Below are 82468 nucleotides of genomic sequence, written 5' to 3' on the forward strand. Positions count from 1 at the left end.
TGAAACCAGCCAAATAACACCAGACCACACCACGGGGTGGCGGGCCCGGCAAATTCAACCAATTCAATACAATAAATTGGTATCAACAAACTTGGCACACTATTGAGTTCTCAAACAACAGACACACCCGGCACCACCACAACCAACAAACAGTCAAGGATCGCTCCGGAGCAACTTTTCAAACTTACCCGGCCGCTTCACCCTAGTCAAATCGGCGATCCAGACTCATTCTTGCCATAGGCTTCTGGGTCTTGGTGGCCGTTCAACTCCGGGGAGCAGCGCGGAAATAAACTCTACCACCACTTGGACCGGCTGACAAAGCGGCACCGAAGACGGTGCAGAAAAGCCCGGAATCACGGGGATTCCGGGCCTCTCGCAAACACTTCCCTACGCGCGCCAGGTCTGCTGTCCGGGCGCTGCGCCTAGCCCAGCGGCTTGAAGTACGCGGCCCCTAGCGGAGGCAGGGTGACGGTGAGCATGGCCGGCTGTCCATCCAGGCCGTCTTTCGTCGCGGTCAGGGTTCCGGTGTTCTCCACCCCGGAACCGCCATAGCTGGCGGCGTCGGTGTTGAGCACTTCCTGCCACTCGCCGGCGGCCGGGACGCCGAGGAGGTAGTCCGTGTGCGGCCCGCCGGAGAAGTTCACGGCGCAGACCAGCGGGTTGCCGTCGGCGTCACGGCGGATGAACGTCAGCACATTGCGGTCCGAATCTCCCCCATTGATCCACTGGAACCCTTCGGGCTGGTTGTCCCGCTCGTACAGTGCCGGCGTGGAACGGTAGAGCTCGTTGAGGTCCTTGGTCAGGAGCTGCATGCCATTGTGTGCCGGGATGTCCGCGAGCCACCAGTCCAGGCCGTACTGCTCCGACCACTCCGCTTCCTGGCCGAATTCGGTGCCCATGAAGATCAGCTGCTTGCCCGGGTGGGCCCACTGATATCCCAGGAATGCGCGCAGGTTTGCCAACTGCTGCCACCGGTCACCGGGCATTTTGCGCAGCATGGAGCCCTTGCCGTGCACAACTTCATCGTGGCTGATGGGCAGCAGGAAGTTTTCCGTGAAGGCGTAGACCATCGAGAACGTGATGGTGCCGTGGTGCCACCGGCGGTTGTACGGGTCCTCGGCCATGTATTTGAGCGAGTCGTGCATCCAGCCCATGTTCCATTTGAGGCCGAAGCCCAGGCCGCCGCCGCTCGTGGGCGCCGTGACGCCCGGGAATGCGGTGGATTCTTCGGCAATCATGACCGCGCCGGGGTGGGTTTTGTAGACCGTGGCGTTGACCTCCTGGAGGAATGAGATCGCTTCCAGGTTTTCGCGGCCGCCAAAACGGTTTGGCTGCCACTGACCCTCTTCGCGGGAGTAGTCGAGGTAGAGCATGGAGGCGACGGCGTCCACGCGGAGCCCGTCGATGTGGAACTCATCGAGCCAGTACAGGGCGTTGGCCACCAGGAAGTTACGCACCTCCCTGCGGCCGAAGTCGAAGATCAGCGTTCCCCAGTCCGGGTGTTCGCCCAGGTTCGGATCGGCGTGCTCGTACAGTGCTTCGCCATCGAACCGGGCCAGGGCCCACTCGTCCTTGGGAAAGTGCGCCGGGACCCAGTCGAGGAGGACGCCGATGCCGGCTTGGTGGAGTTCGTCAACGAGGTGGCGGAATTCGTCCGGGTGCCCGAAGCGCGAGGTCGGCGCGAAGTACGAGGTGACCTGGTAGCCCCACGAGCCGCCGAAGGGGTGCTCGGCCACAGGCATGAACTCCACGTGGGTGAAGCCGAGCCATTTGACGTATTCCACGAGTTCCTTGGCCAGTTCGCGGTAGCCCAGCCCCACCTTCCAGGAACCGAGGTGGACCTCGTAGACGCTCATGGCCGAGTTGTGCGGATCGCGGGCGGCGCGGGCCTGCATCCACTCGGCATCCTTGAAGACGTAAGAGGGCTCCACCACCCGGGATGCCGTCAGCGGCGGGACTTCGGTGCCGAAGGCCAGCGGGTCCGCTTTTTCCACCCAGTATCCGTGCCGGGTCCTGAGTTCAAATTTGTAGCACGCCCCTGCTACAACCCCGGGAATGAAGACTTCCCACACACCGGTGGAACCGAGGGAGCGCATGGAGTGTTCGCGGCCGTCCCAGCCGTTGAAGTCGCCCTTGACGCGCACTGCCTGGGCGTTCGGGGCCCAGACGGCGAAGGACACGCCGTCGACGTCGCCAAGCGAGGACTTGTAGTGCTGCACGTGCGCGCCGAGGACATCCCACAGACGCTCGTGCCGGCCCTCACCGATCAGGTGCAGGTCTACTTCGCCGACGGTTGGCAGGTAGCGGTAGGGGTCGTCCATGACCTGGGGCTCGTGGTCCTTGTAGGTCACCTCGAGCCGGTAATCCGGCACATGGCCGCGCTCGAGCGGCTCCATCACGGCCACCCATACGCCGCTCGATTCGTGCGTCATGGGCGTCGAACCTGCCGACGTCACGACCGAGACCGCTTCCGCCAGGTGCTTGACCGTCCGGATGGTGACATGGCCGTGGTCATCGAGATGGGCGCCGAGGACCGAGTGGGGCGCGTGGTGTTCGCCGCTGGAGACCCTTGCAAGGGTCTCGCCATCCACGGGCAGTGGTGTGCCGGGCCGATCGATACGTGCTGATCCTGTCATTTTTATACCTTCCGCTGCGGCTTCGGCGGCGACGCCGGAACCTGTACTGCCGAGGAGACGACGCGATGCGTTCACCGGGATGGAGAGCCAGTCCGGCCTGTTCCTTAGTTCGTAGATGACTTCGTAGAGGGCTYTGTCGAGCCACAGCGCCACAAAGAGCGGCGAGTCGCGGTCGATGCTGCCGGGAATGACGTCGGCGTAGCCGGCCAGGAAGGCCTCAGCGCAGTCATCCACCCAGGTCCCGGGCACCACGGCTCCGGGGTTTTCGCGGACCGCGGCTCCGGCGGCGTAGTCGAAGGACCGCAGCATGCCGACAACGTCGCGAAGGGCGACGTCCGGGAAGTTGCGCTCGGAGATGGGGCGCAGGGGCTCGCCCTCGAAGTCGAGGATGGCCCAGCGCGGGGGGCCCCCCGGCTCGCCCGGGACCATGCTGCCGGGCACCTGCAGGATCTGCCCGAGGTGGAGGTCGCCATGGATACGCTGGAGCGGGCCTGCGCTGGTGCCCTCGAGCCGGCCGAGGAGACCGTTCAGCGCTTCTTCGTAAGGCCCGACGGCCTGGCCGGCCTGGGCCCAGGACTGACGGACGCGCTCGGCTACTCCCGGCGCGATGTCCTGCCCCGGCGCGGATTCGGCGGCTGTGCCCAGGGCCTCGGCGAGCCGGCGGTGCACGGTGGCCGTGGCCGCGCCCAGCGCGTGGGCTTCTGCAGCGAACCCGATCCCCCGGCTGGCCGCGTCCACGGCGAGCCGCCACGCATCGAGTCCGCCGGCGAGGAATTCGTGCGCCACAGCCAGCTCACCGGAGGCGGGACGGACAGTGGCCGGACGGCGGGCATCTGACGGCTCCGCCCCTGCTGCGGCCGCCGGCACCTCCCACTCGCCAGCCACCCAGCCAAGGGTTGCCGGGACCTCCGCGGTGTGTCCCGCAGTCAGCGCCGCACCGATTTCAACCTCGGGATTCTGCCCTTCGGACAGCACCCGGAAGAACTTCACGATGGCGACTGTGCCGCCGTCCTCGTCGTCGACGATCACCGAGCTGTTCGATTGCTCGCCCGAGAGGACCTTGACCTTGCCTGTTGCGAACGGCAGGCGGTAGCCGGACTCCACCAGGTGGCCGGTGGCGTTGCCCGACGGCGTCGTTGCGCCGTGCCGCATGAGCTCCAGCCAGGCGGCGACGAAGGAGGCGTCGTGGACGCCGTCGTACACCCACTGGTGGGCGGCATCAGCGCGGGTGCCGGGAAGTTCGCCGATCAGCGCGCGTTCTGCCCCCGGCAGGGGTTCTGGCCGGAAACTGAGCGGCACCTGGACGACGTCGGTGCGGCTGCCGCCGGGCGTGGGGTAGGACACCGCGACCAGCAACACCTCGAACGTGGCCCCGCCGGCGGCGGTCTCAAGGCGCAGGCCGCCCGCCGGTTCGAAGGTGAACTCGGCGGTCTTGACAGGGAACCATCGCTGGCGCGGGAGCCAGGCGCCAAGCAGTCCGCTCAAGGCCGGGGCAAGGGCTGGTCGCGTCATCTCAACCCTCGATGGACAGGACGGGCATCGCCTGTGTGAACGGGGATGCCGGGTTGGAGGCGGCGGAACGGATCCGCAACCAGAAGAAATCGTGGCTGCCCAAGGTCAGCGTCAGCGTTCCGTCATCGCCGATGGCCGGGAAGGCCTGGCCGCCGAAGACGTCCCGGAGGCCGCGGCCGGCGAAGTTCGGCACCCGCAACGTGGCAGCCACGGGGTGCTGTGAGAGGTTGAAGGCGCACAGGATGGTCTCGGCGTCCTCACCGGCGGCGTTGCCTTCCGGGAGCTCACGCAGGTAAGCGAGGACGACGTCGTGGTCAGCCTCCACATGCTTGAATCCGCCGAGCCCGAAGGCGGGGTGGTTCTTGCGGACGCTCAGGATCTGGCGGGTCCAGCGCAGCAGGGACCCCGAATGTGCGGCCTCGGCCTCCACGTTCGCCATGCTGTAGTTGTAGACCAGCGACTGGATCACCGGCAGGTACAGCTTGCCCGGGTCGGCACTGGAGAACCCGGCGTTCCGGTCCGGGTTCCACTGCATCGGGGTGCGGACCGCGTCACGGTCCTCGAGCCAGATGTTGTCCCCCATGCCGATCTCGTCCCCGTAGTACAGGAACGGGCTGCCCGGCAGGGACAGCAGCAGGGCGTTGATCAGCTCGATCTCGGAGCGGGAGTTATCCAGCAGCGGGGCCAGCCGGCGCCGGATGCCGATGTTGGCGCGCATGCGCGGATCCGGCGCGTACCAGCCGAGCATCGCGGCGCGTTCGTCGGAGGTGACCATTTCCAGCGTCAGTTCGTCGTGGTTGCGCAGGAACGTGCCCCACTGGGCACCTTCGGGAATGTCCGGCGTGTCCTTCATCGTCTCGATGATGGGGGACGCCTTCTGGTCCCGCAGCGCGTAGTACAGCCGCGGCATGATCGGGAAGTGGAACGCCATGTGGCATTCCGGTTCCTCTTCGGTGCCGAAATACTCCACCACTTCGGCGGGCGGCTGGTTGGCCTCGGCAATGATCACGCGGCCCGGGTAGCTTTCATCGACCATCCGGCGCAGCTGGCGGAGGAATTCGTGGGTCTGCGGCAGGTTCTCGCAGTTGGTGCCCTCCTCCTCGAACAGGTACGGGATGGCGTCCGCCCGGAAGCCGTCGATGCCCTGGTCCAGCCAGAACCGCACGACGTCGAAGAGCGCGTCAATGACCTTGGGGTTCTCGAAGTTCAGGTCGGGCTGGTGGCTGAAGAACCGGTGCCAGAAGAACTGCCTGCGGATGGGGTCGAAGGTCCAGTTGGATTCCTCCGTGTCCACGAAGATGATGCGGGCGTCTTCGTACTTCTCGTCCGTGTCGCTCCACACGTAGAAGTCGCCGAAGGGACCATCCGGGTCCTTGCGTGACTCCTGGAACCACGGATGCTGGTCGGAGGTGTGGTTCAGCGGAAGGTCGATGATCACCCGGACGCCCCGGGCATGGGCCTCGGCCACGAGCCGTTTGAAGTCGCTGATGGTGCCGAACTCGTCCAGCACGGAGTTGTAGTCCGAGATGTCGTAGCCGCCGTCGCGCAGCGGTGACTGGAAGAAGGGCGGGAGCCACAGGCAGTCCACCCCCAGCCACTGCAGGTAGTCCAGTTTCTCGATCAGGCCGTGGAAGTCGCCCGAGCCGTCTCCGTTGCCGTCGGCGAAGCCCCGGACGAGCACCTCGTAGAAGACCGCCTTGCGGTACCAGAGGGGATCGTGCTGGAGGCCCGGGGCATTCAATTCAAAGCTCCCCCTCGGGCTGAAGTGCTGGCTCGGGTTCTGCGGGCTAAAACTCACTGGCACTACCTCCGGATGCTAAGAATGTGAACGGGCTCGACGTGCGGGTCCAGGCGGACGTAGTTGTACTCCCCCCATTCCCAACTCTCGCCGGTCAGCAGGTCATCAACCATGAAACGGCCGTTGTGCGTGAAGTTCTCCGGGTCCAGTTCCAGCGCCGGCAGGTCCAGGGAGACCGTGCTCTCCCGGGTGCCGTGCGGGTCCACGTTGACGACGATGATCAGGGTGTCTTTGGTCCCGTCCGCGAGGGTCTTGTGCTTGGAGAACACCACGGTGGAGCTGTCCGAGCTCTGGTGCACCGTCAGGTTCTGCAGATCCCCCAGGGCCGGGTGCGCGCGCCGGATCCCGTTGAGCCGGGTCAGGTACGGGGCCAGGGTGCGCCCCGATTCTGCCGCCGCGTCCCAGTCGCGGGCCTTGTACTCAAACTTCTCGTTGTCGATGTACTCCTCGGCGCCCGGGCGCGCCACGTGTTCGTAGAGCTCAAAGCCGGCGTACACGCCCCAGATGGGGCTTGCCGTCGCGGCCAGGGCGGCACGGATCTTGAAGGCCGCCGGGCCGCCGAACTGCAGGTATTCGGTGAGGATGTCCGGGGTGTTGACGAAGAAGTTCGGCCGGAAGTAGGCCGCCGACTCGTGGCTGACCTCCTGGAAGTACGTCTCCAATTCTTCCTTGGTGTTCCGCCAGGTGAAGTAGGTGTAGGACTGCTGGAAGCCTGCCCGGCCAAGAGCGTGCATCATGGCCGGGCGGGTGAACGCCTCGGCGAGGAAGACGACGTCGGGGTGCTTCTTATTGACCTTGCCGATCAGCCATTCCCAGAACCAGACGGGTTTGGTGTGCGGATTGTCCACCCGGAACACTTTGACGCCGTGGCTGACCCAGAGCATCACAATCCTTAGAATTTCGTTGGACAGCCCCGCGGGGTCGTTGTCGAAATTCAGCGGGAAAATGTCCTGGTATTTCTTTGGCGGATTCTCCGCGTAGGCAATAGTGCCGTCGACGCGCGTGGTGAACCATTCCGGGTGGCTTTGCACCCACGGGTGGTCGGGCGCGGCCTGCAGGGCCAGGTCCAGGGCCACCTCGAGTCCCAGCTCACCGGCCCGTGCCACGAAGGCGTCGAAGTCCTCGAAGGTGCCCAGATCCGGGTGGATGGCGTCGTGGCCGCCCTCGTGGGATCCGATGGCCCACGGCGAACCGGGATCGTGCGGTCCGGCGATCAAGGTGTTGTTCGGCCCCTTGCGGTGCTGGCCGCCGATCGGGTGGATCGGCGGCATGTAGATGATGTCAAAGCCCATGGCGGCGACGGCGTCGAGGCGCTGCGCGGCGGTGCGGAAGTTGCCGGAGGTCCATTCCCCCGTGTCGTGGTTGCGCACGGCACCTTCGGAGCGGGGGAAGAATTCGTACCAGGCGCCGGCTCCGGCAAGCGTTCGCTCCACCAGCAGCGGGTAGGGCTCGGAAACCGTCACAAGTTCGCGGATGGGCTGGCGTTCGACGACGGCGGCGACGTCGGCGCCGAAGCCGGCGGCGAGGCGTTCCTCGGGTGTCCGGGACGTATCTGAGAGGACGACGACGGCCATCCGCAGCGTTCTGCGGTCACCGGAGGGGCGGGAGGCGTCTTCGGAGGCTTCGGCCAGCAGGGCGGCACCTTCGGACAGCATGAGCTCGACGTCGATGCCGGCCTCCACCTTGACCTCGGCGTTGTGGTGCCAGGTGCCGTAGCGGTCGTGCCAGGCCTCGATGACGAAGGACCAGTTGCCAGTGGCGGGCGGGGTCAGGAGGCCTTCCCAGCGGTCCGTGCCCATTCCCCGGGGTCCGCTCGGCGGGGCGAGGCGGACCCGCTGCCGCTCTTTGCCGCGTGGGTCGAGCAGGACGGCGCTGACCCCGAGCTGGTCGTGTCCCTCCCGGAACGCGGTGGCTCCCACGACAATGGTTTGGCCCTCGACCGCTTTGGCGGGAAACTTTCCGCCCTCCACCGAAGGCTGCACGGCGGTGATCGGAAAGCGGCCAAATCGAAGGCCATCCGTGATCAGGGCCTTGGGCTTTTGCTTGGACACGGCGCTGGTTCGCGAGTTATTCGTCACAGCCTCGACGTTATCTACAAAACGGCCAGAATGCTAAGGCCTCGAACGTTTTCCGGAGGTTTCTGGTTCTGGTCGGAGTGATATCCGTCATTTACGGGAAAGAATCTTAAAGCAGTTCCGGGGCAACGACTTGTCCGTTAGTGTTTCGCTGGTGAAGGYAATCCGCAGATTTACCGTCCGAACCGTACTCCCGGAGTCGATCCGGCCGCTGGCCCGGCTCGCCACCAATCTCCGGTGGTCCTGGCATCCGCCCACCCGGGAGCTTTTCGAGGGGCTCAACCCCGGGGTCTGGGCGGAGAGCGCCCACGACCCCGTGACTTTCCTGGGCCTGGTCAGCCGGGAAGAGCTGCAGCGCCTCGCCGCGGACCAGGACGTGGTGCGGCGCGTCCACGCCGCGGCCGATGACCTCGACCAGTACCTGGAACAGCCGCGCTGGTACCAGAGCCTGGGCGACGGCGCGCCGGCATGCATCGCCTATTTCTCGCCGGAGTTCGGCATCACCGAGGTCCTGCCCCAGTACTCGGGCGGCCTTGGCATCCTGGCCGGGGACCACCTGAAGGCGGCCTCGGACCTTGGCGTGCCGCTGATCGGCGTCGGACTCCTGTACCAGGCCGGCTACTTTAAGCAGTCGCTCTCCCGGGACGCCTGGCAGCAGGAAACGTACCCGGTCCTCGACCCCGACGGGCTGCCCCTGACGCTCCTGCGCGAGGCCTCCCCGGACGGCAACGGCAAACCGGTCCAGATCTCCCTGCCGCTTCCCCAGGGCCGGCGCCTGCTGGCGCACGTGTGGCGGGCCGACGTCGGACGTGTGCCGCTGCTGCTGCTGGATTCCAACGTTCCGGGCAACGACGAGGCTGCCCGCGGCATCACCGACCGCCTGTACGGCGGCGGCGGAGACCACCGGCTGCAGCAGGAGCTCCTGCTGGGCATGGGCGGGGTCAAGGCGCTGCGGGAGTTCCAGCGGCTCACGGGTGTCCCCGCGCCGGAAGTCTTCCACACCAACGAGGGCCACGCCGGGTTCCTCGGCGTCGAGCGGATCCAGGAATTGATGTCCGGCACGGCGCCGCTGAGCTGGGAGGAGGCCCTGGCCGCCGGGCGGGCGTCCACGGTGTTCACCACCCACACGCCGGTGCCGGCGGGGATCGACCGCTTCGAAATCTCCCAGATTCAGCACTTCTTCGAAGCCGGCCTCGCCCCGGACGTCCCGGTGGCCAAGATCCTGGACCTGGGCCGCGAGGACTTCGCCGACGGCAACCCGTTCGTGTTCAACATGGCCGTGATGGGGCTGCGGCTGGCCCAGCGGGCCAACGGTGTGGCCAAACTGCACGGCGTGGTCTCGCGCGGGATGTTCTCCGCCCTCTGGCCGGGCTTCGACCACTCCGAAATCCCCATCACCTCCGTCACCAACGGCGTGCACGTCCCCACCTGGGTGGACCCCCGCATCGCCGCGCTGGCGCGGGACCACTTCGGTGCCGAGGCGGAGGCGCAGGGCCGGTGGGACCTGGCCTACAACGTCACCGACGAGGACCTCTGGGCGTTGCGGCGCGAGATGCGGGTGTCTCTGGTCGAGGATGTCCGGCGCCGGCTCCGGGCCGCGTGGAAGAAGCGCGGCGCGGCCGACGCCGAGCTGGCGTGGACGGACTCCGTCCTGGACCCGGACGTCCTGACCATCGGCTTTGCCCGCCGCGTGCCGACCTACAAGCGGCTGACCCTGATGCTGCGCGACCCGGAACGGCTCAAGGCGCTGCTGCTGCACAAGACGCACCCCATTCAGCTGGTCATCGCAGGGAAGTCCCACCCGGCGGACGATGCCGGCAAGAAGATGATCCAGGACCTCGTCCGGTTCACCGACGACCCCGCCGTGCGGCACCGGATCGCGTTCCTGCCCAACTACGACATCGCCATGGCCCGGACCCTGTTCCCCGGCTGTGATGTGTGGCTGAACAACCCGCTGCGCCCCTTGGAGGCCTGCGGTACCTCCGGCATGAAGGCTGCCCTGAACGGTTCGCTGAACCTCTCGGTCATGGACGGCTGGTGGGATGAGATGTACGACGGCGAGAACGGCTGGGCGATCCCGACCGCCAACAACGACGCCTCCCCGGAGGAACGCGACGACATCGAGGCGGCGGCTCTGTACGAGCTGCTCGAAACGCAGGTGGCGCCGCGGTTCTACGGGCTGACCGTATCCGACGCCGCGGGCGCTGCCGGACCGTCCCAGCCCGGCCCGCAGGCCGTGCCTACGCACTGGGTTTCGATGATCAAGCACACCATGTCCCACCTGGGCCCGGCGGTTTCCGCGGAACGGATGCTCCGGGACTACGTCAACGTCCTGTACCGGCCCGCCGCGATCGCAGGGCGCCACGCTGTGGCGGACAACTACGCCCAGGCCAAGGCCCTGGCGGCATGGAGCTCACGGGTCCGGGCCGCATGGCCGCACATCCAGGTCGAACACGTCGACTCGGTGGGGGTCTCCGAGGACCCGCAGATCGGCGATCTGCTGCAGGTAAATGCATACGTGGCGCTGCGTGAGCTCTCACCGGACGACGTCTATGTTGAGGTGGCCTACGGCCGGGCCGAGGACACCGACGAGCTGACGGACATCACGGTCGCGGAGCTCAAGGCCGCCGAAGACCTCGGCAAGGGCCGGCACCTCTTCAGCGGCACGCTGGTGATCGACCGTTCGGGGTCCTTCGGCTACACCGTGCGTGTGCTCCCCAAGAACGATGCCCTGGCCTCCAAAGCGGAGCTGGGCCTGATCGTCAACGCCTGACCGTCACCGCGGCCTGACCGTCACCGCGTGGCGTGCTAGCTCTCTTTAGAGGCAGACGGCGATGACGTCCAGGCTCTTGCCGGCGTAGCCTTCGGCGTCCTGCAGCGTTTCGCAGATGACGCCGAAGGAGCGGTCCGCGCGGAGCGCGGCGGGCACCTGCCAGATGAACGTCACGGGGGCCTCGCCGTCGTCCGTCACGRCATCCGCGACGTCGTGCAGCGAATCGTGCAGGGCATCCAGGTCTGTGCCGTAGTCCTCGGGGACGTCCAGGAGCTCGCCGAACGTGTCCAGGACCGCCTGCTTGGTGTCGGCGGCGGGGACCACCAGGGCGCGCCGGCCGGCGTCGCCGATTTGCGCCGTGAGTTCTTCGATGGTCCAGGTCTCTGCCGAGTAAATCTTCATGGGGTCCTTAATCTCGAATTATTTAGGTGCGGTAGATATTGATCGTGTTGGCCTGGACGAGGTCGCGCTCACCGGAGGCGACGCGGGCGCCCTGACGCCGGTCATGGAGTTCGGACGTCGTCACGCGGAGTTCGAAGAGCCGGTGCCCGGTGCCGTCCTCGTTGCTCAGCCGTGGCAAGGTGACCTTGACGTCGTCGGCGCCGCCGTTGACCACCACGAGGCCGTCGACGTGCCCGTCGTCGGACCCGAGCAGGAGCTGGATCACCCGGTGGCCGGGGTCATGCCACGTGTCGGCGGACATGGGCCGGCCGTCCACATCGAACCAGTGGAAGTAGGACTGGTTGTCACGCGCCGGGTAATCATGCGGCTGGCTGGCCAGAAACTCCTTGCGCAGCCGGATGACGCGCTTGGTGGTGCGCAGCATCGCATGGGATTCCGTGGTGCTGGTCCAGTCGATCCAGGTCAGTGCATTGTCCTGGCAGTAGGCGTTGTTGTTCCCCTGCTGGGTCCGGCAGATCTCGTCCCCGGCGGTGATCATGGGTACGCCCTGGGAAATCATCAGGCAGGCCATCAGGTTCCGCCTGCTTTGGGCGCGCCGGGCGAGGATCTCGCCGTCTTCAGTGGGGCCCTCGAAGCCGTGGTTGTAGCTGCGGTTATCGCCRTGGCCGTCCCGGTTCTGCTCGCCGTTGGCCTCGTTGTGCTTGCGGTCGTAGGCCGTCAGGTCGGCCAGGGTGAAGCCGTCGTGGGCCGTGATCAGGTTCAGCGAGGCAAGCCGGGACCGGCCCGAGGACTCGAACAGCCGGGCGGAACCAGAGAGGGCGTCCGCGAGGCGGGCCACCGGGCCGCCGCTACCACCGCCGTCGATCGCGGCGCGGTCGGCGAGCCAGAAGCTGCGGACGGCGTCGCGGAAATGATCGTTCCAGTCCACCCACCCGGCGGGAAACCGGCCGGTCTGCCAGCCGCCGTAGCCCACGTCCCAGGGTTCGGAAATCAGCTTGACGCCGGACAGGACCGGATCGGCTCCGACGGCGACGAGGAAGGGGTGCCGCGGATCGAATTCGTTGGCGCTGTTACGGCACAGCGTGACGGCGAGGTCGAAGCGGAACCCGTCGATGTGGAACTCGCTCACCCAGTAGCGCAGGGAATCCAGCACCAGCTGTACGACGCGGGGTTCGCCGAAGTTCAGGCTGTTGCCGCAGCCGGTCGTGTCCACGTACCTGCCGTGGCCGTCGTTGCGGTAGTACTGCATCTCGCCCAGGCCGCGGAAGCTCAGGGTGGGACCGTCCGTGCCGCCCTCGGCGGTGTGGTTGTACACGACGTCGAGGATGACCTCGAGCCCGGCGGCATGCAGCAACTTGACCATGCCCTTGAACTCGTCCTGGACCGCGTGGGCGCCGGCGGCCTGGGCGGCCTCGGTGGCGTAGCCGGGATGAGGGGCGAAGAACGCCGCCGTGTTGTAGCCCCAGTAATTCGTTAACCCGAGCTGCTGCAGGTGCGGCTCGTCCACGTGGAAATGCACGGGCAGGAGCTGGACCGCCGTGACACCCAGCGAGATCAGGTGCTCGATCATGGCCGGGTGGGCCATCCCGGCATACGTCCCCTGCAGGTCCTCCGGAATGTCCGGGTGCAGCTTCGTCTGGCCCCGGACGTGGGCCTCGTAGACGATCGTGTTGCGCCACGGGACCCGCGGGCTGCGGTCCAGACCCCAGTCGAAATCGTTGCCGACCCGGACGCTGGTGATCAGCCCCTCGCGTTCGTCGACGGCCCGGCCGTAGGGGTCCATCAGCAACGGCTGCTCGCCGACGGCATCGAAATTCGTGGCGGGCATGGACAGCGGGAGGGCCTCGTGTTCCGGGGAGGACCGGAAGCCATAGCGCGAGCCGGCGGGAATGCCCTCAACAATTCCGTGGTGGACGCCGTCGGTGACGTTGGGCAGTGTCTTCACCTGCCAGGTTCCCCCGGGCGCCTGATATTCGATCTCCAGCGTGGTTACGCCGGGCGCGTAGACGGCCACGTTGGCGAACGCGCCCCGGGGATCGTCCACTGCCGGCGACCCGGTATGTGGAACGCTGATCCCCAGCGGAAACGCCCGCGAAGCGTCTACGGTGGAAGCGGTATCTATGTAAGACATAACCATTGCTTAAAGCTTAGCCGGGCCAGACAAATGGCCCCCGTTTTCGTTTTCATGACGTTTTGCAGTGTACGGACCGCCGCACTGCATACTGTAATGGAGCGCCGAGTTGGAGGTAATTGTGCGCGTTGCACTAGCCCAAATCATTACCGGCCGTGACGTGGCCGCGAACCTGGACCTCGTGGACGCCTACGCGCGCCAGGCCAAGGCCGGCGGCGCGGACCTGGTGGTGTTCCCGGAAGCCACCATGCGGGCCTTCGGCAATTCGCTCCTGGATATCGCCGAGCCGCTGGACGGCCCGTGGGCATCCCGCGTCCGCGCCCTCGCCGCGGAGCTCGGCGTCGTGATCGTCGCCGGCATGTTCACTCCCGGCACCGCCGCAGACGGCGCCAAGGTGCGCAACACCCTGCTGGTCACCGGCCGCGGCCTCGAGGCCAGCTACGACAAGATCCACCTGTTCGATGCTTTCGGTTTCGCCGAGTCGGACACGGTCGACGCCGGCACCTCCCCCGTCACCTTCGAGCTCGACGGCGTGACGTTTGGCCTCGCCACGTGCTACGACGTCCGCTTCCCGGACCTGTTCACGGAAAACGCGGACCGCGGCGCCGACGTCAACATTGTGTGCGCCTCCTGGGGCTCGGGCCCCGGCAAGGCCGAGCAGTGGAAGCTCCTGGCCCGAGCCCGCGCCCTGGACTCCACCACCCTGGTCCTCGCCTGCGGCCAGGGCGACCCCGCCAGCGTGGGTCACCCGGTCAAGGGTTCCGCCCCCACCGGCGTCGGGCACTCCGTGGTGGTCTCCCCCATGGGCGACGTCCTCGAAGAACTCGACGGCGTCCCCGGCCTGCTGTTCGCCGACCTCGACACCGCCGCCGTCCAGGAAGCCCGCACCAAACTCCCCGTCCTGGCCAACCGCCACAAGTTCTAGGCCGTCTGTTCCCCAAAAGCTTCACGCTGTGGTCACCCCTGCTCTGGTCACCCGCCGCGTGCAACGGCGTCTTGCCGTCGCTTAGACACCTCCCGACGCTTCCTCCGGCCGCGGGCGGCCTCCGAAAGCTCTGGTCGGCGATGCGCTCCTTAGCAAGACACCGCCGCCCGCTCGATATTGGGTCACCAACCGCCGGGCTGCTTGAAAGAGACGCTCCCTCACGTTTCGCACGTTAAACGGAAGCGCTCCCCCACATAAAGTGAGGGAGCGCTTAGCCGCTTACCGCGAAAGGTGAGGGACCGTTTGCCATCAACCCGCACAAGGTGAGGGAGCGTCAGAGACGGGACCGGAGTTTTGCTAAGGAGCGCATCGCCGACCGGAACCGAGTAAGGCCGCTAGCGGCCGCACGAGGTGCAGGGAGGTGTCTAAGCGACGGCAAAACTCCGGTTCCGTCCTACCCAGCCACGACTGCGGCGACGGCAAGACTACGGTTCCGGCGGAACCCAGCCACAACTCAGGTGACCGCGGAACCCAACCCCCGACTCCGGCGACGGCGAAACCGGCCCCGAACGCAGGACTACTTAGCGGCGCGCTGGCGGGAGATTTCGTAGAGGGAGATGCCGACGGCCATGGAGGCGTTGAGCGATTCCATGGCGGAGTYGATCGGGATGGAGACGATCTGGTCGCAGTTTTCGCGGACCAGGCGGCTCAGGCCCTTGCCCTCGGAACCGACGACGATGCACACCGGTTCGGTGGCCAGGGTGAGCTCGGGCAGCGAGACGTCGCCGTCACCGTCGAGCCCCAGGACGTAGATCCCCATGTTCTTGAACGCCTTGAGCGTGTTGTTCAGGTTGGCCGCGCGGGCGACCGGGACGCGGACGGCTGCACCGGCGCTGGTCTTCCAGGCCGAGGCGGTGACGCCCACGGAGCGGCGCTCCGGGACGACGACGCCGTGGCCGCTGAAAGCCGAGACGGAGCGGRTGATCGCGCCGAGGTTTCGGGGATCGGTGATGCCGTCGAGCGCGACGAAGAGCGGGGCGTTGGCTACGTGGCCCTTCTTCCAGGCCGCGAGGGTTTCTTCGGCGAGCTCGTACGCGTCCTGGTATTCGTACGGCGGGATCTGCAGCACGAGGCCTTGGTGGATGGCGTCGTCGGTCATCCGGTCGAGCTCGGGCTTGCCGGTTTCCATCAGCGGGATGCCGCGTTCGGCGGCCAGCTTCAGGGATTCCTTGACGCGGTCGTCCATTTCGATGCGGACGGCGACGTGCAGGGCCTTGGCCGGGATGCCGGCGCGCAGGGCTTCGACCACGGAGTTGCGGCCGGTGACGACCTCTTCGGTGGCGCGGCCCTTGGGACCGGAGCGTCCGGTGCGGGCGGCGGCGCTGGTAGTGCGGCTTCCGCTGGCGCGCTTGGCCTCGGAGCGTTCGGCGAGCTGCTTGTTCTTGAACGCCTTGTGGTAGGGGCGGTCCTCCGCCTTCGGCGTGGGGCCCTTGCCCTCAAGTGCCTTGCGGCCGTGACCGCCGGTTCCGACGGAGGGGCCCTTCTTCAATTTGACCGAGCGGCGACCGTTGTTGGCCATGAGTTTCACCCTTTAAATACGCGATTCGTTGATAAGTCTGACCTCCAGTCTACTGACTCGAGTAAAATCCACGATTTCGGGGTGGCCCGGAGGGAACGACGACGGCCCACTTCACCGGCCGCCGTCAACGGGGTTCAGCCGCGCTTCAGGCTCCAGCTCGCCCCGTCCGGGCCGTCCTCGACGACGACGCCGGCTGCGGCCAGGGTGTCCCGGATGGCGTCGGACGCTGCCCAGTCTTTGGCGGCCCGGGCGTGGGCGCGCGCCTCCAGCTGAGCCTCGACCAGGACGCCAAGGGCGGAGTTGRCTTGTTCGTCGGCCGCAGGCGTTGCGGTGGCGTTGAGGCCGAGGACGTCCAGCATGGCGGTGACGCTGGCCAGCGCCTGACCCGCGGCGTCGAGGTCGCCTTCGGTGAGAGCCGTGTTGCCGGCGCGGACGGTGTCGTGCAGGACAGCGAGGGCCTGCGGGACGTTGAGGTCATCGTCCATAGCCACCCCAAAAGCTTCCGGGACAGAACCAGCGGATGCCTCCGGTCCCGGGTCGGGCAGGACCCGGCTTGCGCGGCTGAGGAAGCCGTCGATCCGCTCGACGGCGGCGGCCGCTTCCTGCAGGGACGTCGGCTGGTAGTCCAGGACCGAGCGGTACTGCGCCTGCCCGAGGTAGTACCGGACAACGCGCGGCGGGGCGATCTCGAGCATTTCCGTCGGGCTCACGGTGTTGCCGATGGACTTGGACATCTTCTCGCCGGCGTAGGTGACCATCCCGTTGTGCATCCAGAAGTTGGCGAAGCCGTGGCCTGCCGCCTGTGACTGCGCCATTTCGTTTTCGTGGTGCGGGAAGCGCAGGTCCAGGCCGCCGCCGTGGATGTCGAACTCGGTGCCGAGGTATTTGGTGACCATCGCGGAGCATTCGAGGTGCCAGCCCGGGCGGCCGGCGCCCCACGGCGAAGACCAGCTCGCCGTCGTCGGCTCCCCGTCCTTGTAGCCCTTCCACAGCGCGAAGTCGCGGGGGTCCTTCTTGCCGCGGGGGTCCGCGTCAGGGGCGCCCTGCATGTCGTCGAGCTTCTGCCGCGTCAGCGAGCCGTACTTGGACCAGGAACGTACATCGAAGTAGACGTCGCCGGAGTCGTCCAGGGCCGGGTAGGCGTGGCCGCGGTCGATCAGCTGCTGGATGAGGGTGTGCATTTCCGGGATGTGGCCGGTGGCGCGGGGCTCATAGGTGGGGCGGGAGACACCCAGGGTGTCATAGGCCTTGAGGAATTCCTGCTCGTAGCGGTAGGCCAGGGCCCACCATTCCTCGTTGCGGAGGGCTCCGGGCTCGTCTTCAAAGTCTGCGCCGAACGAGGCGGCTGACTTGGCAAGGATCTTGTCGTCGATGTCGGTGACGTTGCGGACTGCCGTCACCCGGAAGCCGCGGTACTGCAACCAGYGGGTCAGCTGGTCGAACGCGATGGCCGAGCGGATGTGGCCGACGTGTGGCATGCCCTGGACGGTGGCTCCGCAGTAGTACAGGCTCACCTTGCCAGGTACCAGGGGGACGAAGTCGCGGACTTCGGCGGATGCAGTGTCGTAAAAGCGCAGGGTCACCGCTCCAGATTAGCCGATGGCGCTCCGGGGCCCGACCCGCGGCTTTGCCGGCACGGCGCAGGCCGGCAGGCAGGGACGGCCGGTGCGGCGACCTACTTGCAGTATTGCCCGATCTTGTTGATCTGCTCCGTGAGCTGGGCCGTCTGTTGGTCGGTCTTGGTTCCCGTAGGGCTCGCCGCAACCTGCTTCATGATCTCGGCCATCTGCTGGATCGGGGCGCCCACCTCCGGCGCTACCTTGTCCGCAACCTCCTGGTAGTGCTGGCCAATCTGCCCTGCCTGCTCCTTAGCGCTCCCGGAGGGCACGAAGGTGTCGGTGTTGAGGAACTTACAGCTTTCCTCGACACTGAGCTTCGGAGTGGCGCTAGGCGTTTGGGGCGCTGTCGTGGAGGCGGCACAGCCGCTCAGCATGGCCCCTGCCACGAGTACGACGGCGGTCAGCAGCTTCTTCACGGCAGGTCTCCTGGCAGTTCGGAACGGGTGTCTCGCTTGGGTCTTCCCTCAAGCGTAGGGGACCGGGGCCGGCGGTGCTTAACCAGCGGCGCCCAACCGGCGGTGCTTAGCCTGCCGGATACACGAGCGCTGTTGCCACGGCCGAGATCCCCTCGCCGCGGCCGGTGAACCCGAGCCCGTCGCTCGTGGTGGCTGTGACGCTCACCGGCGCCGCGGCAGCGGCGCTGAGGACCTGCTGGGATTCCTCCCGCCGCGGGCCGAACTTTGGCCGGTTGGCCACGAACTGGACGGCGATGTTGCCGATTTCGAATCCGTGGGCGCGAACAATCCGGGCGGCCTCGGCCAGCAGGGTCACGCCGGGTGCTCCGGCATATTCGGGCCGGTCCGTACCGAAGTGCGTGCCCAGATCCCCGATCCCGCRGGCCGAGAAGAGCGCGTCGGCGGCGGCGTGGGCCACGGGGTCGCCGTCTGAATGGCCGGACAGACCCCGTTCCCCCTCCCAGAAGAGGCCGCCGAGCCACAGCGGCTGCGGCTCGTCCTCGGCGGCGAAGGCATGGACATCGATGCCGATCCCGGTTCGGGGAATGACCGGGGGAACGACTGGCGGGTTGGTGGACATGCTCATCCCTCCACCCAGCGCAAGCCCAGTGGTCCTTCGAGAAGGCCTTCTGCCAGGATCAGGTCCAGGGGCGTGGTGATCTTCAGGGACTGGCTGGCGCCGCGTACCGCGTGGACCGGGACCCCGATGAGCTCCACGAGCATCGCGTCGTCCGTGACGAGGGCGGCCTGGCCGGCGTCGAACCCGGAGGCAGCTTCGTGGGCGCGCTTGAGGGTACTCAGGGCGAATCCCTGCGGTGTCTGCACGGCGCGGAGCGATTCCCGGGGCGCTGTCCCGGTGACCAGTTCGGGGGCCACCGCGGCGCCGTCGCCGGTGGTCGGTTCGACGGTCTTGACGGTGTCGACGACCGGTATCACCGGAATGACGGCCGAGGCACCGGCGCCGAGCGCCGCTGCCACGCGGTGAAAGACGGCTTCCGGCGTCAGCGCCCGGGCGGCGTCGTGGACCAGCACCGATTCGATATTGGGCAGGAGGGCCGCCATCGCTGCGCGGACTGAATCGGCGCGGTCCGCACCGCCGTCGACGACCGTCACCACGGGAGCCCGGACGCCGGAGCCCGACGCCGCGCCGGAGTGTCCGGCCGCAAGCTCCTGTGTGAAGGCCTGGCACAGCGCCCGCAACTCGGTGTCGCCCGGGGGGAGCGCAATGCAGATCTGCTGTGCGATCCCGGCAGCCGCCACACCGCGGAGGGCGTGGGTGAGGATGGTGTCCCCGCCGAGAGGGACTTTTGCTTTCGGCATGCCGTAGCCCAGGCGTTGGCCGGAGCCGGCGGCTACAACTATGACCGCTGTGGCGGGACCGGGCTGTGACGTATTCGCCTGTGACGTATTCGTCGGTGCAGTATCCATGGGCACAAGACTACGTCCCCGCGCCTCGGACCGGGGCGCTCAAAGGGACCACAACCGATAGCGCAACGGAGGGGGCGGCCGCTGAAAAAGGGCAAAAAGAAGCCCCGGCGGCTGACGCCACCGGGGTTCGATTCTTATCTGCGCCGGCCCTGCTGGGCCGGCCCTGTGCTAGGAAGCCAGGACCTCGTCGAGAACGCTTGCAGCCTTCTCTTCATCAGTCTTCTCAGCCAGTGCCAGTTCCGAAATCAGGATCTGACGGGCCTTGGCCAGCATGCGCTTCTCTCCCGCGGAGAGACCCCGGTCGTGATCACGGCGCCAGAGGTCGCGGACGACCTCGGCTACCTTGATGACGTCACCGGAAGCAAGCTTTTCCAGGTTTGCCTTGTAGCGACGCGACCAGTTGGTGGGTTCTTCAGTGAACTCGGCCCGCAGCACGTCGAACACGTGCTCCAAGCCTTCCTTGCCCACTACGTCCCGAACCCCTACCAGGTCAACGTTTTCTGCTGGAACTTCAATGGTCAGATCACCCTGAGCCACCTTGAGCTTGAGATACATCTTCTCTTCGCCCTTGACAGTGCGCATCTTGATTTCTTCAATTTTGGCTGCACCGTGGTGAGGGTAAACTACTGTCTCGCCGACCTCAAAAACCATGTGGACATTCCCCTTTCCCGCAGACCAGTTTATCACGATTAAGGCATACAACTGGCATCAAAAGGTGCCGGGAACCGCATGAATCCGGGGAAAATGGCCGTAATCCGCCCCCTCAAACCCCTTGACGAATGCGGATAATAGTGCCTGCGGCCCTAACTGCCAAGAGGTTTCCGTCCCCCGYCGAGCCGGGTCCCGCCGCCGGTGACGCACGCTTGGCCGCGCTTGTGTGTAGTCGCCGAATCCTTGTTTGCGGCCGTTTGCGGCTAGGCTATGGCTGAATAATGTTTCAAGACTCTCAAGGAGTGCGTGACGTGCGTTTCACTGCGATGAACCGGGGCCAGCGCGGCAAGCTGGCAATGGCAACGGCTGCACTTGGCATCGGCCTGTTGTCCCTGACCGGCTGCGGCTACATCAACGCCCAGCAGACCACGGAGCAGTACGCGGCCTCGGACGGAACCCGGACTGATCTCGGTGCGCTGCAGCTGCGCAACTTCATCATCGTCTCCGATGGCGAGGACAAGCCGGGCCGCGTGATCGGCGCCGTGTACAACACCTCCTCCAATGACGTGGTGCTGACCATCAAGGGTGCGGAGGGATCGCAGACCCAGGTTCCGGTCAAGAAGAACTCCTACACCATGCTCAACGACTCCACCGACGCCGCGATCCTGAACCCGGCCGGCGCCAAGCCGGGCGCCGTCCTCGATGTCACCATCTCCGAGAACGGCACCAACAAGGAAGCCAAGTTCACGGTTCCGGTTATGGACGGCACAATCGTCGACTACAAGTCGTACCTGCCGACGCCGGCGCCCACCGAGTCCGGCACGGCCACCTCGACGGAGACGGCTACGCCGACCGAGACGGCCACGCCGACGCCGAGCAGCACGGCCGGCCACTAGCTTCAACGGCTGGACCTATTGCAAAAGGAGGGGCACCTGCAGGTGCCCCTCCTTTTGTGTGTCCCCTGATGTTCAACTGCGCCGGACGTCCAGCAGTCCGGCGGCCCGGCAGCAGCGGCCGCCGGGCTGCCTCTTCCGATCTTTAGGGCTCGAACTTGTAGCCCAGCCCCCGGACGGTGATCAGGTACCGCGGCGCGGACGCATCCGGCTCGATCTTGCTGCGCAGCCGCTYGACGTGGACGTCGAGGGTCTTGGTGTCCCCCACGTAGTCGGAGCCCCAGACCCTGTCGATCAGCTGCCCGCGGGTCAGGACCCGGCCGGAGTTCCGCAGCAGCATTTCCAGCAGCTCGAACTCCTTGAGCGGCAAGGCGATCTGCTCGCCCCCGACGCTGACCACGTGGCGTTCAATGTCCATCCGGACAGGACCGGCCTGCACTGTGGTGGAGACAAGTTCCTCCGGCTCGCTCTGGCGCCGCAGGACGGCCCGGACCCGGGCCACGAGTTCCCGCGAGGAGTAGGGCTTGGTGACATAGTCGTCGGCGCCCAGTTCGAGCCCCACCACCTTGTCGATTTCAGAGTCCTTGGCCGTCAGCATGATCACGGGCACCCCGGAGCGTTGCCGGAGTTGGCGGCAGACCTCCGTGCCGGACTGGCCAGGCAGTTGCAGGTCCAGGAGCACGAGGTCGGCGCCGTTGCGGTCGAATTCGGTGATGGCGTCCAGTCCGTTGTCCACCACCTCCACTTCGAAGCCTTCTTTACCCAACAGGTAGGACAGGGGGTCGCTGAAGGACTCCTCGTCCTCGACAATCAGAATCCTGCTCAAGCGGTAGCTCCTTGCTCATGGACGCCTGCGGCGTCACGTCGTTGCGGTCTGGGGTCCCGACTGGAAGTTTGGGCTGCCGGCTTGCCCGCCTCGGGGGCGTCGCCGTCGTCCTGCCCTTCTATCTCGGGAAGTCGAATGGTGAATGTGGAACCCTGGCCGAGCCGGGACCACAGGGTCACCTCGCCGCCGTGGTTGGAAATGACGTGCTTGACGATGCTCAAGCCAAGCCCGGTGCCGCCGGTCTGCCGCGAGCGGGCAGCATCCACGCGGTAGAAGCGCTCAAAGACGCGCTCCTGGTCCTCGGCGCTGAGCCCATCGCCCTGGTCCGTCACCGAGACCGCCACGAGACCATCCTTGGCCCGGATGCCCACGCCCACCTTGGTGTTCTCCGGCGAGTAGCGGATGGCGTTATCGATCAGGTTGCGCAGGGCGGTCACGAGAAGGTCCTGGTCGCCGTAGACCAGGGCATCGGCGTGCCCGCCGACCACCAGCTGGATGTTCTTGCTCTCGGCCGGCAGCACGGAGCGGTCCACGGCCTCGCTGACCACAAGGTTGATGTCCACCGGGCGGCCCTGCTGCGCGACGTTGGCGCCCTGGAGCCGGGAGAGTTCAATGATGTCCTGGACAAGCGCCGCAAGCCGTGTCGATTCCTTGTGCATGCGCTTGGCGAACCGCTTCACCGCCTCGGGGTCGTCAGCGGACGACTCGAGTGCCTCGGCCAGGAGGGAGATCGCCCCGACCGGTGTCTTCAGTTCGTGGGAGACGTTCGCGACGAAGTCGTTGCGGACTTCCTCGGTGCGGGTGAACTCTGTCCGGTCATCGGCCAGCAGGAGGACATATTCCTCCGTGATGACGGCGGCCCGGACCTGGACAACGATCGTGCCCWGGCCGAGCGGGCCGCGCGGCAGTTCCAGCTGCTGTTCGAGGATGACCCCGTCCCGCCGCACCTTGGCCGTCAGTTCCAGCAGCTGCTGGTGCACCACCGTGTGCCCGCGGACCAGGCCGTAGGCGTAGGCGGCGGGGCTGGCGCGGACCACGCCGTCGATCGCATCCACCACCACGAACGCGCGGCCGAGGACGGCGAGCACTTCCGCGGCCCCCTCGGGCAACGAGGGGTCATCGACGTCGACGTCGGCAATATGCCGCTGCTGCTCACTGACCCGGAACGCGAGTACGCCGAACATGCCAAACGAGAGGCCGATCAGGCCGGCGATCACGCCGATGAGCATTGGATCCACGGCTCCAGCTTATGCTCTGCCACGTGACCGAAGCCGAAATCTCCTGCGATTCGGGCAGCGGTTCAGCTAACGTTCACCTATTGGGGCGTAACAGTTCACCGGACACTGAAAGAGTTGACAGTTGGAGCGCCGGTAGGTGAACCGAAATAGGCCCGCCACTTCGATTGCAGGCAATATTTCCGAGGAAAGGACGCACACGTGCGTAAGGTTTTTCAGGAGGRGCTCGCCCAGGTAAGGGAACAGCTCGTCGAGATCTCAGCGCTGGTCACAGAGGCCATCGACAAGGCCACGACAGCTTTCCAGGGCGCCGATATCGACCTCGCCGAGGACGTGATTGCCGCCGATGCCCGCATCGACTTCCTGCAGAACAGCCTCGACGAGCGGGCCATCGACATCCTCGCCCTCCAGGGCCCGGTGGCGAGCGATCTGCGCATGCTGGTTGGTTCGCTCCGGATGAGCGCCTCGCTCGAACGCATGGGCGACCTCGCCCGGCACCTGGCCCAGCTGGCGCGTCTGCGCTATCCGGCGTCAGTGGTCCCGGACCAGCTGCGGGAGACCTTCAAGGCTTTCGCGGAACAGGACCTGCTGATCGCCCAGAAGCTCACGGAGCTGCTGGCAACCCGCGACCTCGGCGTGGCCCGGGAGATCATGAAGGCCAACGGCGCCGTCAATGACCTTCACCTGAGCGTTTTCCAGGCGATCGCCCGCAGCGACTGGCAGGAGTCGCCGGCCACCACGGTGGACGTTGCCCTGGCCAGCCGCTACTTCGAGCGCTTCGCGGATCACGGCGTCTCCGTGGCCCAGAAGGTCACGTACCTGGTGACGGGCGCGTGGCAGCCGAGCACGATCGAGCACAACTGACTCCGGCCAACTGCGGCTGACTCAACCGCAGTTACAACGGCGCCGGTACAACGGCGCTGATAGCACCGCGCTGATACGAACGACGGCGTCCGGTCACCTTGGGGGTGGCCGGACGCCGTCGTTTGTGCGCTGTGCCTTACTTAGTGCCTGCCCGGGCGGGGGCCGGTTACTTCTTGCCCTGGTTGGCGACTGCCTTGATGGCCTCGGCGGCGGCCTCGGGATCGAGGTAGGTGCCGCCCGGGTTCAGCGGCTTGAAGTTCTCATCCAGTTCGTAGACCAGCGGGATGCCGGTGGGGATGTTCAGGCTGGCGATGTCCTCGTCGCTGATCCCGTCAAGGTGCTTGACGAGGGCGCGGAGCGAGTTGCCGTGGGCGGTGACCAGGACGGTCTTACCGGCCCTGAGGTCTTCCTTGATGTCTGATTCCCAGTACGGCATGAGCCGGATCAGGACATCCTTGAGGCATTCGGTGCGCGGGACGGCGTCGCCGAGGTCCGCGTAGCGCGGGTCCCCCACCTGGGAGAACTCGGAATCGTCAGCCAGGGGCGGCGGCGGGGTGTCGTAGGACCGGCGCCACAGCATGAACTGCTCCTCGCCGAATTCGGCGAGGGTCTGGGCCTTGTCCTTGCCCTGCAGCGCGCCGTAGTGGCGCTCGTTGAGCCGCCAGTCGCGCTTGACGTCGATCCAGCCGCGGTCGGCCTTTTCCAGTGCCATGTTCGCCGTGTTGATGGCCCGCTTCAACCGCGAGGTGTAGAGGATGTCGGGGAGGATGTTGTTCTCCACGAGCAGCTCGCCGCCGCGGACCGCCTCGGCACGGCCCTGGTCATTGAGGTCAACGTCCACCCAGCCGGTGAACAGGTTCTTGGCATTCCAGTCGCTGTGGCCGTGGCGCAGCAGAATCAGCTTGTAAGTCATGGTTTTCATCCTAGCCGAGCGGTTGGCGGCGGTGCCGAGCGTTACACCGCGCGCGTTTCAGAGCGTGCCTCACCTTCTGCTTCACCGCGTGCTTCAGGGCAACGCGGGGTCGCTCCCGGCCCATCCAGCGCCCATCACGGAAATGGGGTGACCCCGCGTTGGAGGATAGGCTTGGGCGGTGGTACAGAAGGCTGAACGGGTGCTGGCCCCCCGAAACAAAGGCGGAACGAGAGGCGGCGCGCGCGGCGGCAGGCCCGTGGGTAACGTGACCCGCGGAACCACGAACCCCAACCGGATGCGCCGCGTGGACCGCTGGCTGACCGGGCCGCAGGCATGGCGGCTGCGGGCCGCGGCCCATCCTCTCGCCGTCGACCTCGGGTACGGCGCCTCACCGGCCACCGCCGTCGAACTTTTCGAACGCCTCGCCGCGGTCCGCGGGGACGTACAAATGGTGGGGATCGAAATCGAACCGGAGCGCGTCCGGCAGGCCCAAGCCCTTGAACGGCCCGGCCTAAGGTTCCAGCTGGGCGGCTTCGAACTGCCCATGACCGGAAAGCCTGTGCTGGTCCGCGCCTTCAACGTGCTGCGGCAGTACGAGGAAACCGACGTGGCGGGCATCTGGCGGCTGGTGCAGGACCGGCTGGCCCCGGGCGGGCTGTTCATCGACGGCACGTGCGATGAGATCGGGCGGCGCGCCGCCTGGGTTGCGCTCGMCGTCGAGCGGCCGCTGAGCCTGAGCCTGTCCATGCGGTTCGGTGCCTTCGTGCTGCCCTCCGACGTTGCCGAAAGGCTGCCGAAGGCCCTGATCCACCGCAACGTGCCCGGCGAGAAGATCCACGCCTACCTGCAGGCGATGGACCAAGCTTGGCTGGAAGCGGCGCCGCTGGCGGCCTTCGGAAACCGGCAGCGCTTCGGGGCTATGTGCCGCGCACTGCTCGAGGCCGGTTGGCCGATCCAGGACGGCCCGTCCCGCTGGCGGCTGGGCGAAGTGACGGTCGGCTGGGAAGCCGTGGCCCCGGGAGCTTAGGCGCCGGGGGGTGGGCCCACGCCGGCAGGGTTCCCTGGGCGAGCTTGCGAGCTTAGGGTGCCGGTGTTGGGCCCACGCCGGCAGGGTTCCCTGGGCGAGCTTGCGAGCTTAGGGTGCCGGTGGGGATCACCAGGGGCCGTAGGGGCCCATGTTGCTGCCGCGGCCGCGGCCGGCGTCCTTGACGGCGGGGCGGACGTCGGCGAGGTACACGGACGCGGCCGTCACCGCCGCAAGGCCGAAAATGCCAAGCGAACTGGCGCCGCCACCGCTGCCCAACTGCGAGAGCAGGGAGAACAGTCCCACGGCGAACGCGCCGCCGGTCAGGGCCAGCCAGAAGGTCTTGGTCCGCTTCGATACGGCCTCGAACGCGTTGGCCTTGTGCCGGAGACAATCGAAAAACGCCCATGCCTCAAGGACAAAGGCCACGACAGCCAGGACCAGGTAAACCCCGGATTCGACAAAGTAAATGAGTATGCGTCCGTCCACTCCCCCAGCCTAGCCGTCCAGAGTGCCCAATGCCTGCTCCAAATCGGCCCAAAGGTCTTCCACGTTCTCAATGCCCACGCTCATCCGGACCAGGTTGTCCGGCACGCTCTCCGGCTCGGCGGCGTGCCGGCGCCGGCGTTCGATCAGGGATTCCACCCCACCCAGGGAGGTCGCGGGGAGCCAAAGCTGCAGGGCGCGGATCATGCGGTCCGCGGCGTCCGCGCCGCTGAGGCCGCTGCCCTGCCCACCCACCGGTGCCACCTCGATGCACAGGACGGATCCGAAACCCTTCATCTGCTCCTTGGCCCGCGCGTGGCCGGGATCCGAGGCCAGCCCGGGGAAGCGGACGCCGGCCACCTTCGGATGACCGTCGAGCCGCTCGGCCAGGATTTGGGCCGACGCCTGCGAACGCTCGATCCGCAGCGCCAGGGTGCGGAGCCCGCGCAGCGCCAGCCACGCCTCGAATGGTCCGGCGATTCCGCCGTGGATGGTGCGGTGGTGCAGCAGGGCGGCGCGGAGACCGGCGTCGGACGTCACCAGGGCACCGAGTACGACGTCGGAGTGGCCGGAGAGGTACTTGGTCACCGAATGCAGCACGACGTCGGAGCCCAGGCTCAGGGGCTGCTGCACCAGGGGCGTGGAAAAGGTGTTGTCCGTGACGACGATGGCGCCGGCCTCATGCGCCGCGGCGGTCAGGGCCCGCATGTCCGCGACGCCGAGCATGGGGTTCGTGGGGCTCTCCAGCCAGAGCATGCTGGCGGCGCGCCCGCCGGCCGGGGCAAGCGCCGCAAGTACAGCGTCGGTGTCCGCGATATCTACCGTCCGCAGCTCGAGGAACCCTTTGGCCGCCAGTTCGGTGGCCATGGTGACCGATCCCGCGTAGCTGTGCGACGGCATGACGAGGACGCCCTGGGCGGGCATCAGAGACAGGGCCGAACTCACGGCGGCGAGTCCCGAGGCGTATAGCAGGCCCGGCAGTTCCGCGCCCTCCAACTGGCCCAGCGCCTCTTCAAAGGGGTCCCACGTGGGGTTGGAATACCGGCCGTAGCCGCGGTCGCCGTCGCCTAGCGGTCCCGTACCGAAGTAGGTCGAGGACAGCACCAGCGGCGGGTTGACCGGTTCGTCTCGGGTGCGCGGCGGGCGCCCTGCCGCGACGACCAGGGAATCCGGCGAAAGCGAGGCGGCCTGTTCTTCAGTAAGACTCATGAGGACAGGGTACGTGGGCGCCCGGCAGGGTACCCAAGCCGTTACGCCGCAGACTTTGCGCAGACTAGAGTGTCGGTGATTGTCGGTACTCTTGAACGGTGACTACCCAGAGCCCCGGAGCGTCCCGCCGAAAGTTGACCGGCCTGTTGCCCGGACTGTTTATTGCCTTCGAAGGCGGAGACGGCGCCGGCAAGTCCACGCAGGCGGCTGAACTCGCCAAGGCCCTGGAATCGGGTGGTTTTACCGTGCTGCGGACCCGGGAACCGGGCGGCACGGCGATCGGTGAGAAGCTGCGGTCCCTCGTGCTGGATCACGGCCACGGCCACATCGATGCCCATACCGAGGCCCTGATTTTCGCGGCATCCCGGGCGGCGCACGCTAGCCAGGTCATCCGCCCCGCCCTGGAACGCGGCGACATCGTCCTCACCGACCGGTACATCGATTCCTCGGTCGCGTACCAGGGCGCCGGCCGAGGCCTCGGAACGCAGGCGGTCCGGGACATCAATGCCTGGGCAACATCGGACCTGCAGCCGGACCTGACGGTACTTCTCGACGTCGAGCCCGCCGTTGGCCGGCAGCGGCGCACCGCCGGCGAGGCCGCCGAAGACCGCCTCGAGTCCGAGGCCGACGAATTCCATGCCAAGATCCGGGCGGCCTTCCTTGACCTCGCCTCGGCCCGGCCGGAGGCGTATCTGGTGCTGCCCGCCCGGCTGCCCGTCGCCGAACTCGCCGCCCGCATCCTCGAGCGCGTCGAGTCCCTGCTGGCCGTCGCCCAAAGCAGCACAGCATGACGGTCTGGGACGACCTCCAGGGCCAGGACGCCGTCGTGGCCCAGCTGCGCCAGGCGGCCCAGAACGAAGGGCTCACCCACGCGTGGCTTTTCACCGGCCCGCCCGGCTCCGGCCGTTCCAACGCCGCGAAGGCGTTCGCCGCGGCCCTGAACTGCGACCAGGAGGACGTCAGCCTGCGCGGCTGCGGCGAATGCCCGGCCTGCCTGACCATCCTCGGCGAAACCCATTCCGACGTCGCGTTCGTGCGCACGGAGAAGGTCACCATCACCATCGACGAGGCGCGCGAGCTCGTGTCCACCGCCGGGAACCGGCCCTCGTCGGGCCGGTGGCGGATCATCGTGGTGGAGGACGCGGACCGGATGGCCGAGCGGACCACCAACGTGCTGCTCAAGGCCATCGAGGAACCCACGCCCCGCACCGTCTGGATGCTCTGCGCCCCCTCCCCCGCCGATGTCCTGGTGACCATCCGCTCCCGCTGCCGGCCGGTGGCGCTGCGGCTTCCGCCGGCCGCCGCCGTCGCTGCCCTGCTGGTCAAGCGCGACGGCGTGGACCCGGCGGTCGCCGAGCGCGCCGCCCGCGCGGCGCAGAGCCACGTCGGGATCGCCCGCCGCCTGGCCCGGGACCCGGAGGCCAGGGAGCGCCGGCTCGAGACGGTCCGGTTTCCGCTGTCCCTTCGCGGCGTCACGGCGGCGGTCATGATGGCCGAGAAACTGGTCAAGATCGCCACCGAGGAAGCCAACAGCTCCAACGACGAGCGCGACGCCGCCGAGAAAACCGCGCTTCTGACCACCCTCGGGGCACCCGAAAGCGGCACGCTGCCGCCAGCCATGCGGAGCCAGGTCAAGCAACTCGAGGACGACCAGAAGCGCCGCGCCAAGCGTTCCGTCACCGATTCCCTTGACCGCACCCTGACGGACCTGTTGTCCTTCTACCGGGATGTCCTGATCATCCAGATGGGGAACGCAGTGGAACTCGTCAACGTTGAACTCAGAAGCGAACTCGAAGACTTCGCCTCCCGTTCCACCGCCGAAGTGACCCTTGCCCGAATGGACGCCATCAACAAGGCCCGCACGCGGATCACCACAACCAACGTGGCCCCGCTGCTGACGATCGAGTCCATGGCTTCCAGCCTTATTTGACGGTTCCGGCCGCTCCAACGATCATCTTCGCTTTCGTTCCTAGCCTCCAAGGAGAACCGCATGAAGCCTGCTCGACCCAAGTCCGCAAGATCCCGATCCCTGGCGATCGGCATGCGGGCCGTCGGCGCCGTGGCCCTGGCCCTCACGCTGGCCTCGTGCACCCTTTTCGGCGGCGGGGGCGGCAACGGGTCCAGTGCGCCGGCATCGGGGACAGCGGGGCAGGCGGACCCGTCAATCGTGGCGGCCGCGCCGGCCGAACTGCGCAGCTACTACTCCCAGCAGGTCGACTGGAAACCGTGTGAAGGCAACTTCCAGTGCGCCAAGATCAAGGTTCCGCTGGACTACAGCAAGCCCGACGGCGAACGCATCGAGCTTGCCGCCATCAAGCTCGCCACGACAGGCGACAAGAAGGGCACCCTGATGGTCAATCCGGGCGGCCCGGGCGGCTCGGGGTACGACTTCGTCAGGGATGCGGCTAACACCCACATTTCGGACAAAGTCCGGTCCGCCTACGACATCGTGGGCTTCGACCCCCGCGGCGTGGAGCGCTCCGCCCCGGTCACGTGCCTCACGGACAAGGAACGCGACGCGTCCCGCGCCAAGACCTACGCCCTGGACACCGACGCCGGACTGGACGAGGCCTTGGCCGACAACAAGGCCATCGCTGCCAAGTGCGTGGAGAAAACCGGGCCGGTGCTGGCCCACATCGACACCTTCAGCGCCGCCAAAGACATCGACATCCTGCGCGGCGTGGCCAACGACTCAAAGCTGAACTACCTCGGCTACTCCTACGGGACCCTGCTGGGCTCCACCTATGCGTCGCTGTTTCCGGACAACGTGGGCCGGTTGGTCCTCGACGGCGCCATGGACCCGTCGCTGAGCAACGAGGAACTGACCCGCGACCAGGCCGTGGCCTTCGAAAAGGCCCTCCACGCCTATGTCGCCAAGTGCCAGCAGACGTCCGGATGCCCCCTCGCGGGAAGCACCGAGGAAGGTGTCCAGCAGATCCGCAACGCCATCAGCGCGGCCGAGGCGAACCCGCTGCCGGCGAAGGACGGACGGAAGGTCTCGGGCTCCACGTTTGTCAGCGGCCTCATCATCCCGCTCTACAACAATGACAACTGGCCGATCCTCACCCGGGCGCTCGCCACCGCCCTGGCCGGCGACGGCACGGGCATGTTGCAGCTGGCCGACTTCGGCGCCGACCGCGATCCCAGCGGCACCTACACGTCAAACAGCACCTTCGCCTTCAACGCCATCAACTGCCTGGACTACCCGATGGTGTCCGACACCGCGTCCATGCGGGCCGAGGACCAGAAGCTGCGCCAGCTGTCGCCCACGTTTGGCTACTACTTCGCCTATGGCGGCAGCAACTGCAAGGACTGGCCGTACAAGAACGTCCGGACCCCTGCCCCGGTCGATTACAAGGGCTCGGCCCCGATTGTCGTAGTTGGAACCACCGGCGACCCGGCTACGCCCGTGCAATGGGCCAGTTCCCTGCGCAAGCAGCTTGGGAACGCCTCGCTGCTGACCTGGAAGGGTGAGGGCCACACGGCGTACGGCCGTTCCAACAGCTGCATCGGCAACGCTGTCGATGACTACCTGGTGGACGGAAAGGCCCCGGCGGACAACACCGTCTGCTAGGTCCGCGACAGGGCCGCATGCTGGCTTCGGTCGCTCATTTTGACCCGGACGCCGGGACTCTATTACAGTTGTCTCTTGCATGATCCGCCCGGTTCGCCGGGCATTCATGTGGTTGCTTCCTTAGCTCAGTTGGTAGAGCGTCTCACTCGTAATGAGAAGGTCGCCAGTTCGATTCTGGCAGGAAGCTCGGGAAGAACCCCGTATCACCGTTGACTCAACGGGGATACGGGGTTTTTTATTGGTTGCGGCGGGACGGGCCCATACGGGGCCGCATAGGGCCAGGGCACACAGATGGCAGGTTGCACCTTACTTGGCGCCGCCCGTCAGCGTGACCTCTGTTTATGTGGACGTGGTGGACTCTTCCCGTGCCCGTGTTGCGCCCGGTGGCAGCCGCTCCCGGCTGGGAACCCCGACCAAGAAGAAGGCCCCGCAGCCCACGAGGGCGGCAGGGCCTTCTTGTAGTTCGTGCGGGGTCAGTGGGTGCGCCCGGATGCTTATGCGGGGACGTCGAAGCGCTGGCCCTCGGGTTTTGATTCCAGCAGCGTGAAGACGAGGAGAATGATGCCGCCGATAAACGGGATGAGGACGATGAGGTACATCCAGCCGCTGAAGTTCGAGTCGTGGAGGCGACGGACCGTCAGGGCCAGGGACGGGACAATGACTGCCAGGAACCAGACGGCTGCCAGGATCAGGCCGACCATATAGGCGGGGCCGGGGACGCTGGCGCCGTTGGGGCCCAGTTTTGCGCCGGCCGCGCCACCGGCAAGCATGATGACGTTCAAGACGATCGAGACGAGTCCGGAGACGAGCATCCACCACCAGTATTCGCTCCGGCTGGCGCGGCCGGAGAACGTCCCGTACTTCTTGAAGAACCGCGACGCGGCCTCTGGCAGGGAAGCGCCGTAGAGCGGTGCCCAGAGTGGCACGGGCCCGGATCCCTGAGCCGGGTATGCCGCAGCGGCGTACGGGTTCGGCGCCCACCCCGGGTTCTGCCGGGGCTGCTCGCTGGGCCACATCTGCCGGCCGGTGCCTTGCTGAGAATTATGCGGATCTGACATGTGATGCTCCTTCACTGGTGTGGCGGGTGGATCCGGGAGGGTCAGGGGACGTCGGCCGCGGCGGAATCGCTGAAGTGTGGCGCCTGGCTCGGCGGGGGCTGGACATGGGTCTGGGCACGCTCGGCTCCGCGGCGTTGCGCGTTGTGGACCTCGAGGCGGTGACGGCCTGCGATGACGGAGCTTGGACTGCTGCCGAGTAGCCGGCGCGGTTGTGCCATGGTTCCCCCAATACCGGGCACCCCAGCGGGCCCCCGGCTGTCATGCTACCGGCGTTTTCGTCCCGTGGGCACTATGGCATCCCGGAATGTTTCCGCAGGTCAGGGAGCAGAACGGGCCGACACCTTGGTGTGCCGTCCTTAGGGACGGAAGCTGCTCGACGAGACGGACGTTTGGTCGCGGGTTGGGCGCGGTTTAGGCGGCGCAGACGAAGGTACCCTCAGAGATGCGGTGCCGCTATTTGCAGGTGGCGAGAATCCCGGCGATGGCGTCGTGCTCGGGACGGGTCATCCACAGTTTGTACTTGGCCTTCACAGCCGTCTGGCGGGCGACGTATTCGCACCGGAACGCCTTGTTGGCTGGCAGCCAAGCATCGGCCGAGGAGTCTGACTTCTGCTGGTTCGCGGGGCCGTCGGCGGACATCAGGTTCAGCGGATCGTTGGCGAGCTGGAGGCGCTGGCCGGCGCTGATCTGCTGGGCGCCGGTCTGCCAGGCCAGCGACAGGGGAATAATGTGGTCGATCTGGACGTCCGCCGAGTTCTCACCACGGGTCAACGTGATGGTCTTGCCGGTGTATTTGTCGGCAAGCTTGCCGGAGGCGATGACGCAATCCCTGGTCCCGGGCTTGGTCGTCACGTCGGTGAGGTCACGGCGGAGCATGTCGTTGCGCGTGTCGCAGCCGTTGTGGTCCACATCGGACCAGGCGGGACCGAACTGCCCGCGGCTGTACCCGGTCTTTGGGGCCTTGCCCTTCACCGGGATGGACGCCAGCTGGGCTACGGCCGCGGCGGCCTCGCCCGGGTGCGCGGTGCCGGTGCCGGTGCCGGTGCCGGGAGCCTGGGACGCGGCCGCGCTGTGCACGGCGTCAGCGACTTTGGCGCCAACGTGGGCTGCGGCATCACAGCCGGCGAGGGAGCCTGCGAGAAGCAGGCCGGCAAGGACGGTCAGGGACTTGGTGGCGGCGGAGCGGGAGATGTTCATGCCTATCATGAGTGCGGCGAAAATGACCAGACTACCCGCACCCCGTTCCGCGCCCGCGCAGGCCGGAGCATGGAGTCGCTCACGTGCAGCTGTGGCCGCGGCTCCAGGCTGCTTCTCGTCAACACGTTGGGCGGTGAGGGCGTCCTTGCGCGGCCGGCTACTTCAGGGTGAGCACCGGGCTCACGGGAGCCTTCAGCGAATCCACCTGCAGGCCTACGGACAGTTTCTGGCCGGCGGCGACCTTGGTGGCCCAGTCCGAGCCGCTGCAGGTCACCGACACCTTGGGGAGCACCGTGCAGCTGATGCCCCAGGAGTTGGCCACCCGGGTGACGTTCGGATCGGGCCAGCTCACGCTCCAACCGGCCGCCGCCCGGAGGCCGGTGACCTCGATATTGGCCACGTAGCCGCCGGTCCATGAACTGCCGAGTTTCCAAACCGCGCTGATCGGCGCGCCCGATGTAGGGGTGGGAGACGGCGAGGGCGTCGGCGTGACGGTCGGCGTCGGCGACGCGGTGGCCGTGGGCGTGACGGTCGGCGTCGGCGACGGCGTGGCGGTCGGCGATACCGTCGGCGTCGCAGTGGCGGTCGGCGACGGCGTCGGCGTCGCGGTGAGGGTCGGCGTCGCGGTGACGGTCGGCGTCGGGGTGCCGTTCAGGAGGGGCGCGAGCGCGGCCAGTTTGGCGGCCTCCGGGGTGCGCCAGTCCGCCTGGACAAGGCCTCCGGTAATGCCGCTGTTCGGGTTGAACGCCCAATACGCGAAGCTCATGGAATTGGTCCCGAGGTAGGAGACGATCTTCTCCATCCACTGCTTGTCCGACGTGGTTTGCAGCGCGGTCCCGAACTCTCCGAGCAGAACCGGGGCGATGCCCTGCTTCTGGATGTAACCCCAGTTGGCATCCCACACGGCCGGCAGGTTGTTGGGGTAGCTGGGGTCGCTGAACCACTTCTGCGCAAACAGCGACGCCGGGTAGTCATGCGGGGAATAGACCACGCGGTTGGGCGTGGCCAGGGTGACCGGCTTGTTCTTGACGTCGGCCAGGCCGCCGCCCCACCAGGTGGAGGTGCCGTGGCCCTGGTTCTCGATGCCCTCAACGATGATCAGCAGGTTGGGGTTGGAGGCCAAGACGGCGTTGCCGCCGCGGGTGGCCGCGGCCTGCCAGTCGGTGGCCGCGGCGCCGCCCCACGTCGCCGCCCCGGCAGGCTCATTGTGAAGGTCGGCGCCGATGACGGTGGGATCGTTCTTATAGCGGGCGGCGAGCATTTGCCAGTCAGCGATCCACTTCGACTCCGGGTAGGCGGAGGTGTACCAGAGCGGGGACTGGTCGGCAGAGGACGGCCGGTGCCGGTCCAGGATGATCTGCAGGCCGTTGGCCTTCGCGCGGGCGATCACCGTGTCCATCAGGACCAGGGGCGTCTTGCCCTCCAGCGCGTAGGCGCGGTTGGCCCAGTAGTTCAGGTTGCCCTTGATGGATGCCGCTGCCAGGCACTCGTTGGAGAACGGCAGACGGACGGTGTTGAATCCCATCGATTTGATGTTGGCCAGGGCCTCGTCGATGGTCAGGGTTCCCCAGAGCCCGTGCGGCATGCAGTCGGTGGTTTCCATGCCGAACCAGGACGCGGCCTTGATCGTATACGGGGCGTTGTTCGAGTCCAGGATCCTTGCGCCAGAGGTGTGCAGCCAGCCGGTGGGCGGCGGCGTTGTGGCGGCAGAGGCCAGGGGAAGCGAGGCCGCGGCGACGCCGGTGAGGGCCAGTCCGGCAGCCACAGCGATGCCCAGAAGTGTGGCAGTCAGGCTCGGGCGCCTTCCCCCGGCGTGGAGTGGGGGATTCGAAAACGGTTTCACAGTTCCTCCGTGAGAATGGCGTGCAGGTGCGGCCTGGTTGGTGCGGCTCTTGGCGCGCGGGGCGGCACCGAGGATGAGGGCCCCTTCCGGCGGGTGCCGGTGGGTGCCGTCCGAGCTCATGGGTGTGTTGCCTTTCAGTCCGTCATTGTGGGTCCCCCCGGCCCGCACAATACGGATCGGCCCTCAAAAAGTACCAAGCTGCCACCCAGAAAGAACCCCTTTGGCCAATATTTCCTTCTGCGCCTCGACGCGGCGACAGGCCCCTGACCTGCGTATTGTCTTTTTCCGGGCCGTCCGTCAGCCTTAGGAAATGGAACGGCCCGGGCGCAGGATGCCAGCCGGCCAGCAATACCCTCCGTCGCGGTCCGGCCAAACCGGGAATTGGCGGCACCGGCTGTGGGGCCCGGTTGTCGGCTTCGGCCTGGTCAGCCTCGCCGCGGACATGGTGTCCGACGGCGCCCGCCCGCTCGGCGGTCCCCTGCTGGCCCAGCTCGGTGCGTCCGCGCTGTTCGTCGGCCTCGTGACCGGCGCCGCCGAAGCCGCGTCCCAGGGACTCCGGCTGGTGTTCGGCCCCTGGGCGGACCGCACCGGGAAGTACTGGACTTTCACGATGGCCGGCTATGTGCTGACGGCGGTGTGCGTCCCGCTGCTGGCGTTGACGCCGTTCGCCGGGACCGCCGGGATGGCCCTGGCGGCCGTGCTCATCATCGGGGACAGGGTCGGCAAAGCCGTCCGCAGCCCGGCGAAAACCGTGCTGCTCGCCACCGTCGCCGGGCCGGTTGGCCGGGGCCGCGGCTTCGCCGTCCACAAGTCCCTCGATCTGGCCGGGGCGCTCTTGGGCCCGCTGCTCGTCTCGGCGGTGCTGGTTGCCACCGGCTCACTGCCGGCAGCCTTTGCGGTGCTCATCATTCCGGCGGCGGCGGCGCTGGCGATTCTCGTGTGGCTGCGCCGCCGCGTCCGGGATCCCGGCGCGGACAGGCCTGCGGCCGACCCCTCCGACCTGCCGGAGCCGCCCCGCGGGAAACCCGCCGGGCGGCCGCCGTCGGCGCTCTCCAGCGCCTTCATCCTGTTCGCGTTGGCCGGGTTCTTCTGGAGCGCCGGACTGGTCGCCTTCGGCGTCATCTCCTATCACCTGACGGCCGACGTGGCCGTCCCCGTCCCGGTGGTTCCGCTGCTGTATGCCGGCGCCATGGGGGCCGGCGCCGTCGGGGCCCTCGCCAGTGGCGTCCTGTACGACCGCGCCGGGGCGGCCGTGCTCCTGGCACTTCCCGTGCTGATTATGGGGGTGCCCGTGCTGGCCCTGGCGCCGAGCGCCGGGCTCGTGCTCGCGGGCGTCCTGGTCTGGGGCGCCGCCACCGGCATCCAGGACTCCACGGTCAAGGCGTTGGTTGCCGATCTGGTGCCCCAACCCCGGCAGGGCACGGCGTACGGGGTGTTCGCGGCGTTCGAGGGCGCCGGCGCCTTGGCCGGCGGCGCCCTGTACGGGTCACTTTACGGCGCACGGCCGGTGCTCATCGCTGCCGTGGCCACACTGCAGGCAACGGCCTTCGTCCTGCTGCTCGTCACGCTGCACCGGGCCCGGCACGCATCACCTGGCCAAGGGCCCGCGGATGGGCTGAGTTAGCGCGCCCAGACCGAGGCCGCGCCGGAATGTCCCGTGATGATGCTCTGGTAAATGAAGAAGCCCCCCGCGAGGGCGCCGGCAATCAGGACGGCTCCTCGGACAATCCCGTTGCTCCGAAGGCCGCCAAGGAACGCCAGGCGCCGGCCAAAGGGCTCGTAGGTGACTATCAACATTGCCGCGACCAGGACGAAGAAGATCACGGAAAGCACTTTGAGTACGTCACCTTCCTGGGCGTGCTCGTGGACCACCGCCGACGCCGGACGGACTTTCTCCAACTGCTCGCCTGCCTGCGCGGTCAGGAGTGTTACTGGCACCAGCCCCAGTGGCAACACGCCCAGGGGCCAGGCCAGGTAGCCCCACCAGCGCCGTGCCAGGGCATAAACGATGGCGCCAAGACCTGCGATGGGCGCTAATACCACTACGGCGTGGACGAGCAGGACATGGGCCGGGAGCCCACCAATTTCGATCAAGTGAAATCTCCTCCAGAACGTGACGGCACCGGCTCTGATGATGGGGCAGCGAACTCGCGGCGGGGCCAGACTCCTATGATTCTTGCATGGGATCGCGGGAACTAGCGGGCATTGCCGGACCGCTCTATGCATTGCCCTACGGGGATTTCGTGGCTGCTAGAACGGCGGCGGCCAAAGACGTCAGTTCCGCGGGCGTCACCGCCGCCGAGCAGCGTGCCCTGGCGGCCGCAGTCCGTGCCCTGCCCAAGCCGTCCGTGGCGGCGTGGGCGGTGAACATGCTGGCGGCGCACCGCCCCGAAATCCTGCGGGAGCTGGCTGCGCTGGGGACGTCGATGCAGGCCGCACAGGATGCCCTGGATGCAGCGGACCTCCGTCGCCTCGCCCAGCAGCGGCGCCAGCTCCTCGGCAGCACGGTGAAGGCGGCACAGGCCTTGGCGGCCCGGCACGGACGGGCCATCAGCGCCGCCGTCGCAACGGAAGTGGAGCAGACCCTGCGGGCCGCCACCGCCGATCCGGGGGCCGCCGCCGCCGTGCAAAGCGGCTGCCTGCTCCGGGCGCTCTCGGCGGACGGGGTCGACGTCGTCGATCTCGCCGGCGCAGTGGCTGTCCCGGGGAGCCATGCGGCGACGGTGCCCGGCACTGGAGCCGCGCCTGGAACGGCCAGCGTCCGCGGGACAGAACCAGCGCCCGGCGCCGGCGGGACAGAACCGGCGGACCGGACCGCACAGCGTGGCACAACTGCCGGCGGAAAGCCGACAACGGAACAACCCCGCCTCCGGGCCGTCGGCACGGCACGGATGACGCCCACGCCGTCGGCGGTGGAACGGGCGCGGGCCGCCCTGGAGTCAGCCGAAGTGGCCGCCGCGGAAGCCGACGAGGAGGCAGGCCGCGCGGCCGCGGAGCTGGCGGAGGTGACGGCGGAAACCACCCTGCTGGCCGACGAGGTGCGCGAGCTCAGGCGGCGTCTGGACGCGGCAGAAGCTGGGCTCAAAACGGCCCGGAAGAATCACGAGCTGGCGGCGGCTTTGGCGCAGCAGACGGCACGGGCCGCCGACCGCCAGCGACGCAAGGAAGTCCTGGCGCGGGAACGGGTGCTGCGGCTCGGCAACACGCCGGAGGAGTGAAGTCTTAGTGTCGGAGGTCAGTCGCACACTGGAATCATGGAGAACAACCAGAATTTCCAGCAGAGTTTCCGCCATGATATCGAGTCAGATTTTGAGGCGGATTTCAACCGCACACAGGACGGCGCACTGTATTTCGCGGTCACCTACCTGGACACCGACTGCGGCCGGATCCGCACCGAGAGCTTCGATGACGCTGCCGCCGCAGACCGCTTCGCCAGCCGCYGCGTTGCGGGCGAAGACGGCTGGGCCGTGGTCGATGCAATTCCGGCGAAAGAGCGCCGGGCCGCCGCCTGACTCCGGGGGCTTTCGGGACCGGCGCCTGTGTCCGGGCCGTCTTTCTCCGAGCGTGTGGGATTGGCCGGTCACGGACCCGGACGGAGGGAAGGGGCCGAACGGCGGGAAGGTCCCGGACGTCCGAAGGGCCTCCACCCCGTGCGGGGTGAAGGCCCTGTGTGATCGCCGGCTGGCTGCCGGCGTCATGGGAGGTGCTTAGGCGAAGTCGGAGACGGCCGGATCCGGTCCGATCCGGCCGGCATCTTCGGCGGAACGGTCCAGCCCGTTGATGGCCTGGATGTCGGTCTCGTCGAGGCTGACGTCCAGGGCCGCGTAGTTCTCGCGGATCCGGGACTCGGTCACCGACTTCGGGATGACCACGTTGCCGATGGCCAGGTGCCAGGCGATGACAACCTGGGCCGGGGTGGCGCCGTGCTTGGCGGCGATCTGGGCAATGACGGGGCTCTCGAGGAGCTCGCCGCCCTGGCCCAGCGGCGACCATGCCTGGGTGAGGATGCCCTTGGACGCGTTGAATTCGCGCAGGTCGGCCTGGCTGAAGAACGGGTGCAGTTCGACCTGGTTGATGGCCGGAACCACGCCGGTCTCATCGATCAGGCGCTGCAGGCCCTCCTTGGTGAAGTTGGAAACGCCAATGGTCTTGACCCGGCCCTGCTTCTGGAGCTCGATGAGGGCCTTCCAGGTGTCAACGTATTTGTCCTGCTTGGGCTGCATCCAGTGGATCAGGTACAGGTCCAGGGTCTCGAGGCCGAGCCGCTCCATGGATTCCTCGAACGCCTTCAGGGTGGACTCGTAGCCCTGGTCCGCGTTCCACAGCTTGGTGGTGATGAAAATTTCCTCGGGCTTGAGGCCGGAACGCTCGATGGCGCGGCCTACGCCTGCTTCGTTGCCGTAGATCTTTGCCGTGTCGATGTGGCGGAAGCCGGCCTCGAACGCCTGGACAACCACCTTTTCGGCCACGTCATCTTCAACCTGCCACACGCCGTAGCCAAGCTGGGGGATGGTGTTGCCGTCATTGAAAGTCAGTTCCGGTGAAAAAGTCATATAAGTATCCTGCCAATTTCGGCGCCCTCCGGCCAGCGACAGGGCGCCGCTAAGCTAGGCGCGTAACCGGGAATACCCGGGAATTTCGGGAAATATCGGGAAATTTCGGGAACTCCAGCCATGCCGGGACGGGCCTGTGCAAGAGACTAATTCGCGAAGGGGCTCAGGCTGGCGTCGGCCCGCCGCCGTCGGCTTCCGCAAGCCGGCGCTCGGCGTCGCGGACCTGTTCCAGCACGGAATCGGCGCGCCGCCGCACCGACGCGGCACCCGCCGGGACCGGCCCCACTGCGAGCCGGAGCATCGCGGCCGCCTCAGCCGTCATGGCCAGGGAGTTGCCGGCCGTCGACAGAGCGCGGTGAACCCCCGCCAGCGGCCCCGGGATGTCCAATCCATTGCTGGGAAAGCGCCGCTGGGCCTCCACGCAGACGTGCCGGACCCGGGGCGCGAGCGCGGAAAGCTGATTGGCGATCTCGACGAGCTCGCCGTACAGGGCCTCGTCTTCGACCCCCTCAAGGACCTGGTGGTAGCGGTCAAGTCCGCGGTTGAACCGGTCGTGGGCGCGCCGCCAGAGCCCCTTGCCAAGTTCTGCGTCGTCCCTGCGGCCTTGCCGTGCTGCGCTGAAGAAGCCCAAGGTCGCGCTAAAGGTACTGGCCCGGGCCATGGTCAGGGTCCGCGGGTTCGGGCGGCTCGGGGGACTCCGCGCCGTGACGCGGCGCGGCGGCGCGGACCGGTTCGCCGTTTTCCCCGATGATGACGCCCGGCGCGATCACGGTTCCGGGCGGCAGCTGGCGCAGCTGCATTTGGGCGTAGGTGTGCTCCCTGGCGGCGTGCTGCGCCGCGATGGCCGTCTGGATGCCGTGGAAGAGCCCCTCAAGCCAGCCGACCAGCTGGGCCTGGGCTATCCTCAGTTCCGCGTCGGAGGGGGTGGCGTTCTCCGGAAAGGGGAGGTTGATCCGTTCGAGCTCCTCAACGAGCTCCGGGGCCAGGCCGTCCTCGAGTTCTTTGATGGACCGGTCGTGGATTTCGGCCAGCCGGACGCGGGCCGCGTCGTCCAGGGGCGCGGACTTCACCTCGTCCAGCAACTGCTTGACCATCGTGCCGATCCGCATGACCTTCGCGGGCTGGTCCACGAGGTCCTGAAGTTCGCTGCCCCGGGGCGGCCTGGGCCCGGCACCGGATCCACCGGCGCGGCCGGGCGGCACTGCAGCCGGTGGCGCCAGGGGCGTCCCGGGCAGGGCGTCATCCACGGGTGTGCCTTCGACGGGCACGTCGTCGGCAGTTTGGGCGCTGGGCTGAGTGTCGTGCTGATCGCTCATGGCTTCATACTCTCACGCGCCGGGCGGCCCGGACCCGGCGTCCGCCGGGAGCGGAGGGGCGGCGTCGGACACCGCTGTGCCCCACGCCGCCCTCCCCCGGCCCGGCCGGGCCAGCTGCCCAGCATCAGCCGCTCAGCAGCACCAACTCAACAACACCGGCTCAGCAGCACCGCCTCAACAACACCGCCCCTGCGGGTTGGTGTCCTGCCGGTCGGTCCGGTCACGCCAGAACTCCCGCTCGGTGAGGGGACTGCTGGTGTGCCCGGAGGCCTCATGGTGCTCCAGGTACTTCTTGTAGGCATCGGCGCCCAGCACACCGCCGAGGTACCCGGCAAACCCGCGGAACCCCGCGAGGACCGCGTTCACACCCGGCCCCGCATCAGTGGTGCCCGGACTTTTCGAGCCGTTCTCCGGCCGGGAGCTGGTTCCATTCGGCCACGAGGTCACGCTCCGCCGCCGTGGGAACAAACCCTGCCGGGGCGAAGACACGGGAGGCCAGGGCGGGGTCTTCGTTCTCGGCGTTGGGGAGCCCCGCGGCCGTGTTCCGCAGGGCCTTGATGGTCGCCATCACCGCCGTGACGATGACGATGATGCTCAGCACCACGAAGATGATCGACAGCCATCCCTGGATCATGGTGTTGCGGACCACGGCCTCCATGGCGGCCTGGGTCTTGGCGGTCCCGAAGGACGTCTTGCCGTCCGCCAGAGCCTTGGCGAAGGCTGCGTTGTTGGCGAAGTAGCCCACCGCCGGAACGGGCGAGAAGATCTTGTAGAAGCTCGCCGTGATGGTCACGACGGCGGCGAACGCCAGCGGCGCCGCCACGATCCACAGGTACTTCGGGGCGGTGCGCTTGGCGGCAATGGCCAGGCAGACCGAGAGGGCGATGGCCGCGAGCAGCTGGTTGGCGATGCCGAACAGCGGGAACAGGGTGTTGATGCCGCCCAGCGGGTCGGTGACGCCCATGATCAGGACCGCGCCCCACGCGGCCACCATGATGGCCGTGCAGAGCCAGGCACCCGGGCGCCAGGAGTGTTCCTTGAACTTCGGGACGAAGTTGCCGATCGAGTCCTGGAGCATGAACCGGGCAACGCGGGTGCCGGCGTCGACGGCCGTGAGGATGAAGAGGGCCTCAAACATGATGGCGAAGTGGTACCAGAAGGCCATCATTGCCGTGCCGCCGATGAACTGCTGCATGATGTGGGCAAGGCCGACGGCGAGGGTGGGCGCGCCGCCCGAACGCGACACGATGCTTTGCTCCCCCACGTCCTTGGCCGTCTGCGCGAGATCACCGGCCGTGATGTTGACGCCGGACAGGCCCAGGCTGTTGACCCACGCGGCCGCGGTCTCGACGGTCCCGCCGGTCAGCGCCGCGGGGGCGTTCATGGCGAAGTAGATGCCGCGGTCAATGGAGATTGCGGCCACGAGGGCCATGATGGCCACGAAGGATTCCATGAGCATGCCGCCGTAGCCGATCAGGCGCGTCTGGCGCTCCTTCTCGATCAGCTTCGGTGTGGTGCCGGAGGCGATCAGCGCGTGGAACCCGGACAGCGCGCCGCAGGCGATCGTGACGAACAGGAACGGGAACAGGGCGCCGGAGAACACCGGGCCGTTGTCCCGGCCGGCGAACTCGCTGAAGGCCGGCACGGTGATTTCGGGGCGGACCACGATGATGGCCAGCGCCAGCATCACAATCACGCCGATCTTCATGAACGTGGAGAGGTAGTCGCGGGGGGCCAGGAGGAGCCAGACGGGCAGGATGGCTGCGATGAAGCCGTAGATGATGAGGCCCCAGGCGATGGTGACCTTGTCCAGGTGGAAGAACGCGGCACCCCATTCGGTGCCCGCCACGGCGCCGCCGCCGATGATGGCGGCCATGAGCAGCACGAAACCGATCACGGACACCTCCATGACCTTGCCCGGCCGGATGAAGCGCAGGTACACGCCCATGAAGAGGGCGATCGGGATGGTCATGCCCACCGAGAAGACGCCCCAGGGGCTCTCGCCGAGGGCGTTGACAACCACCAGGGCGAGGATGGCCACGATGATCACCATGATGAGCAGGGTTGCGACGAGGGCGGCCGTGCCGCCGATGACGCCGAGTTCCTCGCGGGCCATCTGGCCCAGGGACCGGCCCCCGCGGCGCATGGAGAAGAACAGGACGAGGTAGTCCTGGACGGCGCCGGCAAGGACGACGCCGATGATGATCCAGATCGTGCCGGGCAGGTAGCCCATCTGGGCCGCGATGACCGGGCCCACCAGGGGGCCGGCGCCGGCGATGGCGGCGAAGTGGTGGCCGAAGAGGACGTTGCGGTCCGTCCGGACGTAGTCCTTGCCGTCGGCCTTGTATTCGGCCGGGGTGGCACGGCGGTCGTTGGGCTTGGTCAGGTAACGCTCAATGACCTTGGAGTAGAAGCGGTAGCCGATCAGGTAGGTGCAGACGGAGGCGAACACAAACCAGATGGCATTGACGGTCTCGCCGCGGATGATGGCGAGCATGAACCAGGCGATCCCGCCCAGCAGCGCAATGGCCGCCCACAGCGCGATCTTGGCGGGCGTCCAGGCGCGGTCCGCGGCGTCGCGGACCGACTCATCCACCGAGGTCGGCGGGAGGGACGGGTCCGGGACGACCCCGTCGTCGAGTTGCGCGGTGCCACGCGCGCTGCCCTGCGTGAGGTTGTTTGTGCTTTCGCGTTGTGTGCCTTCTGGCATTGTGCCCATGTCTCCTCCTTGAGAAACCCAGCTGGGCAGTCCACCGGTACAGAACTGCCCTCCGGCACCCTACCAATGCGGGCGGGTCCCGGTCGGGTCCCTGCGCCCGGCGGTGTGGATTGCGCGACGAGCGGTCGGCCCGGCTACGCCCGGAGGTTGCTGAGCTGCACGAGGCGGGCCTCGCAGAGGTCCAGCCAGCGCACCTCGGCTTCGGTCTGGAAGATGAGGGAATCCAGCACCAGGAGCCTGGCGGTGTCGGCCGGGCGCTGAAGCGCGGCCGTGTCGCGGCGGGACTTGGTGTAGTCCTGCAGCGCGCGGATGGAGACCGTCCGCTGGGCCTGGATGATGGCGCCGACGTCTGTCCCGGGAATTGTGAGGCCGAGGGCGAGCTTGATGGCCAGTTCATTCCGGGGCGGATTCGCGCGGGATACCGGGGCCGTGAACCAGGAGCCGACTTCGGTCCGGCCGGCCGTGGTGATGCTGTAGATGACGTGCCCGTCGCCGTCGCCGCCGTCTTTGCGGACCAGCCCGTCGCGTTCCAGCCGGTCCAGGGTGGTGTAGACCTGTCCGATGTTCAGCGGCCAGGAGGACCCGGTGCGGTCCTCGAATTCGGTCCTGAGCTGGTACCCGTAGCGCGGGCGGTCCTGCAAGAGGGCGAGGAGACTGTGACGGATAGACATGGCGCCCCCCGGAATCGCTAAGTCACGAAATCACACAGCATACACGCGCCCCAAGACGCGTGTATACCGCGTATGGAACCACGCTATCGCCTTTGGTGTCCTTGCCGCAAAACAGCGCATGCCCCGCACGGAATAAGTCGGCCCGGACCTGCGGTTTCAGGCCGGATCCGGCACCCCGCTACATGACCAGCAGGACCTTGCCCACGTGGTCGCCGGAGTCGAAGTAGGTGTGTGCGGCGGCGACCTGGTCCAGCGGGAAGCTCTTGGCCACGAGGGGCCGGATCCTGCCGTCGGTCAGCATCGGCCACACGGCGTCGCGGACGGCGTTCATGATCACGGTCTTTTCCTCGACCGGGCGGGGACGCAGTGCGGTGGCGATGATGGCGGCCCGTTTCTGCAGCAGCTGGCCAAGGTCCAGTTCCGCCTTCGCGCCGCCCTGCAGCCCGATCACCACGAGGCGTCCGTAGTCGGCGAGCGCATCGATGTTCTGCTCGAGGTATTTGGCCCCGACGACGTCGAGGATGACGTCCGCGCCCTTTCCGCCGTTTTGCGCGCGCAGGCTCGCCGGGAAGTCTTCCTCCGCGTAGTTGATGGCGATGTCCGCCCCGAGGAAGGCTTTGGCGGTGCCGACTTTTTCCGCGTTCCCGGCCGTCGTGGCCACTCGGGCGCCAACGGCCTTGGCCAGCTGGATGGCCATGGTGCCGATACCGCCTGTGGCTCCGTGGATGAGGACAGTTTCACCCGGCTGCAGCTGCGCCGTCATGATCAGGTTGGAATAGACCGTCGCCGCGACCTCGGGCAGCGACGCCGCCGTGACCAGATCCACGCCGTCGGGGATCCTCAGGACCTGCCCCGCGGGCACGGCCACCTGCTGGGCGTAGCCGCCGCCGGCGAGCAGCGCCACCACCTTGTCCCCCACGGAAAACGCCTTGGTCACGCCCGGACCGAACCCTGCGATCCGGCCGGAGACCTCCAGCCCGGGGACCTCGGAGGCGCCCGGGGGCGGCGGGTAGAAGCCCTTGCGCTGCTGGACATCGGCACGGTTAAGGCCCGCGGCCACGACGTCGATCAGCACCTCCCCGGGGCCGGCCACCGGAGCCTGAACCTCACGGACTTCCAGGACCTCGGGTCCGCCGGGCTCTGATATATAGACAGCCTTCATGGAGCACTCCCGATTCCTAACTGGCTCCGCGCACGTTCGCCGCGATCGCCAGGTCCGATCAACATCACTCCCCAGAATATGGCGGGGAGCTGCACGCGTCCGCAAGCGCACCGTGTTTTTGGTTTTTGTTGCAGCCGACTGCCTATGAAAGACTACTCGTTAGGGAAGGTTGTCCGAGCGGCCGATGGAGCTGGTCTTGAAAACCAGTGTGCGGTGACCCCGTACCAAGAGTTCGAATCTCTTACCTTCCGCGGGAGCGCAGATCTTGCGCGGTTCAGAGGCCGGCCCGGGGCGATCGAAAGATCGTTCCGGCCGGCCTTACTCGTCTCCGCCCCGGAGTGAAACTCCTGACCGGCCCAAGAATCATCAGCTGTCAGTGTTGGCCGTGTTGGCGGCCAACTGGCAGCCCAAGGTAACGGTTCAGCACCGTCTTTCAGACCTGACAATAACTTCCGGCCGCATACCTGATACTGAGGTCTCGAGCGGGATAATCACCCCGCCGTCGCAAATATTGGGGGAACAATAAGTGGGTCTCAACCGCACCGGGTTTTACGCGCATGTCACAATGGCGGGCATTGCTCTCAGCCTCGTCCTTGCCGGATGTGCATCACGGCCAGGAACTGATCCTGCCGCTGCCGCTCCGCGCTCGACCACCGGGTCCACGGCTGGGGCCGCGCCGACCGTGACGGCCACACCAACCGCCACTCCAGCACCGGTGGCGCCGACCGCCAGCGCGGCACCCCCGGTGGCGGCGCCTGCCCCGTCAGCGAAGCCTGCAGCACCTGCGCGGAAGACGTTCACTTTCCCGGATGGCCACATTTCCTTCACGTATCCGTCGACCTGGACCGTGCGCACGGTCCTCCCGCCTGCCCGAACCGTCCCCGGCGTTGAAGCGATCGTTTCCGATGGCGCCGGCAACGATCTGCTCTCACTACAAAATGGCTTTACCACTGGTTGCGCAGCTGCGCCCACCTCCCGCGAAGTGTTCGATAAGGTGCAGGCTCCGGGAATGACCGCACCGGACGGCACTAAACCCGTTTTTGGGTTCGCCGTGGAATCCTCTTCGACCCGCGATTTTTACGGAATGGGTCTCCGCGACCCTCGATACCTGGAGCAGGGCAAAGGCGTCACCTCCAGCTGCGGGCTCCTCGCCACGGGGAACGGCGGGCTCACCACGAGTGTTCTTTTCAACGACCCCGCGTTCCCGACCCGGGCCGCCGCTACGGCCTGGATGGCAACAGACCAATACGCCCAGCTCAAGGCGCTGCTCATCAGCCTGAACTACGTCTAAGGCAACTCCGGCGCCGGGTAACACGCTCTCTGGCGGCACGGAACTTTCCCTCCTTCAGCTGGTTGCCCGGCGCCGTTCGATCGTGGCGTCGTCGCTTGCACTCCAGCTGGCGAGGAGGTGCAGCCGTTCCGCTGAGGGCGAGCCCGGCTCGGCGGTGTAGACCAAGAGGACCAGGCCCGGTTCCGCGGTGATCGCCAGTTCCTCGTAGGCCAGCGTGAGTTCGCCGGCCACGGGGTGGTGAAAGCGTTTCGTGCCGGACCCGTGAGTCCGCACATTATGGGCGCCCCACAGTGTCCGAAACGTCTCACTGCGGGTCGACAGTTCGCCGACCAGGTCCTGCATGGTGCGGTCGTGGGGGTCGCGGCCGGCTTCAGCGCGCATGATGCCGACGCACATTTCGCCGAACAAGTCCCAGTCTGGGTAGAAGTCGCGCGAGGCGGGGTCGAGGAACTGGAACCGCGCCAAGTTCGGGGTGCGGCCGCCGTCCCCGATCACCGGAGAGTAGAACGCCCGGCCCAACGCGTTCGTCGCGAGCAGGTTCTGGTACGGGTCGCGAACGAATGCGACGCCCTCGGTGATCGCTTCCAGCGCCCACTGCAGGCTCAGACGCGCCCCGGCCTGGACGGTCGCGCGCTTGCGCGACCGTCCCGAGGTCGGGATGCCGTCTGCGGCGCGGGCCAGATCGAACAAATGGGCACGCTCGGTGTCGTCAAGCCGGAGGGCACGGGAGATGGATTCGAGCACGGACGAGGACGCACCGGCGATCGAACCGCGCTCCAGCTTGGCGTAATACTCCACGCTGACGTCGGCGAGGACCGCAACTTCGCTGCGCCTCAATCCGGCCACCCGTCGGTTCGAGCCTGCCGCAAGGCCCGCTTGTTCCGGCGTCAGTCGTGCACGGCGCGACATCAGGAACTCACGCACTTCACCCCGGTTATCCATGCATCAAGGGTAAATCGCGGCGGCCAAACAAGGGGTTCCCTCCCGGTACACGTCTCACCGGGGACTCCCCCGCCCGCGGAAATCGGGCTTGACTGGCCAGAGGGTTGAGCTGTGCTTCGCGGCCTGCGGAACGGTCGACGACGTCGGGCGAGGCGCCGCTTCCGGTGGCTACGCAGCCACGCTTGACCAACCCCAACGCTGAGGCATTACCGCCACCCACGAAAGGACCCGCATGACGACCGCCCCCACCCGAACACCGGCACAGGAAGCCAGTGCCTTGGTCGACGCCACACCAGAGGGCAGCGCACAAGAAAACAGAGAACAAGAAGACAACGCACAGCAAAGACTGCCCCTGACCGCACTCGTGGTCCTGGCCGCCATGGGATTTATCCTCGTCGCCACCGAGACCATGCCTGCCGGCCTGCTTCCTGTCATTGCCGCCGGCCTCCACACCGGCGAAGGTACGGTGGGTCTGCTGGTCAGCGCATACGCCCTCGGAACGGTCATCGTCACCATCCCCGCGATCATGCTGACGCGTGGCATGCGACGAAAGCCGCTGCTGCTCGGCGGTATCGCCGGTCTCGTGCTTGCCACCACGGTCACCGCAGTCTCAGCTGATGTGACGTTGTCACTCGTGTCACGATTCTTTGCGGGCGCGTTCTCGGGAATCATCTGGGGAATGCTCGCCGCTTACGGGCGCCGCATCAGCCCGCCCCGGCACGCAGGGTTGTCCTTGGCCATCGTGTCCACCGGGGCGCCCCTCGGATTCGCGTTCGGCACCCCACTCGGCGCCTGGATCGGAACAGCTTTCGATTGGCGCTGGTCCTTCGGTGCCCTGTCCGTCCTCGGGGGCATCGTGGCTGCGCTGGTCCTGGGATGCGTCCCCGACGCCGCCGGCCAACCGCGGGCGTCACGGCTCCCCCTGGGCCGGGTGTTCAAGATCCCCGGCGTCGCCGTCATCCTGGCCGTCACCGTCGCCTGGATGCTCGCCCACAGCACCATCTACACCTACATCGCCCCCTACCTCCGGGCCACCGGCACCGGCCTCTCCGCCAGCCTGGTCCTGCTGGTCTACGGCATCGCGTCCGTCGTCGGGGTCGCCGTCACCGGTGCGCTGCTGGACCGCCACCCGAGGCCCCTCCTTCACCTCAGCGTCACCGTGTTCGTCGCTTCCGGACTCATTCTGCTGATCGGACATGCATCGGCAATGGCCATCCTGATCGCCGCCGCGCTCTGGGGCCTCACCTTCGGCGGCGCATCAGCCCAGGTCCAGGGACCACTCACCACCGCCGGAGGCGACAACGCCGACGTCGCCAATGCATTCCTCCCGGTCGCCTTCAACCTGGCTATCTTCGGCGCGGGCATTCTCGGCGCGCTTCTCCTGACCCCATTCGACGGGCTGGTGCTCCCGGTCGTCATGATCGCCCTCGGCATCACCGCCCTGCTGCTCACCCTGTACGGCCGACGCTCGGCATTCCCGCGCCGGCTCTGACTGGCTATGCATTGAAACTGTCCGTGCCCCGTCATAGTCTCTCTGTGTCTCCACCACCCGATCTCCACACAAACCAGAGTCCGGCGGCCGCACGTCAACGGCCGCCACAGAGAGCAGGAGCCTCCATGCCCACACCCGAGCACTCCAACGGCGCACCATGTTGGATCGACCTCATGACATCCGATGCCGAGAAGGCCAAGTCGTTCTACGGTGCGCTGTTCGGTTGGACGTACCAGACCGGCGACGAAGCAAAATACGGCGGCTACATCACCGCCTGGAAGGACGGCAAGTCCGTCGCCGGCCTGATGCAGAAGCAGGAGGATCAGGCCGCGTGGCCGGACATGTGGTCCACGTACCTGCGCTCGGAGGACGCCGCCGCCACCGTCAAGGCGGCAACGGAACACGGCGGCCAGGTCTACATGCCGCCCATGGACGTCCCCGAACAGGGCAGCATGGCGATGATCGCCGACGCCACGGGCGCGTCGGTCGGCGTGTGGCAGCCGGCTGAGATGAAGGGCTATGAACTGGCGGCCGAGCCCGGCGCCCCGGCGTGGCACGAGCTCCACGCCAAGGACTACGCCGCCGCCGTCAAGTTCTACCAGGACGTGTTCGGCTGGGACACCGACGTCATGAGCGACACCCCGGAGTTCCGCTACACCACCCTGGGCGCGGGCCCGGCGGCCAAGGCCGGGATCATGGACGCGTCTGCCTACCTTCCCGCCGAGGTCCCGTCCAACTGGCAGGTTTACTTCGCCGTGGAAGACGCCGACGCCTCCATCGAGACGGCAGTGTCCCTCGGCGCCAAGGTCATCGACGGGCCGGACAACACCCCGTTCGGCAGGCTCGCCACACTGACCGACCCCACGGGCGCGATGTTCAAGATCGTGGCTGACACCGGACAGGGCGGGCAGTCCGCCACGGACGCCTAACCGGCCAGGACACCAGAGCTCTTCCCACCTAATTACAAAAATTGTTGTAGGAAATACCGGCCAGAGCCTTCCCCGAGGGCTACTGGCCGGTATTCTGCTGTGGAGCGTCCGGTGGAGGCACCCGGACACCGCTCACCCGTATCACCAGTCACCATCGCCCGGGGCTTTCGAGCCGCTCCGGGAAGGCTGCGGCGCGTCCCGCTGGGGGGCGTCCCGCCGAATGCACGTTTAGTCCATACGTTGTTCATTCACCCCTGTTTGGATGGGCCCGGCACGACTTGACCAGGAGTTCTGGCCGGCCACTGTCCGCTGCACCCTGCGGACGCACTGCACCCTGCCCTTTACCCGGGGCACCCTAATGAGAGTTAGAGCGGATGAAAATAACACCCTGGAAAACAGCGCTGGGCTCAGCACTGTCGGCGGCGCTGATAGCAGCTCCACTGGCGGCGGCCGTGCCGGCTAACGCCACCGAACCGTTGCCGGCAGCAACCGGAACCTCGCCGGTGGTCATCAACGAGGCCTATCTCAGCGGCGGCAGCTCCGGCGCGGCCTTCAAGAACAAGTTTGTCGAGCTGTACAACGGCTCCGACGCACCGGTCTCACTGGAGGGCTGGAGTCTCCAGTACCGCTCAGCCCCGGGCACCGGTGCGCCGAGCTCGGTGGCAGCCCTGGCGGGCAGCATTCCCGCCAAGGGCTACTACCTGCTCAAGGGCGGCAGCAACGGCACGGCCGGCACCGACCTGCCGGCCGCCGACGCCACCGCCACCGGTTTCAACCCGGCCGGTGGCGGCGGCACGATCGTGCTGGCCAAACAGGCCACAGCACTCAACCCGCTGCCGACAGGCTCGGTCATCGAACCGACCAACGTCGCGGACCTCCTCGGCTACGGCACCTCGAACACCTTCGAGGCCCAGGCGGCCGCGGCGCCGTCGGGAAACACCGACGTCAAGAGCATCAACCGCAGCAACGGCGGGGACACCAACAACAACGCCGCCGACTTCGCACTGAACGCAGCCATCACGCCGACGGCGGCCAGTGGCGCTGCCGGCCCCGTGGACCCGGGGCCGGGCACGCCTCCGGCCGCCAAGACCATTGCCGAAATCCAGGGCAACGGCACCGCAAGCCCGCTGGCAGGATCCTCGGTCACCACCCGCGGCAGGGTCACTGCCACGTTCCCCACCGGCGGCTTCGCCGGCTACTACGTCCAGACCCCCGGCACAGGCGGCGATCTCACGCCGGCCAACCACGCGGCGTCGGACGCGGTGTTCGTCTACTCGCCGTCGACAGTCGACGCCGTCAGGATCGGCGACTACGTCGAACTCACCGGCGCAGTCAGCGAATTCTTCGGCATGACCCAGCTGAACGTCGCCGCGGCGGCCGATCTGAAGAAGCTCACCGAGGCCGCCCCCGAGGTCAAGGCCACCGGCTTCGCCCTGCCCGCCGACGAGGCCTTCCGTGAGTCCCTCGAAGGCATGCTGCTCACCCCGCAGGGCCCCGTCACGGTGGCGGACAACTTCTCGCTGAACCAGTACGGCGAGATCGGCCTGGCCGGCGGCACCACCGCGCTGGCGCAGCCCACCGCCGTCGCGCCTTTCGGCTCCGCGGAGTACACCGCCACGGTCGCGGCGAACGCCGCCCGCGGCATCAAGCTCGACGACGGCGCCACCACGAACTTCCTCAAGGACGCCGCCACCAAGGCCCAGGTGCTCCCGTACATGACCACTACGGATCACGTCCGGGTCGGCGCGCCGGTGACGTTCAAAACCAACGTGGTGCTCAGCTACGCGAACAATGCCTGGAAGTTCCAGCCCCTGACCCAGCTGACGGCCGCCAACGCGGACACCGTCCAGCCGGCCAGCTTCGGCGCCACCCGCGCGGACACCCCCGCGGCGGTTGGCGGCAATCTCAAGCTCGCCTCCTTCAACGTGCTGAACTACTTCCCCACCACCGGCGACCAGATCTCCGGCTGCACGTTCTACCCGGACCGGGACGGCAACCCCATCACGGTCAAGGGCGGCTGCGACGTCCGCGGCGCGGCGAACGCGGAGAACTTCAAGCGGCAGCAGGACAAGATCGTCGCGGCGATCTCCAAATCCGGGGCCGACGTCGTCACGCTCATGGAGGTCGAGAACTCGGCCCAGTTCGGCAAGAACCGGGACGACGCCCTCGCCAAACTGGTGGATGCCCTGAACATCGCCACGCCGGGGATCTGGGACTACGTCCGTACGCCCGCCAACGCACCCCCGCTGGCGGACGAGGACATGATCCGCACCGCGTTCATCTACAAGTTGGCCGCCGCCGAACCGATCGGCGAATCCATCATCCACAACGACACGGTCGCGTTCGCCAGCGCCCGCAAGCCGATGGCCCAGGTCTTCAAGCCGGTCGGCGCCTCCGATGACAAGAAGTTCATCGCGATCGCCAACCACTTCAAGTCCAAGGGCTCCGCCGCGACGCCGGATGACACCGACAAGGGCCAGGGCGCCTCGAACCTGGCGCGCACCGCCCAGGCCAAGTCCCTGCTGGCGTTCGCCGACGAACTGCAGAAGTCCAAGGGCACGGACAAGGTCTTCCTGATCGGTGACTTCAACTCCTACGCCAAGGAGGATCCGATTAACGTCCTCACGGGCGCCGGGTACGTCAACCAGGATGAGAAGGCCAAGAACGCCGACAGGTCCGCCAAGCACTCCTACCTGTTCGGCGGCCTCGTGGGCTCGCTGGACCACATCCTCGCCTCCCCGGCGGCCAACGCCGCCGTCACCGGCGCGGACATCTGGAACATCAACTCCGTGGAATCCGTGGCGCTGGAGTACAGCCGCTACAACAACAACGTCACCGACTACTACGCTCCGGACCAGTTCCGGGCGAGCGACCACGATCCCGTGGTGGTGGGCCTGAACTTGCCCGTCACCCCGGCAAGTGTTGAGCTGAACTTCCTGGGCATCAACGACTTCCATGGCCGCATCGATTCCAACACCGTGTTCTTTGCCGGGACCATCGAGAAGCTGCGCGCCGCTGCCGCCCCGGGCGCCACGGCGTTCATTTCGGCCGGCGACAACATCGGCGCCTCGCTGTTCGCCTCGGCGATCGCCAAGGACCAGCCGACCATCGACGTGCTGAACGCCCTGGAGCTGCGCACCTCCGCGGTGGGCAACCACGAGTTCGACGGCGGCTGGRCTGACCTGCGCGACCGTGTCACCGCCGGCGGGACCAACGCCAAGTTCCCGTACCTGGGCGCCAACGTCTACGCCAAAGGCACCACCACCCCGGTCCTGCCGGAATACACGGTCCTGGACATGAACGGCGTGAAGGTCGCCGTGATCGGCACGGTCACGCAGGAGGTGCCGTTCCTGGTCACGCCGTCAGGCATCGCGGATCTTGAATTCGGTGACCCCGTCGACGCGATCAACCGGGTCGCGACGAAGATCAAGGCGGACAAGCTCGCCGACGTCATCATCGTGGAGAACCACGACGGCGCCGGGTCGGGCGCGCCCGACGGCGCCACTTTGGAGCAGGAAATCGCCGCGGGCGGCCCCTTCGCCAAGATGGTCCAGAAGGTCACCCCGGATGTGGCGGCGATCTTCAACGGCCACACCCACAAGCAGTACGCGTGGGACGCCCCGGTCCTGGACGCGGCGGGCCAGCCCACGGGCAAGACCCGCCCGATCGTCCAGACCGGAAACTACGGCGAGTTCATCGGCCAGATCCAGCTGACCATCGACACCAGGACCATGTCGGTAACCGGGTACAAGGCCGGCAACGTCCAGCGCACCACCAGCGCCGCGCAGCCGGCAGCCGATCTTGTGGCGCAGTACCCGCGCGTCGCGGCCGTCAAGGCAATCGTGGACAAGGCCCTGGCCGACGCCGCGGTGGTCGGCAACCAGCCTGTCGGCAAGGTCACGGCGGACATCACGACGGCGTTCGCCGGTTCCCCGGCTGTGCGCGATGACCGGAGCAGCGAGTCCACGCTCGGCAACCTGGTGGCGGACTCCCTGGTGGATGCGCTGAAGGCGCCGGACCTCGGCGCCGCCGAAATCGGCGTCGTCAACCCGGGCGGCCTGCGCAACGAGCTGTACTACGCGCCCGACGGCACGATCACGTACGCCGAGGCCAACGCGGTGCTGCCGTTCGTGAACAATCTGTGGACCACGTCCCTGACCGGTGCGCAGTTCAAGACCCTGCTGGAGCAGCAGTGGCAGACCAACCCGGACGGCACGGTTCCCAGCCGTGCGTACCAGCAGCTGGGCCTGTCCAAGAACGTGAACTACACCTACGACGCCGCCCGCGCCGCCGGTGACCGGATCACCTCGATCCGGGTCAACGGTGCACTTCTCGACCCGGCGAAGTCCTACCGGATCGGGACGTTCAATTTCCTGGCCACGGGCGGCGACAACTTCCGCATCTTCAAGGAAGGCGCGGGCACCAAGGACTCCGGGCTCGTGGACCGCGACGCCTGGATCAAGTACCTGCAGGCCCACAACCCGGTCTCGCCGGACTTCGCCCGCCGCTCCGTGGCTGTCGTGAACACGACGGCGGCCGAGGTCAAGGGCGGCGAATCCATCACACTGGCGGTTTCGAAGCTGGACCTCACCTCGCTGGGCAGCCCGGTGAATGCCTCGCTGCGCGCCGAGTTCACGGACGCTGCGGGCACCGTGACGGCCCTGGGTACGGTACCGGTGACCGCCGGCGCCGCCAACGTGAGCGTATTGGTTCCCGCTGGCGCCGCCGCCGGCACGGGCACCCTGGTGCTTACCGCCGTCGAATCCGGCACTGTGGTGAAAACGGCGGTGAAGGTCGCGGCCAGCGTCCCCGTCCCGCCGAAGTGCACGCCGCCGGTCAAGCCGACCAGGCCAGGGGATCTCGTGGGCCAGGTGAACTACGGGACAGCCATGGCCGCCTACCGGAAGTGCCTCAAGGGCTGATGCCTTAGCCCGGACTTCCTGGTCCCCCACCACGGCACATGCCCTCCCCTGGCCCGCAGCACTGGACATAAGCACCAACTGTCCACTGCCCGGCCCCAGGGGAGGGCTTGTCCATTCTTGGAGGCAGGCGCGCCGGAGGACATGTCCACTTTTGAGCGGCTCCTGAGCCGCGGGCGGGTGCGGGCTAGGGGGTGCGGGCTGCGGGCTACGGGCTAGGGGTGCGGGCTAGGGGGCCAGGATGTCGCGGGCGATCTCGTCGGCGTCGCGCAGGGTGCGCTGGCCGCTGCGGTAGACCGGGCCGGCCTTCGGCCGGGCCTCGGCGGCGATGGCCGTGCCCCATTGCGTGGCGGAGAGCTGAAGCCCGAGCACGTAAAGCCCCGGCGTCACGGACCCGTTGGCACCCAGCGGCCGGTACGGATGCGGGACGACGTCCAGCCCGGAAGTCTGCACCGGGGTCCCCTCCACGCTCATCATGAGGCGCGGCCGCACCAGCCCCTCGGCGAGCAACTGCTCCAGCAGGGGCGAAGAGTTGACGGCCACCCGGTTGGCCGGGGCCAGCGCCTCGATCATCGCCGCCGCGGACACAGCCCCCGCTCCGGAACCGGACGCGGCGGCCGCCCCAAATCCGGACACAGCGTTCTCCGTCCGGTCCCTTACCGCACCCGCGTGCGCCGTCCCTGATGCAGCACCGATCACGCCGGCACTGCCCACAAAACCGCGGACCCCAGCACCGCCCGCGGCAGCACCACCGATGCCGGCAGGCTCCATCGCGGCACCTTCCGCCCCGCCGTCGGCGCTTTCATCCATTCCGCCGCCCACCCATGGTGACGCCGCGGTGAACATCCGGGCCCGCCGGTCCACGCCGAACTTGGGGTCAGGGCCCACGAAGCGCACGATTCCCGCCCGGGCCAGTGCCGCGAGCTGCGCGGAGCGCGGCGCCGGCGGACCGCTCGCCAGGCCTTCCACGAATGATTCGAACCAGCCCCGGAGGCCGGCGACCCAGGATTCGTCCGTGATGCCGCTATCGGCCACAGCGGTCTTGAGCACGGCCCGGCCGTGGTGCAGCGCGCCGATCGCCATCTTCACCGGATCGTCCTCACCAAGGGCCGAGCGCCGGGCGTCGTCGAGCAGGTAGTCGACGACGGCGGCGTCCAGTTCGGCTCTGGAGTCAAACGAGCGCCCGGCCAGGGGCGCCGCGAGGCCGAGCAGGTCCAGGCGGCGGGATGCCCGGACATGGACGGCAATCACCGATTCCGCGGTGTGCTCCCACTTGACGGTCGAGTGAGCGTGCGGCCGCAAAGACTCGTCCAGGGCGCGCAGGAACTCGGCCGGGCCGGTCAGGATGGCGTCGGGCTGCGAGCGCGCGAGCGTGGAGTAGTACGCCCAGACCGCGTCCCGGTGCAGGAGCGGCCAGAGGTCGTAGTCGAAGGAGGGCCGGATTCCGGAGTCGGCGAACTTCGCGATCGCGCCCTCAGTGCAGTAGCGCAGCCGGACCGTTCCGGGGTAGTAGCCGGTGAGTGTCGCCTTCGCCCGGTAGGGGGTGCCGCGGCGTGAGGCGGCGATGATGAGCGGTTCGCGGCCGGACGGCAGATACGTCAGTTCAGCGTTGCCCTCCCCGGCAACGAACCGGCCGCCGCGCCCTTCCGTCAGCTGTCCCATCACGTCAAAGAAGTTCAAGCCCATGCCGCGCACCAGGACAGGTTTGCCTCCCGGCACCCGGGACCAGTCGACGTCGGCTGGCGCCGCCGGCGGCACGTACAGGAGACCGAGTTCCTCCGCCGCGGAAAGCAGCTCCCGCTGTTCAGGGTTCAACCGCGCGTCGAGGTGGCCCACGGCCAGCACCACGGAGTCGACGGTAAGTACGGTGCCGTCGTCGAGCACGACGTCGAACCGCACCGCAGCGTCCTCCGCGCCGGCCGGCCCGGAGGCGGCCAGGTCCGGGCCCGGCGCCGCGGCGGCCTCCGCGGCGGCGTGGCGGACCGACGTCGCCCTCGCCGCGTGGAAGTCCACGCTGACGCCGGCCGGCAGCACGGTGAGCAGTTCCTCGAGGGTGGACCGCAGGTAACGGCCGTAAAGGGCCCGGCTGGGGAAGTCCGCCTCGCCGAGCCGTGAGAGCTCGGCACGTTCGTCATCAGTGAGCGAAGGGTGCGGGTGGGCCTGCTGGAGTTCGCGCCACTGGTCGAATGTGCGCCCGGCCAGGGGCGGCACGAGTTCCGGGTCTTCGGGGACCACGGTGGGATAGAAGGACTGCGTGTTCATCAGGTACAGCCGCGACTGTCCGGGCTGCCAGACGTGCCCCGGGCCCGCCGGATAAGGGTCCACCACGTCGATGTGCAGGGTGCCCGCGGAGCCGGCGGAGGCCCAGTTGGCGAGGAGCCGTTCCAGCACGCTCGTGCCCCGGGGACCGGCGCCTATCACTGCCGTCCGGATGCTTCGAGATATGCCCACGGCATCCAGCGTATCGGCAACCGGCCGCCGGCTTGACCTCGGTGTGACTTGCCACTGCCGCACCGATGTTCTTGGATGGGAAAATGACCACCACAGAAGCTGACCACCCGTCCGCGTCCGGCGAGGCCACCGGCGCCCTCCCTGCTGGCGGGACTTCCCCCGAACCCGTCGACGAAAACATCTGGCTGGAGGACATCTACGGCCAGGAGCAGCTGGCGTGGGTCCGTGAACAGAACGCCCGCACCGAGGAGCTCCTCGAGGACGCCGACTACGCCGATCTGGAAGGCCGGATCCTGGAGGTCCTCGACTCCACCGACCGGATCCCCATGGTGGGCAAGCACGGCGAGTGGTACTACAACTTCTGGAAGGACCGGGACAACCCCCGGGGCCTGTGGCGGCGCACCAGCTGGGACAGCTACCGGGCCGGGACCCCCGAGTGGGATGTCCTGCTGGATGTCGACGCCCTCGCCGCCGCCGAGAACCAGGACTGGGTCTTCCACGGCGCCAACTTCCTCCGCCCGGCCCCGGGTGAACCCCACCGGCGGGCCCTGCTGGCGTTCTCCCCCGACGGCGGGGACGCCAACCGCCACCGGGAGTTCGACGTCGAGGCCCGCGGCTTCGTGGACCCGGCCGACGGCGGCTTCGACCTCCCGACCGGCAAGGGCAACGCCTCCTGGCTGGACGGGGACACCCTGCTGGTCGCCACCACCGCCCACGATCTGCCGCGGACCACCTCGTCCTATGCCCGCACCGGGGTGAAGCTGCGCCGCGGCGAGTCCCTGGCCCAGGCCGAGCAGCTGTTCGACATTCCCGAGGACCACATGATGGCGATCGTGGCCCACGACTCCACGCCGGGCTTCGAACGCACGTTTGCCGTCGACTGGATCAGCTTTTTCGAGAAGAACACCTCGGTGCTGCGCGATGGTGCATGGGTGCAGATCGACGTGCCGGCGGACGTGAACCTGAGCTCGCACCGTGAATGGCTGCTGTTCCGCCCGCAGCGTGACTGGACCGTCAACGGCACCACCCACCCGGCGGGCTCCCTGCTCGCGGCCGGCTTCGAGGACTTCCTCGCCGGCTCCCGGGACCTCGCCGTGCTCTTCACCCCCGATCCGCACACCTCCCTGCAGTCCTGGAGCTGGACGCGGGACTTCCTGCTGCTGAACCTGCTCCGGGACGTGTCCTCGGAGATCCACGTCCTGGATCCGCGGCGCCCCGGTACGGACGCCGCATGGGCCGCCACCGTGCTGGACGCCTGCCCGCCCCTGCACGACGTCAATGCCTTTGCGGTGGACGACGAAGACGACGCCGAAGGCTCGGACGACGACGGTACCGGCGGCGCCGCCTCGGTCGCCGAAGGCGAGGCACCGGGTGCAGGGAACGACTTCTGGCTGGTGGCCACCGGCTTCACGACGCCGACCACCCTGACCCGCGGGACACTCGCCCGCGACGGCGGATCGGTGACCAGCACGCACGAGGTGATCCGGACGTCGCCGTCGTTCTTCGACGATGCGGGCTACGAGGTCCAGCAGCACTTCGCGGCCTCCAGCGACGGCACGAAGGTTCCGTACTTCCAGGTGGCCGCCAAGGACCTGGTGCTGGACGGCCAGAACCCGACCCAGCTTTCCGGCTATGGCGGCTTCGAGATTTCGCGGACGCCGGCGTACAGCGGCGCGATCGGCCGGGCGTGGCTGGAGCGGCGGACCGCGGAGTCCAGCGGCGAAGAGGGCGAGGGCACGCACCGCCGCGGCGGCGTCTACGTGGTGGCGAACATCCGCGGCGGCGGCGAGTACGGGCCGGACTGGCACCGCGCCGCGCTGCAGGGCAACCGCCACCGGGCGTACGAGGACTTCGCCGCCGTCGCGAAGGACCTGATCTCCCGCGGCGTCACGTCCCGTCAGCGGCTCGGCTGCGTGGGCGGCTCCAACGGCGGGCTGCTGGTGGGCAACATGCTCACCCAGTACCCTGARCTYTTTGGCGCCGTGTCCTGCGGGGTCCCGCTSCTGGACATGCGCCGSTACACCAAACTGTCCGCGGGCTATTCCTGGATCGGCGAATACGGCGACCCCGACGTGCCCGAGCAGTGGGAGTTCCTGAAGACGTTTTCGCCGTACCACCTGCTCAAGGACGGCGTGGACTACCCGGAGACGTTTATTTGGACGGCGACTTCGGATGACCGGGTGGGGCCGGTCCAGGCCCGGAAGATGGCGGCCCGCATGCAGGCCATGGGCATCCCCAATGTCTGGTTCCACGAGGCGCTCGAGGGCGGCCACGCGGGGGCTTCGGACAACCGGCAGGCGGCGGCCCTGCAAAGCCGCAGCCAGCATTTCCTGTGGCGGGCCCTCGCCGGCACCGAGGCGTAAGGCCCACACCCAAGCAACGCGGGGTCACTTAGCGCCCATCCGGGGGCCCCGCATGGGCCGGATCTGACCCCGCGTTGCTCTGGAGCGGCCGTTTTGCACTGCGTGGCACCTTCTGCGTATCCTTGGTTGGCTAGTTATTAGCAATTGGAGACGTGCCAGAGCGGCCGAATGGGCTTCACTGCTAATGAAGTGTGGGGCACAACTCCACCGGGGGTTCAAATCCCCCCGTCTCCGCGTTTGGCCCCGGTCCTCGGACCGGGGCTTTTTGCGTTCCCGGGCAGATCAGGGCGGATCGACGGCGTTCATTCGCGCTGGTCTGCCCCCAGCAGTCACGTCCCCCCGGCCCGGCCCGTCCGGTGGCCGGACGCCTCACGCCCGCCGGCGGATCCGGATGGCAGGATAGGCCCATGTCGAGCAACACGGAATTTGACGCCATCATCGTCGGCGGCGGCCACAACGGACTGGCCGCGGCCGCGTACCTGGCCAAGGCCGGGCGGGACGTCTTGGTCCTGGAAAAGCTGGAACACGCCGGCGGCGCAGCAGTATCCGCGCACGCGTTCGACGGCGTCGACGCCCGCCTCTCGCGCTATTCGTACCTCGTCAGCCTCCTGCCCCGGCAGATCATCGACGACCTCGGCCTGCGCATCACGCTGGCGCGGCGGCGCTATTCCTCCTACACCCCGGACCCCGCGGATGCCAGCCGGGCCCTGCTGGTGGACAACGGGGACGAGGCCGCCACGGCCGCGTCGTTCGCCGCCGTCGGCGCTCCCGACGGCGAGTTCGGCGCCTTCACCGCGTTCTACGCCGCGTGCCGGCAGCTCACGGAGGCACTCTGGCCCACCATGACCGCGCCGCTGCTGGCGCGGTCCGACGCGCGGGCCCTCGCCGGCCGGGCCGGGGCCGACGCGGCGTGGGAGGCCATGATCGAGCATCCCATCGGACAGGCGATCCGCCGGGAGCTGGGCAGCGACCTGGTCCGCGGTGTGGTCCTGACGGATGCGCTGATCGGTACCTTCGCCCGGGCTGACGATGAGGACCTGCAGCAAAACATCTGCTTCCTCTACCACCTGATCGGCGGCGGGACGGGGGACTGGGACGTGCCGGTCGGCGGCATGGGCGCGGTCTCCGGCGAGCTGGAGCGGGCCGCGCGCGACGCCGGCGCGACCATCCTGACCTCCGCGGACGTGACCGCCGTCCGGCCCGGCGGCGCCGTGGACTACCGCCACGGCGGGCGGGACCATTCGTCTTCCGCCCGGTGGGTGTTATCCAATGTGGCGCCGGTGGTCCTCGACCGGCTGCGCGGCCGGCCTGCCGCCGACCTGTCAGCCGGCGCCCCTGCCGGCCCCAACCCGAACCATCAGCGCGAGGGTGCGCAGGTCAAGGTCAACCTCCTGCTCAAACGCCTCCCGGAGCTGCTGGACGGATCCGTCAGCCCCGAGGCCGCGTTCGGCGGGACGTTCCACATCAACGAGACCTGGTCCCAGCTCGACGCCGCCTACAGCACCGCCGCCGCCGGATCCGTGCCCTCGCCGCTGCCGTGCGAAATCTACTGCCACTCACTGACCGATCCCACCATCCTGTCCCCGGAACTGCAGGCCGCCGGCGCCCAGACGCTGACCGTCTTTGGCCTGCACGTCCCGGACCGGCTGGTCACGGCGGAGAACAACGAGGACCGCCGCACCGAACTGCAGGCAGCCGTCCTGGCCTCCCTGAACTCCGTCCTGGCTGAGCCCGTCGAGGATCTGCTCATGACGGATCCGGACGGGCGGCCCTGCATTGAAACCAAGACCACCCTGGACATTGAACGCGCCGTCGGGATGCCCCGCGGCAATATCTTCCACGGCGGCCTCGACTGGCCGTTCGTGGAGGACGGCGAACCGCTGGACACCCCGGCGCGCCGCTGGGGCGTGGCGACGGATGATCCGCAGATCCTGCTCTGCGGCTCCGGTGCCCGCCGCGGCGGCGCCGTCAGTGCGATCGGCGGACACAACGCCGCCATGGCCGTGCTGGAATCGGAACCACCCCTGCGCCATGGGTGAACCGGTGCAATGGGTGAATCAGTGCAGTGGATGAGCCGGCGCTATGGGTGAGCCGGACCATGGAGACACGCGCATGAACGCCTCCCCGCGCGGCGCGGACCCGGCCGGGGGCAGCTGGAGCCCGCGGCTGGCCCTGCTGGTGGCCGCGACGTTCTTCATGGAATTCCTCGACGGGACCGTCCTGACGACCGCCATACCCAGTATCGCCGCCGATTTCGCGGTGCCGGCCGCCGACGTGAACATCTCCATGACCGCCTACCTGATGACGGTGGCGATGGGCATCCCGCTCAGCGGCTGGCTCGCGGAGCGGCTCGGTGCCCGCCGGGTGTTCTGTCTTGCCATCGCCATCTTCACGGCCGCGTCATTGCTCTGCGCGCTCAGCCAGGACCTGACCATGCTGACGCTGAGCCGCGTCCTGCAGGGTACCGGCGGCGCCATGATGGTCCCGGTGGGCACGCTGGTGGTGCTCCGCGGCACCCCGAAGAAGGATCTGCTGCGGGCTACGGCCTTCCTCGTGTGGCCCGGGCTGCTGGCCCCGGTCCTCGCCCCGCTGGTGGGCGGAGCGCTGACGACCTACCTGTCCTGGCACTGGATCTTCCTGGTCAACCTCCCCCTGGGCCTGGCGGCCTTCCTGGCCGCGCTGCGCCTGGTCCCCCCAGTCCGCGGCGACAGCACGCGGCGCCTGGACTGGCTCGGACTGGTCCTGACCACGCTCGGGGTGGGATCCCTGCTGGTCGGCCTGGAATTGATGGGCGGCCGGGACGCCGGACTGCTGGCGGCCGCGGGGATCGCTGCGGGCCTGCTGCTCCTGGCCGCCGCCGCGGCCTGGATGCGGCGGACCAGCACGCCGCTGTTCAATCTGTCCGTCTTCGGCACGCGGACGTTCCGCGCGACGGCGACGGGAGGCTTCGTGTACCGCCTGACCATCAGCGCGGTGCCGTTCCTGCTGCCGCTGATGTTCCAGGTCGGTTTCGGCTGGGACCCGCTGCGCGCCGGGGCGATGGTGTCGGCCGTGTTCGTGGGGAACATCGGGATCAAGCCCGCCACGACGCCCCTGATCCGGCGTTTCGGGTTCAAGCCCGTCCTGGTGTTCGCGTCTCTGGCCTCCGCGGCCACTTTTGCGCTGTGCGCGCTGCTCGACGCCGGCACGCCGGAACCGCTGATTGTCGCGGTGCTGGTGGCCAGCGGGGCGTTCCGCTCGATCGGGTTCTCGGCGTACGCATCCGTGCAGTACGCCGACGTCGTCCCGGCCCAGCTGCCGTCCGCCAACGCCGTCTCCGCGACGCTCGTGCAGCTCGCCACCGCGGCCGGGATCGCGGTCGGGGCGCTCCTGCTGCGGGTCTTCGAGGCAGGCGGCCGCGCGGGATCCACCGGGGCCCCCGGTGATCCGGCGGCGCCGTACCGGGCGGCGTTCCTGGCCATCGCGGTCCTGATGCTCCTGAGCACCCTGGACAGCCTGGTCCTCCCCCGCCACGCCGGTGCTGAGGTCAGCCGGCCTGGCCCAGCACCAGCGGCAGAACGGCGCCGGCGCCCGCGAGCCTGAGGGCCCGCCCGGAGACGGTCAGGGTCCAGCGGCTGTCCACGAGGTCGTCCACCAGCATGACGCTCTGGCCACGGATTCCAGCCAGGGCCTCCTCCAGCTCCGGTCCCACCACCAAACGGTCCCAGACGCCGGCGAGCCGGTAGGCGCTGTTCCCGCCGCGGCCGCCGGTGGGTCCGCCGTGATTGAGCTGCAGCTGGCCCAGATACGGGATGCGGCCAATCTCCGAGATCCCGCGGGCCAGGGAATCCACCAGCAACGGCTTCCCGCGGGAGGGCAGGCTGATGATCGCGGCAGGCCGGCCGGCCCCGCTCCAGCCAGCGGTCCGGGCATCTCCGGTGCCCCACTCCCGGAGCACCTGGACGCAGGCCTGCAGCATGCCCGGGTCCACGGGCCGGTCGGGYGCACCGGCGGCGAAGGCCTCCCGCAGGGCCCCGCCCCAGCCAAGGTCCGTCAGGCGCGCCAGCACCCGGCCGTCCGCGAGGGCCTCATCCGGCTTGATCTTGCCCTTGACCGGCACGCCCAGGCGGTCCATGCCGCTGGGCCACTGCAGCCGCGGTTCCAGGGCGACGCCGGCCCGGCGCAGGGTCTGCCCGGCGGTCTCCGTGGCGTCCTCGGCGATGTCGGCGCGGAACCAGCGGCCCGCGCAGTTGTCGCAGCGGCCGCAGGCGCGGGCCGTTTCATCGTCCAGCACCGAGGTGATGTATTCCATCCGGCAGCCGGCCGTGTCCTGGTAGATGACCATCGAGTCCTGTTCATCCACCCGGGCCTCGGCGATCCGGCCGTACCGCTCGGCGTCGTAGTTCCACGGTTGTCCCGTGGAACGCCAGCCGCCGCCGACGCGTTCGACGGCGCCGTCCACGGCCAGGACTTTCAGCAGCAGCTCCAGCGGGGTGCGGCGCAGGTCCACCCGGGCTTCGAGCGCCACCGAGGACACCGCCGTGCCTGCCTCGGCGAGGGCCGTCAGGACCGCGGCAGCTTTCTCCTCGGACGGCATGGATGCGGTGGCGAAATACTGCCAGATGTCGCGGTCCTCGGATCCCGGCAGCAGCAGCACGTCGGCGTTCGCCGCGCCACGGCCGGCGCGGCCCACCTGCTGGTAGTACGCCACCGGCGACGACGGCGCGCCCAGGTGCACCACGAAGCCGAGGTCCGGCTTGTCGAAACCCATGCCGAGGGCGGAGGTGGCCACGAGCGCCTTGACCTGGTTGTCCTTCAGGAGCTGCTCGGCGCGTTCCCGGTCCGCGGGATCCGTGCGGCCGGTGTAGGCGAGGACCTCGTGCCCCGCCTCAGCCAGCAGGCGGGCGGTGTCCTCGGCGGCCGAGACCGTGAGCGTGTAGATGATGCCGCTGCCCTGCAGATCCTGCAGGTGGGTCAGCAGCCAGCCGAGGCGTCCGCGGGAATCGGGCAGGGTCAGGACACCGAGCCGGAGCGAATCCCGGCCCAGGGCGCCACGGATGGTGAGCACGTCCTTGCCGAGCTGTTCCTCGATGTCATGCACCACCCGGGAATTCGCCGTCGCGGTGGTGGCGAGCACCGGGACGGTGTCCGGGAGCTGCGTGATGAGGTCCGCGATGCGCCGGTAGTCGGGGCGGAAGTCGTGGCCCCAGTCCGAGATGCAGTGGGCCTCGTCAATCACCAGCAGACCGGTCCGGCGGACGAGCTCGGGCAGCTGGTTTTCCCGGAAGGACGGGTTGGTGAGTCGTTCCGGCGAGACCAGCAGGACGTCCACTTCATCGGCGGCGAGCTGCTCGCGGACAGTGTCCCAGTCCAGCTGGTTTGCGGAGTTGATCGCCACCGCCCGCACCCCGGCCCGCGCCGCGGCCGCGACCTGGTCCCGCATGAGGGCCAGGAGCGGGGACACGATCAGGGTGGGCCCGGCGCCGCGGCGGCGCAACAGCAGGGAGGCGACAAAGTACACGGCCGACTTCCCCCAGCCGGTGCGCTGCACCACCAGGGCCCGCCTGCCGCCGTCGACCAGGGCCTCAATGGCCTCGAACTGGCCGTCATGGAACTCGGCGTCAGGATGGCCCACGAGCTCCCGCAGTACGTTCTGGGCCTGTTCCCGGGTCGAGGATGGGGTGCCGGCTAGGGCCGTGCTGGAAAGGGCGTTCTGGTTACTGGCCATTGCTTCAGTATCCCAGCCCCCTCCGACAGCCACGAAGCCGGTACCCGCTATGTGCACAATCCGGCGTGTAGACAAGGGCGGGGACAGGCCGGCGCGTCAGGGCCGCAACGTAAGATAAGACGCGTGACTACGGACAAGACAAAGACTTTTGACCTCTCGACCTCGTTCAAGGCCTACGACGTGCGCGGAATCGTGGGGCAATCCATCACCGCGGAGATCGTCGAAGCCGTCGGTGCCGCCTTCGTCGACGTCCTGGAACTCACAGGACAGACCGTGCTGGTGGGCGGGGACATGCGCCCCTCCTCCCCCGAGTTCGCCAAAGCCTTCGCGAACGGCGCAGCCACCCGCGGCGCCAACGTCCAGCTGCTGGACCTGATCTCCACCGACGAGCTCTACTACGCGTGCGGGGCCCTCAACGCCGCCGGCGCCACGTTCACCGCGAGCCACAACCCGGCCGAATACAACGGCATCAAGATGGCCAAGGCCGGCGCCGTGCCGATCTCCTCCGAAACAGGGCTCATGGAAATCCAGGCCCGCGCCGAGGAATACCTCAACGCCGGCGCCATCCCCGCGGCCGGCAGCACTGGCCTGATTGGCGTGCAGGACGTCCTCAAGGGCTACGCGGAGTACCTGCGGTCCCTGGTGGACCTGCGCGGTTCCCGGCCGCTGAAGGTTGTGGTGGATGCCGGCAACGGCATGGCCGGCCTCACCACCCCGGCCGTGCTTGGCGATGCCCTGCTGCCCAAGCTTCCGCTGGAGATCGTGCCGCTGTACTTCGAGCTCGACGGATCCTTCCCGAACCACCCGGCCAACCCGCTGGAGCCGGACAACCTGCGCGACCTGCAGGCCGCCGTCGTCGAACACGGCGCGGACATCGGCCTGGCCTTCGACGGCGACGCCGACCGCTGCTTCGTGATCGACGAGAAGGGCGAGCCTGTCTCGCCGTCGGCCATCACCGGCATGGTGGCCCGCCGCGAAATCGCCCGCGCCCAGGGCCTCGGTGAAGACACGCCCACCGTCATCCACAACCTGCTGACCTCCCGCGCGGTGCCCGAACTCGTCGAACGCCACGGCGGCCGGCCCGTGCGCACGCGCGTGGGGCACTCCTTCATCAAGGCCGTCATGGCCGCGGAAGGGGCCATCTTCGGCGGGGAACACTCGGCCCACTTCTACTTCCGCGACTTCTGGAATGCGGACACCGGCATGCTGGCCGCCATGCACGTCCTCGCCGCCCTGGGCGAACAGGAGGGCCCGCTCTCCGAACTCGGCCGCGAATACGAGCCGTACCGGTCATCCGGTGAGATCAACTCGGAAATCGAGGACAAGGCCGCCGCGGTCGAGCGGGTCCGCGAGGACTTCCACGAGGAGGACGTCGAGGTCGACTACCTCGACGGCAGCACCTTCATCGCCACCGACGGCAGCTACTGGTTCAACCTGCGCCCGTCCAACACAGAACCGTTCCTGCGCCTCAACGTTGAAGCCACGGACGCCGCCACCATGGAACGCGTCCGCGACCGCGTCCTGGCGCTGGTCCGGGGCTAGCGGTGGCAGTACACCCGGAAGAATCCGCCAACACCGGATCCTGGCGCGAGTCCGTGCCGGACGCCAGCGCCACGGACCTGGAGAACCTGCTCGGCACCGGCGTCGGTGCCGCGCAGGAGCAGCTGGAACGCAACGGTGGCTTCCTGCCCTTCGCCCTGGTGGTGCAGAACGACGGCGAAGTCCGGCTGGTGGCAGTCACACCCGCGGACGCGAGCGACGGATCGGACGCCGACTTCGACGCGGACGCCATGATCCGGGACCTCCACGAGTTGCTCCGGCAGCACCGGGAAGAGTTCCGGGCCGCCGCCGTCGTCTGCGACATCACGCTGCTCGAGGAAGACTCGGACGCCATCCACGTCGCGGCAGAGCACCAGGACGGCTCCCTGTTCGCCGCCGTACTGCCCTACGCAGCGAAGACCGGGACGCACGAACTCGAGTTCGGCCAGCTGGCCGCCGATACCAACGAGCCCGCCGTCTGGGTGGACTAGACCGCCCTTAGGCTGGGGATATGAAGATCAATGCGTTCGCCGATGTGAGCCTTCGCGCTTTGCTGGTGCTCGCGGCCGCTCCGGACGGCGGGCTCCTGACCACCCAGAGCATCGCCGACGCTGTCGGCACGCCGTACAACCACGTCAGCAAGGCGATGGCGAAGCTGCGCGCACTGGGCCTGATCGACGTCGAACGCGGCCGCAACGGCGGATCCCGGCTGAGCAGCGCCGGCCGGACCGCAACGGTCGGCCAGCTGCTGCGGCAACTCGACACCCGCATGGACCCGGCCGACTGCATTGCCACGGGCGGGACGTGCCCGCTCATCACCGAATGCCGGCTCCGGGCCGCGCTGGCCCGGGCCCGCGAAGCCTTCTATGGCGAACTCGACGGGATCGTGATCGCGTCGCTGCCGACCTCCCGGCAGATGGCGCCCGTCTTTGCCGCGATCGGGCTGCGCCCGGGGCTTTGAGCGGCCCGCTGGCGCTCCGCCGCGGCCCGGCGGGATTCCGGCCCAATCTGGGGAAAACCTTTGGTTTGGCGTCCAAACGCCCTTCCTGGCGGGCCTGCCCATTGACTTCAGGCAGGCACGGGATGACAAAGTACCCCTAGGGAACGTCACCAAGCCGGTATTTTTTGTCTTTCCGGCCAGTCGAAGGGCCGCTGATGAAAAGTATCCGCTGGTTTAGCGCTGCCGGAGCCGCGGCGCTCCTACTGACGTTCATCACCGCCCCCACCGCCCTTGCGGTACCGACGGTGCTGGCGGTGGAGAGTGCGGCGGATACCTACACCTCCGCGTCGGCGCCCACGACGGACTTCGGCACCAGCGGCTCGCTGGCGGTCTACGGCTCACCGGACGCCACGRCSGTGCTCCGGTTCCAGGTCCCGGCAGCCCCKGCCGGGCAAACMCTGACCGGCGCGATCCTGCGCATACGCACCACCAGCCTGGCCTCCGCCGGCTCCGCCAACACCCTCAACGTCCGCTCGGCRGCCGACTCCTGGTCCGAGACCGGMACCCTCTACGCCAACCGCCCCGCGGTTTCCGGGCCCACCCTCGGGTCCCTGCCCGGCGGCACGGCCGCCAACACGGCCTACGACATYCCCCTGGACACCAGCCTGATGGCCGGCTGGACCGGGTCCCGGACCCTGGCCCTGACCGGCACCGGCACCGACAGCTCCTGGTTCTGGTCACGCCAGGCCTCCGCCACGCTGCGCCCCRCCCTCACCCTCACCTACACGGATGCCGCCCCTTCCGACACCACCGCRCCSGGCGCGCCCGGGWCCCTGGCCGCCACAGCCACCGGAACCGCCGTCGCCCTGTCCTGGACCGCCGCGACCGACAACACCGGCGTCACCGGCTACACCGTCCACCGCTCCACCACGGCAGGCTTCACCCCCGCCACCACCACCAAAATCGCCGACACCACCGGGCTCAGCTACACCGACACCAACCGCCCCGCCGGAACCTGGTACTACCGCGTCACCGCCACCGACGCCGCCGGCAACACCGGCCCCGGCTCCAACGAAGCCACCGCCACCACCCAGCCCGGTGCCGGCGGGACTGCGACTGTGCTGGCTGTCGGTGACATCGCCTGTGCCCCCGGCTCAGTTGTCACCACGTCGGTGTGCCGCCAGGGCGACGTGGCCGCGGTGGTCGCGGCCCAGTCGCCCGACAGGTTCATCGCCCTTGGGGACCTTCAATACCAGAACGCCACCCTTGCCGAGTTCATGGGGGCCGGCGCCTACAACGACACATTCGGCGCCCTGAAGGCCATCACCTCGCCGGTGCTCGGCAACCATGAATACCTTGACAACACCCGCGGCTATTTCGACTATTTCTATGGCCCCGGCGTCACCACGGGCGACTTCGGGACCCGAACGGACGGCTACTACTCGACGACGATCGGGGCCTGGACCTTCATCGCCCTGAACAGTGAATGCGGGCCCGGCGGGGTGAGCGGTGGATGCGGTGTCGGCAGCCCGCAATATTTGTGGCTGCAGGACCGTCTCACCAATTCCCCGACGGCGTGCACCCTCGTGGCGGCGCACCATCCACGCTGGTCAACGGGCGTAAACCACGGCTCCTACCCGGAACTGGGACCCATGTGGGACCTCATGGCCGGCCACGGTGTCGACGTCATGATTTCCGGGCACAACCACGTCAGCGAGATCTTCAAACCGATCGGCGCCTCCGGCTCAGGTGCGGTACCGGCGCTCTCCCCGACCGGGATCCGGTCCTTTACCGCGGGCGCCGGCGGGGCGGATCTCCAGGCGTTGTCGGCCAACACCGACCCCCTTCTGACCGCAATGGTGGCCCGTGGCCGAAGCGCCTTCGGGCCGCTCAAATTGACCCTGAACGCGTCGTCCTACTCCTGGCAGTTCCTCCCCCTTCCCGGCATGACGTTTACGAACGTGGGCACCACCGGTTCCTTCTCCGGCAGCGACACTTGTCACTGACACCCGCCTTCTCCCGCCGCCGCCACGCCCGGAATCCGGTCGATTTGGAATAGATTTCTACGCGGTGTAGAAATGAGGCATAGATATTTGTATTTGAAATGCAAGTATCGCCGCGGACCCGGCTGAAGACGCCGGGCCACTATCTCAGGAGTCAGCATGCTCTCGGACAAGTCCTTCCCCGTCATCGAGGCCACCCTGCCGCTGGTCGGTTCCCGGATCGGGGACATCACCCCCAAGTTCTACGCCCGCCTCTTCGCCGCCCACCCCGAACTGCTGGACGGCCTGTTCAGCCGCTCCAACCAGCGCTCGGGCAATCAGCAGCAGGCCCTGGCCGGAAGCATCGCCGCCTTCGCCAGCCACCTGGTGAACAACCCGGACACCCTGCCGGAGACCGTGCTGTCCCGGATCGCGCACCGCCACGCTTCCCTCGGCATCACCGAACCGCAGTACCAGGTGGTCTACGAGCACCTCTTCGCCGCCATCGCCGAGGACCTGGCCGAGGTCATCACCCCGGAAATCGCCGAAGCCTGGACCGAGGTCTACTGGCTCATGGCGGACGCCCTCATCAAGCTCGAGAAGGGCCTCTATGCCGCACAGGCCAACGCCAAGATGTGGACCCCCTGGAAGGTTGCCGCCAAGACTCCGGCCGGCACCGGCTCCATGACCTTCACGCTGGAACCGGCAGACGACACCCCCATCACCGCGGCGCTGCCGGGCCAGTACGTCAGCGTCAAGGTCACGCTTCCGGACGGGCTCCGCCAGGTCCGCCAGTACTCCCTCTCCGGCGACGCCGGCACCAGCCGCAGCTTCACCACCAAGCTCGACGACGGCGGCGAGGTCTCCCCCGTGCTGCACAACAATGTGGCCGTGGGCGACGTCATCGAAATCTCCAACCCCTACGGCGAAATCACGCTCAAGGAAGGCGACGGCCCCGTGGTCCTGGCCTCGGCCGGCATCGGCTGCACGCCCACGGCGTCCATCCTGCGCTCCCTGGCCGAGTCCGGCTCGGACSGCCAGGTCCTGGTCCTGCACGCCGAAAGCAACCTGGACAGCTGGGCGCTGCGCTCCCAGATGACGGACGACGTCGAACGCCTGGACGGCGCCGACCTGCAGCTCTGGCTCGAGCAGCCCGAAGCCGGTTCCAACGCGGGCTTCATGTCCCTGCGCGAGGTGGACCTCCCGGCCAACGCCTCGCTCTACCTGTGTGGCCCGCTGCCGTTCATGAAGAACATCCGCAACGAGGCCATCAACGCCGGCATCCCGGCCACGAAGATCCACTACGAGGTCTTCGGCCCGGATATCTGGCTCGCCAGCTAAAACACTCATCGACGGCGGCCCCGCACCTCTTCGTGAAGGTGGGGGCCGCCGTCGTGAAGCGGTGCAACGGAGCCCGCGCAGAGCGTCAGCCCGCCGACGGCACCCCGGTGATCGCGTGGCCGAAGCGCAGGAGGTTACCGGGGTCGTACGTGGACTTCGCGGACCGCATCCGCTCGTAGACCGCGGGAGTCCAGGCCCGGGCCCGGTCCTCCTCGTCGCCCGGTGCGCCATGGAAATTGACCAGCGTGTACCCGGTGGAGTGGGGAGCCATCGCGGCCAGGATCCCGCTGATGGAGGCCGATACGGCCTCGGCAAGGGGCGGTATGTTGAACCCGACGAGGAACAGCAGGAAGGCCGCGTCCCGCCCCGACACGGCGTCCGGCACCGCATCCGGCATAGCCCCCGGCCGGGACAGTGCAGTCCGGGCCAGAGCGCCGCCGAGCGGCCGGACCTCCACGAGCAGCAGCGGGCAGTCCGAACCGTCCCCGGTGAGCTCGAGCAGGTCAGCCACCGCCTCTTCGCCGAAATCCTTCAGGAGCGCGCCGCCGTCCATGAAGGGCAGCGGGTCCGCCGGGTCCATGTGGATCTGGTCAACGTCGAGGTAACTCATGGGCCCGGCCGTGTCCATCAATGGGGTCGAGACCGCCCGCATCGGGGCAAGCAGCGCGTCGCCGGCCTCGCGCTTGCCCAGGAAGGCAAAGCGCAGGTGCACGACGAACTGGTTCCGCAGCGGCTCGGGAACGAAGTCCATGTCCGGAAGCCGCAGCAGCGAGATCGAGGGTGAGGCGTCTTCGGGCAGCGTGGGCAGCCAGTGACGGAAGGCAGCCAGGACGGTGGCCGCATCCGCCCCGGGATAGATGATGCCGCCGCCGTAGAAGTCACTGAACGGAAAGAGACTGAACTCGAGGGCGGTCACGATCCCCAGGTTGCCCTTGCCGCCGCGCATCAGTGCAAACAGCTCGGCCTCGGCGTCGGCGTCGATCCGCYGCAACTCGCCGTCGGCCGTGACAATCTCCATGCTGCGGACATGGTCCGCCGCGAAGCCGTGCGCGCGGCCGAGCACGGGCRGCCCGCCGCCGAGCGTGTAGCCGACGACGCCGACGTCGGTGCTGGAGCCGTGCAGTCCGAGGAGCCCGTGCGGCACGCTGGCCTCCAGGAGGGTGCGCCACTTCACCCCGGCGCCGACGCGTGCGGTGCGTTCATCCGGATCGATCTGCAGGTCCTGCAGCCGGCGCGTGTTGATGAGCAGGCCGCCATCGATCGCCGATTCGGCGCCGTGCCCGGTGGACTGGACGGACACGGGAAGCCTACGCTCGGCCGCCCACTTAACCGCCGCCACGACGTCCCGGGCATCTGCGGCCCCCAGAACGACCTCGGGCCGGTGCACTGTTGCGACGTTGAAGGCGAACGTCTCCGCCGCGAATTCGGGGCTGTCCGGCAACGCGACCGGGCCGCTGACAGCGCTGGACAAAGCATCGATGTCGTCGTTGACAAGCATGAGGAACTCCTGAGTCTCGCTTACCGCGAGCAGGTCGGGGGCGCGGCCGCACCCGCCCGGAATGCCCCCAGCGCACGCTCCAATCGTCGRCCGGCCCGGCTGATGGAATGCGGACAAGCCTAGGGATCCGGCCGGACGCGGCCTAGGGACCTAAGTCCCGGCGTCACGCACCCAACGAGAGCGGCGGCCCTGCATCTTGCGAGAGATCCTGGGTTCTAACGGTCGCTGGTTAAACCGCAACGCGGGGTCACTTACGGTCCATCCACAGCGGTGGGATGGGCCGTAAGTGACCCCGCGTTGCTTTGTGTTGTTCGGGCTGCTACTGCTCGGCAGCCATGCGCTCCTTCAGTCCTGCGAGTTCGGCGCGCAGCGCCTCGGGCAGCGAGCTGCCGAAGTTGGCGAACCACTCCTCGATCGAGGCCAGCTCGGTGGTCCACTCTGCGGGGTCGACACGGACGGCCTCTTCAACCTGGGCCGGGGTCATGTCCAGGCCCTTGAGGTCGATCGCGTCAGCGGTGGGGACGAACCCGATGGGGGTCTCCACGGCGTCGGCCTTGCCCTCGAGGCGTTCGATGGCCCATTTCAGGACCCGGGCGTTGTCACCGAATCCGGGCCAGGCGAATCCGCCCTCGGAATTGCGGCGGAACCAGTTGACCAGGAAGATCTTGGGCAGCCGCTCCGGGTTGGCCTTCGCGGACAGGTTGACCCAGTGGTTCAGGTAATCGCCTGCGTCGTAGCCGATGAAGGGCAGCATGGCCATCGGATCCCGGCGGACAACGCCGACGGCACCGGCTGCCGCGGCGGTGGTCTCCGAGGACAGGGTGGAGCCCATGAAGATGCCGTTGGACCAGCTGCGCGCCTCGGTGACCAGCGGGATGGTGGTCTTGCGGCGGCCGCCGAACAGGATCGCGGAAAGCTCCACGCCGTCCGGGTTGTAGTACTCCTCGGCCAGCATGTCGATCTGGTCGATCGGCGTGCAGAAGCGGGAGTTCGGGTGAGCGGCGGGCTTGTCCGAATCCGGGGTCCAGGAGTTGCCCTGCCAGTCGGTCAGGTGCGCGGGTACCTCGTCGGTCATGCCCTCCCACCACACACCGCCGTCGTCCGTCAGGGCGACGTTGGTGAAGATGCTGTGGCCCTTGGCGATGGCGCGCATSGCGTTGGGGTTGGTGCCCCARCCGGTGCCSGGAGCSACGCCGAACAGGCCGGCCTCRGGGTTGACGGCRCGGAGCTCGCCYTCCTTGCCGAASCGCATCCAGGTGATGTCGTCACCGAGGGTTTCGACTTTCCAGCCCTCGATGGTCGGATCCAGCAGCGCGAGGTTGGTCTTGCCGCAGGCCGACGGGAAGGCGGCGGAGATGTAGTAGTTCTTCTGCTCCGGCGAGGTCAGCTTGAGGATGAGCATGTGCTCGGCCAGCCAGCCTTCATCGCGTGCCATCACCGAGGCGATGCGCAGGGCGTAGCACTTCTTGCCGAGCAGGGCGTTGCCGCCGTAGCCGGAGCCGAAGGACCAGATGGAGCGCTCCTCCGGGAAGTGGACAATCCACTTGTCCGGGTTGCAGGGCCACGGGACATCGGCCTGGCCGGGGGCCAGCGGGGCGCCCAAGGAGTGCAGGGCGGGGACAAAGAACGCGTTGGTCGCGGTGATCTTATCCAGGACCTCGGTGCCGATGGTGGCCATGATCCGCATGGAGGCGACAACGTAGGCGCTGTCGGTGATCTCGACGCCGAACTTGGGGTCCTCGGCGTCGAGGTGGCCCATCACGAAGGGGATCACGTACATGGTGCGGCCGCGCATGGAGCCGGCGAACAGGCCGTGCAGCTTTTCCTTCATCTGCGCCGGGGCCATCCAGTTATTGGTGAAGCCTGCGTCGTGCTCGTTCTCGGAGCAGATGAAGGTCTGCTCTTCGACGCGGGCCACGTCGGCGGGGTCGGAGAAGGCCGCGAACGACTTGGGGAAGAGGTCCTCGTTGAGGCGGGTCAGGGTGCCGGCGGCAACGAGCTCGTCCGTCAGCCGGGTGTTTTCCGCTTCGGACCCGTCAACCCAGTAGATCCGGTCCGGCTGGGTCAGTTGAGCTACCTCTTCTACCCATGCCAGTAGACCGGCATGTGTGGTGGGTGCTTTTTCAAGCAACGGCAGTCGCGCCAGATCTCCCATTACGGTTCCCTTCCTCGGGTTCAGTGGTGTGTCCTAAATGCTAGGGCTCGGCAGGGGGCCCATTTCGGGCCCGGACGTGGGATGACCGGGGCCGAGCAAATCAAAAACCGCGGAAATTCAAGGAACTGGCCGGCCATCATCCCTCCTTTTTGTGACTAAGGTCACGTAGACCGGTCTAGTCAGCTAGATTACACCCGCTTCGATTTGTAACTGGGCCCGGGCTCGCGTAAAGTAATTCGAGGTTCGGGGAGAGAGAAGTTCTCCAAGAGCCGAGAATGCGCCCATAGCTCAGCTGGATAGAGCGTCTGTCTACGGAACAGAAGGTCAGGGGTTCGAATCCCTTTGGGCGCACAGATGAAGATCCGCCCCGGTTCACCGGGGCGGATGTTTTGCTTTAACCGCCGGATGCCCTAGGCGCCAGGGCGCCGGCCCGGCTGCTTTAGGCGCCAGGCTGGGCGCCGGCGCGGCCGCCTTAGGCGCCGGCGGCAGCTGTTGGGCCGGAGCGGCCCGGCAGCAGGTCTCAGGCCGTGGACCGGACGATGATGTTGCGGATGTCGTCGAAATGCGTGCTGAGCCGCTCGGAGGCGAGTGCCTTGTCCGCCGTTGCGACAGCCTCATAGATCCCCCGGTGCACTGCGGCCGTTGCCTGCAAGTCGACGGCGTACGGCCCGCCGAGTTCGAGGTGGATACGGCGGTAGACCTTCCAGAAGACGTCCATCAGGCTGATCAGCAGGTCGTTGTTCAGCGGCTCGAAAAGCCTGCGGTGGAACTCCGCGTCGGCCTCGATGAACGGCTCCCCCGCGTCGGCCAGCGCTTCCATGCGGTTCACGGACTCCTCCACGGCGGCCAGCTGTTCGGCGCTGATCCGGTCCATGGCGGCGCCGACCAGGCCGGATTCGAGTGCCTGCCGGACCTCCACGAGCTGCAGGGCTTCCTCGCCCTGGTGGCGCAGCGACAGCCGGGCGCGGAAGGTGAGCCCGTCGGTCAGGGCCTCGAAATTGCTCGGCGCCACGAACATGCCGAATCCGTGGCGGATCTCAATGACACCCAGCGCCTGGAGCGCCTTCAAGGACTCCCGCAGGGTGTTGCGGCCGACGCCGAGTGCCGCCGTCAGCTCGTTTTCGGTCGGCAGCGGGTCGCCGGGAACCAGGTCGCGTTCCAGGATCAGCTCCAGGATGTCCGACTGGAGCGCCCGGAGCCGGGCCTGGGCGCTGAACCTTGCCAGCGGTATGGCCGGGCCTGTTGTCATGTTGCGTGCGGCCATGGCCGCCTCCTCCCCCAAGTATGGTCCCAACAGTATCGACCGTCCCCCGTCCTGCAAAGGGTTCGGCCCGGCACATTACGCCGGAAGCCCGCATCTCCGGAGCCCGGAGCTCCCCCGGATCCGGCCGTGGCCCCGGCGTAGGCTGGTGCCATGACGGCACAGATTGAGCGGGAATTCGATGTCATTGTTATCGGCGCCGGGGCCGTGGGCGAGAATGTGGCGGACCGCGTGGTCCGCGGCGGCCTGACAGCAGTGCTCATCGAGGCGGAGCTGGTCGGCGGCGAGTGCTCGTACTGGGCCTGCATGCCTTCGAAGGCCCTCCTGCGGCCGGGCACTGCGCTGCATGGCGCGCAGACGGTCCCCGGCGCCCGGGAAGCGGTCACCCGCACCCTGGATCCGGCAGCCGTGCTGAAGCGCCGGGATTACTTCACCTCGAACTGGCAGGACGACAGCCAGGTCAAGTGGGTGGAGGACACAGGCATCGAACTGATCCGCGGCCACGGCTGGATCACCGCCCCGCGGCACGTCGAGGTGGCCGGGCTGGACGGCAACGGCTACGCACTCACGGCCCGGCACGCCGTGGTGGTCGCCACGGGCTCCGCCCCGAACCAGCCGCCGGTCGAGGGGCTTCACGACGTCGAGTACTGGACCACCCGGGAGGCAACCTCAGCCCGCGCGGTTCCCCCGCGGCTTGCGGTCCTCGGCGGCGGCGTTGCCGGCGTCGAACTCGCCCAGGCCTATGCCCGGCTTGGTTCGTCCGTGACGCTCGTGGCCCGCGGCGGGCTCCTGGGTGTTTTCCCGGAGCAGGCCGMGGATCTGGTCGCTGCCGGCCTGCGCGCCGATGGCGTCGATCTCCGCCTGCACACTGGCACGCGGAGCGTGCATGAGAACGAGGACGGCTCCCTTACTGTCGTGCTCGACGGCGGCCCCAAGGGCGGTCCCACGGGCGGCCCCAAGGACGGCCCGGGCGCCGGGACCGCTGACGGCACGGCCCATGGCGCCACGATCACGGCGGACAAGCTGCTCGTCTCCACCGGCCGGCACCCCGCCCTAGAGGGACTCGGCCTGGACAGCGTCGGCCTCCCGGCACCCGAGGGCGGGACCCTGCGGCTCACCACCGATTCCACCGGACTAGTCCACCACGCCACCGAGAACGATGTGTCCGGCAACCCGTGGCTCTACGCTGCCGGCGACGCCGCCGGACGGGCCATGCTGACGCACCAGGGCAAGTACGGTGCGCGGGCCACCGGAGACGCCATTGCCGCCCGGGCCAAGGGCGAACTCCGCGGCGAGCCGGCACCGTGGAGCCGCTTTGCCCAGACGGCCTCCGAGCACGCGGTGCCGAACGTGGTGTTTACCGATCCGGAACTGGCGAACGTCGGCCGGACCATGGCGCAGGCGGAGAAGGACGGCTTCCGGGCCTCCGCCGTGGAACTCCCCATCCAGGTGGCCGGCTCTTCGCTGCACGCCGAACACTATGAAGGGTGGGCGCAGCTGGTCATCGACGAGGACCGCAAGGTGCTGCTGGGCGCCACGTTCGCCGGCCCGGATGTCGCTGAACTCCTGCACGCAGCCACCATTGCGGTGGTGGGGGAAGTCCCGCTGGACCGGCTGTGGCACGCCGTGCCCTCCTATCCGACCATCAGCGAAGTTTGGCTCCGCCTGCTGGAGGAGTACGGCCTCTGATCCGTTGATCACAAGCGGCTGTTCTATTTGAACTGACCAGTCAGTTCGGTTAGCCTTGAAGCAGACCAGACCCTGCGAAAGGCTTACATGCTCTCCGTGCAACAGCTCCGTGTGAACGGGCGCCGGAATGACCTGCTCCCACCCACGTCCCTTGAGGTACGTGCCGGGGAGCTGCTCTTGGTTGAAGGCGACGGCCAGGACCAGCGAACAGCCCTCGCCCTCACACTCAGCGGCCGGATGAAGCCCTCCGGGGGAGTGCTCAGCTGGGACGGAAATTCCAAGATTAAGCGCCTCCGGTTGGCCAGTGCACTCGTGGACTCCCCCGGTGTCAACGAGCCCGAACAGCATCTCAGCGTGGGYGACCTCGTCACCGAGGACCTCGCGCTCATCCCCCGGCGCTATCGTGGTGCTCTGCTGAGCAAACCCTGGCTCAAGGTCAACCGCTTCGAGGACATTGCCGGCCTCTGGACCGAACAGATTCCGGCCCGGCGACGCGTCGAACTGCTCACCGCCCTTGCCCTGGCCAACCCCGGAACAGATCTGCTGGTGGTCGATTCTCCGGACAGGCACAGCGCAGATCCCGCGGACTGGCTTCCCAGGCTGGAAGATCTGGCGCACGACGGCGGCCGGCCGCTCGCCGTCGTCGTCACCGTCGCGGCACTGCCGGACGGCTGGACCGGGCCCTCCGCCGCAATCGGGAACGCCGTTGAGGCTGCCGCCGCAACGGTTTCCATCGTTGACGCATCCGCGGACCCCTCCCAGCCTGATGCGCAGAAGACAGAAGGCCATCCCGCGAAACACCGGAACCCTGAACACATCCCGTTCGAAACCGAGGCCCTAAAGTGACTGTTCTGCGGCTGGCCCGCTCCGAGCTCAAGCGCATGACTGGCGGGCTCCTGCCCAAACTGACCATCCTGGCGCTGACCATGGTGCCTTTGTTGTACGGCGCGGTGTATCTCTACGCCAACTGGGATCCGTACGGGAACCTGGACCAGATCGACGCCGCCTTGGTAGTCGAGGACACCGGCGCGTCCGCCAGCAACGGGACCCGGCTCGAGGCGGGGAAAAAGGTCGCCGACAGCCTCGTGGACGGCCACGTCTTCAACTGGCAGAAAGTCACCACCGCCGCGGAAGCGGACCAGGGCGTGAGCAGCGGCAAGTATGCGTTCGCGCTCAAGATTCCCAAGGACTTCTCGGCCAACCTGGTTTCCCCGGGCAGCTTTGACGCCGCGAACCAAGCCATGCTGAATGTCACCACCAACGATGCCAACAACTACGTCCTCAGCAACATCGTGGACAAGCTGACCACTGCCGTGCATTCGACGGTTGCCAAGGAAGTGGGCGAGGAGACTGCGAACCAGCTCCTGACGGGCTTCGGCACAATCCATACTCAAATAGTCCAGGCCGCCGACGGGGCCGGAAAACTCTCCGACGGCGTTGCCAGACTCCGGGACGGGGCAGCCAGTTTGCATTCCGGAACGAGCCAGCTGAACGGCGGAGTCGCAGAACTCGCCGCCGGCCAAATGAAGCTGCGCGATGGCGCCAACCAGCTCRATTCAGGCGCCGGCCAGCTCAGCGCCGGCCTGACGCAGCTGAAGCACAGGACGGCCACACTCCCTGCCGACTCACAGAAACTCGCGGACGGCGCCGCGCAAGTCGCGGCGGGAAACGCGGCATTGAACACGAAAGTCCAGGACGTCGTCGGGCAACTCAGCGCTGCCGACAAGGGCCTCCGGGACCGTGTGGTGCAATCCAACAGCCGTCTGGTTGCCGCCGGGATCATCACCCCCGACCAGGCCGGCAAAATCCTGGCCGATTTCGATACCGCCGCAGCCTCAAGCCCGGTGGCCGATGCGAAGTCCAGAATCCAAACAGATGCAGCCCAGATCCAGCAGCTTGCCGACGGATCCGCCGCCGTAAGTTCCGGGGCGGCCAAACTTGCGGGAGCAACGCCGGCCCTGACTGATGCCATCTCAAAGGCTTCAGCCGGCGCCAACCAGCTCTCGGCCGGCTCGGCCGCGCTGGCCGCGGGCGAGCAGAGCGCTGTCGACGGCACTGCCAGGCTCGCAGATGGCGCCCGGCAGCTCGACGACGGGGCGGGCCAGCTGGAGGACGGCGCCCGCACGGCCTCGGATGGCGCCGCCACCCTGGCCTCAGAGCTGGACAAGGGTGCCGGGAAGATCCCCAACCCCGATGATGCCCAGAAGAACAGCCTGTCAAAGGTGATCGCGGACCCTGTTGCCGTCAGCGACGTCTCTCAGGCCAAGGCTGCGTCGTACGGTGCCGGCCTGGCGCCATTCTTCTTGACCCTGGCCCTGTGGATCGGCGTATTCATGCTGGTCCAGGCCATGCGGCCCATCACGCAACGCGCACTGGCGTCCAACGCCCCGTCATGGAAGATCGCCGTCGGCGGCTGGCTGCCATTCTTTGCCGTTTCAGTCATCCAGGCCACGCTGCTCACCCTCGTGGTGGACCTGGGCCTGGGCCTCAAGCCCGCCCACCCGGTGCTGATGTGGTTGTTCATGTTGGCGGCCGCTATGGCCTTCAGTGCCATCATCCAGGGCGTCGTGGCCCTGCTGGGAACTCCCGGAAAATTCGTGGTGCTTATCCTGCTGGTCCTGCAGCTGGTTTCCTCCGGCGGAACCTTCCCGTGGCAAACCACCCCGCAGCCGCTGCACTTTGTCCACGAGGCGCTGCCTATGGGTTATGTGGTGGCCGGCATGCGGCACCTGATCTACGGCGCGGACCTTTCCTTGATCGTGCCCACGGTGGTTGGCCTCCTTGGGTACACTGTGCTCGGGGCGGCGCTTTCCACGCTGGCCGTTCACAAGCACAAGTTCTGGACCCTGAAGTCCCTAAAACCGGAGATCGCCGTATGAGCACAGTGGGGGCCGGGGAGAAGAAACTCCGTCCCGCCCGCACGAACGCCACGAAGCAGAAACTGTTCGAGGCGTCCATGGATCTGATCGGGGAGCGCGGCGCGGCGGGCGTGACGGTGGACGAGATCGCCACGGCAGCCGGGGTGTCCAAGGGCACGGTGTATTACAACTTTGGCAGCAAGTCGGACCTGATCGCCCAGCTGCTGCGCCACGGCGTGGACATCCTCCTGGCGCGGCTGCTGAGTGTCCGCGACGGCTCCGCCGACCCCCTCGCTGCCATGGAGGAAATGATCGGCCAGGCCATGGACTTCATGGCCGAGTACCCGTCCTTCGCCCGGCTTTGGGTCAGCGAAAGCTGGCGGACCCCGAGCGAATGGCAGGACACCTTCGCCGAGCTCCGCGGGCGCCTGCTCGCGGTGATCGGCTCTGCCATCGACGGCGTCGCCGCCGTCTATCCCGTGGATTCCGCCGTTTCCCGGGGCAGCCTGGAAACGGCAATCTTCGGGGCCTGCTTCGTGGTGGGACTGGACCGCCAGACGTACAACCCGGAGCGGACCAGGGAGCAGAGTGTGGCCGCAATCATGGCCTCCATGCGCGGCTACGTCGTGAAGCAGCCGCCTGCTCAGGCATGATTATTCACATGCGTCACATGGGTACCAACGGGAAAGTCGCCATCGGAGCGTTTCTCACTGCCCTGGCACTTCTGGTCCTGACCGGAATCACCCTGCAAGAGTGGGTGCTGGTGTGGTTCGTCGGGGCGGCCGCGACGGCCTATGTGGCCTGCGTGGCGGAGGTGGTGGTCCGGCGCCGGCACAAGACTTTGGCCGCGAGCGGGGTCGGCAGCATCCTCTTCATCGCGTTCGGGGTCGCTTTCCTGCGCCAGTGGGGGCTGGCCTTCAACCCCGATCCCGACGCCCTGTCCACGCGCGTCGATTCCGAGCATCCGGATTTGTACTTCTATTTGGCCGCGGCCGCCGGAGCCGTCACCTTACTGTTGCTGTTCGCCGGCACTGTACTGCCCGGCCGGAGCCGCGGCCGGCGTTCCCCGGGCCGTGCTCCGCGACGCCGCCCGGCGCCCGGCGCGCGGGGAGCGGGGGCCGGGTCTGCGAATCCGCGGCCCTCCGCACCGCGGCCGACGCCGAGAGGAACCGCTCCGCGCCAGGCGGCTCCGCGTGCGGCTGCTCCGCGGGCCCGGCCCGCGGCCAAGTCACCGGCGAAGACACCGGTCAAGCCGGCGGCGAAGACACCGGCCAAGTCGCCTGCCCCCAAATCACCAGCCCGGGCCTCGGCCCGCCGCTGAGTCCCGCGCATCACCACCCGGCGGAGAGGTTCAGCACAGGAGTTTCCGCCGGAAGGCAGCCCAGGAGTTCAGCTCAGAGGTTTCGAGGCCTGTCTTCCCGTGGGGTGGCATCCGGACCCGGGGCCGTGTCGGTCCGGGTTACGTCCTCGCGGCTGCGCTGGTCGGCTGACACTGGCTCGCCGGACGCTTGCTCGCCGGAAGACGCTGGCTCGCCGGAAGACGCTTGCTGGCCGGACGTTTGCTGGCCGGGGACGTGGCTGCCC

General features: G+C 67.8%; 62 protein-coding genes and 4 tRNA genes. 33 read left to right on the top strand and 33 right to left on the bottom strand.

Annotated features, from left to right (window positions below):
• Nucleotides 1-422 precede the first annotated feature (422 nt).
• From AC1DHX_RS08395 to AC1DHX_RS08405, 3 genes are read right to left on the bottom strand one after another with little or no spacing between them, the layout of a single operon-like run.
• On the bottom strand, nucleotides 423-4148 hold the full coding sequence (locus AC1DHX_RS08395) for a 1,4-alpha-glucan branching enzyme (RefSeq protein ID WP_476899940.1): 3726 nt from the start codon (nucleotides 4146-4148) through the stop codon (nucleotides 423-425).
• Nucleotide 4149: 1 nt separating this feature from the next.
• A complete protein-coding gene (gene treS / locus AC1DHX_RS08400; protein ID WP_018774200.1) occupies nucleotides 4150-5946 on the bottom strand; it encodes a maltose alpha-D-glucosyltransferase in 1797 nt (598 codons plus the stop codon).
• A 5-nt stretch (nucleotides 5947-5951) separates the two neighbouring features.
• On the bottom strand, nucleotides 5952-8024 hold the full coding sequence (locus AC1DHX_RS08405; protein WP_476860385.1) for an alpha-1,4-glucan--maltose-1-phosphate maltosyltransferase: 2073 nt from the start codon (nucleotides 8022-8024) through the stop codon (nucleotides 5952-5954).
• A 151-nt stretch (nucleotides 8025-8175) separates the two neighbouring features.
• Between AC1DHX_RS08405 and glgP the strand changes: the two genes are divergently transcribed.
• Entirely contained in the window at nucleotides 8176-10794 is a 2619-nt protein-coding gene (glgP, locus tag AC1DHX_RS08410) for an alpha-glucan family phosphorylase (RefSeq protein ID WP_476899941.1), read from the top strand.
• Nucleotides 10795-10839: 45 nt separating this feature from the next.
• Here glgP and AC1DHX_RS08415 read toward each other — a convergent pair whose 3' ends face one another.
• Together AC1DHX_RS08415 and glgX are read right to left on the bottom strand one after the other, a co-directional pair.
• Nucleotides 10840-11196, bottom strand: coding sequence for a barstar family protein (locus tag AC1DHX_RS08415; protein ID WP_476899942.1), 357 nt, complete (start codon nucleotides 11194-11196; stop codon nucleotides 10840-10842).
• A 22-nt stretch (nucleotides 11197-11218) separates the two neighbouring features.
• The gene (gene glgX / locus AC1DHX_RS08420) at nucleotides 11219-13333 is read right to left on the bottom strand and encodes a glycogen debranching protein GlgX (protein WP_476850585.1); all 2115 of its coding nucleotides are present in this window, start codon (nucleotides 13331-13333) and stop codon (nucleotides 11219-11221) included.
• A gap of 115 nt (nucleotides 13334-13448) precedes the next feature.
• Here glgX and AC1DHX_RS08425 point away from each other — a divergent pair, with 115 nt between their 5' ends.
• Nucleotides 13449-14252 carry a carbon-nitrogen hydrolase family protein gene (locus AC1DHX_RS08425; RefSeq protein WP_476860386.1) on the top strand — a complete coding sequence of 268 codons (804 nt, stop codon included), beginning with the start codon at nucleotides 13449-13451 and terminating at the stop codon, nucleotides 14250-14252.
• 577 nt (nucleotides 14253-14829) lie between these two features.
• On the opposite strand, the gene rlmB is transcribed toward AC1DHX_RS08425, so the two are convergent.
• The 6 genes from rlmB to AC1DHX_RS08455 form a co-directional block, all read right to left on the bottom strand.
• Complete coding sequence (gene rlmB, locus AC1DHX_RS08430) at nucleotides 14830-15831, bottom strand: 23S rRNA (guanosine(2251)-2'-O)-methyltransferase RlmB (protein ID WP_476899943.1); 1002 nt, start codon at nucleotides 15829-15831, stop codon at nucleotides 14830-14832.
• Nucleotides 15832-15965: 134 nt separating this feature from the next.
• Nucleotides 15966-17414, bottom strand: coding sequence for a cysteine--tRNA ligase (gene cysS, locus AC1DHX_RS08435; protein ID WP_476899944.1), 1449 nt, complete (start codon nucleotides 17412-17414; stop codon nucleotides 15966-15968).
• 92 nt (nucleotides 17415-17506) lie between these two features.
• A complete protein-coding gene (locus AC1DHX_RS08440) occupies nucleotides 17507-17866 on the bottom strand; it encodes a hypothetical protein (protein ID WP_476858133.1) in 360 nt (119 codons plus the stop codon).
• Nucleotides 17867-17972: 106 nt separating this feature from the next.
• Nucleotides 17973-18491, bottom strand: coding sequence for a 2-C-methyl-D-erythritol 2,4-cyclodiphosphate synthase (gene ispF / locus AC1DHX_RS08445; protein WP_476899945.1), 519 nt, complete (start codon nucleotides 18489-18491; stop codon nucleotides 17973-17975).
• Nucleotides 18488-19333 carry a 2-C-methyl-D-erythritol 4-phosphate cytidylyltransferase gene (gene ispD, locus AC1DHX_RS08450; protein WP_476858135.1) on the bottom strand — a complete coding sequence of 282 codons (846 nt, stop codon included), beginning with the start codon at nucleotides 19331-19333 and terminating at the stop codon, nucleotides 18488-18490. The genes ispF and ispD overlap by 4 nt, the downstream gene beginning before the upstream one ends.
• Before the next feature lie 168 nt (nucleotides 19334-19501).
• On the bottom strand, nucleotides 19502-19984 hold the full coding sequence (locus tag AC1DHX_RS08455; RefSeq protein ID WP_026266570.1) for a CarD family transcriptional regulator: 483 nt from the start codon (nucleotides 19982-19984) through the stop codon (nucleotides 19502-19504).
• Between the two features lie 326 nt (nucleotides 19985-20310).
• Between AC1DHX_RS08455 and AC1DHX_RS08460 the strand changes: the two genes are divergently transcribed.
• Entirely contained in the window at nucleotides 20311-20880 is a 570-nt protein-coding gene (locus tag AC1DHX_RS08460) for a hypothetical protein (RefSeq protein ID WP_223915304.1), read from the top strand.
• Nucleotides 20881-21022: 142 nt separating this feature from the next.
• On the opposite strand, the gene AC1DHX_RS08465 is transcribed toward AC1DHX_RS08460, so the two are convergent.
• Both AC1DHX_RS08465 and AC1DHX_RS08470 read right to left on the bottom strand, forming a co-directional pair.
• Nucleotides 21023-21703 carry a response regulator gene (locus AC1DHX_RS08465; RefSeq protein ID WP_476899946.1) on the bottom strand — a complete coding sequence of 227 codons (681 nt, stop codon included), beginning with the start codon at nucleotides 21701-21703 and terminating at the stop codon, nucleotides 21023-21025.
• Complete coding sequence (locus tag AC1DHX_RS08470) at nucleotides 21700-22932, bottom strand: sensor histidine kinase (RefSeq protein WP_476899956.1); 1233 nt, start codon at nucleotides 22930-22932, stop codon at nucleotides 21700-21702. Before AC1DHX_RS08470 ends, AC1DHX_RS08465 begins: the two co-directional genes overlap by 4 nt.
• 207 nt (nucleotides 22933-23139) lie before the next feature.
• On the opposite strand from AC1DHX_RS08470, the gene phoU reads away from it, so the two are divergent.
• Nucleotides 23140-23802 (top strand): phosphate signaling complex protein PhoU, encoded by a 663-nt coding sequence (gene phoU / locus AC1DHX_RS08475; RefSeq protein WP_476899947.1) that lies wholly within the window; start codon nucleotides 23140-23142, stop codon nucleotides 23800-23802.
• Between the two features lie 166 nt (nucleotides 23803-23968).
• Here phoU and AC1DHX_RS08480 read toward each other — a convergent pair whose 3' ends face one another.
• Nucleotides 23969-24715, bottom strand: a complete 747-nt coding sequence (locus AC1DHX_RS08480; protein WP_230009468.1) for a phosphoglyceromutase — start codon at nucleotides 24713-24715, stop codon at nucleotides 23969-23971.
• A 178-nt stretch (nucleotides 24716-24893) separates the two neighbouring features.
• Between AC1DHX_RS08480 and AC1DHX_RS08485 the strand changes: the two genes are divergently transcribed.
• Nucleotides 24894-25742, top strand: coding sequence for a class I SAM-dependent methyltransferase (locus AC1DHX_RS08485; RefSeq protein ID WP_476899948.1), 849 nt, complete (start codon nucleotides 24894-24896; stop codon nucleotides 25740-25742).
• Nucleotides 25743-25868: 126 nt separating this feature from the next.
• Here the strand turns inward: AC1DHX_RS08485 and AC1DHX_RS08490 are convergent, their stop codons facing one another.
• Both AC1DHX_RS08490 and AC1DHX_RS08495 read right to left on the bottom strand, forming a co-directional pair.
• The gene (locus AC1DHX_RS08490; protein WP_028276353.1) at nucleotides 25869-26228 is read right to left on the bottom strand and encodes a DUF2516 family protein; all 360 of its coding nucleotides are present in this window, start codon (nucleotides 26226-26228) and stop codon (nucleotides 25869-25871) included.
• A gap of 9 nt (nucleotides 26229-26237) precedes the next feature.
• Nucleotides 26238-27434, bottom strand: coding sequence for a trans-sulfuration enzyme family protein (locus tag AC1DHX_RS08495; protein WP_476860390.1), 1197 nt, complete (start codon nucleotides 27432-27434; stop codon nucleotides 26238-26240).
• A gap of 134 nt (nucleotides 27435-27568) precedes the next feature.
• On the opposite strand from AC1DHX_RS08495, the gene tmk reads away from it, so the two are divergent.
• The 4 genes from tmk to AC1DHX_RS08515 all read left to right on the top strand — a co-directional run bounded on the left by tmk (nucleotide 27569) and on the right by AC1DHX_RS08515 (nucleotide 31195).
• On the top strand, nucleotides 27569-28225 hold the full coding sequence (gene tmk / locus AC1DHX_RS08500; protein ID WP_476860416.1) for a dTMP kinase: 657 nt from the start codon (nucleotides 27569-27571) through the stop codon (nucleotides 28223-28225).
• Entirely contained in the window at nucleotides 28222-29364 is a 1143-nt protein-coding gene (locus AC1DHX_RS08505; RefSeq protein ID WP_223914375.1) for a DNA polymerase III subunit delta', read from the top strand. The genes tmk and AC1DHX_RS08505 overlap by 4 nt, the downstream gene beginning before the upstream one ends.
• Before the next feature lie 60 nt (nucleotides 29365-29424).
• Nucleotides 29425-31008, top strand: a complete 1584-nt coding sequence (locus tag AC1DHX_RS08510; RefSeq protein WP_476860391.1) for an alpha/beta hydrolase — start codon at nucleotides 29425-29427, stop codon at nucleotides 31006-31008.
• A gap of 114 nt (nucleotides 31009-31122) precedes the next feature.
• Nucleotides 31123-31195: transfer RNA gene (locus AC1DHX_RS08515), tRNA-Thr, on the top strand.
• Nucleotides 31196-31502: 307 nt separating this feature from the next.
• On the opposite strand, the gene AC1DHX_RS08520 is transcribed toward AC1DHX_RS08515, so the two are convergent.
• The gene (locus AC1DHX_RS08520) at nucleotides 31503-32066 is read right to left on the bottom strand and encodes a DUF805 domain-containing protein (protein ID WP_476860392.1); all 564 of its coding nucleotides are present in this window, start codon (nucleotides 32064-32066) and stop codon (nucleotides 31503-31505) included.
• Between the two features lie 74 nt (nucleotides 32067-32140).
• Between AC1DHX_RS08520 and AC1DHX_RS08525 the strand changes: the two genes are divergently transcribed.
• Entirely contained in the window at nucleotides 32141-32266 is a 126-nt protein-coding gene (locus AC1DHX_RS08525; RefSeq protein ID WP_476860393.1) for a hypothetical protein, read from the top strand.
• A gap of 253 nt (nucleotides 32267-32519) precedes the next feature.
• Here AC1DHX_RS08525 and AC1DHX_RS08530 read toward each other — a convergent pair whose 3' ends face one another.
• Both AC1DHX_RS08530 and AC1DHX_RS08535 read right to left on the bottom strand, forming a co-directional pair.
• Entirely contained in the window at nucleotides 32520-33272 is a 753-nt protein-coding gene (locus AC1DHX_RS08530) for an HNH endonuclease family protein (RefSeq protein ID WP_476860394.1), read from the bottom strand.
• Nucleotides 33273-33420: 148 nt separating this feature from the next.
• Nucleotides 33421-35028, bottom strand: coding sequence for a cellulase family glycosylhydrolase (locus AC1DHX_RS08535; protein WP_476860395.1), 1608 nt, complete (start codon nucleotides 35026-35028; stop codon nucleotides 33421-33423).
• 388 nt (nucleotides 35029-35416) lie between these two features.
• Here AC1DHX_RS08535 and AC1DHX_RS08540 point away from each other — a divergent pair, with 388 nt between their 5' ends.
• Entirely contained in the window at nucleotides 35417-36730 is a 1314-nt protein-coding gene (locus AC1DHX_RS08540) for an MFS transporter (protein WP_476860396.1), read from the top strand.
• On the opposite strand, the gene AC1DHX_RS08545 is transcribed toward AC1DHX_RS08540, so the two are convergent.
• A complete protein-coding gene (locus tag AC1DHX_RS08545) occupies nucleotides 36727-37200 on the bottom strand; it encodes a hypothetical protein (RefSeq protein WP_476860397.1) in 474 nt (157 codons plus the stop codon). The two genes, AC1DHX_RS08540 and AC1DHX_RS08545, sit on opposite strands and share 4 nt — an antisense overlap.
• 86 nt (nucleotides 37201-37286) lie before the next feature.
• Here AC1DHX_RS08545 and AC1DHX_RS08550 point away from each other — a divergent pair, with 86 nt between their 5' ends.
• Both AC1DHX_RS08550 and AC1DHX_RS08555 read left to right on the top strand, forming a co-directional pair.
• On the top strand, nucleotides 37287-38324 hold the full coding sequence (locus tag AC1DHX_RS08550; RefSeq protein ID WP_476860398.1) for a hypothetical protein: 1038 nt from the start codon (nucleotides 37287-37289) through the stop codon (nucleotides 38322-38324).
• Nucleotides 38325-38360: 36 nt separating this feature from the next.
• Complete coding sequence (locus AC1DHX_RS08555) at nucleotides 38361-38618, top strand: hypothetical protein (protein WP_476899949.1); 258 nt, start codon at nucleotides 38361-38363, stop codon at nucleotides 38616-38618.
• Between the two features lie 195 nt (nucleotides 38619-38813).
• Here AC1DHX_RS08555 and AC1DHX_RS08560 read toward each other — a convergent pair whose 3' ends face one another.
• The 7 genes from AC1DHX_RS08560 to AC1DHX_RS08590 all read right to left on the bottom strand — a co-directional run bounded on the left by AC1DHX_RS08560 (nucleotide 38814) and on the right by AC1DHX_RS08590 (nucleotide 45527).
• On the bottom strand, nucleotides 38814-39659 hold the full coding sequence (locus AC1DHX_RS08560; protein ID WP_028276361.1) for an aldo/keto reductase: 846 nt from the start codon (nucleotides 39657-39659) through the stop codon (nucleotides 38814-38816).
• Between the two features lie 163 nt (nucleotides 39660-39822).
• Complete coding sequence (locus AC1DHX_RS08565) at nucleotides 39823-40290, bottom strand: hypothetical protein (RefSeq protein ID WP_476860417.1); 468 nt, start codon at nucleotides 40288-40290, stop codon at nucleotides 39823-39825.
• A 7-nt stretch (nucleotides 40291-40297) separates the two neighbouring features.
• On the bottom strand, nucleotides 40298-40975 hold the full coding sequence (locus tag AC1DHX_RS08570) for a bacterial proteasome activator family protein (protein WP_476850601.1): 678 nt from the start codon (nucleotides 40973-40975) through the stop codon (nucleotides 40298-40300).
• Between the two features lie 174 nt (nucleotides 40976-41149).
• Nucleotides 41150-41341 (bottom strand): YbdD/YjiX family protein, encoded by a 192-nt coding sequence (locus tag AC1DHX_RS08575; RefSeq protein ID WP_476860400.1) that lies wholly within the window; start codon nucleotides 41339-41341, stop codon nucleotides 41150-41152.
• A 13-nt stretch (nucleotides 41342-41354) separates the two neighbouring features.
• Nucleotides 41355-43694, bottom strand: a complete 2340-nt coding sequence (locus tag AC1DHX_RS08580) for a carbon starvation CstA family protein (protein WP_476860401.1) — start codon at nucleotides 43692-43694, stop codon at nucleotides 41355-41357.
• Nucleotides 43695-43828: 134 nt separating this feature from the next.
• Complete coding sequence (locus AC1DHX_RS08585) at nucleotides 43829-44365, bottom strand: PadR family transcriptional regulator (RefSeq protein WP_223914389.1); 537 nt, start codon at nucleotides 44363-44365, stop codon at nucleotides 43829-43831.
• Nucleotides 44366-44543: 178 nt separating this feature from the next.
• Complete coding sequence (locus AC1DHX_RS08590; protein WP_476860402.1) at nucleotides 44544-45527, bottom strand: NAD(P)H-quinone oxidoreductase; 984 nt, start codon at nucleotides 45525-45527, stop codon at nucleotides 44544-44546.
• Nucleotides 45528-45690: 163 nt separating this feature from the next.
• Between AC1DHX_RS08590 and AC1DHX_RS08595 the strand changes: the two genes are divergently transcribed.
• Both AC1DHX_RS08595 and AC1DHX_RS08600 read left to right on the top strand, forming a co-directional pair.
• Nucleotides 45691-45778: transfer RNA gene (locus tag AC1DHX_RS08595), tRNA-Ser, on the top strand.
• A gap of 758 nt (nucleotides 45779-46536) precedes the next feature.
• Complete coding sequence (locus tag AC1DHX_RS08600; protein ID WP_476860403.1) at nucleotides 46537-46818, top strand: YciI family protein; 282 nt, start codon at nucleotides 46537-46539, stop codon at nucleotides 46816-46818.
• 54 nt (nucleotides 46819-46872) lie between these two features.
• Here AC1DHX_RS08600 and AC1DHX_RS08605 read toward each other — a convergent pair whose 3' ends face one another.
• A complete protein-coding gene (locus AC1DHX_RS08605) occupies nucleotides 46873-47760 on the bottom strand; it encodes a helix-turn-helix transcriptional regulator (RefSeq protein ID WP_476860404.1) in 888 nt (295 codons plus the stop codon).
• 232 nt (nucleotides 47761-47992) lie between these two features.
• Here AC1DHX_RS08605 and AC1DHX_RS08610 point away from each other — a divergent pair, with 232 nt between their 5' ends.
• The 3 genes from AC1DHX_RS08610 to AC1DHX_RS08620 all read left to right on the top strand — a co-directional run bounded on the left by AC1DHX_RS08610 (nucleotide 47993) and on the right by AC1DHX_RS08620 (nucleotide 55103).
• Nucleotides 47993-49252: an MFS transporter gene (locus tag AC1DHX_RS08610; protein ID WP_476860405.1), complete on the top strand. Its 1260-nt coding sequence runs from the start codon at nucleotides 47993-47995 to the stop codon at nucleotides 49250-49252.
• Nucleotides 49253-49377: 125 nt separating this feature from the next.
• Nucleotides 49378-50181 (top strand): VOC family protein, encoded by an 804-nt coding sequence (locus AC1DHX_RS08615; protein ID WP_230009777.1) that lies wholly within the window; start codon nucleotides 49378-49380, stop codon nucleotides 50179-50181.
• A 374-nt stretch (nucleotides 50182-50555) separates the two neighbouring features.
• A complete protein-coding gene (locus AC1DHX_RS08620; protein WP_476899950.1) occupies nucleotides 50556-55103 on the top strand; it encodes an ExeM/NucH family extracellular endonuclease in 4548 nt (1515 codons plus the stop codon).
• A gap of 225 nt (nucleotides 55104-55328) precedes the next feature.
• On the opposite strand, the gene AC1DHX_RS08625 is transcribed toward AC1DHX_RS08620, so the two are convergent.
• Entirely contained in the window at nucleotides 55329-57551 is a 2223-nt protein-coding gene (locus AC1DHX_RS08625; protein WP_476860407.1) for an FAD/NAD(P)-binding protein, read from the bottom strand.
• An 83-nt stretch (nucleotides 57552-57634) separates the two neighbouring features.
• Here AC1DHX_RS08625 and AC1DHX_RS08630 point away from each other — a divergent pair, with 83 nt between their 5' ends.
• The 4 genes from AC1DHX_RS08630 to AC1DHX_RS08645 all read left to right on the top strand — a co-directional run bounded on the left by AC1DHX_RS08630 (nucleotide 57635) and on the right by AC1DHX_RS08645 (nucleotide 63496).
• Nucleotides 57635-59914, top strand: a complete 2280-nt coding sequence (locus tag AC1DHX_RS08630) for a prolyl oligopeptidase family serine peptidase (RefSeq protein ID WP_476860408.1) — start codon at nucleotides 57635-57637, stop codon at nucleotides 59912-59914.
• Nucleotides 59915-60060: 146 nt separating this feature from the next.
• Nucleotides 60061-60148: transfer RNA gene (locus AC1DHX_RS08635), tRNA-Ser, on the top strand.
• Nucleotides 60149-60321: 173 nt separating this feature from the next.
• Nucleotides 60322-61953 (top strand): phytoene desaturase family protein, encoded by a 1632-nt coding sequence (locus tag AC1DHX_RS08640; RefSeq protein WP_476860409.1) that lies wholly within the window; start codon nucleotides 60322-60324, stop codon nucleotides 61951-61953.
• 73 nt (nucleotides 61954-62026) lie between these two features.
• Entirely contained in the window at nucleotides 62027-63496 is a 1470-nt protein-coding gene (locus AC1DHX_RS08645) for an MFS transporter (RefSeq protein WP_476860410.1), read from the top strand.
• Here AC1DHX_RS08645 and AC1DHX_RS08650 read toward each other — a convergent pair.
• Nucleotides 63441-65621, bottom strand: a complete 2181-nt coding sequence (locus AC1DHX_RS08650; RefSeq protein ID WP_476860411.1) for a RecQ family ATP-dependent DNA helicase — start codon at nucleotides 65619-65621, stop codon at nucleotides 63441-63443. The two genes, AC1DHX_RS08645 and AC1DHX_RS08650, sit on opposite strands and share 56 nt — an antisense overlap.
• A 123-nt stretch (nucleotides 65622-65744) precedes the next feature.
• Between AC1DHX_RS08650 and AC1DHX_RS08655 the strand changes: the two genes are divergently transcribed.
• From AC1DHX_RS08655 to AC1DHX_RS08675, 5 genes are all read left to right on the top strand, one after another.
• Nucleotides 65745-67163 carry a phosphomannomutase/phosphoglucomutase gene (locus AC1DHX_RS08655; RefSeq protein ID WP_476860412.1) on the top strand — a complete coding sequence of 473 codons (1419 nt, stop codon included), beginning with the start codon at nucleotides 65745-65747 and terminating at the stop codon, nucleotides 67161-67163.
• Nucleotides 67164-67165: 2 nt separating this feature from the next.
• Complete coding sequence (locus tag AC1DHX_RS08660) at nucleotides 67166-67651, top strand: hypothetical protein (RefSeq protein WP_476860413.1); 486 nt, start codon at nucleotides 67166-67168, stop codon at nucleotides 67649-67651.
• Nucleotides 67652-67671: 20 nt separating this feature from the next.
• A complete protein-coding gene (locus AC1DHX_RS08665; RefSeq protein WP_230009078.1) occupies nucleotides 67672-68121 on the top strand; it encodes an RrF2 family transcriptional regulator in 450 nt (149 codons plus the stop codon).
• Between the two features lie 194 nt (nucleotides 68122-68315).
• Nucleotides 68316-70106, top strand: coding sequence for a CBM96 family carbohydrate-binding protein (locus AC1DHX_RS08670; RefSeq protein WP_476899951.1), 1791 nt, complete (start codon nucleotides 68316-68318; stop codon nucleotides 70104-70106).
• Nucleotides 70107-70262: 156 nt separating this feature from the next.
• The gene (locus AC1DHX_RS08675) at nucleotides 70263-71423 is read left to right on the top strand and encodes a globin domain-containing protein (RefSeq protein ID WP_476899952.1); all 1161 of its coding nucleotides are present in this window, start codon (nucleotides 70263-70265) and stop codon (nucleotides 71421-71423) included.
• Between the two features lie 85 nt (nucleotides 71424-71508).
• Here the strand turns inward: AC1DHX_RS08675 and AC1DHX_RS08680 are convergent, their stop codons facing one another.
• Together AC1DHX_RS08680 and AC1DHX_RS08685 are read right to left on the bottom strand one after the other, a co-directional pair.
• Complete coding sequence (locus tag AC1DHX_RS08680) at nucleotides 71509-72921, bottom strand: FAD-binding oxidoreductase (protein WP_476899953.1); 1413 nt, start codon at nucleotides 72919-72921, stop codon at nucleotides 71509-71511.
• 319 nt (nucleotides 72922-73240) lie between these two features.
• Nucleotides 73241-75076 carry a phosphoenolpyruvate carboxykinase (GTP) gene (locus tag AC1DHX_RS08685; protein ID WP_223914403.1) on the bottom strand — a complete coding sequence of 612 codons (1836 nt, stop codon included), beginning with the start codon at nucleotides 75074-75076 and terminating at the stop codon, nucleotides 73241-73243.
• A gap of 277 nt (nucleotides 75077-75353) precedes the next feature.
• Between AC1DHX_RS08685 and AC1DHX_RS08690 the strand changes: the two genes are divergently transcribed.
• A tRNA-Arg gene (locus AC1DHX_RS08690) sits at nucleotides 75354-75427 on the top strand.
• Between the two features lie 169 nt (nucleotides 75428-75596).
• On the opposite strand, the gene AC1DHX_RS08695 is transcribed toward AC1DHX_RS08690, so the two are convergent.
• Nucleotides 75597-76325 (bottom strand): FadR/GntR family transcriptional regulator, encoded by a 729-nt coding sequence (locus AC1DHX_RS08695; RefSeq protein ID WP_476850662.1) that lies wholly within the window; start codon nucleotides 76323-76325, stop codon nucleotides 75597-75599.
• 165 nt (nucleotides 76326-76490) lie between these two features.
• Between AC1DHX_RS08695 and AC1DHX_RS08700 the strand changes: the two genes are divergently transcribed.
• The 5 genes from AC1DHX_RS08700 (at nucleotide 76491) to AC1DHX_RS08720 (ending at nucleotide 82205) form a co-directional block, all read left to right on the top strand.
• Nucleotides 76491-78026 carry a dihydrolipoyl dehydrogenase family protein gene (locus AC1DHX_RS08700; protein ID WP_476899954.1) on the top strand — a complete coding sequence of 512 codons (1536 nt, stop codon included), beginning with the start codon at nucleotides 76491-76493 and terminating at the stop codon, nucleotides 78024-78026.
• A gap of 87 nt (nucleotides 78027-78113) precedes the next feature.
• Nucleotides 78114-78872 (top strand): ABC transporter ATP-binding protein, encoded by a 759-nt coding sequence (locus tag AC1DHX_RS08705; RefSeq protein ID WP_230008012.1) that lies wholly within the window; start codon nucleotides 78114-78116, stop codon nucleotides 78870-78872.
• The gene (locus tag AC1DHX_RS08710) at nucleotides 78869-80905 is read left to right on the top strand and encodes a YhgE/Pip family protein (RefSeq protein WP_476899955.1); all 2037 of its coding nucleotides are present in this window, start codon (nucleotides 78869-78871) and stop codon (nucleotides 80903-80905) included. Before AC1DHX_RS08705 ends, AC1DHX_RS08710 begins: the two co-directional genes overlap by 4 nt.
• The gene (locus AC1DHX_RS08715) at nucleotides 80902-81537 is read left to right on the top strand and encodes a TetR/AcrR family transcriptional regulator (protein ID WP_230008014.1); all 636 of its coding nucleotides are present in this window, start codon (nucleotides 80902-80904) and stop codon (nucleotides 81535-81537) included. The genes AC1DHX_RS08710 and AC1DHX_RS08715 overlap by 4 nt, the downstream gene beginning before the upstream one ends.
• A 17-nt stretch (nucleotides 81538-81554) precedes the next feature.
• Entirely contained in the window at nucleotides 81555-82205 is a 651-nt protein-coding gene (locus tag AC1DHX_RS08720) for a hypothetical protein (RefSeq protein ID WP_476860423.1), read from the top strand.
• The last annotated feature ends 263 nt before the right edge of the window (nucleotides 82206-82468 follow it).

This window comes from Arthrobacter sp. 05N33_2 (assembly GCF_056397425.1).

Coding starts and splice junctions, on each gene's coding strand:
- ispD (WP_476858135.1), bottom strand. CDS start 19,333: ATGGATACTGCACCGACGAATACGTCACAGGCGAATACGTCACAGCCC.
- AC1DHX_RS08455 (WP_026266570.1), bottom strand. CDS start 19,984: ATGGTTTTTGAGGTCGGCGAGACAGTAGTTTACCCTCACCACGGTGCA.
- AC1DHX_RS08460 (WP_223915304.1), top strand. CDS start 20,311: ATGAACCGGGGCCAGCGCGGCAAGCTGGCAATGGCAACGGCTGCACTT.
- AC1DHX_RS08480 (WP_230009468.1), bottom strand. CDS start 24,715: ATGACTTACAAGCTGATTCTGCTGCGCCACGGCCACAGCGACTGGAAT.
- AC1DHX_RS08495 (WP_476860390.1), bottom strand. CDS start 27,434: ATGAGTCTTACTGAAGAACAGGCCGCCTCGCTTTCGCCGGATTCCCTG.
- AC1DHX_RS08505 (WP_223914375.1), top strand. CDS start 28,222: ATGACGGTCTGGGACGACCTCCAGGGCCAGGACGCCGTCGTGGCCCAG.
- AC1DHX_RS08510 (WP_476860391.1), top strand. CDS start 29,425: ATGAAGCCTGCTCGACCCAAGTCCGCAAGATCCCGATCCCTGGCGATC.
- AC1DHX_RS08520 (WP_476860392.1), bottom strand. CDS start 32,066: ATGTCAGATCCGCATAATTCTCAGCAAGGCACCGGCCGGCAGATGTGG.
- AC1DHX_RS08530 (WP_476860394.1), bottom strand. CDS start 33,272: ATGATAGGCATGAACATCTCCCGCTCCGCCGCCACCAAGTCCCTGACC.
- AC1DHX_RS08540 (WP_476860396.1), top strand. CDS start 35,417: ATGGAACGGCCCGGGCGCAGGATGCCAGCCGGCCAGCAATACCCTCCG.
- AC1DHX_RS08550 (WP_476860398.1), top strand. CDS start 37,287: ATGGGATCGCGGGAACTAGCGGGCATTGCCGGACCGCTCTATGCATTG.
- AC1DHX_RS08560 (WP_028276361.1), bottom strand. CDS start 39,659: ATGACTTTTTCACCGGAACTGACTTTCAATGACGGCAACACCATCCCC.
- AC1DHX_RS08570 (WP_476850601.1), bottom strand. CDS start 40,975: ATGAGCGATCAGCACGACACTCAGCCCAGCGCCCAAACTGCCGACGAC.
- AC1DHX_RS08580 (WP_476860401.1), bottom strand. CDS start 43,694: ATGGGCACAATGCCAGAAGGCACACAACGCGAAAGCACAAACAACCTC.
- AC1DHX_RS08585 (WP_223914389.1), bottom strand. CDS start 44,365: ATGTCTATCCGTCACAGTCTCCTCGCCCTCTTGCAGGACCGCCCGCGC.
- AC1DHX_RS08590 (WP_476860402.1), bottom strand. CDS start 45,527: ATGAAGGCTGTCTATATATCAGAGCCCGGCGGACCCGAGGTCCTGGAA.
- AC1DHX_RS08600 (WP_476860403.1), top strand. CDS start 46,537: ATGACCGCACCGGACGGCACTAAACCCGTTTTTGGGTTCGCCGTGGAA.
- AC1DHX_RS08605 (WP_476860404.1), bottom strand. CDS start 47,760: ATGGATAACCGGGGTGAAGTGCGTGAGTTCCTGATGTCGCGCCGTGCA.
- AC1DHX_RS08610 (WP_476860405.1), top strand. CDS start 47,993: ATGACGACCGCCCCCACCCGAACACCGGCACAGGAAGCCAGTGCCTTG.
- AC1DHX_RS08615 (WP_230009777.1), top strand. CDS start 49,378: ATGCCCACACCCGAGCACTCCAACGGCGCACCATGTTGGATCGACCTC.
- AC1DHX_RS08640 (WP_476860409.1), top strand. CDS start 60,322: ATGTCGAGCAACACGGAATTTGACGCCATCATCGTCGGCGGCGGCCAC.
- AC1DHX_RS08645 (WP_476860410.1), top strand. CDS start 62,027: ATGAACGCCTCCCCGCGCGGCGCGGACCCGGCCGGGGGCAGCTGGAGC.
- AC1DHX_RS08665 (WP_230009078.1), top strand. CDS start 67,672: ATGAAGATCAATGCGTTCGCCGATGTGAGCCTTCGCGCTTTGCTGGTG.
- AC1DHX_RS08695 (WP_476850662.1), bottom strand. CDS start 76,325: ATGACAACAGGCCCGGCCATACCGCTGGCAAGGTTCAGCGCCCAGGCC.
- AC1DHX_RS08715 (WP_230008014.1), top strand. CDS start 80,902: ATGAGCACAGTGGGGGCCGGGGAGAAGAAACTCCGTCCCGCCCGCACG.
- AC1DHX_RS08720 (WP_476860423.1), top strand. CDS start 81,555: ATGGGTACCAACGGGAAAGTCGCCATCGGAGCGTTTCTCACTGCCCTG.